This is a genomic window from Kitasatospora sp. NPDC006697 (assembly GCF_042869935.1).
In the GTDB taxonomy this organism is placed as follows: domain Bacteria; phylum Actinomycetota; class Actinomycetes; order Streptomycetales; family Streptomycetaceae; genus Kitasatospora.
Map to the genome: position 1 here is coordinate 336367 of NZ_JBIAGU010000002.1, position 113786 is coordinate 450152.

Annotated in this window: 94 protein-coding genes and 1 pseudogene (2 of these 95 only partly in view); 45 read left to right on the plus strand and 50 right to left on the minus strand. The window is 74.1% G+C overall.

The features are described from left to right. From ACFYNO_RS04655 to ACFYNO_RS04670, 4 genes are all read right to left on the minus strand, one after another. A protein-coding gene (locus ACFYNO_RS04655) for an aldehyde dehydrogenase family protein (protein ID WP_388005152.1) crosses the window boundary here: on the minus strand, positions 1-665 show its 5' end (the start). Its footprint begins 832 nt before the window's first position; the window shows 665 of its 1497 coding nt (coding positions 1-665); its start codon is at positions 663-665; its stop codon lies beyond the left edge, outside the window. Positions 666-670: 5 nt separating this feature from the next. Then, positions 671-1657, minus strand: a complete 987-nt coding sequence (gene deoC / locus ACFYNO_RS04660) for a deoxyribose-phosphate aldolase (protein WP_388005155.1) — start codon at positions 1655-1657, stop codon at positions 671-673. A gap of 214 nt (positions 1658-1871) precedes the next feature. Further along, positions 1872-2684, minus strand: coding sequence for a BTAD domain-containing putative transcriptional regulator (locus ACFYNO_RS04665; RefSeq protein WP_388005158.1), 813 nt, complete (start codon positions 2682-2684; stop codon positions 1872-1874). Positions 2685-3074: 390 nt separating this feature from the next. Beyond that, positions 3075-5330: an MMPL family transporter gene (locus tag ACFYNO_RS04670; RefSeq protein ID WP_388005161.1), complete on the minus strand. Its 2256-nt coding sequence runs from the start codon at positions 5328-5330 to the stop codon at positions 3075-3077. 362 nt (positions 5331-5692) lie between these two features. On the opposite strand from ACFYNO_RS04670, the gene ACFYNO_RS04675 reads away from it, so the two are divergent. The 8 genes from ACFYNO_RS04675 to ACFYNO_RS04710 all read left to right on the plus strand — a co-directional run bounded on the left by ACFYNO_RS04675 (position 5693) and on the right by ACFYNO_RS04710 (position 11216). Continuing rightward, positions 5693-6733, plus strand: a complete 1041-nt coding sequence (locus ACFYNO_RS04675; protein WP_388005164.1) for a ketoacyl-ACP synthase III family protein — start codon at positions 5693-5695, stop codon at positions 6731-6733. A gap of 113 nt (positions 6734-6846) precedes the next feature. Further along, on the plus strand, positions 6847-7194 hold the full coding sequence (locus ACFYNO_RS04680; RefSeq protein WP_388005167.1) for a YrdB family protein: 348 nt from the start codon (positions 6847-6849) through the stop codon (positions 7192-7194). Positions 7195-7248: 54 nt separating this feature from the next. After that, positions 7249-7911 (plus strand): hypothetical protein, encoded by a 663-nt coding sequence (locus ACFYNO_RS04685; RefSeq protein WP_388005170.1) that lies wholly within the window; start codon positions 7249-7251, stop codon positions 7909-7911. Beyond that, positions 7908-8372: a hypothetical protein gene (locus ACFYNO_RS04690; RefSeq protein ID WP_388005173.1), complete on the plus strand. Its 465-nt coding sequence runs from the start codon at positions 7908-7910 to the stop codon at positions 8370-8372. The genes ACFYNO_RS04685 and ACFYNO_RS04690 overlap by 4 nt, the downstream gene beginning before the upstream one ends. Before the next feature lie 307 nt (positions 8373-8679). Beyond that, positions 8680-9069: a hypothetical protein gene (locus ACFYNO_RS04695; RefSeq protein ID WP_388005176.1), complete on the plus strand. Its 390-nt coding sequence runs from the start codon at positions 8680-8682 to the stop codon at positions 9067-9069. A gap of 31 nt (positions 9070-9100) precedes the next feature. Further along, positions 9101-9346 carry a hypothetical protein gene (locus ACFYNO_RS04700; RefSeq protein ID WP_388005179.1) on the plus strand — a complete coding sequence of 82 codons (246 nt, stop codon included), beginning with the start codon at positions 9101-9103 and terminating at the stop codon, positions 9344-9346. After that, on the plus strand, positions 9324-10166 hold the full coding sequence (locus ACFYNO_RS04705) for a UDP-N-acetylmuramate dehydrogenase (protein ID WP_388005182.1): 843 nt from the start codon (positions 9324-9326) through the stop codon (positions 10164-10166). The genes ACFYNO_RS04700 and ACFYNO_RS04705 overlap by 23 nt, the downstream gene beginning before the upstream one ends. 57 nt (positions 10167-10223) lie before the next feature. Next, positions 10224-11216 carry a CehA/McbA family metallohydrolase gene (locus ACFYNO_RS04710; protein ID WP_388005185.1) on the plus strand — a complete coding sequence of 331 codons (993 nt, stop codon included), beginning with the start codon at positions 10224-10226 and terminating at the stop codon, positions 11214-11216. Positions 11217-11278: 62 nt separating this feature from the next. Here ACFYNO_RS04710 and ACFYNO_RS04715 read toward each other — a convergent pair whose 3' ends face one another. From ACFYNO_RS04715 to ACFYNO_RS04725, 3 genes are all read right to left on the minus strand, one after another. Beyond that, a complete protein-coding gene (locus ACFYNO_RS04715) occupies positions 11279-11578 on the minus strand; it encodes a hypothetical protein (protein ID WP_388005188.1) in 300 nt (99 codons plus the stop codon). Between the two features lie 147 nt (positions 11579-11725). Further along, the gene (locus ACFYNO_RS04720) at positions 11726-13276 is read right to left on the minus strand and encodes an AMP-binding protein (RefSeq protein ID WP_388005191.1); all 1551 of its coding nucleotides are present in this window, start codon (positions 13274-13276) and stop codon (positions 11726-11728) included. A 46-nt stretch (positions 13277-13322) separates the two neighbouring features. Next, on the minus strand, positions 13323-13556 hold the full coding sequence (locus tag ACFYNO_RS04725) for a phosphopantetheine-binding protein (RefSeq protein ID WP_388005194.1): 234 nt from the start codon (positions 13554-13556) through the stop codon (positions 13323-13325). A 245-nt stretch (positions 13557-13801) separates the two neighbouring features. Between ACFYNO_RS04725 and ACFYNO_RS04730 the strand changes: the two genes are divergently transcribed. Beyond that, positions 13802-14842: a hypothetical protein gene (locus ACFYNO_RS04730; protein WP_388005197.1), complete on the plus strand. Its 1041-nt coding sequence runs from the start codon at positions 13802-13804 to the stop codon at positions 14840-14842. 114 nt (positions 14843-14956) lie between these two features. Then, positions 14957-17620 (plus strand): BTAD domain-containing putative transcriptional regulator, encoded by a 2664-nt coding sequence (locus ACFYNO_RS04735; RefSeq protein ID WP_388005200.1) that lies wholly within the window; start codon positions 14957-14959, stop codon positions 17618-17620. Positions 17621-17851: 231 nt separating this feature from the next. On the opposite strand, the gene ACFYNO_RS04740 is transcribed toward ACFYNO_RS04735, so the two are convergent. The 10 genes from ACFYNO_RS04740 to ACFYNO_RS04785 form a co-directional block, all read right to left on the minus strand. Beyond that, on the minus strand, positions 17852-18619 hold the full coding sequence (locus ACFYNO_RS04740) for a thioesterase II family protein (protein ID WP_388005203.1): 768 nt from the start codon (positions 18617-18619) through the stop codon (positions 17852-17854). Continuing rightward, entirely contained in the window at positions 18616-20991 is a 2376-nt protein-coding gene (locus tag ACFYNO_RS04745; RefSeq protein WP_388005206.1) for a beta-ketoacyl synthase N-terminal-like domain-containing protein, read from the minus strand. The genes ACFYNO_RS04740 and ACFYNO_RS04745 overlap by 4 nt, the downstream gene beginning before the upstream one ends. Positions 20992-20999: 8 nt before the next feature. Next, on the minus strand, positions 21000-29879 hold the full coding sequence (locus tag ACFYNO_RS04750; RefSeq protein WP_388005209.1) for an SDR family NAD(P)-dependent oxidoreductase: 8880 nt from the start codon (positions 29877-29879) through the stop codon (positions 21000-21002). Positions 29880-29987: 108 nt separating this feature from the next. Then, positions 29988-36239, minus strand: coding sequence for an SDR family NAD(P)-dependent oxidoreductase (locus tag ACFYNO_RS04755; protein WP_388005212.1), 6252 nt, complete (start codon positions 36237-36239; stop codon positions 29988-29990). A gap of 34 nt (positions 36240-36273) precedes the next feature. Beyond that, positions 36274-37524 carry an FAD-dependent monooxygenase gene (locus tag ACFYNO_RS04760; RefSeq protein WP_388005215.1) on the minus strand — a complete coding sequence of 417 codons (1251 nt, stop codon included), beginning with the start codon at positions 37522-37524 and terminating at the stop codon, positions 36274-36276. Beyond that, the gene (locus tag ACFYNO_RS04765) at positions 37521-38279 is read right to left on the minus strand and encodes a 2-oxo acid dehydrogenase subunit E2 (RefSeq protein WP_388005218.1); all 759 of its coding nucleotides are present in this window, start codon (positions 38277-38279) and stop codon (positions 37521-37523) included. The genes ACFYNO_RS04760 and ACFYNO_RS04765 overlap by 4 nt, the downstream gene beginning before the upstream one ends. Beyond that, positions 38276-38515, minus strand: a complete 240-nt coding sequence (locus ACFYNO_RS04770) for an acyl carrier protein (protein WP_388005221.1) — start codon at positions 38513-38515, stop codon at positions 38276-38278. The genes ACFYNO_RS04765 and ACFYNO_RS04770 overlap by 4 nt, the downstream gene beginning before the upstream one ends. Then, positions 38505-40424: an HAD-IIIC family phosphatase gene (locus ACFYNO_RS04775; protein WP_388005224.1), complete on the minus strand. Its 1920-nt coding sequence runs from the start codon at positions 40422-40424 to the stop codon at positions 38505-38507. The genes ACFYNO_RS04770 and ACFYNO_RS04775 overlap by 11 nt, the downstream gene beginning before the upstream one ends. Then, entirely contained in the window at positions 40414-41466 is a 1053-nt protein-coding gene (locus tag ACFYNO_RS04780) for a 3-oxoacyl-ACP synthase III family protein (RefSeq protein ID WP_388005227.1), read from the minus strand. Before ACFYNO_RS04780 ends, ACFYNO_RS04775 begins: the two co-directional genes overlap by 11 nt. Before the next feature lie 337 nt (positions 41467-41803). Then, positions 41804-42280: a hypothetical protein gene (locus tag ACFYNO_RS04785; RefSeq protein ID WP_388005230.1), complete on the minus strand. Its 477-nt coding sequence runs from the start codon at positions 42278-42280 to the stop codon at positions 41804-41806. Between the two features lie 243 nt (positions 42281-42523). On the opposite strand from ACFYNO_RS04785, the gene ACFYNO_RS04790 reads away from it, so the two are divergent. After that, a complete protein-coding gene (locus ACFYNO_RS04790) occupies positions 42524-42880 on the plus strand; it encodes a beta/gamma crystallin domain-containing protein (RefSeq protein WP_388005233.1) in 357 nt (118 codons plus the stop codon). Positions 42881-42927: 47 nt separating this feature from the next. Here ACFYNO_RS04790 and ACFYNO_RS04795 read toward each other — a convergent pair whose 3' ends face one another. Further along, positions 42928-43281, minus strand: a complete 354-nt coding sequence (locus ACFYNO_RS04795; protein WP_388005236.1) for a hypothetical protein — start codon at positions 43279-43281, stop codon at positions 42928-42930. 182 nt (positions 43282-43463) lie between these two features. On the opposite strand from ACFYNO_RS04795, the gene ACFYNO_RS04800 reads away from it, so the two are divergent. Then, complete coding sequence (locus ACFYNO_RS04800; RefSeq protein WP_388005239.1) at positions 43464-43772, plus strand: hypothetical protein; 309 nt, start codon at positions 43464-43466, stop codon at positions 43770-43772. A gap of 89 nt (positions 43773-43861) precedes the next feature. Beyond that, positions 43862-44542: a PH domain-containing protein gene (locus ACFYNO_RS04805; protein ID WP_388005242.1), complete on the plus strand. Its 681-nt coding sequence runs from the start codon at positions 43862-43864 to the stop codon at positions 44540-44542. 67 nt (positions 44543-44609) lie between these two features. On the opposite strand, the gene ACFYNO_RS04810 is transcribed toward ACFYNO_RS04805, so the two are convergent. From ACFYNO_RS04810 to ACFYNO_RS04820, 3 genes are all read right to left on the minus strand, one after another. Beyond that, positions 44610-46280, minus strand: a complete 1671-nt coding sequence (locus ACFYNO_RS04810) for a phospho-sugar mutase (protein ID WP_388005244.1) — start codon at positions 46278-46280, stop codon at positions 44610-44612. 83 nt (positions 46281-46363) lie between these two features. Then, the gene (locus tag ACFYNO_RS04815) at positions 46364-47185 is read right to left on the minus strand and encodes a purine-nucleoside phosphorylase (RefSeq protein ID WP_388005247.1); all 822 of its coding nucleotides are present in this window, start codon (positions 47183-47185) and stop codon (positions 46364-46366) included. 163 nt (positions 47186-47348) lie between these two features. Continuing rightward, positions 47349-47786 carry a gamma-glutamylcyclotransferase gene (locus ACFYNO_RS04820; RefSeq protein ID WP_388005250.1) on the minus strand — a complete coding sequence of 146 codons (438 nt, stop codon included), beginning with the start codon at positions 47784-47786 and terminating at the stop codon, positions 47349-47351. 146 nt (positions 47787-47932) lie between these two features. Between ACFYNO_RS04820 and ACFYNO_RS04825 the strand changes: the two genes are divergently transcribed. Next, entirely contained in the window at positions 47933-49426 is a 1494-nt protein-coding gene (locus tag ACFYNO_RS04825) for an NAD(P)H-quinone dehydrogenase (protein ID WP_388005253.1), read from the plus strand. Between the two features lie 197 nt (positions 49427-49623). Continuing rightward, positions 49624-50544 carry a DeoR/GlpR family DNA-binding transcription regulator gene (locus ACFYNO_RS04830; protein ID WP_388005503.1) on the plus strand — a complete coding sequence of 307 codons (921 nt, stop codon included), beginning with the start codon at positions 49624-49626 and terminating at the stop codon, positions 50542-50544. A 151-nt stretch (positions 50545-50695) separates the two neighbouring features. Here the strand turns inward: ACFYNO_RS04830 and ACFYNO_RS04835 are convergent, their stop codons facing one another. The 6 genes from ACFYNO_RS04835 to ACFYNO_RS04860 all read right to left on the minus strand — a co-directional run bounded on the left by ACFYNO_RS04835 (position 50696) and on the right by ACFYNO_RS04860 (position 56153). Then, a complete protein-coding gene (locus ACFYNO_RS04835) occupies positions 50696-52471 on the minus strand; it encodes an acetyl/propionyl/methylcrotonyl-CoA carboxylase subunit alpha (protein WP_388005256.1) in 1776 nt (591 codons plus the stop codon). A 207-nt stretch (positions 52472-52678) separates the two neighbouring features. Further along, entirely contained in the window at positions 52679-53437 is a 759-nt protein-coding gene (locus ACFYNO_RS04840) for a hypothetical protein (RefSeq protein WP_388005259.1), read from the minus strand. A gap of 47 nt (positions 53438-53484) precedes the next feature. Further along, positions 53485-54087, minus strand: a complete 603-nt coding sequence (locus ACFYNO_RS04845) for a nucleoside triphosphate pyrophosphatase (RefSeq protein ID WP_388005262.1) — start codon at positions 54085-54087, stop codon at positions 53485-53487. A gap of 29 nt (positions 54088-54116) precedes the next feature. Continuing rightward, positions 54117-54245 carry a morphogenic membrane protein MmpB gene (gene mmpB, locus ACFYNO_RS04850; RefSeq protein ID WP_388005265.1) on the minus strand — a complete coding sequence of 43 codons (129 nt, stop codon included), beginning with the start codon at positions 54243-54245 and terminating at the stop codon, positions 54117-54119. 58 nt (positions 54246-54303) lie between these two features. Then, on the minus strand, positions 54304-54525 hold the full coding sequence (locus ACFYNO_RS04855) for an acyl-CoA carboxylase subunit epsilon (protein ID WP_388005268.1): 222 nt from the start codon (positions 54523-54525) through the stop codon (positions 54304-54306). Positions 54526-54554: 29 nt separating this feature from the next. After that, positions 54555-56153, minus strand: a complete 1599-nt coding sequence (locus ACFYNO_RS04860; RefSeq protein WP_388005271.1) for an acyl-CoA carboxylase subunit beta — start codon at positions 56151-56153, stop codon at positions 54555-54557. A gap of 204 nt (positions 56154-56357) precedes the next feature. Here ACFYNO_RS04860 and ACFYNO_RS04865 point away from each other — a divergent pair, with 204 nt between their 5' ends. From ACFYNO_RS04865 to ACFYNO_RS04875, 3 genes and pseudogenes are all read left to right on the plus strand, one after another. After that, positions 56358-57248 (plus strand): biotin--[acetyl-CoA-carboxylase] ligase, encoded by an 891-nt coding sequence (locus tag ACFYNO_RS04865; protein ID WP_388005274.1) that lies wholly within the window; start codon positions 56358-56360, stop codon positions 57246-57248. Positions 57249-57499: 251 nt separating this feature from the next. Next, a complete protein-coding gene (locus tag ACFYNO_RS04870; protein WP_388005506.1) occupies positions 57500-58612 on the plus strand; it encodes an adenylate/guanylate cyclase domain-containing protein in 1113 nt (370 codons plus the stop codon). A gap of 56 nt (positions 58613-58668) precedes the next feature. After that, positions 58669-59913: pseudogene (locus ACFYNO_RS04875) on the plus strand (diguanylate cyclase domain-containing protein); the annotation flags it as partial. 628 nt (positions 59914-60541) lie between these two features. Here ACFYNO_RS04875 and fdhD read toward each other — a convergent pair. Then, the gene (gene fdhD, locus ACFYNO_RS04880; protein WP_388005277.1) at positions 60542-61369 is read right to left on the minus strand and encodes a formate dehydrogenase accessory sulfurtransferase FdhD; all 828 of its coding nucleotides are present in this window, start codon (positions 61367-61369) and stop codon (positions 60542-60544) included. Positions 61370-61496: 127 nt separating this feature from the next. Here fdhD and hutH point away from each other — a divergent pair, with 127 nt between their 5' ends. Beyond that, entirely contained in the window at positions 61497-63071 is a 1575-nt protein-coding gene (gene hutH, locus ACFYNO_RS04885; RefSeq protein ID WP_388005280.1) for a histidine ammonia-lyase, read from the plus strand. 30 nt (positions 63072-63101) lie between these two features. Here hutH and ACFYNO_RS04890 read toward each other — a convergent pair whose 3' ends face one another. Beyond that, the gene (locus ACFYNO_RS04890) at positions 63102-63539 is read right to left on the minus strand and encodes a hypothetical protein (protein WP_388005283.1); all 438 of its coding nucleotides are present in this window, start codon (positions 63537-63539) and stop codon (positions 63102-63104) included. A gap of 190 nt (positions 63540-63729) precedes the next feature. Between ACFYNO_RS04890 and ACFYNO_RS04895 the strand changes: the two genes are divergently transcribed. The 6 genes from ACFYNO_RS04895 (at position 63730) to hutI (ending at position 70477) form a co-directional block, all read left to right on the plus strand. Further along, the gene (locus tag ACFYNO_RS04895) at positions 63730-64584 is read left to right on the plus strand and encodes a MurR/RpiR family transcriptional regulator (protein ID WP_388005286.1); all 855 of its coding nucleotides are present in this window, start codon (positions 63730-63732) and stop codon (positions 64582-64584) included. Positions 64585-64624: 40 nt separating this feature from the next. Further along, entirely contained in the window at positions 64625-64966 is a 342-nt protein-coding gene (locus ACFYNO_RS04900) for a hypothetical protein (RefSeq protein WP_388005289.1), read from the plus strand. 141 nt (positions 64967-65107) lie between these two features. Beyond that, complete coding sequence (gene hutU, locus ACFYNO_RS04905) at positions 65108-66763, plus strand: urocanate hydratase (RefSeq protein ID WP_388005509.1); 1656 nt, start codon at positions 65108-65110, stop codon at positions 66761-66763. Between the two features lie 17 nt (positions 66764-66780). Then, entirely contained in the window at positions 66781-67965 is a 1185-nt protein-coding gene (locus tag ACFYNO_RS04910) for an allantoate amidohydrolase (RefSeq protein ID WP_388005512.1), read from the plus strand. After that, positions 67956-69314: a formimidoylglutamate deiminase gene (locus tag ACFYNO_RS04915; RefSeq protein WP_388005292.1), complete on the plus strand. Its 1359-nt coding sequence runs from the start codon at positions 67956-67958 to the stop codon at positions 69312-69314. The genes ACFYNO_RS04910 and ACFYNO_RS04915 overlap by 10 nt, the downstream gene beginning before the upstream one ends. Beyond that, complete coding sequence (hutI, locus tag ACFYNO_RS04920) at positions 69311-70477, plus strand: imidazolonepropionase (protein ID WP_388005295.1); 1167 nt, start codon at positions 69311-69313, stop codon at positions 70475-70477. Before ACFYNO_RS04915 ends, hutI begins: the two co-directional genes overlap by 4 nt. 72 nt (positions 70478-70549) lie before the next feature. On the opposite strand, the gene ACFYNO_RS04925 is transcribed toward hutI, so the two are convergent. Further along, on the minus strand, positions 70550-70684 hold the full coding sequence (locus tag ACFYNO_RS04925; RefSeq protein ID WP_388005298.1) for a hypothetical protein: 135 nt from the start codon (positions 70682-70684) through the stop codon (positions 70550-70552). A gap of 15 nt (positions 70685-70699) precedes the next feature. Then, positions 70700-72208, minus strand: a complete 1509-nt coding sequence (locus ACFYNO_RS04930) for a peptide MFS transporter (protein ID WP_388005301.1) — start codon at positions 72206-72208, stop codon at positions 70700-70702. A 500-nt stretch (positions 72209-72708) separates the two neighbouring features. Between ACFYNO_RS04930 and ACFYNO_RS04935 the strand changes: the two genes are divergently transcribed. Both ACFYNO_RS04935 and ACFYNO_RS04940 read left to right on the plus strand, forming a co-directional pair. Further along, complete coding sequence (locus ACFYNO_RS04935; protein WP_145905900.1) at positions 72709-73383, plus strand: response regulator transcription factor; 675 nt, start codon at positions 72709-72711, stop codon at positions 73381-73383. Between the two features lie 46 nt (positions 73384-73429). Next, positions 73430-74686: an ATP-binding protein gene (locus ACFYNO_RS04940; protein ID WP_388005305.1), complete on the plus strand. Its 1257-nt coding sequence runs from the start codon at positions 73430-73432 to the stop codon at positions 74684-74686. Here the strand turns inward: ACFYNO_RS04940 and ACFYNO_RS04945 are convergent. Next, on the minus strand, positions 74683-75219 hold the full coding sequence (locus ACFYNO_RS04945; protein WP_388005308.1) for a GtrA family protein: 537 nt from the start codon (positions 75217-75219) through the stop codon (positions 74683-74685). The two genes, ACFYNO_RS04940 and ACFYNO_RS04945, sit on opposite strands and share 4 nt — an antisense overlap. A 148-nt stretch (positions 75220-75367) precedes the next feature. Here ACFYNO_RS04945 and ACFYNO_RS04950 point away from each other — a divergent pair, with 148 nt between their 5' ends. The 3 genes from ACFYNO_RS04950 to ACFYNO_RS04960 are packed head-to-tail and all read left to right on the plus strand — an operon-like array spanning position 75368 to position 78321. Beyond that, positions 75368-76525, plus strand: coding sequence for a 5-(carboxyamino)imidazole ribonucleotide synthase (locus ACFYNO_RS04950; RefSeq protein WP_388005311.1), 1158 nt, complete (start codon positions 75368-75370; stop codon positions 76523-76525). Between the two features lie 35 nt (positions 76526-76560). Beyond that, positions 76561-77058, plus strand: a complete 498-nt coding sequence (gene purE / locus ACFYNO_RS04955; protein WP_388005515.1) for a 5-(carboxyamino)imidazole ribonucleotide mutase — start codon at positions 76561-76563, stop codon at positions 77056-77058. A gap of 12 nt (positions 77059-77070) precedes the next feature. Further along, positions 77071-78321, plus strand: a complete 1251-nt coding sequence (locus ACFYNO_RS04960; protein WP_388005314.1) for a dipeptidase — start codon at positions 77071-77073, stop codon at positions 78319-78321. Here ACFYNO_RS04960 and ACFYNO_RS04965 read toward each other — a convergent pair. After that, complete coding sequence (locus tag ACFYNO_RS04965) at positions 78318-78734, minus strand: CoA-binding protein (RefSeq protein ID WP_388005317.1); 417 nt, start codon at positions 78732-78734, stop codon at positions 78318-78320. The genes ACFYNO_RS04960 and ACFYNO_RS04965 overlap by 4 nt on opposite strands. A gap of 205 nt (positions 78735-78939) precedes the next feature. On the opposite strand from ACFYNO_RS04965, the gene ACFYNO_RS04970 reads away from it, so the two are divergent. The 4 genes from ACFYNO_RS04970 (at position 78940) to ACFYNO_RS04985 (ending at position 82656) form a co-directional block, all read left to right on the plus strand. Beyond that, positions 78940-79848 (plus strand): ABC transporter ATP-binding protein, encoded by a 909-nt coding sequence (locus ACFYNO_RS04970; RefSeq protein ID WP_388005320.1) that lies wholly within the window; start codon positions 78940-78942, stop codon positions 79846-79848. Between the two features lie 66 nt (positions 79849-79914). Beyond that, complete coding sequence (locus tag ACFYNO_RS04975; protein ID WP_388005323.1) at positions 79915-80670, plus strand: ABC transporter permease; 756 nt, start codon at positions 79915-79917, stop codon at positions 80668-80670. Positions 80671-80707: 37 nt separating this feature from the next. Beyond that, positions 80708-82024 carry a sensor histidine kinase gene (locus tag ACFYNO_RS04980; protein WP_388005326.1) on the plus strand — a complete coding sequence of 439 codons (1317 nt, stop codon included), beginning with the start codon at positions 80708-80710 and terminating at the stop codon, positions 82022-82024. Next, complete coding sequence (locus tag ACFYNO_RS04985) at positions 82021-82656, plus strand: response regulator (protein ID WP_388005329.1); 636 nt, start codon at positions 82021-82023, stop codon at positions 82654-82656. Before ACFYNO_RS04980 ends, ACFYNO_RS04985 begins: the two co-directional genes overlap by 4 nt. 13 nt (positions 82657-82669) lie before the next feature. Here the strand turns inward: ACFYNO_RS04985 and ACFYNO_RS04990 are convergent, their stop codons facing one another. Then, positions 82670-84016: a UDP-glucose dehydrogenase family protein gene (locus ACFYNO_RS04990; protein ID WP_388005332.1), complete on the minus strand. Its 1347-nt coding sequence runs from the start codon at positions 84014-84016 to the stop codon at positions 82670-82672. Between the two features lie 211 nt (positions 84017-84227). Between ACFYNO_RS04990 and ACFYNO_RS04995 the strand changes: the two genes are divergently transcribed. Then, complete coding sequence (locus ACFYNO_RS04995; protein ID WP_388005335.1) at positions 84228-85391, plus strand: acyl-CoA dehydrogenase family protein; 1164 nt, start codon at positions 84228-84230, stop codon at positions 85389-85391. Between the two features lie 73 nt (positions 85392-85464). Here ACFYNO_RS04995 and ACFYNO_RS05000 read toward each other — a convergent pair whose 3' ends face one another. The 3 genes from ACFYNO_RS05000 to ACFYNO_RS05010 all read right to left on the minus strand — a co-directional run bounded on the left by ACFYNO_RS05000 (position 85465) and on the right by ACFYNO_RS05010 (position 88088). After that, positions 85465-86136 carry a TetR/AcrR family transcriptional regulator gene (locus tag ACFYNO_RS05000; protein WP_388005338.1) on the minus strand — a complete coding sequence of 224 codons (672 nt, stop codon included), beginning with the start codon at positions 86134-86136 and terminating at the stop codon, positions 85465-85467. Between the two features lie 75 nt (positions 86137-86211). Continuing rightward, positions 86212-86706, minus strand: a complete 495-nt coding sequence (locus tag ACFYNO_RS05005; RefSeq protein WP_388005341.1) for a serine O-acetyltransferase — start codon at positions 86704-86706, stop codon at positions 86212-86214. A gap of 110 nt (positions 86707-86816) precedes the next feature. Further along, positions 86817-88088 (minus strand): LCP family protein, encoded by a 1272-nt coding sequence (locus tag ACFYNO_RS05010; protein ID WP_388005344.1) that lies wholly within the window; start codon positions 88086-88088, stop codon positions 86817-86819. A 159-nt stretch (positions 88089-88247) separates the two neighbouring features. Between ACFYNO_RS05010 and ACFYNO_RS05015 the strand changes: the two genes are divergently transcribed. From ACFYNO_RS05015 to ACFYNO_RS05035, 5 genes are all read left to right on the plus strand, one after another. Then, positions 88248-88337 (plus strand): putative leader peptide, encoded by a 90-nt coding sequence (locus ACFYNO_RS05015; RefSeq protein WP_388005347.1) that lies wholly within the window; start codon positions 88248-88250, stop codon positions 88335-88337. A 75-nt stretch (positions 88338-88412) separates the two neighbouring features. After that, a complete protein-coding gene (ssuE, locus tag ACFYNO_RS05020) occupies positions 88413-88973 on the plus strand; it encodes an NADPH-dependent FMN reductase (protein WP_388005350.1) in 561 nt (186 codons plus the stop codon). Positions 88974-89175: 202 nt separating this feature from the next. Next, complete coding sequence (locus ACFYNO_RS05025) at positions 89176-89961, plus strand: ABC transporter ATP-binding protein (RefSeq protein ID WP_388005353.1); 786 nt, start codon at positions 89176-89178, stop codon at positions 89959-89961. Positions 89962-89977: 16 nt separating this feature from the next. Next, on the plus strand, positions 89978-92557 hold the full coding sequence (locus ACFYNO_RS05030) for an ABC transporter permease (RefSeq protein ID WP_388005356.1): 2580 nt from the start codon (positions 89978-89980) through the stop codon (positions 92555-92557). A 111-nt stretch (positions 92558-92668) separates the two neighbouring features. Beyond that, complete coding sequence (locus ACFYNO_RS05035; RefSeq protein WP_388005359.1) at positions 92669-93694, plus strand: glycosyltransferase family 2 protein; 1026 nt, start codon at positions 92669-92671, stop codon at positions 93692-93694. A gap of 30 nt (positions 93695-93724) precedes the next feature. On the opposite strand, the gene ACFYNO_RS05040 is transcribed toward ACFYNO_RS05035, so the two are convergent. Beyond that, entirely contained in the window at positions 93725-94501 is a 777-nt protein-coding gene (locus tag ACFYNO_RS05040; RefSeq protein WP_388005362.1) for a TIGR03089 family protein, read from the minus strand. A gap of 158 nt (positions 94502-94659) precedes the next feature. Between ACFYNO_RS05040 and ACFYNO_RS05045 the strand changes: the two genes are divergently transcribed. The 3 genes from ACFYNO_RS05045 (at position 94660) to ACFYNO_RS05055 (ending at position 98500) form a co-directional block, all read left to right on the plus strand. Continuing rightward, a complete protein-coding gene (locus tag ACFYNO_RS05045; protein ID WP_388005365.1) occupies positions 94660-95805 on the plus strand; it encodes an N-acetylmuramoyl-L-alanine amidase in 1146 nt (381 codons plus the stop codon). A 29-nt stretch (positions 95806-95834) separates the two neighbouring features. Next, entirely contained in the window at positions 95835-96752 is a 918-nt protein-coding gene (locus ACFYNO_RS05050; RefSeq protein WP_388005368.1) for a DNA-3-methyladenine glycosylase family protein, read from the plus strand. Positions 96753-97384: 632 nt separating this feature from the next. Beyond that, on the plus strand, positions 97385-98500 hold the full coding sequence (locus tag ACFYNO_RS05055) for an IS701 family transposase (protein WP_388005371.1): 1116 nt from the start codon (positions 97385-97387) through the stop codon (positions 98498-98500). 61 nt (positions 98501-98561) lie between these two features. Here the strand turns inward: ACFYNO_RS05055 and ACFYNO_RS05060 are convergent, their stop codons facing one another. Then, a complete protein-coding gene (locus ACFYNO_RS05060; RefSeq protein ID WP_388005374.1) occupies positions 98562-98897 on the minus strand; it encodes an ArsR/SmtB family transcription factor in 336 nt (111 codons plus the stop codon). 182 nt (positions 98898-99079) lie between these two features. Here ACFYNO_RS05060 and ACFYNO_RS05065 point away from each other — a divergent pair, with 182 nt between their 5' ends. Both ACFYNO_RS05065 and ACFYNO_RS05070 read left to right on the plus strand, forming a co-directional pair. Continuing rightward, positions 99080-100558, plus strand: a complete 1479-nt coding sequence (locus tag ACFYNO_RS05065; protein WP_388005377.1) for an MFS transporter — start codon at positions 99080-99082, stop codon at positions 100556-100558. Positions 100559-100655: 97 nt separating this feature from the next. Continuing rightward, positions 100656-102164, plus strand: coding sequence for an FAD-dependent monooxygenase (locus tag ACFYNO_RS05070; protein WP_388005380.1), 1509 nt, complete (start codon positions 100656-100658; stop codon positions 102162-102164). Positions 102165-102216: 52 nt separating this feature from the next. Here ACFYNO_RS05070 and ACFYNO_RS05075 read toward each other — a convergent pair whose 3' ends face one another. The 11 genes from ACFYNO_RS05075 to cofD all read right to left on the minus strand — a co-directional run. Continuing rightward, entirely contained in the window at positions 102217-103950 is a 1734-nt protein-coding gene (locus ACFYNO_RS05075; protein WP_388005383.1) for an FAD-binding oxidoreductase, read from the minus strand. Between the two features lie 40 nt (positions 103951-103990). Beyond that, the gene (locus ACFYNO_RS05080) at positions 103991-104953 is read right to left on the minus strand and encodes an amidohydrolase family protein (RefSeq protein WP_388005386.1); all 963 of its coding nucleotides are present in this window, start codon (positions 104951-104953) and stop codon (positions 103991-103993) included. A 32-nt stretch (positions 104954-104985) separates the two neighbouring features. Further along, a complete protein-coding gene (locus tag ACFYNO_RS05085; RefSeq protein WP_388005389.1) occupies positions 104986-105480 on the minus strand; it encodes a cupin domain-containing protein in 495 nt (164 codons plus the stop codon). Positions 105481-105495: 15 nt separating this feature from the next. Next, positions 105496-106704, minus strand: coding sequence for a 3-hydroxybenzoate 6-monooxygenase (locus tag ACFYNO_RS05090; RefSeq protein WP_388005392.1), 1209 nt, complete (start codon positions 106702-106704; stop codon positions 105496-105498). Positions 106705-106707: 3 nt separating this feature from the next. After that, positions 106708-107052 (minus strand): hypothetical protein, encoded by a 345-nt coding sequence (locus tag ACFYNO_RS05095; RefSeq protein ID WP_388005395.1) that lies wholly within the window; start codon positions 107050-107052, stop codon positions 106708-106710. Then, positions 107049-108959 carry an anthranilate synthase family protein gene (locus ACFYNO_RS05100; protein ID WP_388005398.1) on the minus strand — a complete coding sequence of 637 codons (1911 nt, stop codon included), beginning with the start codon at positions 108957-108959 and terminating at the stop codon, positions 107049-107051. Before ACFYNO_RS05100 ends, ACFYNO_RS05095 begins: the two co-directional genes overlap by 4 nt. Beyond that, positions 108956-109624 carry an isochorismatase family protein gene (locus ACFYNO_RS05105; protein ID WP_388005518.1) on the minus strand — a complete coding sequence of 223 codons (669 nt, stop codon included), beginning with the start codon at positions 109622-109624 and terminating at the stop codon, positions 108956-108958. Before ACFYNO_RS05105 ends, ACFYNO_RS05100 begins: the two co-directional genes overlap by 4 nt. 65 nt (positions 109625-109689) lie before the next feature. Then, complete coding sequence (locus ACFYNO_RS05110) at positions 109690-110466, minus strand: 2,3-dihydro-2,3-dihydroxybenzoate dehydrogenase (protein WP_388005401.1); 777 nt, start codon at positions 110464-110466, stop codon at positions 109690-109692. After that, on the minus strand, positions 110466-111662 hold the full coding sequence (locus tag ACFYNO_RS05115) for a 3-deoxy-7-phosphoheptulonate synthase (protein ID WP_388005403.1): 1197 nt from the start codon (positions 111660-111662) through the stop codon (positions 110466-110468). Before ACFYNO_RS05115 ends, ACFYNO_RS05110 begins: the two co-directional genes overlap by 1 nt. A 325-nt stretch (positions 111663-111987) precedes the next feature. Next, the gene (locus tag ACFYNO_RS05120) at positions 111988-113286 is read right to left on the minus strand and encodes a coenzyme F420-0:L-glutamate ligase (RefSeq protein ID WP_388005406.1); all 1299 of its coding nucleotides are present in this window, start codon (positions 113284-113286) and stop codon (positions 111988-111990) included. After that, positions 113283-113786 carry the 3' portion of a 2-phospho-L-lactate transferase gene (gene cofD, locus ACFYNO_RS05125; RefSeq protein WP_388005409.1) on the minus strand. It continues 456 nt past the right edge of the window, so the window shows 504 of its 960 coding nt (coding positions 457-960); its start codon lies beyond the right edge, outside the window; its stop codon occupies positions 113283-113285. Before cofD ends, ACFYNO_RS05120 begins: the two co-directional genes overlap by 4 nt.

A 113786-nucleotide genomic window follows, 5' to 3' on the forward strand; every position in this document is an offset into this window, starting at 1 on the left:
TGGCGGCAGATCTCGGCGAACCGCAGCGCGGTCAGCGGGGTGGTCTCGGCCGGCTTGAGCACCACGGTGTTGCCGGTGGCCAGCGCCGGGGCGATCTTCCAGGCCAGCATCAGCAGCGGGAAGTTCCACGGGATGACCTGGCCGGCCACGCCCAGCGGGCGCGGGTTGGCACCGAAGCCGGCGAAGTCCAGCTTGTCGGCCCAGCCCGCGTAGTAGAAGAAGTGCGCGGCGACCAGCGGCAGGTCGACGTCGCGGGTCTCCTTGATCGGCTTGCCGTTGTCGATCGACTCCAGCACGGCCAGCTCGCGGGAGCGCTCCTGGATGATCCGGGCGATCCGGAACAGGTACTTGGCCCGCTCGCTGCCGGGCAGCGCGGACCAGTCGGCGAACGCCTTGCGGGCGGCGGCGACGGCTCGGTCCACGTCCTGCTCGGTGCCCTGGGCGAACTCGGCCAGCACCTGCTCGGTGGCCGGGTTGACCGTCTTCAGCGCCTCGCTGCCGCTCGAGTCGGTGAACTCGCCGCCGATGAAGTGGCCGTAGGAGGTCGCGAGTTCACCGGCCGCGGCGGGTGACTCGGGAGCCGGGGCGTAGTCGAAGAGCCCGCTCGCCTTGGCGGCGGGCGCTTCCTTCGCGGGGGTGTCCTTGGTCGGGGTCTTCTTGGCCATGGGGATCAGTCCACCGTCACGTAGTCGGGACCGGAGTACCGGCCGGTGCTGAGCTTCTGGCGCTGCATCAGCAGATCGTTGAGCAGGCTGGAGGCGCCGAAGCGGAACCAGTGCGGGGAGAGCCAGTCGTCGCCCAGCGTCTCGTTGACCATCACCAGGTACTTCATCGCGTCCTTGGTGGTGCGGATGCCGCCGGCCGGCTTGACGCCGACCTGGGTGCCGGTGGCGGCGCGGAAGTCCCGCACGGCCTCCAGCATCAGCAGGGTGACCGGGGGAGTGGCGTTGACCGCCACCTTGCCGGTGGAGGTCTTGATGAAGTCGGCGCCGGCCAGCATGGCCAGCCAGGAGGCGCGGCGGACGTTGTCGTAGGTCTGCAGCTCGCCGGTCTCGAAGATCACCTTGAGGTGGGCGGCGGTGCCGTCGGGGCGCACGCAGGCCTGCTTGACGGCGGTGATCTCCTCGAAGACCGAGAGGTAGCGGCCGGAGAGGAAGGCGCCGCGGTCGATCACCATGTCGATCTCGTCGGCACCGGCGGCCACCGCGTCGGCGGTGTCGGCCAGCTTGACCGGCAGCGCGGCGCGGCCGGCCGGGAAGGCGGTGGCGACCGAGGCGACCTGGATGGCGGTGCCGGCCAGCGCCGCCTTGGCGGTGGCCACCATGTCCGGGTAGACGCAGATCGCGGCCACCTGGGGGGTGTCCGGGTCGGTGGGGTCCGGGTGCCGGCCCTTGGTGCACAGGGCTCGCACCTTGCCGACCGTGTCCGCGCCCTCCAGCGTGGTCAGGTCGATCATCGAGATGGCCAGGTCGATGGCGAAGGCCTTGGCCGTCGTCTTGATCGACCGGGTGCCGAGGCCGGCGGCCCGGGCTTCCAGGCCGACCGCGTCGACGCCGGGCAGGCCGTGCAGGAAGCGGCGGAGCGAGGCCTCGGAAGCGGCGACATCGCTCAGTCCGCCGCCGGTCCGGGGGCGGGCAGAGGCTGCAGCAGTGGACATAGTCACCAGATCAGCATATCTACGCGCGTAGGAGGACGGTAGGCGGGGGTGCTCTTTCGATGCCGGACCGAGATCTGGGCGCTGCTTCGGGTGGGACGGGGGTGCGGGTGGCACGGGTCGGACGGGGGGTACGGAGTGTGCGGAGGGCGTGCAGGCCCGCCGCTCATTCGAGAGGCCCACGGCCGGGCGGGGTCACGAGGCCGTGGGCGGACCGTCAGACCGCGACCGGCTCGGCGATCCCGTGGCGGCCGTCCGGCTCCAGGGCGGGGTCCGAGCGCAGCACTGCGCGCTGCAGCCGGCGCAGCCGGCCCGACGGCTCCAGGCCGAACTCCTCCACCAGGGCGGAGTGCAGCCGCCGGTAGACCTCCAGTGCCTGCCACTGCCGCCCGGAGCGGTAGAGCGCGATCATGTACTTGGCGTGCAGGTTCTCATGCCACGGGTACTGCGCGCACAGCCCCGCCAGCTCGCCCAGCAGGTCCTGGTGGCGACCCAGCAGCAGGTCGGCGTCGATGTGCTCCTCGATCAGCCGGGTCCGGCCCTCCTCCAGCCGGGTCACCTCGATGCTGAGCCGCGGCCCGGCCTTGACGTCGGCCAGCACCGGCCCGCGCCACAGCGCCAGTGCCGCGCGCAGCAGCTCGGAGGCGGCCATCTCCCGGCCGTCGGCCAGCGCCCGGCGCCCGGCGGCGGCCAGCCGCTCCGACTCCTGGATGTCACAGAGCTGGGGTTCGACGTTCAGCAGGTAGCTGTTGTGCCTGGTCTCCAGGATCTCCTTGGCCGTGCGCGGCGAGCCCTCCGGCACGCCGGCCTCCACCAGCCGCCGCAGCTGCAGGATGTAGGTCTGCAGGACCGAGGGCGCGCTGCGCGGCGGCTGCGGCCCCCACAGCTCCTCGATCAGCGCGGCCACCGGAACGGCCCGGCCGGCGTTGAGCGCCAGCAGCGCGAGGACCTGCCGTGGCTTGCCGGCCGTGGGGACGACGGACAGCCGGCCCTCCCGCACCTCCAGCGGGCCCAGAACCTTGATCTCCACCGGTGCTCCTCCTCCGTGCGTGGTTGTCCGACCACCCGGCCTGGACTGCGCAGGGGGACGCACCTGGCTCGCGGGCCGGCGCGGTGCCGCCGAGGGAGGCGGCCACGACGGCCACGGCCGGGCGCTGGAGCGACCGCGTCAACGGGGTCACTCCGCCCCTGCCTCAGTGTCAGCCGTTCGAACGGGAATCCCACCGGAACCAGATGGCGGCAGCGCGGTCCCGGATTGAACAACTGGTGTCAAAGAGCCCCGGTGCGCACGCTATCCGCGCGGCGCCCCGACGGGCAATGCTTCATCTGGTTTTCATGGCCGGCCATCTTGTTCCGAGACCTCGGAAGCGGCACCGCCGGGCCGGTAAGGACCGGCCCGGCGGCGATATGTGACGGAACGTCAACTTTGCGTCAATGGACTGGTGGAGGAGACCACCGGGGAATCCGCCGCCGGCGAGGAAGCAGCTGATGAACTGTCAGTGGAGGAGTCTTCACCGTGCGAGAGGTTGGGCAGCCAGTTGAGCCAACCGGGAAGGTACCAGGAGCTCTCGCCGAGCAGCGTGAGCACCGCCGGCAGCAGCAGCGCCCGGATCACGGTGGCGTCGATCAGCACCGCCACGGCCAGCCCGACGCCGACCTCCTTCATCGAAGTCACCGTCAGCGTACCGAAGATGGCGAAAACGCCGATCATGATGACGGCCGCACTGGTGACCACCCCGGCGGTGCTGCGCAGCCCGTGCGCCACCGCCTCCCGGGTGTCCAGGCCGCGGTCCCGGCCCTCCTTGATCCGGGAGACCACGAAGACGTGGTAGTCCATGCTCAGCCCGAACAGGATCACGAAGAGGAAGAGCGGCAGCCAGGAGGCGATCGCCCCCGAGGTGCGGGCACCCAGCAGCGAGGCGCCGAAGCCGTGCTGGAAGACCACCACCAGCGCGCCGTACGCCGCGCCCACTGAGAGCAGGTTGAGCACCGTGGTGACGACGGCGATCACCAGCGAGCGGAACGAGGCCAGCATCAGCACGAAGGCCAGCCCCAGCACGAAGGCGAAGACCGGCAGCGCGCTGTCGCTCAGCCGGGCGTTGAAGTCCACCGAGGCCGCCGTGGCGCCGCCCACCGACACCTGAGCCCCGGGCACCGCGCCCAGGGTGTCCGGCAGCACCGCGGTGCGCAGCTGGTGGAGCGCCGAGACGCTCGCCGCGTCCGTCCCCGTCCCGGCCAGCTGCACGCCGATCACCGCGAGCTGGTGCTCCGGGTGGAGCGCGATGCTGACCTGCCCGTGCACCGCGCCGGAGGCCGCGGCCTGCTGCTGGAAGTCGGCCAGCGCCCGCTGGGCGGTCGGGCTGTTGACGTCCGGAGCCTGGAAGACGATCTGGCTGGGCAGCGGGCTGCCGGGGAAGGCCTGTTCGATCTGCTGCCCCACCTTGACCACCGGGTTGCTCTTCGGCAGCTCGTCGGCCGGGCTGAGCTGTGCGGTGCGCAGGCCCAGCACCGGAACGGAGAGCGCCAGCAAGGCGGCACCGGCCAGCACCGTCCAGAGCAGCGGGCGCTGCTGCACCCGGCCGAGCACGGCGCCCCAGATCCGGCTGCCGCCGTCGGCCCGCCGCAGCCGGCCGATGAACGGGATGCGGCCCGCCTCCACCCGGTCGCCGAGCATCGACAGCATAGCCGGCAGCACGGTCACCGAGCCGAGCACCGCCACCACGACCACCATGATGGTCGCCAGGCCCATGGCCCGGAAGTCGGCGATCCCGGTGAGGAACATGCCGGCCATCGCCACCACCACGGTGCCGCCGGAGACCAGCACCGAGTGCCCGGAGGTGGCCGCCGCGATCCGCAGCGCGGTCGCGCCGTCCCGCCCGGCCGCCCGCTCCTCGCGCTCCCGGCGCAGGTAGAAGAGGCAGTAGTCGACCCCGACGGCGAGGCCGACCAGCAGCATCACCGAGGCGGCGTCGTCGCTGGTGTGCACCAGCGGGGTGGTCAGGGCGAGCAGGCCGAAGGCGCCGATGTAGGCGGTCAGCGCCAGCGCCACCGGCAGCAGCGCCGCCACCAGGGCGCCGAAGACCACCAGCAGGATGCCCAGGGCGAGCGGCACGGCGGTCCACTCGGCGGCGGCGAAGTCGTTGTTGAAGCTGTCCTGGAAGTGCTTGGCGGCGCTGGCGTCGCCGTACTCGGCGATGGTCAGCCCACCGTCGGCGCCCTGGGTCCGGTCGACCGCGTCGATCACCGGCTGCACCTGGTTGACCGCGTCCTTGGCGTCGCCCTTCATGGTGAAGGTGACCAGCGCGGAGTGCCGGTCGGCGGAGATCGTGCCGGTGTCGTACGGGCTGCGCACGTCCGCCGCCTTGCCGGTCGCCTGCACGGCCGAGACGGTGTCCGCGACGGCGGACTGGAAGCGCGGGTCGTCCGCGGTGAGCGAGTCGCTGCGCACCAGCACGGTCTCGGCGGCCGGCGCGGCCAGGCCGGCCGCGTCGAGCACCCGGACGGCGCGTCCGGACTCACCGACGCCGTTGTCCACGTCGGTGGTCTTGTGGCTGCCCGCCATGCTGCCGATCGTGGTCACCAGCACCACGAACAGCAGCCAGCCGAAGACGGCGGTCTTCCGGTGGCGGGCGCTCCAGTCGCCGATGGCGACGGCGAGCCCTGGCCTTGCGGTCACGGGGATCCTCCTGTGGCTGGCGGCCGGCCGGCCGCGGCGTGTTCATGTCGCCGGGGCCGGCCTCCGCCAGAGCCGGAGCGCACCTGGCAACGACGCCCCGACGCCCCGCGAGTGCGCCCACCGCCGCCGCGCAACCTCCTGCCAGGGACCTGCGGGCCGGGGCGAGCACACCGGCCCCACCCTTTCCACGGGCGCCTAAAGAACGCTAAAGCCGTGCTCCGGGGCCCCTTTCCGGCCTTGTGCGACGGCTGGTCAGCAGACCCAAGGAGGGCTTTAGCCCGGCCGACCAGGCTCGTCCCAATCGCAGCCGACACGCGTCCATCGCGATGTCTATCGCAGCCGTCACATGTCTGGAGTGCTCCATGCGCTGGGAGAACCTCTACGTCGCCGGACTCGGTGCCTACCTGCCCGAGCAGATCTACACCGCCGAACAGGCCGTCGCCGACGGGGTCTACGGGGCCGGTGAGTGCGAGGCCAACGGCTACCGCGCGGTGCGCGTGGCCGCCGACGACGAGCCCGGCCCGGTGATGGCCGCCGCGGCCGGCCGGCAGGCCGTGGCGCGCTCCGGCCTGGCCGCCGACGACTTCGACGTGGTGGTGCACGCCAGCGTCGGCCACCAGGGCCAGGACGTGTGGACCCCCGCGCACTACGTGCAGAACGAGGCCGTCGGCGGCAACGGCGCGGCCTTCGAGGTCCGCCAGGGCTCCAACAGCGGCCTGGCCGCCGCCGAGGTCGCCGCCTCCTGGATCTCCGCCCGCCCGGACGCCACCGCCGCCCTGGTCACCACCGGCGACTCCTTCAAGCTGCCCTACTGGGACCGCTGGAAGGCCGACGAGCAGGTCGTCTACGGCGACGGCGCCGGCGCCATGGTGCTCTCCACCCGCGGCGGCTTCGCCCGGGTGCGCTCCACCGCCAGCCGCGCGGACGCCTCGCTGGAGCCGCTGTACCGCGGTGAGGACTCCTGGACCGAGGCGCCGTTCTACAACGGCAAGCCGGTCGACCTGGCGGGCCGCAAGCGCTCCTGGCTGAGCCGGCACGAGGGCGGCTACGACGAGGCGATCGCCCGGATCAACAAGAACTTCGGCGCCGTGCTGCAGACCGCCCTCGCCGACGCCGACACCGACCTGGCCGGCACCCAGTGGTTCATCCACGCCAACATGTCCAAGACCATCGTCGAGTGGGGCTTCCACGGCGCGCTCGGCCTGGACCCCGACAGCACCGTGTACGACTGGGGCCTGGACTACGCCCACATGGGCGGCGGCGACCAGATCATCGGCCTCAACCGCCTGTTCGAGACCGGCCGTCCGAAGCCGGGCGACCTGATCGTGACGGCCGGCGCGGGCATCGGCTTCATGTGGACCGTGGCGGTGCTCGAGGTGCTCGACACCCCCGAGTGGAGCTGAGTCTTCATCAAACTGCCCTGTTTCGCTGCCCGGTGATGACGGTACGGTGCGCCCTGTCTGCTCTGCGGGGCGCACCGCTCCTCGCCGGGCTCGGTTGAATCGGAAGGCCGCACATGCTCACCGCTCTCAAGGGTGCCAACGCCGCGTTGGCGTTCCTGCTCGAACTCGCCGTGCTGGGCTCGGTGGGCCTCTGGGGCTTCACACTCAGCCCGCGGATGCCGGTCAAGCTGCTGGCGGGGATCGGCGGGCCGGTGCTGATGATCGTGCTCTGGTCGGTCTTCGGCGCCCCGGGTGCCGCGGTCTCGCTGCACGGGGTGGGCCGGCTGCTGTTCGAGATCGCCTGGTTCGGCGCGGGCGCACTGGCGCTCTTCGCGGCCGGCCGGGTGGCGCCGGCGGTGGTGCTGGCGGTGCTGTACGCGGTGAACGCGGTGCTCGCGCGGATCTGGCACCAGACCAACTGAGACCGGCGCCGCCGCGCTGCACGCCTGTCGGTGCGATCGAGTATCGTCCGCCGCGTGGGCATGAAGACGCTGCGAGTTGACGGCGAGTGGGTCGGACGCGTGATCGGGCTGGCCGACGGGCGTTGGGACCAGGGCGAGCTGGAGCGCGCCTTCCTCGCCCACGGTTGGGCGGAGGCGGACGAGTCCGGCGACGTGGTCGTGGGGTGGGGCGGCGGGGCGTGCGCGCCGCACTTCTTCGGTTCGGGCTCGGGTTTCGGTTGCGGTTCGGGTTCCGGGTCTGGCTCCGGCGAGGGCGAGGGCGAGGGCGACGGGGACGGCGAGGCGCTGGGCTGGCGGTTCGAGCTCGGCGACCGGCCGGTCGACGGCGGCCCGGAGGGGTCGTTCGTGCAGCTGCCGTGCGCGCTGTTCTGGCCGCCGTTCGGGGCGGAGCCGGAGGACGGCGACGAGGACGACCTGGACGAGGACTACAGCGCGGCCTGGGCGCGCCGGCCGGACGCGGGGCGCGACGAGTTCCGGGCGGAGTACGAGCGCTTGGGCGGGCTGGTGCGGGCGCTGCTGGGGGAGCCGGTCGAGGTGGTGGAGGAGGAGCTGGACTGCTGCCAGGAGGTCTGGGAGCGGAACGGGTTGCAGGTGGTGCTGCAGCGGAGCGATGACGTGAATTCGTACTCGTACTATGACGTGATCAATTTGCGGGTCGGGCCTGCGGTCGTGTGGTGATCAAGATCGAGTACCGCCGGACCGGCCCGTACACGGGCCGTGGCCGCGAGCACCGGGAGGGGGCTCGCCTCGCTGCGGTCAGTCGTGCCGAACTGCGCTGGTACTACTTCCTGTCCGACCTCTCGTTCACGGTTGATGAGACCGAGCTGGGCCCGCCGTGGTCGTGGACACCGGTGTTCGACTTCCTGTGGCAGCTGAAGGGCGTACTCGAGTACTTGGAGCGGGGCGAGCGCTCGACGATCGGCTTCACGGAGAACGCCGAGATGATCGAGTTCGCCCCGGAGGAGGACGGGAAGGTGCGGGTCTCGTGCACGTACGCGGCGTCCGAGGCGGTCTGCGAGCTCGGTGAGCTCAAGGAGGCCTGGCAGGGTTTCCGGCGGGCGGTGCTGGTGGAGCTCGGTCGCGAGTACCCGCCACTTGCGGCCAACCCGGTGCTGGCGGAGCTCCGGATCCGTTCGTAGCCGTTGGCTCGCCTGTGACCTGGGCCGTGGCGCCGTAGGCCAGCGCTACCTCCTGCTCGGGCTGCGCGCCGCGCACACGGCTCGTCATCGCGCTCTCGGGGCGAACATCGTCTCCTGTCTCAGCCATCAGGCAGTCTGGGGTAGCGCGCACGACGATGCGTTACGCCTGATCAAGATCGCCCGAGAGGGAATTGGAGGGGTGCCCGAGGGTGTGGTTCACGCTCTCCTCGCTACCAGGCAGGCTCGTGCTCACGCTCAGCTAGGCCAACTCGACGACTGCACCCGGGCCCTCGATGAGGCAGCCGGGTTGGTCGAGTTCGCCGTGGACGGCACTAGCCCTGCGTGGGCCTATTGGGTGACTCCTGCGGTTCTGGCTGCCGATGCCGGCCGAGCCTGGCTGGAGCTCGGACGTCCGGGACTCGCTGAGCGACATCTCCTGCGTGGGCTCTTCCTGTTCGGTGAGGAACAGCCCCGGAATCGGTTGCTGCACACGCTGTCGCTGGCTGAAGCCCGGCTGAGGCAGCGCGATCTCGACAGTGCGGCTGAGGCGACTCGCCAGGCCCTTGATCTCCGTTCGTATCTGGACTCCGGTAGGGCAAAGCAGCGGATGACCAGCCTGCGGGACGAGTTCGAGCGGTCCGATAGTCCGTTGGCACGTGATGTCGTAGCGCAGATCAACGCCACCCTGGTCGCCTAGCCAGGACTTCCATATGCACCTGAGGAACTCCATGCACGTCCGCGCACACGTCCCGCTGGCTCCGCTCACCACGCTGGGCATTGGCGGTGATGCCGCAGTACTCGCCGAACTGACCGACGTGGCCGAGTTCCCCGAGGTCGTCGTCATGGCCGAGCAGCACAGCGCGAGACCTTTGATCCTCGGCGGCGGCAGCAACATCCTCGTCAGCGACGCCGGGTGCACCACGCCCATCGTGCGGATGGCCACCGAGGGGTGTGGCGTTCGAGCGCGACGGTGAGACGGTCACGGTCCAGGCCGGCCACGCGCTTCAGGACTTCGTCTCGCATGCCATCGACAGCGGCTTGGCAGGAGTGGAAACCCTGATCGGCATCCCAGGCACGGTCGGTGCGACCCCGGTGCAGAACGTCGGCGCCTATGGGCAGGAGGTTGCTGACACCCTCGTCCGTGTCACCGCGTGGGATTGGGTGGCCGGTTCCGAGGTCACACTGTCAGCGGCGGATTGCCAACTCGGGCACCGCACCAGCATCTTCAAGCACTCCACCCGCTGGACCCTCCTGGCCGTGACGTTCCGGCTCCGATCGTCAAAGCTGAGCAGCCCGATCGCCTACGGAGTGGTTGCCAAGGCCCTGGATGTCCCCAAGGGGACCTGCGTCCCGCTGGCCGAGGTGGCGAGTGCGGTGCTGGCGGTGCGGCGGGGCAAGGGCATGGTCCTCGACCCCAGCGACATCGACAACCGCAACGTTGGCAGCGTGTTCCTCAGCCCGGTCGTCGACGATACGCAGGCCGCGAGGCTCCGCGCCGAGCAGGCGCCCGTGAACGACTTTACCGACGGGTCGACCAGGGTCAGCGCCAGCTGGCTGATCGGGGCAGCCGGCTTCACGTTGGGGCAGCCGATCGTCCCGGGCATCCGGATGTCGACCAAGCACTTCACCCTCGTCGCCGACGGCCACGCCACGGCTGCCGCATTCGTCGAAGCCACCCGGATCATCGCCGACACCGTGCGGCAGACCACGGGAGTCCAACTCACCCCGGAGCCCGACCTCTTCGGCGACGAAGCCGATCTGACCTCTCGGCTGAGGCAGCATTCACCGGCTTGACGGAACCGGTGGGCCTGCTCGCGCGTTGTGCCGCCTACAGAACACCGGGGGAGAACCATGTCGACCATGAACTTCCCGCCCACGCGGGCCGTCGGACGCGGGGCGGCCTGGTACCGCGGGGACTGCCACGTCCACTCCCTCCGCTCCACCGGCGGGGAACTCACGCCCGAACAACTGGTCATCCAGGCCCGCGCCGCCGGGCTCGACTTCATCGCGACCACCGAGCACAGATCCGCCGCAGCCCCCGGCACGTGGGGGCACTTGGCTGCTGACGACCTCTTGATCATGCTTGGTGAGGAAGTGACGACCAAGACCGGCCACTGGCTCGCGCTCGGCCTCGGCCCCGGCGAACTGGTCGACTGGGACTACGGGGTCCAGGACGGGCTCATAGATCAGTGCCTGGACCAAGTCCATCGCGCAGGCGGCCTCTGTGTGGCCGCGCACCCGCACGCGCCCTATCCCTCCGGTGAACTCCTCTTCCCCATGCACGGCTTCGACGTGGTCGAGGTGTGGAACGGACTCTGGTCCTCCGACCTCCCCTGGAACGCCGACAACGAGACCGCCCTGACCGACTGGGCGCGCAGCCTCACCGCAGACGTCCCCACGGGATCGTGGCGACCCGCGATGGGAAACAGCGACGTCCACTTGGACGGCCAGATCGGCACCCCCCACACCGTCGTCTTCGCCGAGGAGTTGAGCACCGAGGCGGTCCTGGCAGGCATCCGTGCCGGCCGCAGCTGGATCGCCGAATCCGCGGACGTGGACGTGTCGTTCACCGCCAGCGCCAACGACCGCATCGCCGGGGTCGGTGAACGACTCGCGAGCCGTGGCGGTCAGGTGACCGTGCGAGCAGCAGTACGAGGCATCCCCACGGCAACCGTCAGTTTCCACACCGACCGTGGCGAGGTCCACCGGTCTGCCCTCTCCAGCGACGGAGCCGGCGCGCTGCAGTGGAACACGAAGGCGGACGACTCCGCCTTCGTCCGCATCGAAGTCCGCCACCCCAACGGCCAGGTCGCCGCACTCACCAACCCGATCATCCTCACATGACCGCGGCACCGCCGGCGGCAGGGAACTGCCGGGCGGTGCCGCTGCTGCCAACCGTCATACCGTCAGGCAGTACAGGTGACCACCGCGTTGGACTGCCAGAGCGTCGGGGTGATCCGGTAGGCGATCGGGGGGTGGGTCAGCGTGCACTGGGTGGCGACGGTGTAACCCGCCGCCGCGGCGTGGGCGTAGGCGATGTTGATCGCGGAGGAGTTCGAGAGGTACGGGCTGGCGCTGAAGGCGGTGGCGGGGAAGACCTGGCTGGTGGTGGCGGCCTGGGCGCTGGCCGGCAGGGCGCCGACGGTCAGCAGGAGGGCGCCGGCGGCAAGGGTGGTGCCGAGCGCGCGCTTGAGGACGTTCATCATGTGGCCCTTCTGGGGGGAGGCTTCGAGCTTCTGTGGTGCTGTGGTGCGGCTCGGATTCTTGCCGTGGCGGATTGACACGGACAAGGGCTGCGCCTGCTTTCTGCGCGTTCTTCTCCCCCTGCGCGACTCGCAAAGAGCCTGCTCCCGTCAGGACGGGAGCAGGGCCAGGAGCGCCTGGTTGTCGACCTTGCCGTTGACGGTCATGGGGAACTCCGGCACGGCCAGCACCGCATCCGGGACCAGGTACGGCGGCAGCGTGCGGATCAGCTCCGCCGCCACGCCGGCCGGGTCGTCGCCCTCCGTTCCGGCGACCGACGGGACGTAGAAGAGCGCCAGGCGCTCCCACGCCGCCATCCGGCCCGGGACCGGAACGACCGTGCAGCGGGCGACGCCTTCGATGCGCGTGGCAGCGGTCTCGATCTCGCCCGGCTCGATGCGGAAGCCGCGGACCTTCACCTGGCGGTCGGCGCGGCCGCGGAAGTGCAGCACGCCGTTCTCGTCGTGGAAGCCGAGGTCGCCGGTGCGGTAGACGCGGACCTCGGTGTCCGTGGGCGTGACCAGGGGGAACTTCTCGGCCGTCAGCTCCGGCAGCCCCAGGTACTCCACCGCCAGCCCGTCGCCCGCGACGCAGACCTCGCCCTCCACGCCCGGCGCGCAGAGCTTGCCCTCGGCGTCCAGGACGAGCACCTCGGTGCCCGCCACCGCGACGCCGATCGGGATGCCGCCCGGCGTCTCCAGGTCCTCCACCGTGATCACGTGCTGGGTGGCGTACACGCAACTCTCCACCGGCCCGTACACGTTGAACAGCACCACCGCGGGGTGCCGCTCCAGGAACCGCCGCACGTGGTCGACCGAGATCCGCTCGCCGCCGGTGAACACCTGCCGCGTGCCGGCGAAGCAGTCCAGGTCCATGTCCACGAACAGGTTGAAGAGCCCGCAGGTGAGGAAGACCGTGTCCATCCCGGTCGACTTCACCAAGTCCCGCAGCGCGCCCGGCAGCAGGTAGTCCTCCTCGACGATCACCGTCGTCCCGCCGGTGCAGAGCATCCCCCAGACCTCAAGGCTGAAGGCGTCCCAGGCACACGGCGCCGCCTGCGGGGTGACCCCGCCCGGGCGGTAGCCCAGCAGGCCGCCGGGGCCGAACAGGCGGGTGGTCGCCCGGTGCGGGGAGACGACGCCCTTGGGGGTGCCGGTGGTGCCGGAGGTGAAGAAGACGGAGGCGGGGGAGGCGGGGTCGACCGCAGCGGCGGGGGAGGTGCCGCCCAGCCGGGCGACCGCCGACAGCGGCTCCACCGGCGGCTGCCAGACGGTGAGTTCGTCCGAGGACGGGTGCTCCGCCGTCACGAACACCGGCGGCCGCAGCTGCGCCAGCAGCCCGTCCACCCGCTCCGCCGGCCAGCGGTGGTCGAACGCCGCGTACGCCGCACCGCACTTGAGCACGCCCAGCAGCACCGCCAGCAGCTGCGGCGTGCGCGGCATCCGGACCGGCACCACGATGCCCGGGCCGGCGCCCAGCGCGGCCAGCTCGGCAGCGATGTGCTCGGCGGCGGCGTTCAGGGTGGCGTAGTCGATCCGCTCCTCGCGGAAGACGATCGCGGTGGCCTCCGGCCGCAGCTCGGCCTGGCGGGCGACCGCCTGGTGGATGAGCGGCGGCACGGGCTCGGCGGTGGTCGGCTCGGTGGCCGTCGTCATCGTCATCGCAGTCTCCTCGAACTCTCCTCGAACCCCGTCCGGTCCGAACCCGTCAGGCCTCGGTGATCCGCGCGAAGATGGCCTTCAGGCTGCGGTCCGCCATCAGCGGCCCGACCTGCAGCCGGGTGCCGGTCTCCCGCTCCACCGCCGCGACCAGGCGCATCATGTGCAGGGAGTCCCAGGCGACGGTGTGGTCGGAGTCCAGATCGGTCTCCAGGTCCGCGCCGTTCATCGGGAGGGCGAGCTCGTCGCGCGCGATCCGGACGAAGTCGTCCTTGCTGATCATGGTGAATCCTTCGGTCGGAGGGCTGGCAGGGGTCGAACGGTCAGCGCAGCCCAAGGTGGTCCGCCGTCCTAAAGGAATGCTTGCGGTCCCGCAGTGAACGGCATCGCGCGAGTTGGCAAGTGCCGCTGGAGCAGGGCTGGAGTGAGGCTTCAGCGCGGGGGGGCAAGATTGGACGCGCGACAACCTAAAAAGCCGGCGGGAACGGCGGAACCCGCCGCACCACCCCACGGACCAGAGGACGCACCATGGACACCGCGACCGCGCCGTCATCCGCCAGACCGGACTCGGCGACCCAGAAGTCCACCCCGACGTCCACCCAGCAGTCCCTGCACAACTCCGTACCCGACTACGCACCGACCACCGTGGCACCACTGATCCACCTGGTCCACCGCCCGGCCACCCGGGACGGCCTGCTGCTCGGCGCCCCTGCCGCCACCGAGCACACCTTCGTGCTCTCGGTCGAACTGCCCCAGCCGCCCCGCACCGGAGCCGGACTCTACGAACTGCAGCCGGCCATCGACGCGGTGCGCCGGGCCTGCGCCTTCGCCGCCCGGCAGTACTTCGGCGTCCCCGAGGGCCGGGTCGTGCTGCCCACCGCCACCGAGGCGGTCGTCACCGACCTGCGCCCCTGGCGGCGCGGCGGCCGGCCCGCCCACGCCACCATCGACCTGCGGCTGCGCGGCGCCGACCTGGTGGACGGCGTGCCGGGCACGCTGCGCTGCGAGAGCACCGTGAGCATCGGCGGCCGCCCCTGCGGCCGCGGGCGCAGCCGGCTGCTGCTCGGCCCACCCGCCCCCCACCCCACGGCCGCCCGCGGCTACCGGGGCGACCGCGGGGAGCGCCACCGGCAGCCGGGAAGCGCCGTCGGCGGCAAGGGCTTCCGGGCCGCCGCGCCCGCCGCCGTCGGCTGCGGCGAGCCGGGCGAGGTGGTGGTCAGCGAGCCGCTGTCGGTCTCGGCCGGCACGGTGCTGGTCGCCGTCCGCCCGACGGCCGAGCAGGTGGCGCCGGGCGTCGGCCCGTCCTCGCTGGACGCCGCGCTGCGGCAGACCGCCCTGCTCTCGGTCGGCCTGCTGCGCGGCTTCCATCCCGCCGGCTGCGCCATCACCCGCTGGTCGGCCGCCGTCACGCGGTTCGCCGAGCCGGACCGCCCGCTGGTCTGCGCCGCGGCCCCCGGCGCGGTCGGCCGGGACGCCGAGGGCCGCCCGGTGGCCCCGGTGGGCCTGCGGGTGCTCCAGGACGGCCGGACCGTCGCGACCGCCGACGTCACCGTGCTGCTCGACTGCTGAACCGACCCGATCCACCGTCAACTACGCCGTCCCGCACCACCGGCACCGGGACTCGGGGGCGTGCCCCGGTGCCGGGACCCGGTGCCCCCGCGCCGGGGCGCCGAAAGGGAAACCATGCGCTTCCGGATCCTGGGTCCGATAGAGCTCGGCTCGCACACCCCGTCCGCGGCCAAGGTCCGGACCGTGCTGGCCGCCCTGCTGGTCCGCGCCAACGAGGTGGTGGCGGCGGAGAGCCTGATCGACGAACTCTGGGGCGAGGCACCGCCGCGCACCGCCACCACCACGCTGCAGGTCTACGTCTCCCAGCTGCGCAAGGCCTGTGCGGCGGCCGACGACACCGCGGAGGAGGCCGGCCGGGAGACGCGGATCGCCACCCGCTCGCCCGGCTACCTGATGCGGGTCGAGCCGGGCGAGCTGGACCTCGTCCGGTTCGAGGAACTGCACGCCCAGGGCCGGGCGGCGGCCGTGCGGCAGGACCACCAGGAGGCCTCCCAGCTGCTGCACGAGGCGCTGCGGGTGTGGACCGGGCCCGCGCTCTCCGGCGTGCCGCGCGGGGCGATGCTGGACGCGGCCGTGGTGCGGCTGGAGGAGCAGCGGATGGAGGCGCTGGACCAGCGCGTCTCCGCCGACCTGGCGATCGGCCGCCACCGCGACCTGTGCGGCGAACTGCTGGCGCTCACCCACGAGCACCCGCTGCGCGAGTCGCTGCACGCGCAGCTGATGCTGGCGCTGCACCGCTCCGGGCGACAGGCGGACGCGCTGCGCGCCTACGACCGGCTGCGGCGGGCGCTCGGCAGCGAGCTGGGCGTGGACCCGGGGTCGGCGCTGCGGGAGCTGCACCAGGGGGTGCTGCGGTTCGATCCCCGGCTGGAGTGGTCGGCGCCCGGGGCGGGCGCGGTCGCTACGCCGCGGCCGGCCGCCGCACCGCCGGCCGCGCCGCGCGGCAACCTGCTGCTGCCGCCGGTCGCCGACTTCACCGGACGGCAGGAACTGCTCGTCTGGGCCGGCCAGTTGCTCCGGGCCGAGAAGCCGGACCGGTCGGCGCGCGGGCTCGCCGTGGTCGGCGCGGCGGGCGTCGGCAAGAGCGCCTTCGCCATGCAGCTGGCCCGGGAGGTGGCCGCCGACTTCCCCGACGGCTGCTTCTTCCTCGGACTGCGCGGGCCCGGCGGCTGCCAGTTGGAGCCGGCCCAGGCACTGCTGCGGCTGCTGCGCAAGGTGCGGCCGGACTGGCCCGAGCCGGCCGGGACGGCGGAGGGGCCGGCCGGGGAGGAGGAGCTGTCCGACGCCCTGCACCGGGCGGTGGCCGGCCGGCGGCTGCTGGTGCTGCTGGACGACGCGGCCTCGGAGCACCAGGTCCGGCCGCTGCTGGCCGCGCTCACGGACGCCGTGGTGGTGCTGACCGGCCGTCGGATGCTGACCTCGCTGGACGGGCTGCGGCACGTGGTGCTGGACGTGCTGACGCCGCGTGAGTCCCAGGACCTGCTCGGTGCGACCGGCGGGGTGCGGATCGCCGAGGACCCGGCCGCGGCCGCCCGGATCGCCCGGCTCTGCGGGCACCTGCCGCTGGCGCTGCGGGTCGCCGGGGCGAGCCTGGCGGCCCGGCCGCACTGGTCGGCCGCCTCGCTGGCCACCCGGCTGGAGGACGAGCGGGCCCGGCTCGGCCTGCTGGCCTGCGGCGACCTCGATGTGCGGGCCAGCCTGCTGATCGGCTACCGGGAGGCCGGGCCGGCCGAGCAGCAGGCCTTCCCGCTGCTCGGCCTGGCGGCGCCGGAGTTCCCGCTCTGGCGGGCCGCCGCGCTGCTCGGCGTGGCGCCGGAGGTGGCCGAGCGGGTGGTGGAACGGCTGGTGCAGGCGCACCTGCTGCAGGCGCGCTCGGTGCCCGGCGGGCAGGTGCGGTACCGGTTCCACGAGCTGCACCGGGCGATGGCGCTGGAGCTGCTGGACGAGGCCGACCCCGGGCTGGTGCGGGAGGCGACGGCCCGGCTGGCCGACGCGTACCTGGTGCTGGCGCGGTACGCGGACGCCCGGCTGGCGCCGGGGCGGGCGCTCGGGCCGGCGCCGCGGGCGCGGCGGCCGGACCTGGTGCCCGACCCCGGGCCGGTGGTCGGGGACGCCCCGCTGCGCTGGTTCCAGGAGGAGGCGCCGGCCGTGGCGGCCCTGGTGCAGCAGGCGCACGCGGCCGAACTGTGGCCGCAGACCTGGCAGCTGGCCGACAGCCTGGCCGGCTACTTCCAGGCCGGCGCCGCCTGGACGGACTGGGAGGCCACCGGCGACCTCGCCCTCGACGCCGCCCGCCGGGCCGGCGACCCGGGCGCGGAGGCCGCCGTACTCTGCTCGCTCGGCGACCTGGCCTGGCAGCGCCGGCGGGTCTACCGGGCGCTCGCCTGCTTCGAGCTGGCGGGGCGCCGGGCCCGCCAGGCGGGCGACCGCCGGGCCGAGGCGCGCAGCATGATCGGGCTCGCCGACGGCGTGCTGGACCGGGGCGACGCGGGCGCCGCCCGGCAGGCCTTCGGTGGGGCGCTGGCACTCTGCCGCAGCGCCAACGACACCCGGGGGACGACGGACGCCCTGCGCGGGATCGCCCTGGCGGAACTCCTGGCGGGGGAGTCGGAGGCGGCCCTGTCCAGCCTCGCCGAATGCCGCCAGGCGGCGGAGCGCCTGGGCGACCGCCGCTGGAGCGAGTTCGCCCGCCGGGCCGCGGAGCGGATCCGGGCGGCGGAGACGGTGGGGCACGTGGACGCGAGAGAAGTGCGGCCGGGGGTTTGGCAGTTGAGGTGAACGGGGTGGGGTGTGCCCGGAGGTTCGGCAGGTGTGCCGAGCGGGCCGGGTGTGCCCGGGGGATCGGCACGTGAGGTGCGGAGGGCGGCTTGTGCGTGGGGGCGGCCCGGGGTTTGGGGCCGCTCCTGGTGGGTGGTGCGCAGCGCCGTGCCCCGTGCGCCGCACGGGGCACGGCGGCGGCGCTGTCGCCCCGTCGCCGAGCCCCCGCGCGTCAGCGCGCCCGTGCACGCCTCACCCCGCGACCAGCACCGCCTCCCCCACGTCCGCCACCAACTGCCCCGCCAACCCCGCGAACCCGTCGTCCAGGAAGTAGAAGTGGCCGCCCGCCAGGGTGTGGTGGCGGAAGTCGACCGAGGTCTCCTTCGACCACGCCTCGAGCAGTTCCTCCGGCGCCCACGGGTCGTCCGCGCCCCCGAAGGCGCTGAGCGGTGCGCGCAGTGGCGTCCGGTGCGGGCGGGGGCGGTAGGACTCCACCGCGCGCAGGTCGGCGCGGGAGGTGGTGAGGAAGCGCTCCACGAAGCCCGGGACCTCGCGGATGCGTTGGGGCAGGCCGCCGAGGGCGAAGAGCTCGTCGAGCAGGGTCTCGTCGTCCAGTTCGGCCAGCCCGCGGCCGGCCGGGGGCTGCAGGCCGGGGGCCACCCGGGCCGAGACGCCGACCCAGGCGGGCTGGGCGCCCAGCCGTTCCAGCGAGCGGGCGGTCTCGACGGCGAGGACGGCGCCCAGGCTGTGCCCGAAGAGCGCGAACGGGGCGTCCAGCCAGGGGCGGGTGTCGGCCACCGCCAGGGAGACCAGGGTGTCCAGGTCGCTGAGCGGCGCCTCGGCGTGCCGCTTGCCGCGACCCGGCAGGTCGAGCAGCAGCAGGTCCCAGTCGGCCGGCAGGTGGTGGATCAGCGGGTAGTAGACGGCCGCCGAGCCGCCCGCGTGGTGGAAGCCGATCAGCCGGACGGCCGGGCGGTCCACCGGGCGCGGGCGCACGAAGGGCGTCGGGACGGCGGTCACGCGTCCTGCCCCTGCCGCTCGGAGGCGCCGGAGGAGCGGATGATGTGCTCGCCGAGCCGGCGGAACAGCGTGGCCAGCGGCACCTCCTCGGAGAACTCCTCCACCGGCAGCTCGACCTGGTACTCCCGCTCGACGGCGATGGTGAACTGCATCGCCGTGAAGGAGTCCCCGCCGACCTCCAGGTAGCTGCGGGTGCGGTCCAGCGGCTCGTCCGAGCGCAGCACGGTGGCGAGTTCGGCGGCGAGGAACTCCTCGACCAGCTCTCGGTCGGCGCCGCCGGCGGACTCCGCCGGGGCGCCCTCGGGGGCGGCCGACGCCGCCGTCACCTCCCGCTCGTCGATCCAGCAGCGCCGCTGCTGGAACGCGTACGTCGGCAGCCCGTCGAGCACCCGGGCGCCGGCCGTCCGCAGGCCGTCCAGTCGCAGGTCCGCGCCGCTGACGTGGAGCGCGGCGAGGGCGGCGAGCAGCAGCGCGGGGGTGCGGGCGGTGTCGGCGGCGACCAGCGGCACCACCCGGCCGTCCCACTCCAGCCGCGCGTACCCGTCGACGGTCGTGGCCGGCGCCTCGCCCTCGCGCACCCGCAGGCCGAGCCCGCGCAGCAGCTGGGGAAGGTCGCCGTCCAGCGCCGGGTAGGCGTCCGCCAGCGCGGCGAGGCCCGCCGCGACCTCGGCCGATCCCGGCACCACCCGCAGCACCACCGCGGGCCCGGCGCCGCCGGCCGCCACCGGTGCGCTGCGCCCGACCGCGGCGAGCAGCCGGTCGGCCAGCTCGGCGCCGGTCCGGCCGGTGACCGCCACCCGGTGCTCGAACGGGGTGCGCCCGGTCCGCAGGGTGTGGCAGGCGGAGGCCAGTTCGGCGGCGGGCAGCGCGCGCAGCCGCCCGGCGACCGCGCCGGCCAGCTCGGTCAGGCTCTCCCGGCTGCGCGCCGAGAGCACCACCAGCTCGGGAAGGTCCGAGACCCCGGCGGGTTCGGCGGCCGGCTGGTACGCCTCCAGCAGCGCGTGCGCGTTGGTGCCGCTCATGCCGAAGGCGCTGATCCCGGCGATCCGCCGCTGGTACGGCGCAGGCCAGTCGGCGGCCGTGCGCGGCACGTCCACCGCGATCCGCTCCCACGGGATCAGCGGGTTGAGCTCGCCGTCGGCGGCGCCCAGCGCGGCCGGGATGCGGCCGTGACGGAGCATCAGCACCAGCTTGATCAGGCCCGCGATGCCGGCCGCCGCCTCCAGGTGGCCGATCCGGGACTTCACGCTGCCGACCGCCAGCGGCACCGGCCGGCCGGGGGCGCCGCTGCCCAGCACCGAGTCCAGCGCGCCGACCTCGATCGGGTCGCCGAGCGCGGTGCCGGTGCCGTGCGCCTCCACGAAGCCGACCTCCTGCGGGGCGATCCGGGCATCGGCGAGCGCGGCCCGGATCACCTCCTGCTGGGCCGGGCCGTTGGGCACGGTGAGGCCGGAGGAGGCGCCGTCGTGGTTGACGGCGGTGCCGCGCAGCACGGCGTGGATCGGCCGGCCCTCGCGCTCGGCGTCGTCCAGGCGCATCAGCACCAGCATGCCGACGCCCTCGCCGCGCCCGTAGCCGTCGGCGGCCGCGGTGAAGGTCTTGGAGCGCCCGTCCGGGGCCAGCGCCCGGTTCTGGCAGAGCGAGACCATCAGGTCGGGGGAGAGCACCAGGTTGGCGCCGCCCACCAGGGCGTACCGGCACTCGCCGGCCCGCAGGCTGCGGGCGGCCAGGTGCAGCGCCACCAGCGAGGAGGAGCAGGCGGTGTCGCAGCTCAGCGAGGGCCCGGAGAAGCCCATGGTGTAGCTGATCCGCCCGGCGGCCATGCAGTGGCCGCCGCCGGTGCCGTAGTAGGGGTCGATGCCGGTCTTGTCGTCGTCGGCGGCCATCCGCTCCACGTACTCGGAGGACATGATGCCGACGAAGACGCCCGCGTTCAGCCGGTCGTGCCGGCGGACCGCGATGCCGGCCCGCTCCATCGCCTCCCATGCCGCCTCCAGCAGCAGCCGCTGCTGCGGGTCCAGCGCGTCGGCCTCGCGGCGCGAGATGCCGAAGAACGCGGGGTCGAAGCCGGCCACGTCGGCCAGGAAGCCGCCCCGGTCCACGTAGGAGCTGCCCGGCCGCTCCGGCCGCGGGTCGTAGACCCGGTGCAGCCCCGGCCGGTCCCCGGGGATCGGCCCGATCGCCTCGGCGTCGCCGAGCAGGAAGTCCCAGTACGCCTCCGGCGTGGTCAGCCCGCCGGGCAGCCGCAGGGCGGTGCCCACCACGGCCAGCGGTGCGTGCCGCTCCTCCTCCAGTTCGCGCACCCGCGCCTTGAGGGAGCGGGAGAGTTTCAGTTGGTCCTCGATCAGCTTGCGCACATCGGTCGGTTCCATGATCGCCCTCAGCTCTCCAGGTCGTTCTGCACGGCGCGGATGAGTTCTTCGAATGACAGGTCCTCAGGGGCCGCCCCGAGGGCGTCCCCGACGGCCGGGGTGGCGCTGGTCACGGGGACGGGCACCGCGGCGGGCGGCTCGACGGGCTCCGGGAAGAGCGCCCCGTCGAGGTGGTCCGCCATCGCGGCGACGGTCGGGTGGTCGATCGCCACGGTCGCGGGCAGGTCGGTGCCGGCGGCGTGGGCGAGCTGGGTGCGCAGGTCGATCACCATGATCGAGTCCAGGCCCAGATCGGCGAAGCCGACGGTGTCGCCCACCCTCGCCGGGTCGCCCAGCACCTCGCCGACCAGTTCGCGGATCGCGTCCCGCAGCTGCTCGGCGCGGACGGCCGCGCCCTGGCCGGCCAGCTGCTCCCGCAGCCAGCCCTTGGCCCGGGCGGCCGTGCCGCCGGCGGCGGGCCGGATGACGGCCGGCGCCGCGCCGGCCAGCAGGGCCGCCCGGGGGTGGTCGCCGACCCGCTCGGCCCAGCGCTCCGGGTCGAGCGCCACGGCCACCAGCTGGGCCCGCTCGCCGCCGGCCGCCAGGGCCAGCAGCCCGGCCGCTTCGGGGTCGCCCAGCGGGCGCACGCCCTGGCGCTCGGCGGCCCGGGAGACGGCGGCGGCCGCCGCCATGCCGCCCTTGTCGGCCGGCACCCACGGGCCCCAGCAGACGCTGGTGGCGGGCAGGCCCTCGGCGCGCAGCGCCTGCGCCAGGCCGGTCAGGCAGCCGTTGGCCGCCGCGTAGTTGGCCTGCCCGGCGGAGCCGAGCACGCTGGAGACCGAGGAGAAGAGCACGAGGGCGTCCAGCTCGGTGCCGCGCACGGCGGCGGCCAGCTGCTCGGCGCCGTTCGCCTTGGCGTCGAAGACCCGGTCGAAGGAGTCCGGGTCCAGGTTCTCGAAGGCGCCGTCCTCGGTGATCCCGGCCAGGTGCAGCACGCCGCGCAGCGGGGCCGCCTCGCCGGCGGTCCGCACCGCCCGGGCGCAGTCCTCGGGGTCGGTCACGTCGCCCGCGGCGACGGTGACGGTGACGCCCGCCGCGACCAGCTCCTCGATCACCGCGCGGGCGGTCCCGTCCGGCGCCGAACGGCCCATCAGGGTGAGCGCGGGCGCGCCCTGCTCGGCCAGGATGCGGGCCACGCTCAGGCCGAGTGCGCCCAGCCCGCCGGTGACCAGTACGCCGCCGGTCCAGCGCGGCGGCTCGGCCGCCTCGGCGACCGGCAGCAGCCGGGCCACCCGGACCCCGTCGGCGCCCAGCGCCAGCCGGGTCTCCGGCAGGCCGGCCGCCAGCTCCTCGGCGATCAGCTCGGCCAGCGCCGCCGGGTCGCCGGACCAGTCCGGGTCGGGCGTGATCCGCAGCAGCCGCCGCTCGGCCTGCTCGACCTCCAGCGCGGCCAGCAGGCCCCACAGCGCCTCGCGCACCGGCGCGGCGGCCGGGCGGCCGTCGCCGAGCACCGCGTACGGCAGCCCGGCCGGCGCCTGCTCGCGCAGCGTCCCGGTCAGCTCGCGCACGGCCCGCAGCGCCTCCGCGGCACCTGACGCGCCGTCGGCCGGGCCGAACCGCAGGTCCAGCAGCAGCGCGGTGTCCGGGGAGATGTCCAGCGCGTCCGGCACGAGGGCGGCCTTGCAGCCGAGGGCGGTCAGCGCCTCGGCGAGCGAGCGGGCCCAGGGCCCGTCCTCGCCCAGCAGCAGCACCGGCTGACCGGTGCCGGTGCCCGCGGGGCGGGCCGGGCGCTCGGTCCAGACCGGCTGGTAGGCGTGCGGGGTGCCGCCGCGCAGGCTCTGCTCCAGCACCGCCTTGGGGGCGTGCCGGACCCGGAAGCGGTCGGCCGCGAAGACCGTGGCGCCGGTGCCGGTGAACATGTGCAGGTCGGCGGTCTCCACCCGGAGGCGGCCGTTCGGCAGCGGGTCGGCGCCGGTCACCCGGACGTGGCCCCAGAGCTCGCCGCCCGCCTCCGGCCGGCCCGGGAAGGCGAGCCGGGCGGCGGCGAACGGGATGGCCAGCGAGGGCGCCTCGTCGGCGACCTCGTCCACCATGAAGCCGGCGATGCTCTGGAAGCAGGAGTCGATCAGGCCGGGGTAGAGCTCGTAGGCGGCCGGGTCGTCCGGCAGCTGGGGCTGCTGGTAGCGGACCAGCGCCTCGGTGCCGCTGATCCAGACGTCGGCGATCCACTTGAAGGACGGGCCGAGGGTGTAGCCCAGCTCGCGGAAGTACGAGTAGAAGGACTCGCCGCTGATGTGCCGGTCGGCGGCCGCGATGAAGGCGGCGCGGTCGGGCGCGGCGGGCAGCTCGCCCTCGGGGGCGCCGATCCGGGCCGACAAGTGGCGCTCCCAGCGGCCGCGCTCACGGTCGATCAGCGACTGCACCGTCAGCTCGCCGTCCGCGACGGTGATCTGCGCGTCGTAGGTCTCGCCGTCCTTGATCACCAGCGCCCGGGGGCAGATCAGGTCCTCGACCGCGAACGGCAGCCCGCCGCCGGCCAGCGCCGACAGCGCGGTGCCCAGGTGCGAGGCGGCCGGGGTGACCACCGTGCCGTAGAGCCGGTGGTCGGTCAGGTAGGGCGGGAAGGCGGAGGTGCGCTCGAAGGCGAAGGCCCGCCCGCTGAGCGCGGGGGAGAGCAGCTCGGCGCCCCAGTGCCGGCCGTCCGCCGCCGGGGCGGCGGCCGCCCGGGGCCGGACCGGGGTCCAGTACCGGGTGTCGGCGAAGGGGTAGCGCGGGGCCGGGCCGCGGCTGCGGCCGGTGGCGGCCTGCACCTCGGCCCAGTCCAGGTCCTGGCCCTGCTCGTAGAGCGCCTGCACGGCGGCCGCGATCACCTCGCGGTCCTTGCCGCCGCGGCGCAGCGAGGGCAGGGTGCCGCCGGCCGGGGCCAGCCCGGCGGAGGTGGCCAGGTGGCCCAGGGTGCGGTCGGGGCCGATCTCCAGGAAGACGTCGATCTCCAGCTCGGCCAGCTGCCGCACGCCCTCGTGGAAGAGCACCGGGCGGCGGACGTGCTCGGCCCAGTACTCGGTGCCGTAGGTGTCCGGTCCGGCGGGCCGGCCGGTGACGTTGGCGATCAGCGGCAGGCTCGGCGCGCCGAAGGAGAGCGGGGCGAGGGCGGCGCGCAGGTCGTCCAGCATCGGCTCCATCAGCCGGGAGTGGAAGGCGTGCGAGACCACCAGCGGCCGGGCCACCACCCGCTGCTGCTTGACGTGGGCCGCGAACCGGTCCAGCTCCTCCCGGGTGCCGGCCACCACCACGGCCTGCGGGCCGTTGACGGCGGCGATGTCCAGGGCGAAGCCGTCGAGCCAGTCGGTGACCTGCTCGGGCGTGGCGGAGACGGCGAGCATGCCGCCCGGGGCGGTCTCCTGCATCAGCCGGGCGCGGTGGGTGATCAGGGTGAGGCCGGTCTCCAGGTCCATCACCTCGGCGTGGATCGCGGCGGCGATCTCGCCCACGCTGTGGCCGAGCACCGCGGTGGCCGTCACGCCCCAGGACTCCCAGAGCGCGGCCAGGCCCAACTCCAGCGCGACCAGGGCCGGCTGGGTGTACCGGGTCTGGTTGATCAGCTCCTTCTCGGTGCCGTGGAACATCAACTGGTGCAGCGAGATCCCGAGTTGACGGGAGGTGACCCGGTCGCAGTCGTCGATCACCCGGCGGAAGACCGGCTCGGTCTCGTACAGCTCCCGGCCCATGCCGAAGTGCTGGCCGCCCTGGCCGGAGAAGAGGAAGGCGATCCGGGGCGCCCGCTCGGCCGGGCGCGGCGCGACGGGCGTGCGCAGCGCGGCCAGCAGCTCCTCGCGGTCCCGGCCGCGGACGGCCCGGCGCACCGGCAGGTGGGCCCGGCCGGCGCCCGCGGTGGCGGCGGCGGCAGCCAGCCCGTCGGCCGGCAGCTCGGTCAACTGCCGCTCCCAGGCGGCGGTCAGGCGCTCCAGGCCGGCCGCGTCCGGGGCGGAGAGCGGCAGTAGCAGCGGGCCGTCGGCGGTGGCCGGCGCGGCGGGCACGGGGGCGGGGGCCTCGCCGATCACCAGGTGGGCGTTGGTGCCGGAGAAGCCGAAGCCGGAGACGCCGGCCAGCCGGGGCCGCTCGCCGGCCCGCCACGGCACGGTGCTGTCGCAGACCCGCAGGTTCATCTCCCGCCAGGACAGGTGCGGGTTGAGGCTGTCGCAGTGCAGGTTGGCCGGCAGCTGCTGGTGGCGCAGCGCGAGCACGGTCTTGATCACGCTCGCCATGCCGGAGGCCGACTCGCAGTGGCCGATGTTGCTCTTCACCGAGCCCACCAGCAGCGGCTGGCCCGGGTGCCGGCCCGCGCCGAGCGCGGCCCAGGCGGCCCGCAGCTCGATCGGGTCGCCCAGCGAGGTGCCGGTGCCGTGCGCCTCCAGGTAGGAGATCTCGGCGCCGGCCACCCCGGCGTCGGCCAGCGCCGCGCCGATCACGGCCTGCTGGGCGCGGCCGCTGGGGGCGGTGAGGCCGGAGGAGGCGCCGTCCTGGTTGACCGCGCTGCCATGCAGCACGGCCAGCACCCGGTCGCCGTCGCGCTGGGCGTCGGAGAGCCGCTTGAGCACCAGCACGCCGCAGCCCTCGGCCCGGACGAAGCCGTCGGCCTCGGCGGAGAAGGTCTTGCAGCGGCCCTCGGGGGAGAGCATGTGGGCCCGGCTGACCGCGACCGAGGCGGCGGGCGCGGTGATCACGTTGACGCCGCCGCTGAGCGCGCAGTCGGTCTCGCCGGAGCGCAGCGAGCGGATCGCCAGGTGCAGGGCGACCAGCGAGGAGGAACAGGCGGTGTCCACGGCCAGCGCCGGGCCGTTCAGGCCGAGCAGGAAGGCCAGCCGGCCGGCCGCCGCGTTGAGCGCGGTGCCGGTGCTGAAGTAGGCGTCCAGCTGGTCCAGGCCGCCCTGTTCGAGCAGGCGGGCGTAGTCGGAGTTGGAGATGCCGACCCAGACGCCGGTGCGGCTGCCCTTGAGGCTGCGCGGGTCGATCCGGCCGTCCTCCAGGGCGTGCCAGGCGGACTCCAGCAGCAGGCGGTGCTGCGGGTCCAGGCTCTCGGCCTCGCGGGCCGGGATCTCGAAGAAGCCCGCGTCGAACTCGGCCGGGTCGCGCAGGAAGCCGCCCTGGTCGGTGGTGACGGTGCCGGGGCGCAGCGGGTCGGCGTCGGTGAGCGCGGCGCGGTCCCAGGCCCGGGGCGGCACCGGGCCGACGCCGTCGCGGCCCTCGACCAGCAGCTGCCACAGCTCCTCGACCGAGTCGGCGCCGGGGAAGCGGCCGGCCATGCCGACGATGGCGATCGGCTCGTTGGGCTGCACGGGAGCGGGCACGGTCGCGGCGGCGGCCGGGGCGAGGGCCGGGGCCGACTGGGCCGCCGGAACGGGCAGGGCGGCGGGCGCGGCCACCGGGGCCGCGGCCACCGCGGCGGTCGCGGGAGCTGTGGCGACGGCCGCTGCGCGCGGGCTGAGCAGGTCCACCAGGTGCGCGGAGAGGGCGGCCACCGTCGGGTGGTCGAAGATGTCCGAGACCCGGACCGGCACGCCGAACTCGGCGGTCAGGTCGCGCTCCAGGTCCACCGCCATGATCGAGTCCAGGCCGAGGTCGAAGAACCCGGTCTCCTCGCGCAGCTGGTGCCCCTCGGGGTGGCCGAGCACGGTGGCGACCATGCGGGCCACCCGCGCCCGGGCCGCGCCCGGCCGGGCCTTCTCGGGCAGCGCCAGCAGGCCGGCGGCCGCGGCGGGCCGGGCCTGCTCGACCGCGGCGGGAGCCTGCGGGGCGAGCGCGTCGAAGAGCGGGCGGCGCCGGCGCACGGCCGTCACGGCGGTGAACCGCGGCCAGTCCACCGGGCAGGCGACCAGCAGCCGGGCCGGGCCGGCCGCCGGGGTGACCAGGCTGGCGCAGCCGGTCCGGGCGTCCAGCGCGCCGACGCCCAGGCGGGCCAGCTGCTCGCGCTCGGCGGCGTCCGCCATGCCGTCCAGCGCCCACGGGCCGAAGGCGATGCTGCCGGCGGGCAGGCCGGCGGCGGCGCGGTGCTCGGCCAGCGCGTCCAGCCCGCCGTTGGCGGCCCCGTAGGCGCCGTAGCCCTCGGTGCCCCAGAGCGCGGAGACCGAGGAGGTGGGCAGGAAGAAGTCCAGCGGCCAGTCGCGGCTCAGCAGGTGCAGCCACCAGGCGCCGCTGAACTTGCCGCGCAGCGCGGCGGCGAAGGCGTCCGCACCGGCCTCGGCGAGCGGCAGCCGGGGCAGTGCTCCGGCGGCGTGCAGCACGCCGCGGATCGGCGGCAGGTCGGCCTCGGCCCGGAGGGCGGCGGCCAGTTCCTCGTAGGAGTCGCAGTCGGCGGCGCGGTAGCGGGCCCGCACGCCCTCGGCGCGCAGCCGGGCCAGCAGGGCGGTGCCCTCGGCGCTCAGCCGGTCCTCCGGCGTGCGGCCGATCACCAGCAGGTGGCGGGCGCCGCGGCGGGCGAAGTCGGCGATGATCTCGCGGCCGATCGCACCGAGGCCGCCGGTGACCAGGTAGGCACTGTCCTGGCGGATCGTCAGTTCACTTCGGCTGTCCGTCAGTTCGCGCAGCCGGGCGGTCAGGGCCGCACCGTCCCGCACGGCCGTCAGGTCCTCGCCGCTGCCGCTGAGCACCAGGCGGAGCAGTGTGGCCGCGTCCTCGGCGGACGGGGCGGCGGGCAGGTCGCTGACGCCGCCCCAGGTCTCGGGGAACTCCAGGCCGAGCGCGGGCGCGAGGCCGTGCAGCAGGCCGTGGCCGGTGGCGGCGACCCGGTCGGTGCCGGTGGCCTGGCGGGCGCCGCGGGTGACGGCGAAGACGGTGCCGCGCGGCAGGGCCCGGACGGCGGCCGTGACCTCGGCGCAGAGCCGCGCGCCGTCGGCGGCGGGGTCCGCCTCGCCGGGCTGCTCGGGGAGGAGGGCGGCCTTGGCGGCGAGCACCAGAACGGGGTTGGCGATCTCCCGGGCGGACCAGAACGCGGCCCAGTCGTCGGGGAGTTCGGCGTGCTCCCAGCCGGCCGGGCCGGTGGCGGGGCCGAGCAGCAGGCCGCGGTGGCCCTGGCGGTCGGCCGCACCGGCCAGCAGGCCGAGGAGTTCGGCGTCGTCGCCGGCCAGCACCAGCGAGCCGGTGGCCGCCGGCTGCGGGAACTCGGCCGGCTGCCAGGTGAGTTCGTGCAGGGGAGGAGTGACGGCGGCCTCCGGCGCGCCGGCCTCGGCGCCCTCCGGCGCGAACCGCTCGCGCTGCCACGGGTAGGCGGGCAGGTCCGCCACCCGGCGCGGCAGCGCCTCGAACCCGCCGGTGTCGCCCGCCTCGGGGAAGGCCACCGCCGCCGACTCCTCGCCCGCGGCCAGCGCGCCCAGCGCCGCCCCCGCGGCCGCCGGGTCGGCGGCCGTCACCCGGGCGCGCACGGCGAACCGCGCCCGCCCCTCGGTGGCGGTGTAGGCGAACGCCGGGTAGTCGCCGCCGCCCGCCAGGTGGGCCTGGTACCGGCCGGCCAGCTCCCGCAGCGCCTGCGGCGTCCGCGCGGAGAGCTCGAACCCGGCCACCGGCTGCTCCGGGGCGGCCGCCCCGGCGGGCTCCGGCGGCCCGAGGATCACATGCGCGTTGGTCCCGCTCATCCCGAAGGAGCTGACGCCCGCACAGGCCCCCGCCTTCCCCCACGGCGCGAGCTCGCCGCTGAGCGCGATGCCGGTGCCGTCCAGGTCGATCCGCGGGTTCAGGGTGCGGAAGTGCACCAGCGGCGGCACCTGCCGCTCGCGCAGGCAGAGCACCGCCTTCAGCAGCCCGGCGATCCCGGCGGCCGACTCCAGGTGGCCCAGGTTCGCCTTCACCGAGCCGACGTGCAGCGCGGCCCCGCCGTTGCGGCGGCCGAGCGCGGCCAGCAGCGCCTCCATCTCGATCGGGTCGCCGAGCGCCGTGCCGGTGCCGTGCGCCTCGATCAGGCCCAGGTCGGCGGGCGTGAGTTCGGCGTCGGCCAGGGCCGCCTCGATCAGCGCGATCTGGGCGAGCACATTGGGCGCGGTGAAGCCGGTGGAGCGCCCGTCCTGGTTGACGGCCGAGCCGCGGATCACCGCGTGCACCCGGTCGCCGTCGCGCACCGCGTCGGCCAGGCGCTTGAGCACCACCACGCCGGCGCCCTCGCCGCGGGTGAAGCCGTTGGCCCGGGCGTCGAAGCTCTTGCAGAGGCCGTCCGGTGCCAGCGAGCGGGTCTGCTCGACCAGCCGGGTGGAGCGCGGCGAGAGCACCAGGTTGACGCCGCCCGCGATCGCCAGGTCGCACTCGCCGCGGCGCAGCGCCTGCCGGGCCAGGTGGACGGCGACCAGCGAGGAGGAGCAGGCGGTGTCCACGGCGACCGCCGGGCCGGTCAGGCCCATGCTGTAGGCGATCCGGCCGGCCGCGAAGCAGTGGCCGTTGCCGGTGGCCCAGTAGGCGTCCGGCTCGCCGGCCATCCAGTCGCGGTAGTCCTGGCCGGTGATGCCGACGTAGAGGCCGGCCCGGGCGTCCGCCAGGGTGTCCCGGGGCAGCGCGGCGTCGTCCAGCGCCTCCGCGGTCACCTCCAGCAGCAGCCGGTGCTGCGGGTCCAGCCCGCGGGCCTCGCGGGGGCTGATGCCGAAGGCCTCGGCGTCGAACTCCAGCACCTCGTCCAGGAAGCCGCCGCGCTGCGGCAGGCCCTCCCACTGGGCGGTGAACGGGCCCTTGCGGTGCTCGGGCAGCTGGTGCACCAGATCGCGGCCGGCGGCCAGCGCCGTCCAGTAGCCGTCGAGGTCGTGGATCCCGCCGGGAAGGCGCAGGCCCACGCCGACGACCGCGAGCGGCTGCGAGCCGGCGGCCGCGTCGAGCTGGGCGCGCAGACGCTTGATCGTCTCCATGGCGCGGGTCAGGGGGGTCTGAGTGGTCACGGCAGTGCTGCTCGCTTCCATCGGTCGCAGGTGCGGGCGGTGGTGGAATCGGGGAGGGAGGCCGCGTCCGCCCCGATGGGTGGGGCGGACGCGGCCGGGTCAGGCGGTCTACTGGGCGGCGGCCTCGGTCAGCCGCTCGCAGAGCACGCCGGAGAGCGCCGCCGTGGTGCCGAAGCTCCACAGCAGGGTCGGCGAGAGCTTCAGCCCGAAGGCCGCCTCCAGCCGGTTGCGCAGCTCCAGGCCCATCAGCGAGTCGAGCCCGAGCGCCTTGAACGGGGTCTCCCGGTCGATCGCGCCGGCCTCCAGCCGGAGCACCCGGCCGGCCAGTTCGCGCACCTTGGCCTCGACCAGCGGCGGCCACCCGTCCTGCGCGGTGGCGGCCAGGCCGGCCAGGAACTCGCTGCCCGCGGTGGCGGCGCCGCCGTCCTGGGAGAGCTCGCGCAGCACCTGCCAGCTGCGCTGGGCGGCGGTGTCCGGGTAGGCGTCGAACCACTGGCGCAGGTTGAGCGGCACGTAGCCGAGCACCTGCTCCTCGCCGCCCAGGAAGCGGGTGAGCGCCGTCCAGGCCTCCTCGGCGGTGAAGCCGCCCATGCCGCGCTCGGCCAGCCGGGCGCCGCGGTTGGCGTCCAGCGCCGCGAGGCCGATCTGCTCGAACGGGCCCCACTGCACGCTCAGCCCGGGCAGGCCGCGGCGGCGGCGGTTCTCCGCCAGTGCGTCCAGGAAGGCGTTGCCGGCCGCGTAGGCGGCCTGGCCGGCGTTGCCGAGCAGCGCCGCGGCGGAGGAGAAGAGCACGAACAGGTCCAGCGGGTCGTCGGCGGTGGCCGCGTCCAGGTGCCGGGCGCCGTCGATCTTCGGCGCCAGCACCCGCTCCACCTGCTCGGCCGTCAGGTTGAGCACGGTGGCGTCGTCCAGCAGGCCGGCCGCGTGGAACACCCCGCGCAGCGGCGGCAGTTCGGAGCGCAGTTTGGCCAGCGTGCCGTCCAGCGCCTCGGCGTCGGTGACGTCCACCCGGGCAGTGGCCACCTGCACGCCGCGGGCCCGGAGTTCGGCGATCCGCGCCTGGGCCTCGGCGGTCGGCTCGGAGCGGCCGAGCAGCGCCACCGCGCCGGCCCCGCGGTCGGCCAGGAAGCCGGCCAGCGAGAGGCCGAGCGCGCCCAGGCCGCCGGTGATCAGGTAGCCGCCGTCGGCGCGGAACCGGCCGCCGGGCAGCGGGTCCGGGGCGATCTCGGTGACGGTGGCCGGGTCGCTCAGCACGAACTTGCCGATGTGGTCGCCGTGCGACATGGTGCGCAGCGCCTCGGCCGCCTCCGCGAAGGAGTACGGCAGCACCGGCAGCGGCGCGATCCGCCCGGCCGCCACCTCGGCCCAGACCTCGGCGAAGAGCCGGGCGAACCGCTCCGGCCGGCGGTCCATCAGGCCGGCCAGGTCCACCGCGCTGAGCGAGATGCCCTTGCGGAAGGCGGAGAGGCTGACCGGGCGGGCGCCGTAGATGTCCTTCTTGCCGACCTCGACGAACCGGCCGTCCTCGGCCAGCAGCTCCAGGCCGAGCGGGATCGCCGCGCCGGTCAGCGAGTTGAGCACCACGTCGACGCCGCGCCCGCCGGTGGCGGCGCGCGCCCCGTCGGCCCAGGACAGGTCCCGGGAGTCGAAGACGTGCTCGACGCCCAGCTCGCGCAGGTACTGCCGCTTGGCCTCGCTGCCCGCGGTGGCGATCACCTCGGCGCCGAGCGCCCGGGCGATCCGCACCGCCGCCAGGCCCAGGCCGCCGGTGGCGGAGTGCACCAGCACGGTCTCGCCGGCGGTCAGCCGGGCCAGCTCCACCAGCCCGTACCAGGCGGTGGTCAGCACCAGCGGCAGCGCGGCCGCGTCGGCGTCGGAGAGCTCGGCGGGCACCGGCCGGGCGTGGTCGGCGCGGACCGTCACGTGCGAGGCCATCGAGCCGAAGGCGCAGGCCACCACCCGGTCGCCGACCTGGAAGCCGGTGACCTCCGGGCCGATGGCGCTGACCGTGCCGGCGCACTCGCCGCCGAGCAGGTCGGCGCCGGCCGACTGGTCCGGGTAGGTGCCCATCGCCTTCATCACGTCGATGAAGTTGGCCGCCGCGGCGCTCACCGCGATCTCGATCTCACCGGCGGCCGGCACCCTGCGGGCCAGCGGCAGGTAGTGCAGGCCGTCCCAGAAGCCGGGCCGCACCGGGCTGAGCCGGAACGGCTGGGCGGGCGTGCGCCAGGGGGCCGGCGCCTGGTCGGTGTCGGTGTCGGACAGCTCGCCGCGCAGCAGCCGGCCGACCAGCCGCTGCCCGCCGCGCAGCACCACCTGGTCCTCGCCGTCGCCGGCCAGCAGCTCGGCGGCGGCGTCCGCGGCCCAGTCGTGGTCGAAGGGCTGACCCGGCAGCAGGTCCAGCACCAGCGGCTGCAGTTCGGGGTGCTCGCGGCGCAGCACCCGGGTGAAGCCCCAGAACAGCGCCGCGCCCGGGTCCGGCCGGTCGGCGGGGGTGACCGCCTGCGCGCCGGTGGTGGCCACCGCGAGCCGGACCGGCGCGCCGGGCGCCAACGCGGCCCGGACCACGGCGGTCAGCGCCAGCAGCGCCCCGCGCTGCTCGGCCAGGCCGGCCTCGGCGGCCGGGGCGACGAAGACGATGCCGTCCAGCTCGCCGGCCGAGCGCAGCCGTTCGGCCCAGGCGGCCTGGTCGGCGGCCGCCGCGCCGGTGACCCGGAGCAGCTCGGCGCCGAGCGCCGCGGCCAGCCGCTCGCCGGTCTCCCCGCCCTGGTGGCCCTCGCAGACCGCCCAGCGGCCGGCCGGCCCGGTCGGCTCGGGGCGCGGCACGGCGCGCAGCCGCAGCCGGTGCACCCGCTCGGCCTCCTCGCCGGACTCCTCGGTGAGGTCCAGCTCCTGCAGGGCCAGGCCGGCCAGGGTGAGCAGCGGGCGCCGCTCGGTGTCGAAGAAGTGCAGGTCCACCCGGCCGTCCTCGCGGCGCACCGCGTGCGACCAGAGCTCGGTGACCGGCTCGGCCAGGTCGCCGGCCAGCTCGATCCGCTCGACGGCCACCGGCACCACGGCCTTGTCACCGGCGCCGAGCGCCAGCGAGACCTGCAGCGCGGCGTCGAAGAGCGCCGGGTGCAGCCCGTGCGGGCGCAGGCCCGCGCGGCAGCGCTCGGGCAGCCGGATCAGGCCGAGCGCCGAGGTCTCGTCGATCCGCAGCTCCCGCACGCCCTGGAAGGAGGGGCCGTAGTTGAGGCCGCGGGCGGTGCAGGAGGCGTAGAACTCCTCGGCGCCGGTCGGCTCCACGGCGGCCAGGGCGGCGGGGAAGGCGGCCGGCTCGGCGGCCGGACGGCGCCCGTGCACCCGGGCGGTGGCGTGCGCGGTCCAGCCGGTGGCGCCGGCCGGCAGCGAGAGCAGGGTGAAGCTGCCGCCCTCGGCCACGTCGTCGCGCCAGAGCACGCCCAGCCTGGCCGGCTCCTCGGTCAGCGTCAGGTCGCTGGTGAAGGCGAAGCCGGTCAGGGCGGCGGGCAGCGAGCCGGTGCGGGTGCGGGCGGTGGAGAGCGCGAAGGCCATCATGGCCGCGCCGGGCAGCACCACCGCGTCGTGCACCTGGTGGTCGCGCAGCCACGGGTGGTCGGCCAGGTCCAGCTCCAGCGCGCCCTGCCAGGCGTCCTGCTCGGCGGCGGCCGGGGTCAGCGCGAACTCCAGGCCGCTCGGGCCGGCGGCCTTGCGGCGGCCCGGGTTCGGCCAGTAGGCGGTGCGCTGCCACGGATAGCCGGGCACCGCCACCGGCGCGCCGGCCGGGCCGGTGCCGAACGGCGCCAGGCCCTTCACGTAGCCGAGCGCGAAGGCCCGGGCCAGGTCGGCCGGGCTGCCCGCGTCGCGGCGCAGGGTGCCGAGCACCGCGGGCGGCTCCGGGCGCAGCGCGGCCAGCTGCTCGATCGCCGGGACCAGCACGGTGTGCGGGCTGATCTCCACCACGTGGGTGACGCCCTCGTCGAAGAGCGCGCTCATCGCGTCGGCGAAGAGCACCGGGCGGCGCAGGTTCTCCACCCAGTACGCGGTGTCCATCTCGGGGCCGTCCAGCCGGGCCAGCCGCACGGTGGACATCAGCGGCACCGCGCCGGTGCGCGGGCGGACCGGCGCCAGGGCGGCCAGCAGGTCCTCGCGCAGCGGGTCCATCTGCGGGCTGTGCGAGGCGTAGTCCACGTTGACCAGGCGGCAGAAGACGCCCTCGGCGTCCAGGATCTCCTTGAGGGTCAGCACCGCGTCCTCGTCGCCGGAGAGCACGCAGGAGCTGGGACCGTTGTTGACGGCCAGTGAGACCAGCTCCTCGAAGCCCTCCAGCGCCTTCTCGGCGCCGGCCACGTCGAGGTCCACGGCCAGCATCCGGCCCTTGCCGGAGGTGCGGCGGGCGATCGCGCTGCGCCGGGCCATCACCAGGGCGCCGTCCTCGTAGGAGAGGATGCCGGCCAGGGTGGCGGCGGTGACCTCGCCCTGGCTGTGGCCGATCACCACGTCGGGCTCGACCCCGGCCTCCCGCCACAGCTCGGCCAGGCCCAGCGACATCGCCCAGAGCACCGGCTGCAGCATGTCGATCCGGGTCAGCCACTCGTCGCCGGCCTCGCCGGAGACGATGGCCGGCAGGTCCCACTCGAAGTGCGGGGCCAGCGCGGCGGCGCAGCGGTGGATCACCGCGGCGAAGGTCGCGCTGTGGGCGAACAGCTCCCGGCCCATGCCGGCCCACTGGGAGCCCTGGCCGGGGAAGACGAAGGCCGTGCGGCCCCGGGGGCGCGACCGGCCGGTCACCAGGCCGGGCAGCTCGACCGCCGGGTCGGCGGCGAACTGGCGCAGGCCGTCGGAGAGTTCGGCGCCGCTGGCGGCGACGAAGGCGGCCCGGACCGGGAAGTGGTCGCGGCGGCGGCCCAGCGTGGCGGCCAGTGCGCGCGGCTCCGGCGCCGACTCCGAGGTCAGCAGGTCGGCGACCTCGGTGGCGCGGGTGCGCAGCACCTCCTCCTGCTGGGCGGAGAGCGGCAGCAGCACCGGACCGGTGGCCGCGGCCGGCTCGGCCGGCTCGACCGGCGGGGCGCTCATCAGCACCACGTGGGCGTTGGTGCCGCCCCAGCCGAAGGAGTTGACGCCCAGGTAGACCGGGCCGTCCTGGGGCAGCGGCAGCGGCTCGCGCACCACCCGGACGTTCAGCTCCTCGAACGGGATGTCGGGGTTCAGCCGCTCCGAGTGCAGGCTGGGCGGGACCACGCCGTGCTCCAGCGAGAGCAGCGCCTTGACCAGGCCGGCGATGCCCGCGGCGGCCTCCAGATGGCCGATGTTGGTCTTGGCCGAGCCGATGCCGAGCGGGCCGAGCGCCCGGTCCCGGCGCAGGCCGATCACCCGGCCGATGCCGCCGGCCTCGATCGGGTCGCCGCGCCGGGTGCCGGTGCCGTGCGCCTCCACGTAGGCCAGCCGGTCCAGCGGCACGGTGCCGTCGCCGTAGGCCTCGACCAGCAGCGCCTCCTGGCCGTCCGGATTCGGGGTGACCAGGGACTCGCCGCCGCCGTCGTTGTTCACCACGGTGCGCACGATCACGCCGTGCACCCGGTCGCCGTCGGCCAGCGCCTTGTCCAGGGTCTTCAGGTAGAGCGCGACCACGCCCTCGCCGCGCACGAAGCCGTCCGCGTCGGCGGAGAAGGCGTGGCAGCGGCCGGTCGGGGAGAGGCCGCCGAAGTGGGTCAGGCCGATCGACACGTCGGGGGCCATGATCAGGTTGACCCCGCCGACCACCGCGCCCTCCACCTCGCCGGCCCGCAGCGCCTGGGCGGCCAGGTGCAGCGCCACCAGGGCGGAGGAGCAGCCGGTCTCCACGGTCAGGCTCGGGCCGGTCAGGCCGAGGAAGTAGGAGACCCGGGCGGCGGCCACGTCCAGCGCGTTGCCCACCGCGCTGTGCTGGCTGGCACCCGCGCCGCGCTCCTTGCGGAGGATCTCGTAGTCGTGCCAGGAGGCGCCGACGTAGACACCGGTGCGGCTGCCGCGCAGGTCGGCGGCCGGCCGGCCGGCGTCCTCCAGCGCCCGCCAGCTCGCCTCCAGCATCAGCCGGTGCTGCGGGTCGATGTCCTCGGCCTCCCGCGGGGAGATGCCGAAGAAGGTCGGGTCGAACTGCTCGACCTCGGCCAGGAAGCCGCCGACGGCCTGCACCGGCTTCTCCGGGTCGAGCTGGGCGGCGGCGTCCCAGCGGTCGGCGGGGACCGGTCTGATCGCATCGCCGCGGTCCATCAGCAGTCGCCAGAAGCTCTCGATGTCCGGGGCCCCGGGGAAGCGGCCGGCCATGCCGACGACGGCGATGAGCTGACCGGGATCCTGGGTGACTTCGTCTGCGTGCATGGTGGTCGTCCTCGGGGTTCGCGGTGTCGGGCCGTCAGGCGGAGGCGGGAGCGGGCTCGGCCGCCCGCAGGTCCACCGGGTCGATCGGGTGCGGGGCGTTGATCACCTTGTCGAAGATCCGGTACTTGGCCGGCAGGCTGTTCAGGGTCCGGTAGCGCAGCCGGCGCAGCGCGGTGCGCAGCGGGGTGCGCTGGGCCAGCGCGGACTCCTGCAGCCGCTGGAAGCGGGTGACGAAGGCCTTGTGCTTGCGCCGGCTCGCGGTGAACTCCGCGAAGGCGGCGGCCGGGACCACGCCGTCCTGCCCGGGCGCGGCCAGTGCGGCGGCGATCACCGGCACCAGGCAGACCGCGTCCTGGATGGCCAGGTTGACGCCCTGTCCGAGGATCGGGGTGCAGGTGTGCGAGGCGTCGCCGATCAGCACCAGGCCGTCCCGCGACCACTGCGCCACCTCGGCGGTGAAGATCTCCAGGAAGCTGGTGTCGTCCCAGGAGAGCAGGTGCTCCTTCAGCAGCGGGGCGAGCCGCGGGTCGATCGCGGCGAGGCTGTCGCGGAACGCGCCGAAGCCCTCCTTGCGCAGGTCGCCGAGGCCGCGCTTGGGCAGGTTGGTGCCCACCCGCAGGAAGTCGGGGAAGGTCGGCAGCACCACCAGGTGCTTGTCCCGGGAGACCACCAGCTCGGCGCCGTTGCCCCAGTCCGCCGGGCGGGGCAGCTTGAAGGAGAGGAAGTCGCGCTGCATCGGCTGCACGTCGGCCGAGATCCCGGCCGACTTGCGGACCTTGGAGAACCGGCCGTCCGCGCCGACCAGCAGCCGGCAGCGCACCTCGGCGCGCGAGCCGTCGGCCAGCTTCAGCACCGCGCCGCGCACCTGGCCGCCCTCCTCGATCAGCGAGTTGAAGGCGGTGCCGGACAGGTAGGTGTAGCCGGGCAGTTCGGCGGCGGCGTCGTTGAAGATGCCGATCAGCGCGGGCTGCGGGATGTCGATCGGCAGCACGCCGACCGGGAACTTGTCGTAGTCGACCCGCAGGACCTGGCGGCCCTCCATCCGCATGGTGACGCTGGTGGTCTCCAGGTAGCCGTGCTCGGTCAGCGCCGGGCCGAAGCCGAGCCGGCGCAGCGTCACCGCCGAGGGCGCGGCCAGGGTCTCGCCGCGGAAGTCGCGCTCCAGGCCCTGCTGCTTCTCGACGACCAGCACCTCGATGCCGCGCCGGGCCAGCAGGCAGCCGAGCAGCGCGCCGGCGGGACCGCCGCCGACGATCAGGACGTCCGTGGTGACCGGGACGGTCATGACATCTCCCAGTTCTCGAGCAACTGCTTGGTACGGGCGAGGACCTCCGAGGCCAGGGCGCCGTCCAGCACCCGGTGGTCGAAGGCCAGGGACAGGGTGAAGACGGGGGCGACGCGGATCTCGCCGTCCACCACCACGGCGGCGTCGGCGATCCGGCCGACGCCGAAGCCGAGGGTGCCGGAGATCATCGGGAAGATCGCCCGGACCGGCTCCTGACCGACCGAGGTGACCGAGAAGACGCCCTGCAGCGCGGCCCGCCGCAGCGGGTTGCGCATCGCCAGCCGGTAGACCAGCCCGGCCACCGGCAGCGGCAGCCTCTGCATCCGGCGCAGCTGGGCGAACGGGCCCTCGGGGTCGTCCAGCGAGGCGTTCTTATAGGTGTCGATGGCGTCCTGCACCTCGAGCACCGAGCGGTCCTGGACCGACTCCACGGTGCCGGAGACCACGCAGCGGGTGCCGTCCGCGGTCTTGTCGAAGAGCACCTTGGCGTGGATCTCGTCCAGCACCGCGATCCTCGGCCGCAGGCCGTCGGTGAGGACGGAGCGGGCGGCCGGGACCTGGGCGACCACCTCGGCGGCGGCCTTGACCACGAAGCTGATGTAGCTGGCCTTGCCGTCGGTGGCGGCCCGGGCGGCCTTCAGCGCGGTGGCGTCCACATCGGCCATCAGGAAGACGTGGCAGGTGTTCCGGGCGTCCCGCAGGAAGGTGTAGGTGCCCTTGCGCGCGGTCGGCAGCGGGTGGACGGCGGGGCTCACGGGGCCGCCTCCGGCTCGCCGGCCAGCGCGGCCAGGTCGGCCAGCGACTCGGCGGCCATGAACCGCTCGTAGTCGATCGAGGTGCCCAGCTCGCGCTCCAGGAAGACCAGCACCCGCAGCGCGTTCACCGAGTCCCAGCCCTCCAGCTCGGCCAGTGGCCGGGCGGCGTCCAGGGTCTCCTCGTCCAGGTCGAGCAGCTGGGCGACCACGTCCTTGACGGCCTGTTCAGAAAGCACGGAAGGTCTCCTCGTCCTCGGTGACCCGGATCCAGCGCGGCAGCTCGGCCGGGCCCTCCAGGTCGTGGTGGTAGTCGGCGGAGCCGGCGGGCGCGCCGGCCTGCTCGGTGAAGCCGAGCGCGGGGAAGAAGCCGGCGAACTTGCCGTTCCTGGGGGTCTCGGTGAAGCGGGCCCGGACGGCCGGCGCCCCGGCGGCGCGGGCGGCGCGCAGCACCAGGCCGACCACGGCGTCCTCTACGTTGCGGGAGAAGACCCGGCAGCTGAGCACCATGTTCTCGATCCGCCAGGCGCCGTCCGCCTCCCGGCCGATCGAGACCGCGCAGATCAGCCCGTTGTCGCCGAAGCGGTCGGCCAACCGGGCACCGAACAGGGCCAGTGCGCCGCCGGCCGTGCGGTCGGCCACCTCGGCCTCGGTGTACCGCAGGCCGGTCAGGTTGAACTGGTTGGTCTTGCCGAAGAGCTGGACGATCCGGGCGGAGTTGAGCGGGCCCAGCGGCTCCACCACCAGCTCCGACTCCAGGCCGAGCAGGTAGTCCTCCAGGCTTCCCGCGCTGCGCTCCAGGTCGGCGCGCTGCACCTGGGCCCGGTAGAGCGCGGTGCGGCCGCGGTCCTCGGCGGTCAGGCCGAGCAGGTTGAAGTCGCCGCGGGCGGCCAGCAGGGCCGCGTACCCCGCCGGGTCGGCGGGCAGCTCCACGGTGGCCACCTGCGGCAGCAGCTCCCGCATCAGGCCGCGCTCCACCGGGTTGTCGTCGACGAAGACCATGGCGTCCACGCCGATGTTCAGCGCCTGCGCCTGCGCCTGGACGGCCTCCGGCTTGGGGTTCCAGCCGGCGCTGACGGCGACGAAGGAGTCCGGGCCGAGCACCATCTCGGGGTGGGTGGCGATGGCCTCGCGGGCCAGCTCCTCGTCGTTCTTCGAACAGACCGTCAGCAGCACCCCCTGGGTCATCAGGTCCTTTGCCAGCGACTGGAGTTCGCGGTGCGCGGAGCCGGGGTAGCTGTTGCCGAGCCTGAGGCCGGCGATGCCGTCGTCGCCGACCACGCCGCCCCACAGGGTGTTGTCCAGGTCGAGCACCAGGGCCTTGGCGGCCCGGCCCGCCTGGGCCCGCACCACCCGGGTCAACTCGGCCGCGTATGCGCGTAGATACTCGGCCGCGAAAAGGTGCCCGGCGGCGTGGCGCATCCGGTGGGCGGCGAAGACGGTGCCCGCGTGGGCGGCCACGCCGTCGGCGGAGAGCACCACGGTGGCCTGGCGGGAGGCGGCCAGCTCCAGGATCTCCGCGTTCATCCGGTGCCAGGCGGCGTCGAGGCGGGCCTTGCCGCGGTAGTCGATGATCCGGTCGCGGCGCAGCGGGGTCAGCGGCACGGTGCAGAGCACCACGGTGCCGCCCAGCGCCTCCCGGCAGGCGTCGGTCCAGCCGGCCAGCTCCTGCGGGAAGGCGGCGCAGCGGGCCTCGACCTCGGCCAGGTCCAGCGGGTCGGCGACGCCCTCGAAGACCGCGGCGTCGTCCAGCAGCAGGCCGGTCAGGTCGGGCTGGTGGTCCTTCAGCTCAGGGCCGCCGGCCAGGATCTCGAACCGCCACTGGTTGAAGCCCGCGCAGCGGATCTCCGGCAGGATGCCGCCGCGCACCAGCTCGGCGGTGAGCAGGGCCGGCAGCGAGTCCAGGGTGGAGCTGCCCAGCAGGGCCAGGCGCTGCGGGCGGTAGCCGCCGGCGGCCGCCAGCTGGGCCCGCTGCTCGGTGCCGAGCAGCAGCGCGCCGGCCGCCTCCAGGTCCAGCGCGTCGCCGTCCCGGTCGAGTTCGGCCAGCAGCTCGTGCACCCGGTCGCGGGAGCCGGTCAGGCCGGCGCGCTTGAGCGCCCGGAGCTCGCCCAGCGGGCTGCGGCGCTTGGCGGTGGGCTCAACGGACATCGGACACCGCCGAGTTGCGCAGCGCCAGGCCGGAGATGACCCACTTGGAGGACTCGATGGTGGCGACGAAGACCCGGTCGTCGGCGCCGGTGATCCGCTGCTGGGCGCGGAAGAGCTGGATGAACGGCAGGGCGTTGCCGTTGTTGCCGGTCTCGGCGACCACCGAGACGTTCTGCTCCTCGGAGACCCCGAGGGACTGCCGGATCTGCTCCGACATCGAGCCGTTGAGCTGCGGGGTGAGCACGTGCTCCACCTCGGCCAGCGGCCAGCCGGTGGCGGCGACCAGCTCGTCCAGCACGGTGGCGGCCAGGCCCGGCACGTGCTCGGCGATCGCCTTGTAGTCCTCCTCGCCCATCGGCTCGCGGATCTCCTTGCCGCCGGCCGTGGTGATCATCGGTGCGCCGTCGGCGCCGTACCAGCGGACCACCTGGGCGGGCTTGCGGCCCTTGCCGACGGTGCGCAGGAACAGGTGCTCGACCAGCAGGCCGGGGCCCTCCTCGCCGGCCTCGACCACGGCCGCGCCGGCACCGTCGCCGAAGAGCGCGAAGTTCGCCAGCTCGGCGGAGCTGATCTTCTGGATGTCGCGGTCGGCGGGCCAGAGCTTGACCACGCTGTCCGCGCCGATCACCAGGCCCCGGCGCAGGCCGCTGAGCAGCATCGCCCGGGCGGTGAAGAGGCCCTGCAGGGCGCCCGCGCAGCCGGAGGTGAGCTGGAAGGTCGGCAGGTCGTTCATGCCGAGCCGGTCCGCGACCAGGTTCGCCGTGGAGGGCATCAGGTGGTCGGGCGAGCCGGTGGTCAGGATCAGGAAGTCGATCGACGCCGGGTCCGCCCCGGCGGCCGCGAGCGCCCGCTCGCCGGCGGCGGTGGCCAGGTCCCCGGTGTTCTTCGGGGCGTCCCCGGCACCGTCCGGCTCGCAGAAGTACCGGCTGCGGTTGCCGGTCATCCGCTCGAGCCACTTCTCGTGCAGACCGAAGCGCTCCGCCATGTCCCGATTGGTGACGGGCTCGCCCGGCAGCACCTCGCTGAGGCCGATGATTCTCAAGGGTTCGGGTCCTTGTCTTCGAGTCCGGGGCGTGGAGGGGGGTGAACTCCATGGCGGGCGCGCGACGTTGACGGTCCGCCGGGGCGAGGGAGCGCCGGGAGCCCGCATGGCGAAACGTTTCCGCGCCCGGCGGTGCACGGTGCCGCCCGCACACCGCCGGCCGCGGTGGTTCGGCAGGTACCGGGGCACCGATGACAACCGCTCCACCGGCAGCGACGCTAGGAGCGCGACCTTTGGGGGGGCTAAAGGCGCACGGCCGGGGGGCCTGAAGGGCGGTGCGGAAAAGCCGCGGCGCGGGGCGCGGAGTGCGGTCGCCCGCACCCCGTGCCCCGCGCCGTCAGGACGCGCAGTGCGGGTTCTCCGCCCAGAAGTAGAGGACGCCGGTCCCGGGGTCCAGCAGGTAGTCCGGCGCCGAGGGGCCGGAGCCCGGCGGGGCGTCCTGCTGCACCCAGCCGCCGTCGTCCTGGCCGAGCAGGGCGGAGAGCTGCGCGGGCACCTGGACCACGGGGGCGTGCCAGGTGCCGCTGCCGTGCAGCCGGGCGGCCTCGCCGTCGGCCAGCCAGGCGATGCCCTCCAACCGGAAGTCGGTGGGGCCGACTTCCCGGGAGCCGGTCGCGCCGAGCGGGTGGGAGGTCCAGCTGACCTTCTGCGCCTTGGCCGGCAGCGCCACGCAGGTGGCCAGCGCGGCCGCGTCGGTCCTGAGCACCGGGGCCGAGGGTGGGGCCGAGGCCCGGTCCCGCGCAGCGCCGCCGGCTGTGCAGGCCGTCGCGGCCAGGGCGACCAGCAGCAGCATCCCGGCTCCGGCAGCGCGCATCCGACGTCCCCCCGACTTCCCGATCAAGGCCCGTCCCTGCCACATGACGCACCGTCGGACGGAGCGGTTCCACCCCGGGCCCGACACGAACGGGTGATGATCACGCGTCACGGTTCGCATCCGGAGTGTTGCGGCCGAACAGGCGACCCCGGTCGCTACGTTGGGGGTCATTCCAGCACGTGACCGGGTGTCTGCAGCCCCGGTGCCGCGTGCTGCCCCCGCGCACCTCCACGAGGAGAACCCGTGATCTCGCAGACCAAGAGGGCCTTCGGCTCGGCGATCGTGGCACTGGCCGCGGCCGCCACGCTCACCGTCAGCGTGCCCAGCACCGCCGCCTACGCCATCGACCACATCCCGTGCGTCGGCGGCCGGGACGACTACCTGAAGATCTGGTCGCACCTCAACGGCACCGACAGCGTCGACTGCTACGCCAACGCCGGCCGGACCGACTTCGGCGGCTGGTGGGTGGACCGGATCTCCACCGGCAACAACGATCTCATCTACAACGACGCCAACGGCGATTCGGTGCGGATCGACCGCTGGCACGACATCACCTTCCCGAACCGCCCGCCGAAGGTCGCCTCGATCCAGATCCTCTGACCGACCCGGCGTCAGCAAGCGCTCCTCCGCCGCACGGCGGAGGAGCCTCAGCGGCGCAGATCGGTGATCACCCTGCGGCGCTCGGCCAGGCCGTGGGGGTAGTGCACGGCCACCACCTCGCCCCTGCGCCAGAGTTCGATCCGGTAGGGCAGCACGCCGACCAGCCGCAGCACCGCGGCGAACGGGGCGAGCAGCAGCCGCAGCACGAACTCGACGGTCCAGGCGGCGCTCAGCACGGTGATCACGACCAGGCCGGGCAGGGCGATCAGGAAGGAGATCGGGTCGTCCCCCAGCCCGCTCGGGAAGAGGTCCAGGGCGATGCCCGGGTCGACCCGGCGGAACCAGGCCAGCCGGCGCTTCTTCAGCCGCCACTTGACGCCCTGTCCGTCCTGCCACTTCATGCTCGCTGCCTTCCCCCGGCCCCCGCAGTCCCGGCGAATATGCCAGAGCCGGGCAGGGCTGTCACCGTTTCGCTCGGCGAAAGCTCAAATCCCGCACAGATCCGCCTTCTGGCAGGTACGGGTCGGCCTCCCGCGGGTACCGTCCCCGTCAAGGGGAGAGAGCGGCTGGGGGAGGTTGCACCGTGCCGGAGTCGACACAGTGGCCCTTGGTGTGGGCCGGGTTCCTGCTGATCGCCGTGAGCGTGCGGCTGTCGGTGACGGTGCGGTCGCACCGGCACCGCCGGCTGGGCGTCGGGCAGCGGCCCAGCCACCTGGAGTGGCTGCCGGGGCTGGCCGGCCTGATCGCGGTGGCCGACGAGGGGCCGCGGATCCTGCGCGCCGACAGCGCGGTGCAGGCCGTCGCCGGCGGGCTGGCCCGGGTGGCGCTGGCCGGGGTGCTCGGGCTGCTGCTCTACGGCGGGATCGTGCTGGTCCGGCGGCTGCGCGGCTGACCGGACCGGCGGGAGCGGGACCGATCGGGTCCGAAAAGTGATGCCGCCGTCTCCGGGGCCACCAGGGGCGATGCGGCAGAATCGTCAGCATGACCGATTCCGACGGCGCGCCCGACCCCGGCAGAGCCGCCCCCAACGCCGAGCCGAACTATCCCGACCAGGTGTTCCGCTCGACGCCCGGCATGATCTCCGGCGTCCTGCTGCTGGTCGTGGCCGGCTGGCTGATCGTGGACGCCATCGCGTCCAGCACCGGCAAGACCCCGTGGGTCGCGCTGGCCGCCGCCCCGGTGTTCGCACTCCCGGTGATCGCCTACACGCTGCGCCCGGCCGTCTCGGTCGGCGTGGACCGGCTGCTGGTGCGCAACCCGCTGCGGACCGTCACCATCCCGTGGGCCCAGGTGGAGGCGCTGCGCGCCGGGTACTCGGCGGAGGTGGTGGCCGCCGGCCGCACCTACCAGATGTGGGCGGTGCCGGTCTCGCTGCGCCAGCGCAAGAAGGCCAGCCGCCGGGCCATGATGGAGACCGCGGCCGGCGACCCGCGGCTGGGCCGGATCTCCCAGGCCGGCAAGGGCCGCCGCGGCGCAGTGCCCGGCGCGCCGGACCCGAACCGCGCCTGGTCCGACCAGGTGGTCGACATCATCCGCGAGCAGGCCGAGCGCAACAGCATCCGCCCGACCGCCAAGGGCGAGGTCACGGCGAGCTGGTGCTGGTGGATCATCCTGCCGACCCTGGCCGGGCTGGCCGCCCTGATCACCCTGATCGCCGTCTGACCGCGGACACGAGGAGGGCCCGCACGGTGCACCGTGCGGGCCCTCCTCGTGTCCGCGGGGCGGCGGCTCAGATGCCCGCCGCCACCGCCAGGTCGCGCTTCAGCCCCGCCAGCAGCTCCGCCGCCCGCTCACGCGCCCCGGCCAGCTCCGCCGCCGAGCCGACCGGCAGCACCACCTCCAGGTAGCACTTCAGCTTGGGCTCGGTGCCGGACGGCCGGACCACGATCCGCGCCCCGCGCACCGCGTCGCCCGCCAGGTGGTAGCGCAGCCCGTCGGTCGGCGGCAGCTCCGCCGAACCGGCGGCCAGGTCGTCGGCCCGGGTGACCGCCAGCCCGGCCAGCCCGGTCGGCGGCCGCTCGCGCAGCCGGCGCATCGCGGCGCCGATCAGCGACAGGTCCTCGACCCGGACCGAGAGCTGGTCGGTGGCGTGCAGGCCGTGCGCCACCGCCAGCTCGTCCAGCAGGCCGGTCAGGGTGCGCCCGTCCCGCTTGAGCCCCGCGGCCAGCTCGGCGACCACCAGGGCGGCGGTGATGCCGTCCTTGTCGCGCACGCCCGCCGGGTCCACGCAGTAGCCCAGCGCCTCCTCGTAGCCGTAGCGCAGGCCCTCGGCGCGGGAGATCCACTTGAAGCCGGTCAGCGTCTCGGCGTAGTCCAGCCCCGCCGCCGCCGCGATCCGGCCGAGCAGCGAGCCCGAGACGATGGTGGTGGCGAAGGTGCCGGCCACGCCCTTGGCGGCCAGCGCGGCACCGAGCAGCGCGCCCACCTCGTCACCGCGCAGCATCCGCCAGCCGCCCGGCGCGGCCGGGTCCGGCACGGCCACCGCGCAGCGGTCGGCGTCCGGGTCGTTGGCGATCACCAGGTCGGGGGCGGCCTGCCGGGCGGCGGCGAAGGACAGGTCCATCGCCCCCGGCTCCTCCGGGTTGGGGAAGGCCACGGTCGGGAACTCCGGGTCCGGCTCGGCCTGCGCCGGGACCACGGTCGGGGCCGGGAAGCCGGCCTGCTTCCAGGCGGCCAGCAGGGTGTCCCGCCCGACGCCGTGCAGCGGGGTGTAGACGACCTCCAGGTCGCGCGGCCCGGCCGGGTCCAGCACCGTGGCGGCGCGGGCCAGGTAGGCCTCCAGCACCTCCTCGCCGAGCAGCTGCCAGCCGTCCGCGGCCAGCGGCACCTGCGCCAGCGAGGCGATGGCGTCGATCTCGGCGGCGATCAGGCCGTCGGCCGGCGGCACGATCTGCGAGCCGTCGCCCAGGTAGACCTTGTAGCCGTTGTCCTGCGGCGGGTTGTGGCTGGCGGTCACCATCACGCCGGCCGCCGCACCCAGGTGGCGGATCGCGAAGGCGAGCACCGGGGTGGGCAGCGGGCGCGGCAGCAGCGCGGCGCGCAGGCCGGCGCCGACCATCACGGCGGCGGTGTCCCGGGCGAACTCGGCGGACATGTGGCGGGCGTCGTAGCCGACCACCACCAGGTCGCCCGCGCCCTCGGCCCGCAGGTGGGCGGCCAGGCCGGCGGCGGCCCGGATCACCACGGCCCGGTTCATCCGCATCGGCCCGGCGCCCAGCTCGCCGCGCAGCCCGGCGGTGCCGAACTGCAGGCGGTCGGCGAACCGCTCGGCGAGCGCCGTCCAGTCGCCGTCCGCCTCGGCGGCGGCCAGCAGCTCGGCCAGCTCGGCGCGGGTGCGGGGGTCGGGGTCCTCGGCCAGCCACTGCTGGACGCGGGGCCTGAGGGTGGTGGGGTCGGCCATCGCTCACTCCGCTTCTAGGGGTCGTTCGGGGGCAGGGAACGGCCCGGGCACCCCGACCGCGGGGTGCCCGGGCCGACGGGGGATCAGATCCGCTCCAGCACCTTCGCCAGCAGCGCGCCCATCCGCTCGGCGGATGCCTTGCCGGCCTCCAGCACCTCGGCGTGGTTCAGCGGCTCGCCGGTGATGCCGGCGGCGAGGTTGGTGACCAGCGAGATGCCCAGCACCTCGGCGCCGGCCTCGCGGGCGGCGATCGCCTCCAGGGTGGTGGACATGCCGACCAGCTCGCCGCCGATCGCCCGGGCCATCCGCACCTCGGCCGGGGTCTCGTAGTGCGGGCCGCGGAACTGCACGTAGACGGCCTCGTCCAGGGTGGAGTCCACCTCGCGGCAGAGGTCGCGCAGCCGCTGCGAGTAGAGGTCGGTCAGGTCGACGAAGTTGGCGCCGACGATCGGGGAGTCCGCGGTCAGGTTGATGTGGTCGCTGATCAGCACCGGCTGACCGGGCACCCAGCCCTCGCGCAGGCCGCCGCAGCCGTTGGTGAGCACGATGGTCCCGCAGCCGGCCGCGGCGGCGGTGCGCACGCCGTGCACCACGGTGGCCACGCCGTGGCCCTCGTAGTAGTGGTTGCGGCCGAGGAAGATCAGCGCGCGCTTGCCGCCGATCTCCACCGAGCGGATCTTGCCCGCGTGGCCGGCCACGGCGGGGGCCGGGAAGCCCGGCAGGTCGGTGACGGAGATTTCCGCCACCGTCTCGCCCAGCGCGTCGGCGGCCGGCACCCAGCCGGAGCCCATCACCAGGGCGACGTCGTGGCGCTCGGCACCGGTCAGCTCGCGCAGGCGGGCAGCGGCGGCCTGGGCGGCGGCATAAGGGTCGGCGGACACGGCGGTCAGAGGAGAAGCGTTCACACGGCGAAGGATAGACGGCAAACCCCTACGCGCGTAGAACAACCTGCCGGACCACGCCGGATCGTTACCAGGTTGACCCGAAAACACCGGGTTCGGCCGGTGTCCGACGGGTGGACTTGGAGGAAACTCCAGTTGTCCGGCGGACGCCCTCCCGGATTCCGGCTCAGCAGGGGCGTCGGCGCAGGTCCAGCACGTAGTCGTCGGGGGCGCCGGCGCTCTCCGCGGCGTCCGCGATCAGGCCGAGGTAGCGGGCGGCGGGCAGGCCGCCCTCGTAGTCGTTCAGCACGTAGGTCCAGACCGGCACCTCGCCGTCCAGGGTGTGCGCGCGCAGCCGGATCTTGCGGTAGATCCCGAGCTGCAGGCCCTCCCAGCGGTCCAGGCCCTCCTGGTCCATCGGGGCCACGTCGTAGAGCGAGACGAAGACCTGCTCCTTCTCGTCCTCCACCACGGTCGCCAGCGAGCCCTCCCAGCCCAGGTGCTCGCCGCCGAAGGTGAGCCGCCAGCCGTCCAGCCAGCCGGTGCCGCGCAGCGGGGAGTGCGGGGCGCGCCGGCTCATCTGCCGGGCGTCGAGGTTGGTGGCATACGCGGCGTAGAGCGACATGGGCGCCAGCCTACGGGAGCCGCCGCTGCGATCGGCCGCCGCCCGGGCGCCGCCAGGTCGGCGGCCGGTGGTGTGACGCGTCACACCCGCGGCCGACCGGCCGAACCCGAGGGCCGCTGTTCGCGCCTGACGCGCTGTGCGGGACAATGGTGCTCGTGACTCGGATCGTGATCATCGGTGGCGGACCCGGCGGCTACGAGGCGGCCCTGGTGGCCGCCCAGCTCGGCGCGGAGGTGACCGTCGTCGATCGCGACGGCCTGGGCGGAGCGGCGGTGCTGACCGACTGCGTGCCGTCCAAGACACTGATCGCCACCGCCGAGGTGATGACCGGTTTCGACGCCTCCTACCAGGAGCTCGGCATCACCCTGGACGGCGAGAGCGACCGTCCGATCAGCGTCGACCTCGGCAAGGTCAACCGGCGCGTCAAGCGGCTGGCGATCGCCCAGTCGCACGACATCACCCAGTCGGTCACCCGGGCGGGCGTCACGGTGCTGCGCGGCACCGGCCGGCTCGGCGGCGGCGGGCAGGCGGCGGACGGCTCGCGCGAGGTGGTGGTCACCGCCGCCGACGGCTCCACCCAGTCGCTGCGCGCCGACGCGGTGCTGGTCGCCACCGGCGTGCACCCGCGGGAGGCGCCGGACGCCCGGCCGGACGGCGAGCGGATCCTCAACTGGACCCAGGTCTACGACCTGGAGGAGCTGCCGGCCGAGCTGATCGTGGTCGGCTCCGGCGTCACCGGCGCCGAGTTCGCCGGCGCCTACCAGGCGCTCGGCTCCAAGGTGACCCTGGTCTCCAGTCGCGACCGGGTGCTGCCGGGCGAGGACCCGGACGCGGCCGCCGTGCTGGAGGACGTGTTCCGCCGCCGCGGCATGAACGTGATGAGCCGGCTGCGCGCCGAGTCGGTGAAGGTCGTCTCCGCCAAGACCGAGGAGGGAGCCTCCTCGCCGAAGGCGGGCAAGGAGGGACGGGCCGGGGACCGGGTGGAGGTGACCCTCTCCAACGGCGAGGTGATCAGCGGCACCCACTGCCTGATCGCGATCGGCTCCATCCCCAACACGGCCGAGCTCGGCCTGGAGGAGGCCGGGGTCAAGCTGAACGACTGGGGCCAGATCAAGGTGGACCGGGTCTCCCGCACCTCCGCCCCGGGCGTCTACGCGGCCGGCGACTGCACCGGCGTCTTCATGCTCGCCTCGGTCGCCGCCATGCAGGGCCGGATCGCGATGTACCACGCGCTGGGCGACGCGGTGCAGCCGCTCAACCTGAAGACCATCGCCTCCAACATCTTCACCGACCCGGAGATCGCCACGGTGGGCTACACCGCCGCCGACGTCTCCTGCGGAAAGATGGACGCGGTCGAGGTCAAGCTCCCGCTGCGCGGCAACCCGCGGGCCAAGATGCAGGGCATCCGGGACGGCTTCGTGAAGCTCTTCTGCCGCCCGGGCACCGGCATCGTGGTCGGCGGCGTGGTGGTCGCGCCGCGCGCGAGCGAACTCATTCACTCGATCTCGCTCGCGGTCGACAACAGCTTGACGGTCGAGCAGGTGGCGAGCGCCTTCACGGTCTACCCCTCGCTGTCCGGTTCCACCGCCGAAGCGGCTCGCCAGCTGCACATTCGCAAGCGGGCCGAGAGCGAATCCTGATCGTTTCACCCCGCCGGACGGGTGGTTCGCCCGGACGGCGGGGGTGCGCCGGAGCATGCCGGCGCGCATTGTACGGGTGTGCGCCGCGTGTGGGCGAGCAGTTCCAGTTACTAGCGGCAAACGCCTGAAAGCCGACCGTCAGGAGAGTTACCGTCGGTTCTGTGTTTGCTGCAGAACGTCGCCAGTTGATCCTCGAAATGGTGCGGGCCAACGGAGCCGTGTCGCTCCGTGAGCTGGCCCGTGTCGTCCAGACCTCCGAAGTCACCGTCCGGCGGGACGTGCGGGCGCTGGAGGCCGAAGGGCTGCTCGACCGCCGGCACGGCGGCGCGGTGCTCCCCGGAGGCTTCAGTCGCGAGCCCGGCTACCCACAGAAGACCCACCTCGCCGCCGCCGAGAAGAGCGCCATCGCCGACCTCGCGGCCACCCTGGTCGAGGAGGGCGACGCGGTGGTGATCGGGGCCGGCACCACCACCCAGGAGCTCGCCCGCAGACTGGCCCGGGTGCCGGGCCTGACCGTGGTGACCAACTCCCTGCTGGTCGCCCAGGCCCTCGCGCACGCCAACCGGGTGGAGGTGGTGATGACCGGCGGTACCCTGCGCGGCTCCAACTACGCCTTGGTGGGCAGCGGGGCCGAGCAGTCCCTGCAGGGGCTGCGGGTCACCAAGGCCTTCATCTCGGGCAGCGGCCTGACCGCCGAGCGCGGCCTGTCCACCGCCAACATGCTGTCCGCGAGCGTGGACCGGGCACTGGTGCAGTCGGCTGCCGAGGTCATCGTCCTCGCCGACCACACCAAGCTCGGCACGGACAGCATGTTCCAGACGGTGCCCACCGACGCGGTGACCCGGCTGGTCACCGACGAGCAGGCGGCCGGGCACGACCCGACCGCCCGGGAGCTGGACGCGCTGGCCGACTGCGGGGTGCAGATCGCCCTGGCCCCGCTCGGCCTGGCCGCCGAGCCGCCGGGCCACCCGGGCCTGGACCGCCAGCCGCAGCAGGGCCAGCAGCCCGGCCTGCGGCGCGGCCCCGGCGGCGCCCCGCTGCCCGGGCAGCGCCGGCCCGGCACCCACGGCGGACCGCCGCCCGGCCACCTGCCGACCAGGCTGGCCGGGGCCCGCTGACAGCGGTGGCCCGCCGGTCGCAACCAGCGGGCCACCAGGGGGATGTCTTCCGGATCGCGCCGGGCGGGCGCCGCCGGGGCAGGCACCCCGACGACGCCCACTGTCCGGCGCGACCCGGAGGACACCCCTCGGGACTACGACGGACGGACCGTCAGTCCTTGATCTCGCACAGGGCGGCGCCGCTGCTGACGCTCGCGCCGACCTCGGCCTTCAGACCGACGACGGTGCCGGCCTTGTGGGCGTTGAGCGGCTGCTCCATCTTCATGGCCTCCAGGACCACGATCAGCTCGCCCTCGGCGACGGTCTGGCCCTCGGCCACGGCCACCTTGACGATGGTGCCCTGCATCGGCGAGGCCAGGGTGTCGCCGGAGACGGCCGAACCGGCCTTCTTCGGGCCGACCCGGCGCTTGGCCTTGCCCGCCGCCGGCGCGCCCGCGACCGGGCCGGAGGGCACGCCCAGCGAGGCGGGCAGCGAGACCTCGATCCGCTTGCCGCCGACCTCGACCACCACGGTCTCCCGGCCGTCCGGCTCCTCGCCGTCCACCGCACCGCCGGCGAACGGCGGGATGGTGTTGACGAACTCGGTCTCGATCCAGCGGGTGTAGATGCTGAACGGGGCGTCCGAGCCGTGCGTCTCCGGCGCGAACGCCGGGTCGGCCACCACGGCCTGGTGGAACGGGATGGCGGTGGCCATGCCCTCCACCTTGAACTCGGCCAGCGCCCGCTTGGCCCGCTCCAGGGCCTGCTTGCGGTCCCGGCCGGTGACGATCAGCTTGGCCAGCAGCGAGTCCCAGGCCGGGCCGATCACCGAGCCGGTCTCCACGCCGGAGTCCAGCCGCACGCCCGGGCCGGACGGCGGGGCGAAGAGCGTCACGGTGCCGGGGGCGGGCAGGAAGTTGCGGCCCGGGTCCTCGCCGTTGATCCGGAACTCGAAGGAGTGCGCGCGGATCTTCGGGTCGTCGTAGCCCAGCTCCTCGCCGTCGGCGATCCGGAACATCTCCCGGACCAGGTCGATGCCGGTGACCTCCTCGGTGACCGGGTGCTCGACCTGCAGACGGGTGTTCACCTCCAGGAACGAGATGGTGCCGTCCAGCGCGACCAGGAACTCGCAGGTGCCGGCGCCGACGTAGCCCGCCTCGCGCAGGATCGCCTTGGACGCCCGGTACAGCTCGGCGTTCTGCTCCTCGGTCAGGAACGGCGCGGGGGCCTCCTCGACCAGCTTCTGGTGCCGGCGCTGCAGCGAGCAGTCGCGGGTGGAGACGACCACCACGTTGCCGTGCTGGTCGGCCAGGCACTGGGTCTCGACGTGCCGCGGGTTGTCCAGGTACCGCTCGACGAAGCACTCGCCGCGCCCGAAGGCGGCGACCGCCTCGCGCACCGCGGACTCGAACAGCTCCGGGATCTCCTCCAGCGTGCGGGCGACCTTGAGGCCGCGGCCGCCGCCGCCGAAGGCGGCCTTGATGGCCACCGGCAGGCCGTGCTCGGAGGCGAACGCGACCACCTCGTCCGGCCCGGAGACCGGGTCGGGGGTGCCGGCCACCAGCGGCGCGCCGGCCCGCTGGGCCACGTGCCGGGCGGTGACCTTGTCACCGAGGTCGCGGATGGCCTGCGGCGGCGGGCCGATCCAGATCAGCCCGGCGTCCAGCACGGCCTGGGCGAACTCGGCGTTCTCGGAGAGGAAGCCGTAGCCCGGGTGGACCGCGTCCGCCCCGGAGTCGGCGGCCGCCTTCAGGACCTTGGCGATGTCCAGGTAGCTGGTCGCCGGGGTGTCGCCGCCGAGGGCGTAGGCCTCGTCGGCCACGCGGACGTGCAGCGCGTCCCGGTCCGGCTCGGCGTAGACCGCGACACTGGCGATACCGGCGTCCGAGCAGGCCCTGGCGACGCGGACGGCGATTTCGCCTCGGTTGGCGATGAGCACCTTGCGCACTGTGGCTCCCTTCTTGAACCTCGATGAGTTTAGGGACGACGGAGTGGTACCGGCGAGTAGACCCTGGTGGTGAGCTTGCCCACACGGAGCGTGACGCGGATCGTGACCGTCCGCGCACCCAGCGGGAACATCGCAGGTGGCAACCGTACGCCCCGTGCCGACCCGCCAACTCCCGGCGGGGCGGTCACGGTCGTGGCATTCGCCACATCAGCCCGTGCGGGCCGGCGGGACCGCACCGGCGGGTGCGGTCGCGGCCGCGGTCAGGTCGGCCGCGAACTCGACCACGTCGGGTCCGTACCGGTCCGGACCGATCACCCGAAGCACCACCGCGAAGGTACCGTGCGTGCCGTGCCGGCGGGCCAGTTCCCGCTGATGCCCGGTCAGGTACCGCACCGCGGCCTGGTTCGCCACCGCGGTCTGACCGGCTATCAGGAAGACCGGGCGGCCGCCGCCGTCCGGCTCCAGCCGGGCCAGCAGGGCGTAGCAGCAGCCGGGGGTGGCCGGGCCGGCCGCCTCCTCGCGGAACTCCCGGTCGCCCACGGAGATCGACAGCGCGTCCGGCCGGTCGGCCTCGCAGCCGAACCGGACGGCCGGCAGCCGCCAGGCCAGGTGGGTCACCGTGCGCTCGTTGCTGGCCGGCCCGCCCAGGCAGAACTCCGCCTCCCGGCCGAGGCCGCGGCGGACCTCGTCGTGGTTGACGATCTCCGGCCGGGCGGCGCAGGAGCTGACCAGCACGGCCAGCTCCATCAGCGCGCTGACGTCGCCGCGGTGCACGCTCTTGTGGTGCGGGCTGGCCGGGTGCCGGTTGACCACCAGCAGGCCCTGGGAGCCGCCGGGCAGCCCGAAGAACGCCTGCCGGCGGGCGGCCGCCCGGCGCCGCCGCAGCGACTGCAGCAGCCAGCCGGCCACCGCGCCGATGGCGCTGGTCAGCAGGCCGATCGAGATGTTCAGCAGCACGTCCGCCATCAGGCCCCCTCCCAGGACGGCGTCAGCCTAGCGGTGCGACCCGGTGCTCAGGCAGCCCACAAATCGGTGATCCGCAGCCCCAACTCGCCCAGCAGGGTGCGCAGCAGCGGCAGCGAGAGGCCGATGACATTGCCGTGGTCGCCCTCGATGCCGGTGACGAACGGCGCCGAGCGGCCGTCCAGGGTGAAGGCCCCGGCCACGTGCAGCGGCTCGCCGGTGGCCACGTAGGCCGCCAGCTCGGCGTCGTCCGGTTCGCCGAAGTGCACGGTGGTGGAGGCGGTGGCCGAGCTGCTGCGGCCGCTCGCGGTGTCGATCACGCAGTGCCCGGTGCGCAGCACCCCGCTGCGGCCGCGCATGGCCCGCCAGCGGGCCAGCGCGTCGGCGGCGTCGGCGGGCTTGCCGAGCGCCTGCCCGTCCAGCTCCAGCACCGAGTCGCAGCCGATCACCAGCTCGCCGCCGGTCAGGCCGCCGGCCACTGCGGCCGCCTTGGCCTCGGCCAGCACCAGGGCCAGCTCGCCGGGGGTGTCGGCGGTCAGCGCGGACTCGTCCACCCCGCTGACGATCACCTCCGGATCGAGGCCGGCCTGGCGGAGCAGGCCCAGCCGGGCGGGGGAGGCGGAGGCGAGGACCAGGGTCCGGCGATCAGTCATGCGTCCCACGATAGGGGGTCCGCCGGTCCTCAACGGATCATCAGGACGAGTGCGAGCAGCACCACCCCGAGGGCCAGCAGCCAGGCGGTGCGGCGCAGTTTCGCCGCGGTCCGGCGGGCCTGGGGGGAGGACTCGTCGGGCGGATCGGACCAGAGCATTGCGCCAGTCTGCCCCGATCCGCCCGGATCTGCCTGAGTACGGGTACTCAGACCGGGCTCAGCGCGCCCAGCCGGAGGTGCGCCAGGCCTGCGGGCCGGGCGCGGGCAGCCGGCGCATGGCGCGCGAGCGGTCGGTCCACGGGGAGGCCGGGCCGCCCGCCGTCCGGCGGGCCGCCTCGGCGGCGGCCTGCCCGGCGGCGGCCCGGGAATGGACCACCGCCAGGACGGTGGCCAGCTCCTCGGGGGTCGGCTGCCCGTGCAGCACCTGGATCCCGGACATCTGCTGTCCTTCCTCGAACGCTTACCGGCCTACAGGGGGATGTTGCCGTGCTTCTTCGGCGGCAGCACCTCGCGCTTGCCGCGCAGCGCCCGCAGGCCTCGGACGATGTGCCGGCGGGTCTCCGAGGGCGCGATCACCGCGTCCACGTAGCCGCGCTCGGCGGCCAGGTACGGGTTCAGCAGGGTGTCCTCGTACTCGGCGACCAGCTCCGCCCGGCGGGCCTCCACGTCCAGCCCGGCCGCGGCGGCCTCGGCCAGCTCCCGGCGGTAGACGATGTTGGCCGCGCCCTGCGCGCCCATCACGGCGATCTGCGCGGTCGGCCAGGCCAGGTTGAGGTCGGCGCCCAGGTGCTTGGAGCCCATCACGTCGTAGGCGCCGCCGAAGGCCTTGCGGGTGATCACGGTGATCAGCGGCACGGTGGCCTCGGCGTAGGCGTAGATCAGCTTGGCGCCGCGGCGGATGATGCCGTCCCACTCCTGGCCGGTGCCGGGCAGGAAGCCGGGCACGTCCACGAAGGTCAGCACCGGGATGTTGAAGCTGTCGCAGGTGCGGACGAACCGGGCGGCCTTCTCGCTGGCCGCGATGTCCAGGCAGCCGGCCAGGTCCATCGGCTGGTTGCCGACCACGCCGACCGGGTGGCCCTCGACCCGGCCGAAGCCGGTGACGATGTTGCCCGCGTAGAGCGGCTGGGTCTCCAGGAACTCGCCGTCGTCGAGCACGTGCTCGATCACCTTGCGGATGTCGTACGGCTGGTTGGCCGAGTCCGGCACGATGGTGTCGAGCTCGAGGTCCTGCTCGGTGACCGCGAGGTCGGCCTCCTCCGGGTAGGCCGGCGGGTCGCTGAGGTTGTTGGAGGGCAGGTACGAGAGCAGGCTCTTGACGTACTCGATCGCCTCCTTCTCGTCCGCGGCCAGGTAGTGGGCGTTGCCGGACTTGGTGTTGTGGGTCCGGGCGCCGCCCAGCTCCTCCATCCCGACGTCCTCGCCGGTGACCGTCTTGATCACGTCGGGGCCGGTGATGAACATGTGCGAGGTCTGGTCGGCCATCACCACGAAGTCGGTGATCGCGGGGGAGTAGACCGCGCCGCCCGCGCACGGGCCCATGATCAGCGAGATCTGCGGGATCACGCCGGAGGCGTGCACGTTGCGGCGGAAGATCTCGCCGTACAGGCCGAGCGAGACCACGCCCTCCTGGATCCGGGCGCCGCCCGAGTCGTTGATCCCGATCACCGGGCAGCCGGTCTTCAGCGCGAAGTCCATCACCTTGACGATCTTCTCGCCGAAGACCTCGCCGAGCGAGCCGCCGAAGACCGTGAAGTCCTGGGCGAAGACGGCGACCTGACGGCCGTCCACGGTGCCGTAGCCGGTCACCACGCCGTCGCCGTACGGGCGGTTCTTCTGCTGGCCGAAATTGGTGGAGCGGTGCCGGGCGAACTCGTCGAACTCGACGAAGGAGTCCTCGTCCAGGAGTTCGAGCACCCGCTCACGGGCCGTCAGCTTGCCCTTGGCGTGCTGCTTCTCGACCGCGGCGGCGGAGCCTGAGTGCACCGCGGCGTCGATCCGGTGCCGCAGGTCGGCGAGCTTGCCCGCGGTGGTGTGCGGGTCCGGCTGGGTGGAGGGGTCGGTCATCCCGGGGAGTTCCTCACGTGAGCGACGTGGTGGAGGGTGGCGGCGGCCTAGGGCAGGACGGTGCCCACGGTCTACCGCTGGGTAGCCTAACCAGCCGTCCGCCCCCCGCGTTATGGCCAGCGACACAGTGTGTCAACCAACCGTTCTGCGGGACGATGGAGCGGCCTACGGCCGTGCGCCGGACCAGCACCTAGGGTGGGAGGCATGACCGACGCCGACCGTCCCCGCCGCAGCGGGCTGCGTGGCTTCGGCCACGACGGCCCGTCCCCCTGGACCGACCTGGACCGCCCGCCGCTGGACGCCGCGGCGCTCCGTCGCGACCTGCTGGTCGACGGCGGCCTGTGGACCGCGCTGGATGTGGTCGAGCTGACCGGCTCCACCAACACCGACCTGACCGGCCGGGCGGTGGCCGGCGCGGCCGAGGGTGCGGTGCTGGTCGCCGAGCAGCAGGACGCCGCCCGCGGCCGGCTGGACCGCCGCTGGTCGGCTCCCGCCCGCTCCGGCCTCTTCCTCTCGCTGCTGCTGCGCCCCACCGTGCCCCGGGAGCGGCTCGGCTGGCTGCCGATCCTGGTCGGCGTGTCGGTGGCCGCCACCGTCCAGCGGGTGGCCGGGGTGCAGGCCGGCCTGAAGTGGCCCAACGACCTCCAGGTGGAGATCGACGGCGCCGAGCGCAAGATCGGCGGCATCCTCACCGAGCTGACCGGCGACGCCGTGGTGGTCGGCCTGGGCCTCAACGTGACGCTGCGCCAGGAGGAGCTGCCGGTGCCCGCCGCCGCCTCGCTGGCGCTGGCCGGCGCCGAGGTGACCGACCGGGCCACCCTGCTGCGGGCGCTGCTGCGCGAGTTCGCCGAGCTCTACGGCGAGTGGCAGCGCGCGCACGGCGACCCGCAGGCCAGTGGACTGCTGCCGGCCTACACCGCGCGCTGCACCACGCTCGGCCGCCAGGTGCTGGTGCAGCTGCCGGGCGAGCGCGAACTGCGCGGCGAGGCGGTGGCGCTGGACACCGACGGCCGCCTGGTGGTGCGCACCGCCGACGGCGCGCGGCAGGCGGTCGCGGCGGGCGACGTGGTGCACGTGCGGCCCGAGCCGCGCTGAGACGCGCCCGGTCCGGCACGCGCCGGACCGGCAGCAACCGCGGCTCCGACGGCCCGGATGCTCCGGATCGGCGGATTCCGTGCGACGATTCCCCCTGCACGGTGTGAGACGCGCCACTGTCCGCTCGGCGGCGGCCGGCTCACCGCAGATGGGACCTACGGCAAGTGCGGCGACCGCACGGGGACGGACCGGTGGCAGAGGACGACGGGCAGGCGCCCGAGGGCGGCACGCGCGGCAGCGGCTCCGGCGCGGTGGAGGACCCCACCGTCGCGCTGGACCTGGAGGAGCTGATCCTCGGGGCCCCGCGCCGCTACACCCCCTACCAGGCCGCCCGCACCGCCGAGGTGCCGATGGAGCTGGCCACCCGGTTCTGGCGGGCCATGGGCTTCCCCGACATCGGGCAGTCCCGGGCGCTGAACGACGGTGACGTGATCGCGCTGCGCCGGCTGGCCGGCCTGGTGGAGTCCGGGCTGATCAACGAGGCGATGGCGATCCAGGTGGCCCGGTCCACCGGCCAGACCACCGCGCGGCTGGCCGGCTGGCAGATGGACACCTTCCTGGAGAACCTGACCCAGGCGGCCGAGCCGGGCCTGACCCGGGCCGAGGTGGCCTACCCGCTGGTCGAGCTGCTGCTGCCGGAGCTGGAGCAGTTCCTGGTCTACGTCTGGCGCCGGCAGCTGGCCGCCGTCACCGGCCGGGTGGTGCAGGCCGCCGAGGACACCGAGATCACCAGCGGCCGGCTCGCGGTGGGCTTCGCCGACCTGGTCGGCTTCACCCGGCTCTCCCGGCGGCTGGAGGAGGAGGAGCTCGGCTCGCTGGTGGAGACCTTCGAGTCCACCTGCGCCGACCTGATCGCCGGTCAGGGCGGCCGGCTGATCAAGACCCTCGGCGACGAGATCCTCTTCGTCTCCGAGGACCCGGTGACGGCCGCCGAGATCGCGCTCAGCCTGGTGGAGACGCTGACCCAGGACGAGGCGATCCCGGCGCTGCGGGTCGGCATGGCCTTCGGCACCGTCACCTCCCGGATGGGCGACGTCTTCGGCACCACGGTCAACCTGGCCAGCCGGCTCACCTCGATCGCCCAGCGCGACGCGGTGCTGATCGACGGCGAGTTCGCCGCCGCGCTGGAGCAGGCCGGGGCCGCCGCGCAGGGCGCCCAGGACGGCACCGGCACCACCCAGTCCCAGCTGGCCGAGGCGCTGGCCGCGCACTCCGGCGCGCCGCTCGGCGTGGTCGGCCCGCCGCCGCCCGGCCCGGGAGCGCCCCGGTTCCACCTGCAGGCGATGTGGCGGCGGCCGGTGCGCGGGCTCGGCCTGGTCGAGCCCTGGCTGCTCACCCGGTGGATCAAGTCGCCGACGAGCTGACTTTTTCGCCGTATTTCGGGCGAATCACCTCCCGTCCGCCCTAGTCTGGAGCCGTGATGGCGGACCTGGAACACCCTCATAGCCCGGCCCCCGACCAGCTGACGGCCAGTGGGCTGGACCGGCGGCTGCAGGCCGTGGTGGAGCTGGCCCAGGACATGGCCGTGGCGCAGAGCGCGCTGGAGGCGGTCCGGGCGGCCGCCTCCCGGGCCAACGCGGCGCTGGACGCCACCATGGCCGCCGTCTCGGTCTGGGACCGCGAGTCGGGCCGGCTGCGGGTGCTGGTCAACCACGGCCTGCTGGCGGCCGGCGAGGAGGAGATCCCGGAGGACGAGTCCTACCCGGTGGCCGACTTCCCGGAGATCGTCACCTACCTGGACGAGCACTGGACCACCGGCAAGCTGCCCCGGGCCTGGGTGCAGACCGCCGAGGAGCCCGCGCCCGGCGAGCCGGTCGGCCCGGCCGGCTCCGGCGCCTTCGCCCAGCAGCGCGCCGCCGGGCTGCGCCGGCGCGGCCGGTCCAGCTGCCTGGTGGCGCCGATCGTGCTGCACGGGCAGGCCTGGGGCGAGCTCTACCTGGCCCGCGGCGCCGGGCTGCCCGTCTTCACCGAGACCGACGCGCAGTACGCCACCCTGCTGGCCGCGCAGATCTCGGCCGGCCTGGCGCAGACCGAGCGGCTGGCCGACCTGCGCCGGCTGGCCTTCACCGACCCGCTGACCGGCCTGGCCAACCGCCGCGCCGTGGACGCCCGGCTGGAGGCCGCGCTGGAGGCCCACAACCGGGACGGCACGGTGGTCTCGCTGGTGGTCTGCGACGTCAACGGGCTCAAGCGGATCAACGACCGGCACGGCCACGAGATGGGCGACCGGCTGCTGGAACGCTTCGCCAACCAGCTCTCGATGGCCGGCGCCAAGCTGCCCGGCTCGCTGGCCGCCCGGCTCGGCGGCGACGAGTTCTGCCTGCTGGCGCAGGGCCAGAAGGCCGACGAGGTGGTCGTGGTGGCCGAGGAGCTGTGCGCCCGGGCGCTGCTGCTGGCCGACGGCGAGGGGGTGGCCTGCGGGATCGCCTCCACCGGCGACGCGATCGGCCCGGTCTCCACCGCCGACCGGCTGTTCCGGCTGGCCGACGCCGCGCAGTACCGGGCCAAGGCCGCCCGGGCCGCCCACCCGGTGGTGGCCGGCCGCAGCCACGGCCCCGGCACCGCCCCCGACCCCACCGTGCTGCTGGCCGACTCCGCCGACCCGCAGCATCGGGCCGACGGCCGCGGCCGCCCGGCGGCCGGCGCCGCCCGCGGCCCGCACGGCGACCGGCGGCGGTTCCGGGGCGCCGCGCACAGCGCCGACCCGGGCCAGCTGCTGGCCGCGGTGCTGGCCGCGCTGGACCAGGAGGGCGGCGACCGCTCGCTGCACCCCGCCGACACCCTGGGCCGGCTCGCCGTGGTGGCCGGCACCGCGAGCCGGTTGCTGGACGCGGTGGCCTGGTGGATCTCCTACGTGCCGCCCGGCTCCCGGCTGATGCACACCGCCCAGCACGCCGTCTACCGGATGACCAGCGGTCCCTCGGTGCGCGGCGAGGGGGCGGTCACGGCGGCCGCGGCCCGGCGGGCGGAGAGCCAGCGGGCCCGGATCGAGGCGCCGGACGCGGTCTTCGACCTGGACCACTACCCGCTCACCCGGCGGGCGGTGCTGGGCGGCAGCTTCGCGCTGCGCACCGGGGCGGCGGGCAACGACCCGGCCGAGGAGGCGGTGCTGGTGGTCGGCGGCTACCGGGGCATGGTGGCCGCGGGCGGCGCCAACCCGGCCGGCGGCTGGCTGGTCGAGCTGTTCGCCGACGACGCCACGCTGCCGCTGGGCCAGGTGGCCCCCGCGCTGCGCGCGCTGGTCGCGGTGGCGCTCTCCGGGCCGGCCTCGCCGCCGCCGTCCTGACCGCGGGTCAGCCCTCGGCGCGGATCCGGTCCGGTCGGGTGTAGACGTTGGCCTGCTCGCCGCGGAGGAACCCGACCAGGGTCAGGCCCAGCTCCTCGGCCAGGTCGGCGGCGAGCGAGGAGGGTGCCGAGACGGCGGCCAGCAGCGGGAGGCCGGCCAGCGCGGCCTTCTGGGTCAGCTCGAACGAGGCCCGCCCGCTGACCAGCAGCAGGTGCCCGGCCAGCGGCAGCCGGCCCTCGCGCAGCGCCCAGCCGACCACCTTGTCCACCGCGTTGTGCCGGCCCACGTCCTCCCGGGCGCAGAGCAGCTCGCCGTCGGCGGTGAAGAGGCCGGCCGCGTGCAGCCCGCCGGTGGAGTCGAAGGCGCGCTGGGCGGCCCGCAGCCGCTCCGGCAGCGCGTAGAGCACCTCGGGGTCGACGGCCAGCGGGTCGGCGGCCACCGGCCAGCGCACGTGGGTGCGGACCGCGTCCACGGTGTCCCGGCCGCAGAGGCCGCAGGCGCTGGTGGTGAGCAGGGTGCGGTGGGCGGAGAGCGGCAGCGCGTCGGCGCCGCGCAGGGTCGCGTCCACCACGTTGTAGGTGTTGGCGCCCGACTCGTCGGTGCCCGCGCAGTAGCGCAGTGCGGCCAGCTGCTCGGTGCGGTGCAGCAGGCCCTCGCCGACCAGGAAGCCGGCCACCAGGTCGAAGTCCTGGCCCGGGGTGCGCATGGTGACGGTCAGCGGCTCGCCGCCGATCCGGATCTCCAGCGGCTCCTCGGCCGCCAGCGCATCCGGCCGCTCGCCGCGTCCGGCGCCGCGCAACCGCACCACCCGCCGCCGTGCCGTGGCCCGCGTCATCCCGTTCCGCCTCCCGTCGTGCCTGCGCACCCACTATGGCTGCCGGGACCAGAATGAGGCACGGGAGGAGCTTCTGGACACATAGTTGTCATATCTTCATTCAGCTGATCTGATAGTGCATATGGATATGCACAGTGCTCCGGCCGCCGACGCGCCGGTCGTTCAGGTCGGCAAGGCCGACGTCACCGCCGAGGACGTGCTCGCCATCGCGCGCGGCAACGCCCGGATCGAGCTCGGCCCGGACGCGCTGGCCGAGATGGCCGCCTCCCGGGCCCGGATCGACGCGCTGGCCGCCGAGCCGCGCCCGGTCTACGGCGTCTCCACCGGCTTCGGCGCGCTCGCCGTGCGCCACATCAGCCCCGAGCTGCGCGCCCAGCTGCAGCGCTCGCTGGTCCGCTCGCACGCGGCCGGCATGGGCCCGGCGGTGGAGCGCGAGGTCACCCGGGCGCTGATGTTCCTGCGCCTGAAGACCCTCGCCTCCGGCCGCACCGGCGTGCGCCCGCTGGTCGCCGAGACGATGGCCGCGATCCTCAACGCCGGGATCACCCCGGTGGTCCGCGAGTACGGCTCGCTGGGCTGCTCGGGCGACCTGGCCCCGCTCTCGCACTGCGCCCTGGTGCTGATGGGCGAGGGCCTGGCCTACGGCCCGGACGGCGCCGAGCACGAGGCCGGCGAGCTGCTGGCCGCCGCCGGCATCACCCCGGTCGAGCTGCTGGAGAAGGAGGGCCTGGCCCTCATCAACGGCACCGACGGCATGCTCGGCATGCTGGTGATGGCCATCGCCGACCTCTCCCGGCTCTTCACCACCGCCGACATCACCGCCGCGATGAGCCTGGAGGCGCTGCTCGGCACCGAGAAGGTGCTGGCCCCCGAGCTGCACGCGCCGATCCGCCCGCATCCCGGCCAGGCGCTCAGCGCCGCCAACATGCTGGCCGTGCTCAAGGGCTCCGGCCTGACCGGCCACCACCAGGACGACGCCCCCCGGGTGCAGGACGCCTACTCGATCCGCTGCGCCCCGCAGGTGGCCGGCGCCGGCCGGGACACCCTGGCGCACGCCCGCACCGTCGCCGAGCGCGAGCTGGCCGCCTCGGTCGACAACCCGGTGGTGCTGCCGGACGGCCGGGTCGAGTCCAACGGCAACTTCCACGGCGCCCCGGTCGCCTACGTGCTGGACTTCCTGGCGATCGCCGCCGCCGACCTCGGCTCGATCGCCGAGCGCCGCACCGACCGGCTGCTGGACAAGTCCCGCTCGCACGGCCTGCCGGCCTTCCTGGCCGACGACCCGGGCGTGGACTCCGGTCTGATGATCGCCCAGTACACCCAGGCCGCCCTGGTCAGCGAGAACAAGCGCCTCGCCGTGCCGGCCTCGGTGGACTCCATCCCCTCCTCGGCGATGCAGGAGGACCACGTCTCGATGGGCTGGTCCGCGGCCCGCAAGCTGCGCCAGGCGGTCGACAACCTGGGCCGGATCCTGGCCGTCGAGCTGACCGCCGCCGCCCGCGCGCTGGAGATCCGCGCCACCGACTCCGCGGCCGCCCTGGCCCCGGGCACCGCGGCCGCGCTGGCCGCCGCCCGGGCCGCCGGCGTCGGCGGGGCCGGCCGGGACCGCTTCCTGGCCCCCGACCTGGACGCGGCCGAGGCGCTGGTCGCCTCTGGCGCGCTGGTCACCGCCGTCGAGGCCGTCACCGGCCCGCTGGCCTGATCCCTGACGGCGGGTGGGCCCGACCCGGGGTCAGGCCCACTCGCCGCGGGTGTCGGTGCGGCGCCGCTCCTGCTCGCGCTCGCGGCGCTCGCCGAAGGCGGCGGCGAAGTTGACGCCGACGATGCCGGCCCAGGCGATCACCACGCCGAAGCCGTGCATCACGGTGGTGCCGATGCCGGTCAGCGGGATCGCCATCACCAGCGAGACGGCCGGGAGGTAGCCGAGCCGGCCGCGCTTGGACTCCCGCCGGGGCCGGAAGTCCGGCTCCACGCGGGACAGCCCCTCGGCCACCCGCTGCTCGACCCGGGCGTCCAGCCGGGCGTCGATCCGGGACAGGAAAGCGTCCACGAGTTCCGACTCGTACTCCGGACCGAGCTCCCGGCGGGTCTCGATGGCGGCGTCGAGGTCCTTGCGGAGCTCGGTGCGGGGCGCTCCGGCGGGCTCGGGCGCGGCGGGGTGAGGCTGCATGGCACCAGCCTGCTGCCCGTCGCCCGGACCGGTCCACCCCGCACCGCGCCAGTCAGGGGGAAATCAGGGTGCGACCCTGAGACACCCCGGCGGCGGGGTGAGTCCGGGGGACGAGACATCATTGCCGCCGTGCCGCCGCTGCTGCACAGTCGACCGCACGCACCACCACCGCCCGAAGGGACCACCGCAGATGACCGAGCCGTCCCTGGGTCCGTCCGCCCGGCTGCTGGAGCTCTTCGACGGCCACCGGCTGACCCCCACCCAGCGGCGGATCGCGCACGCCCTGGTCCGGCACGCCGCCGAGGCGCCCTTCCTCTCCAGCGTGGAGGTGGCCGAGCTCGCCGGGGTCAGCCAGCCCTCGGTCACCCGCTTCGCGGTCGCCCTCGGCTACGACGGCTACCCGGCGCTGCGCCGCCGGCTGCGCGAGCTCGGCGGCGAGCCGGCCCCGCCGGAGACCCCGGGCGAGGCGGTGCGCAACGAGCACCAGAAGGCGGTGCTGGCCGAGATCGCCCACCTGCGCCGGCTGGCCGAGCTGCTGGCCGACCCCGAGCCCATCGTCCGGGCTGCCCGGCTGCTGGCCGCCTCCCGCCCGCTCCCGGTGCTCGGCCTGCGCGCCGCCTCCGCCCAGGCGCACGGCTTCGCCTACTTCGCCGCCAAGGTGCACCCCGACATCCGGCTGCTCGACGAGGGCGGTTCGATGCTCGCCGACCGGATCGAGCAGTGCGCCGCGGCCGGCTCCGGCGCGCTGCTCTGCTTCGCGCTGCCGCGCTACCCCCGCGAGCTGATGGACGCCCTCACCGTGGCCCGGGACTGCGGCCTGACCGTGATCACCGTGGCCGACAGCGCCTTCGCGCCGGTGGCCAAGCTCTCCGACCTGATGCTGCCCGCCGAGGTGGGCACCGGCCTGGTCTTCGACACCGCCTGCGCGCCGATGGTGCTGGGGCGGGTGCTGCTGCAGACGATGTGCGACGAACTCCCGGACGCCGAGGCCCGGCTGGAGGCGATCGAGCAGTCGGCGGCGGCCCGAGGACTGTTCCTGGAGTAAACCGGGCATCCCCCTGGCAGGACCATCGGGGGGAGTCGCCGTGCGAGTGATCCACGAGATGAAGCAGGTCGGGCGCCTCGCCTCCGGCGCCCAGGAGTGGGCCTGCCCCGCCTGCGGCCGCCGGGTCGCCCTGGCCGGGCCGCCCGAGCCGGCCGTCACCGTGCTCGACCCCGGCGACGAGACCGCCGTCCACATCGGCCTGACCACCCCTGGCACCGCCGTCCGCAACCCCGGCGAGCCGTACGGCCTCGGCCCGGTCCAGCAGATCCCGCGCCCCCCGAACCTGCCCATGCTCCCGGCCGATCCGCCCGACACCGAGGCCGCCGACCGCGCCTGGCTGGCCGAGATCGGCATCGACTGGGACGGGGACGCGGCGGCCTGACGTATCGTCAGACGATTCGGAGCGGCCTCCCGCGGATCGTTCGCCCCCGCCTCTGGTCGGCCTCGGACTGATTGGATATATTCAGACTGCTCAATCCTGAATGAATCCATCCGCAAGGAGGCCGCCATGGCGGAGCAGCAGATCAGCGGGGCACGCGAGGTGCGCGCGGCGCGCGGGACCAACCTGACCACCCAGGGGTGGCAGCAGGAGGCCGCCCTGCGGATGCTGATGAACAACCTCGACCCCGAGGTGGCCGAGCACCCCTCCAAGCTGGTGGTGTACGGCGGCACCGGCAAGGCGGCGCGCGACTGGCGCTCCTTCGACGCCATGGTGAAGACCCTGCAGGGGCTCAAGCAGGACGAGACCATGCTGGTGCAGTCCGGCCGCCCGGTCGGCGTGATGCAGACCCACGAGTGGGCGCCGCGGGTGCTGATCGCCAACTCCAACCTGGTCGGCGACTGGGCGAACTGGGAGGAGTTCCGGCGCCTCGAGTCGCTCGGCCTCACCATGTACGGCCAGATGACCGCCGGCTCCTGGATCTACATCGGCACCCAGGGCATCCTCCAGGGCACCTACGAGACCTTCGCCGCCGTCGCCAACAAGCGCTACAACGGTTCGCTCGAGGGCACCATCACCCTCACCGCCGGCCTCGGCGGGATGGGCGGCGCCCAGCCGCTGGCCGTCACCATGAACGGCGGCGTGGCGATCTGCGTGGACTGCGACCCGTCCCGGATCGCCCGCCGGATCGAGCACCGCTACCTGGACGTCGAGGCCAAGGACCTCAGCCACGCGCTGGAGCTGGCCACCGCCGCCCGGGACAAGAAGCAGCCGCTCTCCATCGGCCTGCTGGGCAACGCCGCCGAGGTCTTCCCGCAGCTGCTGGCGATGGACGCGCCGATCGACATCGTCACCGACCAGACCAGCGCCCACGACCCGCTGAGCTACCTGCCGGTCGGCGTCGCCTTCGACGACATGGCCGCCTACGCCGCCGAGAAGCCCGCCGAGTTCACCCAGCGCAGCCGCGAGTCGATGGCGAAGCACGTGGAGGCGATGGTCGGCTTCCTGGACCGCGGCGCCGAGGTCTTCGACTACGGCAACTCGATCCGCGGCGAGGCCCAGCTGGCCGGCTACGACCGCGCCTTCGCCTTCCCCGGCTTCGTGCCGGCCTACATCCGCCCGCTGTTCTGCGAGGGCAAGGGCCCGTTCCGCTGGGCCGCGCTCTCCGGCGACCCCAAGGACATCCACAAGACCGACAAGGCCGTGCTCGACCTCTTCCCGGAGAACGAGTCGCTGCACCGCTGGATCAAGATGGCCCAGGAGAAGGTGCACTTCCAGGGCCTGCCGGCGCGGATCTGCTGGCTCGGCTACGGCGAGCGCGACAAGGCCGGCGAGCGGTTCAACGACATGGTGGCCGCCGGAGAGCTGTCCGCCCCGATCGTGATCGGCCGCGACCACCTGGACTGCGGCTCGGTCGCCTCCCCGTACCGGGAGACCGAGGCGATGCTGGACGGCTCGGACGCGATCGCCGACTGGCCGCTGCTGAACGCCATGGTCAACGTGGCCTCCGGCGCCTCCTGGGTCTCCATCCACCACGGCGGCGGCGTCGGCATCGGCCGCTCGATCCACGCCGGCCAGGTCACCGTCGCCGACGGCACCGCGCTGGCCGGCGAGAAGATCCGCCGGGTGCTCACCAACGACCCGGGCATGGGCGTGATCCGGCACGTGGACGCCGGCTACGACCGCGCCGCCGAGGTGGCGGCCGAGCGCGGCGTCCGCGTCCCCATGGGTGAGCTGTGACGGCGTCCTTCGAACAGATGTGGGCGGAGCTGCTCCCCGTGGGCCGCTCCGCCTCGTCCGGCGGCTACCGCCGGCACGCCTGGAACGGCGCCGACGCCGAGTGCCGGGCCTGGTTCGAGCAGCAGGCCCGGGACCGCGGCCTGCAGTACGAGCGGGACCGCAACGGCAACCAGTGGGCCTGGCTGGGCGACCCGGCGGGGGAGGGCGCGATCGTCACCGGCTCGCACCTGGACTCGGTGCCGGACGGCGGCGCCTTCGACGGCCCGCTCGGCGTGGTCTCCTCCTTCGCCGCCCTGGACGAACTGCGCGGGCGGGGAGCGCGGTTCGCCAGGCCACTGGCGATCGTCAACTTCGGCGACGAGGAGGGCGCCCGGTTCGGCGTGGCCTGCGTCGGCTCCCGGCTCAGCGCCGGGGTGCTGACGCCCGAGCAGGCGCGCGAGCTGCGCGACGCCGACGGGGTGCGGCTGCCGGACGCGATGGAGCGGGCCGGCCAGGATCCGACCGCGATCGGGGCCGACCCCGGGCGGCTGGCCCGGATCGGCGCCTTCGTCGAGCTGCACGTGGAGCAGGGCCGCTACCTGGCCGAGGACCAGCCGGTCGGGGTGGCCTCGGCGATCTGGCCGCACGGCCGCTGGCGGTTCGACTTCCACGGCGAGGCCAACCACGCCGGGACCACCCGGATCGAGGAGCGCCGCGACCCGATGCTCACCTACGCCACCACCGTGCTGGCGGCCCGCAAGAAGGCCCGGCTGGCCGGCGCGCTGGCCACCTTCGGCAAGGTCGCGGTGGAGCCCAACGGCACCAACGCGATCGCCTCCCTGGTGCGCGGCTGGCTGGACTCCCGGGCGGCCGACGAGGCGGTGCTCACCGAGCTGGTCGAGCAGATCCGCCAGGCCGCCGCCGAGCGCGGCGAGCGGGACGGCGTCAAGGTCGAGCTGGTCCGCGAGTCCTACACCCCGGTGGTGGACTTCGACGGCCCGCTGCGCGACCGGATCGCCGCCACCCTGGGCGGCGCCCCGGTGCTGCCCACCGGGGCGGGACACGACGCCGGGATCCTGGCATCGGCCGTGCCGACCGCCATGCTGTTCGTACGTAACCCGAGCGGTGTCTCACACTCCCCGGCCGAGCACGCCGAGCTGCCCGACTGCCTGGCGGGCGTCTCGGCCCTCGCGGACGTCCTGGAGGACCTGGCATGTCAGTAGCGCAGACGTACTGGGCCGAGCACGCCTGGCTGCCGCACGTCAACGGGCCGGTGGTGGAGCCGGACGTGCTGGTCGAGGTCGGCGCGGACGGGCGGTTCGCCCGGGTGGTGCCGGACAGCGGGCCCTGCCCGCCCGGCGCCGTCCGGCTGGCCGGCCTGATGCTGCCCGGCCAGGCCAACAGCCACTCGCACGCCTTCCACCGGGCGCTGCGCGGCTCGGTGCAGGTCGGCTCCGGCACCTTCTGGACCTGGCGCGACACCATGTACCGATTCGCCGGCGCGCTCGACCCGGAGAGCTACCTGGAGCTGGCCACCGCCGTCTACGCGGAGATGGCGCTGGCCGGGATCACCTGCGTGGGCGAGTTCCACTACCTGCACCACGCGCCCGGCGGCGCCCGCTACACCGACCCCAACGCGATGGGGGAGGCGCTGATCGAGGCCGCCGCGCGGGCCGGCGTCCGGATCACCCTGCTGGACACCTGCTACCTCTCCGCCGGCTTCGGCGCCGAGCTGACCAAGCCCCAGCTGCGGTTCGGCGACGGCGACGCGGAGGCCTGGGCGGTCCGGGCCGACGCCCTGACGGCCCGTCCGCACGCCCGGATCGGCGCGGCGATCCACTCGGTGCGGGCCGTGCCGGCCGAGCAGCTGGGCACCGTCGCGCACTGGGCCGCGATGCGCAAGGCCCCGCTGCACGTGCACCTGTCCGAGCAGACCGCCGAGAACGACGCCTGCCTGACCGCGCACGGGGTCACCCCGACCCGGCTGCTGCACGACCACGGCGTGCTCGGCCCGCGCACCAGCGCGGTGCACGCCACCCACCTGACGGGGGAGGACGTCAAGCTGCTCTCCGACTCCTCCACGGTGATCTGCATGTGCCCGACCACCGAGCGGGACCTGGCCGACGGCATCGGCCCGGCCCGGGAGCTGGCCAGCGCCGGCTGTCCGGTCACCCTGGGCAGCGACAGCCACGCGGTGATCGACCCGTTCGAGGAGGCCCGGGCGCTCGAGCTGAACGAGCGGCTGCGCACCCGCACCCGCGGCCACTGGACGGCCAACGCGCTGCTGCGGGCCGGCACCGAGGACGGGCACGCCTCGCTCGGCTGGCCCGAGGCCGGCCGGATCGAGGCCGGGGCGCTGGCCGACTTCACCGTGCTGGCGCTGGACACCGTGCGCACCGCCGGGCCCAGCCCGCGGCTCGGCGCCGAGACCGCCGTCTTCGCCGCCTCGGCCGCCGACGTGCGGCAGGTGGTGGTCGGCGGCCGGCGGATCGTCGCCGACGGGGAGCACACCCAGGTGCCGGACGTCGCCGCCGCGCTGCAGCGCGCCATCTCCTCCCAGAAGGTGTCATGACCAGCACGCTCATCACCAACATCGGCACCCTGGTCACCAACGACCCGTCCTGCCCCGGGCTGCTCGGCCTGGTCGAGGACGCGGCGGTGGTGCTGGACGGCTCGGTGGTCACCTGGACCGGGCGGGCCGCCGACGCGCCGGCGGCGGACCAGCGGGTCGACGCCGGCGGCCGGGCGCTGCTGCCCGGCTTCGTGGACTCGCACGCCCACCTGGTCTTCGCGGGCGACCGCACCGCCGAGTTCAACGCCCGGATGTCCGGCCAGTCCTACTCCGCGGGCGGCATCCGCACCACCGTGGCGGCGACCCGGGCCGCCACCGACGCCGAACTCGACGCCAACGTGGCGCGCTTCGTCGGCGAGGCGCTGCGCCAGGGCACCACCACCGTGGAGTGCAAGTCGGGCTACGGCCTGACGGTGGCCGACGAGGCCCGGGCGCTGCGGATCGCCGCCGCGCACACCGCGGAGACCACCTACCTGGGCGCCCACGTGGTCGCCCCGGAGTTCGCCGACGACCCGGCGGGCTACGTGGACCTGGTCACCGGCGAGATGCTGGACGCCTGCGCCCCGCACGCCCGCTGGGTGGACGTCTTCTGCGAGCAGGGCGCCTTCGACGGCGACCAGGCCCGGGCCGTGCTGACCGCCGGCATCGAGCGCGGCCTGACCCCCCGGGTGCACGCCAACCAGCTCTCGCACGGCCCCGGCGTGCAGCTCGCGGTCGAGCTGGGCGCGGCCTCGGCCGACCACTGCACCCACCTGACCGACGCGGACGTCGCCGCGCTGGCCGGCTCCGCCACGGTGGCCACCCTGCTCCCCGGCGCCGAGTTCTCCACCCGGGCCCCCTACCCGGACGCCCGCCGCCTGCTCGACGCCGGTGCCACGGTGGCGCTCTCCACCGACTGCAACCCCGGCTCCTCCTTCACCTCCTCGATGGCCTTCTGCATCGCCGTCGCGGTCCGCGAGATGGGCATGACCCCCGACGAGGCCGTGCACGCCGCCACCGCCGGCGGCGCCCGCGCCCTGCGCCGCACCGACGTCGGCCACATCTCCCCGGGCGCCCGCGCCGACCTGCTGCTGCTCGACGCGCCGTCCCCGGTCCACCTGGCGTACCGCCCGGGCGTCCCGCTGACCGCGGCGGTCTGGCGGGCGGGGGTGCGGGAGGTCTGACCCCGCGACGGCCTGGGGCCGGTACCCGTGTCACACGGGTACCGGCCCCAGGGGGTTCATCCTGACGGGTGATCAGCGCGGTGCGTAGCGCTTGAACTCACCGGAGCCGATGGTCCGGTCGCCGACCTCGACCTGGTCGCCGAACCGTTCCGGCAGGCCGGCCGCCGAAGCGCCGGTGGCCCGGCCCGCCGAAGCGAGCCGGGCCACCGCGAGCGCCGTGCGTCAGTGCACGTCGCCCATCAGCTTGATCACGTTCTTGCGGTACATCCACAGCGCCGCGCCCGCCAGCAGGGCGGCCACGCCCTGGATGGCGAAGTACCAGGTGGAGCCGGTGGCGTCGCCGAGGCCCAGCTGGATGACGGCCGCCACGCAGTCGCCGGCGGTGACGGCGAGGAACCAGATGCCCATCATCTGCGAGGCGTACTTGGCCGGGGCCAGCTTGGTGGTGACCGAGAGGCCGACCGGGGAGAGGGTCAGCTCGCCGACGGTCTGGACCAGGTAGACCACGGCCAGCCAGAGCGGGCTGGCCTTGTGGCCGCCGGTGGCCGCGGCCATCGCGAGCATCATCACGATGAACGAGAAGCCGATCATCAGCAGGCCGATGGAGAACTTCACCGTGGTGCTGGGGTTCTTGCCGCGGCGGGCGAGCCAGACCCAGAGCCAGGCGAAGACCGGGGCCAGCGCCATGATGTAGAGCGGGTTGAGCGACTGGAACCAGCTGGACGGGAAGTGCCAGCCGAAGACCGACAGGTTGGTGCTGTTGTCGGCGAAGACGCTCAGGGTGGAGCCGGACTGGTCGTAGATCATCCAGAACACGGCGGCGACCGCGAAGAACCAGATGTAGCCGCGGATCTTGGTGTGGTCGGTCGGCGAGAGGTCCTTGTCCCGCTTGATCCGGGTGAAGACCACGACCGGGATGGCGATGCCGGCGATCGACAGCGGCCAGACCGCCCAGTTCACGTTCAGCTGGCCGGTGGCCGCCAGGACGCCGTAGAAGACCGCGGCGGCGGCCAGCCACAGGCCGGCCTTGCGCAGGATCGAGCGCTTCTCCTCGGCCGAGATCGGCGAGGTGACCACGTCGCTCCTGGCGCTCAGGTGGCGGCTGCCGAGCAGGTACTGGCCGAGGCCCAGCGCCATGCCGAGGCCGGCCAGGGCGAAGCCCAGGTGCCAGTCGATCTTCTGGCCGACCGTGCCGATGACCAGCGGGGCGGCGAAGGCACCGAGGTTGATGCCCATGTAGAAGATGGTGAAGCCGCCGTCCCGGCGCGGGTCGTTCGGGCCCTTGTAGAGGTGGCCGACCATGGTCGAGATGTTGGCCTTCAGCAGGCCGGAGCCCAGCGCGATGAAGGCCAGGCCGACGAAGAACGAGGCCTTGAACGGCACGGCCAGCATGAAGTGGCCGACCATGATGATCCCGCCGCCGATCGCGACGGTCCTGCGGGCGCCCCAGAAGCGGTCGGCGATCCAGCCGCCGGGCAGGGCGAGCAGGTAGACCATGGCGTTGTAGACGCTGTAGATCGCGGTGGCGGCGGCGACCTTCATGCCGAGGCCGCCGGAGGTCGCGTTGGTCATGTAGACGACCAGCAGCGCTCGCATGCCGTAGAAGCTGAACCGCTCCCACATCTCGGTCATGAAGAGCGTGGCGAGTCCTCGGGGGTGCCCGAAGAAGGTCTTGCCGCCAGAAGGAGCGTCCGGCCGTACGCCGGCGTCCAGGGTGGTGGGTGACGCCATCAGTGGTGTTCCTTGCCTGACTCTGGGAGGCCCCGGGTCCGCCTGGGGGTGGTGTGGCGGGGGGCCTCCGAGCATCACGCGGTCCTGCTCGCTGCTCGGGCAGGAGGTGTCGCGCTCTGTGCCATGGGGACCGGACCACTGTACGTGGCGATATTCCCCGACTTGGTCGGACAAAAGGTGCCAATGGGATAACGGAAGAGTCAAAGGAATCCCAAGCCTGAACGGTATTCGATGGCAGGGCCGCGAAGAATCCTTCGAACCGAAGGCCAGGCCGGAGGATTCGCATCCAGAGCCGGTGTATCGCAGAAGAGTTGGGCGTGACCGCCGCGCCGTCCGCCCGCTACCCGCTGTGAAAGAGTTCACAGCGCGGGTCACCCGCGAGCCCGCTCCGTTGCGCCGGACGCCGGAACCGGCGCACCCGGCGCCCGACCGGCGCGCAGCACGGCCCCGGGGCCGTCGGGGACTGATCACCGGGCCCCGGGCGGACTACCATTCGCCCCATGACCTGTGTGCTGCTCGCCGAGGACGATCCGGCCATCTCGGAACCGCTGGCCCGCGCGCTGCGCCGAGAGGGCTACGAGGTGCTGGTCCGCGAGGACGGCCCGGCCGCGCTGGAGGCCGGTCTGGAGGAGGAGATCGACCTGATCGTCCTCGACCTGGGCCTGCCGGAGATGGACGGGCTGGAGGTCTGCCGCCGGCTGCGCGCGGACGGGCGCAGCTGCCCGGTCCTGGTGCTGACCGCCCGGGCCGACGAGGTGGACACCGTGGTCGGCCTGGACGCCGGCGCGGACGACTACGTCACCAAGCCCTTCCGGCTCGCCGAGTTGCTGGCCCGGGTCCGGGCCCTGCTGCGGCGCGGCAACGTCGACTCGCTCTCCACCGGCGCGCACGGCGTGCGGATCGACATCGAGTCGCACCGCGCCTGGGTCGGCGAGGAGGAGCTGACCCTCTCCGCCAAGGAGTTCGAGCTGCTGCGGGTCCTGGTCCGGGACGCCGGCCGGGTGGTGACCCGCGAGGACATCATGCGCCAGGTCTGGGACACCACCTGGTGGACCTCCACCAAGACCCTGGACATGCACATCTCCTGGCTCCGCAAGAAGCTCGGCGACGACGCCACCAACCCGCGCTACATCGCCACCGTCCGCGGCGTGGGCTTCCGCTTCGAGAAGAACTGACCCCGGCTCCCCAGCCGGCCTATCCCCGAGAGCAGGACCCGCCCGCGTGAAGCGCCGCATGATCAACTCGCTGCTCGGGGTGGTGCTGGTGGTGGTGACGGTGTTCTGCGTGCCGCTCGCGCTGGTGGAGAAGCAGAGCATCGTCAACAACGCCCAGAACCGGGTGGACGCGGCGGCGGTGCGGCTGCTCGGGCTGGTGGAGACCAGGCTGGCAGCCGACGAGCCGGTGACCGGGGAGCGGATCGGCAGCGGGGTGGTGGAGGGCGACTACGCCGAGATCGCCATCCCCGGGCAGGCCCTGGTGACGATCGGCGGGAAGCCGGCCGGGGACAGCCTGCTGACCGCCACCGAGACCGGCCCGCACGGCGAGACCGTCACCGTGCAGCAGTCCGGCAAGGACGTGGACCACGAGATCGCCAACATGCTGCTGCTGCTCGCCCTGGTCGCGCTGCTGGCGGTGCTGGCCGCGGTGGCGCTGGCGCTCTGGCAGGCCCGCCGGCTGACCCGCCCGCTGATCGACCTGGCGGAGACCGCCGAACGGCTCGGCTCCGGCGACCCGCGCCCGCGCGACCGCCGCTACGGGGTGCCCGAGCTGGACCGGGTGGCCGAGGTGCTGGACGCCAGCGCGGAGCGGATCGGCCGGATGCTCACCGCCGAGCGCCGGCTCGCCGCCGACGCCTCGCACCAGCTGCGCACCCCGCTGACCGCGCTCTCCATGCGGCTGGAGGAGATCACCGCGCTCTGCGACCAGCCGGAGACGGTGCGGGAGGAGGCCACCATCGCGCTACAGCAGGTGGAGCGGCTGACCGATGTGGTGCAGCGGCTGCTCACCAACCAGCGCGACACCCACGGCCCGGCCGCCGCCCGCGGCTTCGACCTGGACCAGGTGATCCGGCAGCAGGCCGCCGAGTGGTCGGCCTCGCTGCGCGGCACCGGCCGCCGGCTGGTCACCGCCGGGATGGGCCAGGTCACCGCGACCGGCACCCCCGGCACCGTCTCCCAGGTGCTGGCCACGCTGATCGAGAACTCGCTGATGCACGGCGGCGGCACGGTGACCCTGCGGGTGCGGCGCTCGGGCAGCTCGGTGGTGGTCGAGGTGCAGGACGAGGGCCCGGGGGTGCCGGCCGAGCTGGGCAACCGGGTCTTCGAACGGGCCGTCAGCGGGCGCAACTCCACCGGCATCGGCCTGGCGGTGGCCCGCGACCTGGCCGAGGCGGACGGCGGGCGGCTGGAGCTGCTCTCGCTCAGGCCGCCGGTCTTCGCGCTCTTCCTACCGCTGAGCGGGGCGCCGGAGGCGGACTAACGCCCGGTGTACTCCACCTGCGGCTGCGGCTCGCCGACCAGGAACCGCTCCGCCTGCTCCACCATGGCGGCCGGCTCCGGCAGCTCCGGCATCGCCTTGAAGACCCAGGTGCGGTAGGAGAAGAAGCGGAACAGCGTGGCCACCCCGGTGCCCGCGACCTTGGCGCCGTTGTAGGCGAGGGTGCTGGTCAGGCCCAGGGTGTAGGTGGTGAACCAGACGGTGCCGTTCTCGATCAGCAGGCCGATGCCGCTGAAGACCAGGAAGAGCGTGATCTCCCGGCGCCGCGAGGCCGCGTCGCTGTCCCGGTAGACCCAGTAGCGGTAGCCGAGGTAGTTGGCCACGATCGCGACCAGGGTGCCGATCACCGAGCAGCGCACCGGCGCCCAGTGGGTGGCGTGCAGCACGGCGTTGGAGACGCCGAAGTTCACCGCGATGCCGACCAGGCCGACCACGGCGAACTGGACCACCTCGCCGGAGACGCCGCGCAGCCGCTGGGCGAGGGAGGGGCGTCGGTGCGCAGCGCTCTTGGCCATCCGGGGAGTTCTCCTGATTCCGGTCACTGGGCCATCCAGGCTACCGGCTCGGCGCGGCGCCGCCGTCCGGCGAGGGCCGGGCGGCAGGCCGCCGCGGCTCCCGGCTCGCCGGTGCACCCGCCTTGACCGGCCCGGATATCCTGGCAGCGTGACTCTCCCGGGCAGCGCGAAATTTCCAGTAGTGGGCATGGTGGGCGGCGGACAGCTCTCCCGCATGGCACACCAGTCCGGCATCCCGCTCGGGGTGCGGTTCAGGATCCTGGCCGACACCCCGCAGGACTCGGCCGCCCAGGTGGTGGCCGACACGGTACTCGGCGACTACCGCGACCTGGAGACGCTGCGCCGGTTCGCGGCCGGCTGCGACGTGGTCACCTTCGACCACGAGCACGTGCCCACCGAGCACCTGCGGGCGCTGCAGGCCGAGGGCGTGGTGGTCCGCCCCGGGCCGGACGCCCTGGTGAACGCCCAGGACAAGGGCGTGATGCGGGCCAAGCTCGACTCGATCGGCGTGCCCTGCCCCCGGCACCGGCTGGTCGCCGACCCGGCCGACGTGACCGCCTTCGCGGCCGAGGGCGCCGGCTACCCGGTGGTGCTCAAGACGGTCCGCGGCGGCTACGACGGCAAGGGCGTCTGGGTCGTCGACGACGAGCGGGAGGCCGAGGCCCCGTTCCTGGCCGGCGTGCCGGTGCTGGCCGAGGAGAAGGTCGACTTCGTCCGGGAGCTGGCCGCCAACGTGGTCCGCTCGCCCAGCGGCCAGGCCGTCGCCTACCCGGTGGTGGAGAGCGTCCAGGAGAACGGCGTCTGCGCCGAGGTGACCGCCCCCGCCCCCGAGCTCGACCCGGCGCTGGCCGCCGAGGCCCAGGCGCTGGCCCTGCGGATCGCCGGCGAGCTGGACATCACCGGCCACCTGGCGGTGGAGCTGTTCCAGACCCGGGACGGCCGGATCCTGGTGAACGAGCTGGCGATGCGCCCGCACAACTCCGGCCACTGGTCGATCGACGGCGCCGTCACCTCGCAGTTCGAGAACCACCTGCGCGCGGTGCTGGACCTGCCGCTCGGCGACCCGCGCCCGCGCGCCAGGTGGACCGTGATGGTCAACGTGCTCGGCGGCGACTACCCCGACATGTACCACGCCTTCCTGCACTGCATGGCCCGCGACCCGGGTCTGCGGATCCACATGTACGGCAAGGACGTGAAGCCCGGCCGCAAGGTGGGCCACGTCACCGTCTTCGGGGACGACCTCGAGGACGTGCGCGAGCGGGCGCGCCACGCGGCCGCGTACCTGAGAGGCACGATCACCGAGTGATTGGCAACAGCGACACCCCCCTCGTCGGCATCGCCATGGGCTCCGACTCCGACTGGTCGGTGATGGAGGCGGCGGCCCAGGCGCTCGACGAGTTCGAGGTGCCCTACGAGGTGAACGTGCTCTCCGCGCACCGGATGCCGCGCGAGATGATCGCCTACGGCGAGCAGGCGCACACCCGCGGCCTGAAGGCGGTCATCGCCGGGGCCGGCGGCGCCGCGCACCTGCCGGGCATGCTGGCCTCGGTCACCCCGCTGCCGGTGATCGGCGTGCCGGTGCCGCTGCGCTACCTGGACGGCATGGACAGCCTGCTCTCCATCGTGCAGATGCCGGCCGGCGTGCCGGTGGCCACCGTCTCGGTGGCCGGCGCGCGCAACGCGGGCCTGCTGGCCGTGCGGATGGTCGCCGCCTTCGACCCGGAGCTGACCGAGAAGATGGTCGACTTCCAGCACGACCTCAACGCCCAGGCCACCGAGAAGGGCAAGAAGCTGCGCGCCAAGGTGGCGGGTTCCTCCTCCTTCGGCTTCAGCAAGTAGTTCCATGGGGGGATGACTCCTCCCTCCACGGACCACCTCGCCCGGGCCCGGGCCCTGCTCGCCACCGCACCGGTGGTGGACGGGCACAACGACCTGCCCTGGGCGATGCGCGAGCTGGCCGGCTACGACCTGGACGCCGTCGACCTGGCGGACGACCAGCGGCACCACCTGCACACCGACCTCGACCGGCTGGCCGCCGGCGGGGTCGGTGCGCAGTTCTGGTCGGTCTACGTCCCCGCCCGGCTGGCCGGGGACGCGGCGGTGAGCGCCACCCTGGAGCAGATCGACTTCGTCCGGGCGCTGGTGGACCGCTACCCGGAGCGGCTGGCGCTGGCGCTCACCGCCGACCAGGCCGAGGCGGCCCGGGCCGAGGGGCGGATCGCCTCGCTGATGGGCGCCGAGGGCGGACACAGCATCAACTCCTCGCTGGCCACCCTGCGGGCGCTGCACCGGCTGGGTGTGCGCTACCTGACGCTCACCCACAACGACAACGTGCCGTGGGCCGACTCCGCCACCGACGAGCCGTCAGCCGGCGGGCTGACCCGGTTCGGCGAGGAGGTGGTGCGGGAGATGAACCGGCTGGGCATGCTGGTGGACCTCTCGCACACCTCGCCGGACACCATGCGGCACGCGCTGCGGGTGAGCGAGGCGCCGGTGGTCTTCTCGCACTCCTCCGCGCGCGCGCTCAACGACCACCCGCGCAACATCCCGGACGACGTGCTGGCGCTGCTGCCGGCCAACGGCGGGGTGGCGATGGCCACCTTCGTGCCGCAGTTCGTCGACGCCCGGGTGGCCGCCTGGGTGGCGGGGGCGACCGAGGAGCTGGCGGCGCACGGCTTCCACCCGCTGGCGCACACCCCGGCGGCGATGAAGGTGCTGCACGCCTACCAGGAGCGGGTGGCGCGGCCGGTCGCCACCGCGGCCACGGTGGCCGACCACCTGGACCACATGCGGGAGGTGGCCGGCATCGACCACCTCGGGGTGGGCGGCGACTTCGACGGGACCGCCTTCACCCCGGCCGGGCTGGACGACGTCTCCGGCTACCCGAACCTGCTCGCCGAACTGCTGGGCCGCGGCTGGACGGAGGCGGAGCTGGCCAAGCTCACCTGGCAGAACCCGCTGCGGGTGCTGCGGGCGGCCGAGGAGGTGGCCCGCCAGCTGCGGGCCACCCGGGCGCCCTCGCTGGCCACCCTGGAGGGGCTGGACGGCGTGGACGGCGAGGAGGGCGTGCAGGGCCTGGAGGACGTGGAGGGCGCCGCCTAGTCGGCCAGCTGGGGGATCTCGATGGCCGGGCAGCGGTCCATCACCATCGACAGCCCGGCCGCCGTGGTGCGCTCGAAGGCGGCCTCGTCGACCACGCCGAGCTGGAACCAGACCGCCTTGGCGCCCGCCGCCACGGCCTGGTCGGCCACCTCGCCGGCCAGCGAGCTGTTGACGAAGACGTCCACCACGTCGACCGGGAAGGGGATGTCGGCCAGGCTGGCGTAGCCCTGCTCGCCCAGCACCGCCTCCGCCTTGGGGTGCACCGGGACGATCCGCTTGCCGAACCGCTGCAGCACCTTGGCCACGCCGAAGGCGGCGCGCCGCTCGTTGGTGGACAGGCCCACGACGGCCCAGGTGTCACCCGAGCTGGTGAGGATCCGGTGGGCGGTCGCCTGGTCGCTGAAATCAGTCATGACGGTTCCAACGGGCCCGCGGCGGCGGGCATTCCGGCCCCGGCATCAACCGATCGGTTGATGCCGGGACCCGTTTCGGTTGATGCCGGAACTCATCCGATCGGCCCGCCGGGAGGAGCCGGGTGGTCGATCCGCGGCAGGGGTCCCGCGCGGGAGGGTGGAGGCACGGCGACAGCAGCGCCAACCACCGAAGGGGGAGCAGGCCATGGCGGTCATCGAGGTCGAGCACCTGGAGAAGCGGTACGGGCGGTTCACCGCCGTGCACGACGTCTCCTTCCAGGTCGAGCGCGGCGAGGTGTTCGGCATCCTCGGGCCGAACGGCGCCGGCAAGACCACCACGGTGGAGTGCCTGGCCGGGCTCCGCGCGGCGGACGGCGGGCGGATCTCGGTGCTCGGCCTCGACCCGGTCCGGCAGCGGGACGAGCTGCGCCAGGTGCTCGGCGTCCAGCTGCAGGAGAGCGGGCTGCCGGACAAGCTGACGGTCCGTGAGGCGCTGCGGCTCTTCGCCTCCTTCTACCGGCACCCGGCCGATCCGGAGGAGCTGATGGCCCGACTGGGCCTGGCCGAGAAGGCCGGCGCCCGCTACAAGAAGCTCTCCGGCGGCCAGAAGCAGCGCCTGGCGATCGCCCTGGCGGTGATCGGCAACCCCGAGGTGGTGGTGCTGGACGAGCTGACCACCGGCCTCGATCCGCACGCCCGCCGCACCACCTGGGAGCTGGTCGAGCAGCTGCGCGACACCGGGGTCACGGTGCTGCTGGTCACCCACTTCATGGCGGAGGCCGAGCGGCTCTGCGACCGGGTGGCGCTGATCGACGGCGGCCGGGTGGTCGCCGTGGACACCCCGGCCGGCCTGGCCGCCCGGGCCGGGCAGCAGCGGATGCGGTTCCGACCCTCCGCCCCGCTGGACGAGGAGCTGCTGCGGGCGCTGCCCGAGGTGACCGCGCTCTCCTGGCACGGCCCGGTGGTCGAGCTCAGCGGCACCGGGAACCTGGTGCAGGCGGTCACCGCGCTGCTGGCCCGCCGTCAGATCATCGCGGCCGACCTGCGGGTGGAGCAGGCCAGCCTGGACGACGCCTTCATCAGCCTGACCAGCCACGAGCCCCAGTCCGACTGACTCCCCCTCATTTCGGTACTTCCTCCCTGACCTCACCGACCTCCGCGCCACGAAGGGCTCGCCGCCATGACCAGCTTCCTCCTCCCCGCCATGCCCCGCCGGGGCTTCCGCACCCTCACCGCCACCCAGGCCAGGCTGCTGCTGCGCGAGCCCGCCTCGCTGGTCTGGCTCGGCCTGCCTGTCCTGCTGGTGGTGGTCTTCGGCAACATCCCGGCCTTCCAGACCCCCGCCGCCACCCTGGGCGGCAAGCGGGTGATCGACGTCTACGTGCCGACCCTGGCCGCGATGGTGCCGCTCTTCCTCGCCTGCACCGCGCTGCCGGCCACCATGGCCGGCTGGCGGGAGAAGGACGTGCTGCGCCGGCTCTCGGTCAGCCCGGTGCCGGCCTCGGGCATGCTGGCCGGGCTGGTCACCGTGATCGCCGGGCTGGCGCTGGCCGGGTCGGCGGCGATCGTGGCGATCGGCGCGATCGCCTTCCACGTCTCCACCCCGGCCAGCCCCGGAGCGGTGCTCTCCTCCTTCCTGCTCGGCGGGGCGGCGGTGCTGGCGCTCGGCCTGCTGATCGCGGCCCGGGCCCGCACCCAGGGGGCGGCCAGCGCGATGGGGGTGCCGCTGATGATCCTCAACTTCTTCGCCACCGGCCTCTACTTCCCGGTCGCGCAGATGCCCCACCTGATGCAGCAGGTCTGCCAGTTCATCCCGTTCGGCGCGGTGACCGCCGCCTGGTCGGGCCAGGGCCCGCTCTGGCAGCACCTGCTGGTGCTGGCCGGGTACACCGTGGGCGCCGGCGCGCTGGCCGCCCGGACCTTCCGCTGGGAATGAGGCCGGACCTTCCGCCGGGGCCGAGGGAGCCACCATCATGATCACCATGCACCAGGAGACCGCCGGCGCCCAGCGGCCGGACACGCGAGAGACCAGGCTGGCCCGGATCCAGTCCTACGTGCCCTACCTTGGCCTGGTCCTCTCGGCGATCCTCTCGCTGGCCCTCGGCCCGGGCAGCGGCCCCGGCTTCCGGACCGCCGTGCTGGGGCTCTCCGCACTGGCCGCGCTCTGGCAGTGGCTGATGGCGGTGGAGGCCGGGGAGTCCGAGCGGCAGCGGGCCAAGGCGGTGGCCTTCTACACCGGGCTGCTGGTGCTGATCGCGCTGCTGGTGGTGGTCAGCCCGTTCTTCGGCTTCTTCGCCTTCACCGGCTACCTCCAGGTGGCGGTGCTGCCCCGGCAGCTCTGGCCGGTGGCGATCGTGCTGACCGCGGCGATGATGTCCACCACCCAGGTCGGCGGGGTCGGCAACCTGCACGGCGGCATGTGGCTGCTCTACGGCGGCCTGGTGCTGGTCAACATGGTGACGGCGGGCGCGATCACCTACCAGTCCATCGAGGAGGACCGGCGCAGCCGCCAGCGGGCCGTCCACATCGACGAGCTGGCCGAGGCCAACCGCCGGCTGCGGGAGACCATGGCGGAGAACGCCGGGCTGCACGCCCAGCTGGTCGCCCAGGCCCGGGAGGCCGGTGTGCTGGACGAGCGGCAGCGGATGGCCGGCGAGATCCACGACACCATCGCCCAGGGGCTGACCGGCATCGTCACCCAGCTCGAGGCCGCCGAGCGCTTCGACCGGGACGCCGAGCGGCGGCTGCACCACCTGGCCAACGCCCGCCGGCTGGCCCGGGAGAGCCTGGCCGAGGCCCGCCGCTCGGTGCAGGCGCTGCGGCCCGGTCCGCTGGCCGAGGCCCACCTGCCGGAGGCCGTGCAGGACCTGGCCGAGCGCTGGAGCAGCACCGCCGGGGTGACGGCCCAGGTGACCGTTACCGGCGCCGCGTTCCCGCTGCTGCCGGAGCTGGAGGTGGTGCTCTTCCGCGCCGCCCAGGAGGGGCTGGCCAACATCGCCAAGCACGCCCGGGCCGGCCGGGTCGGGCTGACCCTCAGCTACACCCACGAGGTGGTGCTGCTGGACGTGCTGGACGACGGGGTGGGCTTCGACCCGGCCGCCGCCGGTTCGCCGGGCGGCGAGAGCTACGGGCTCACCGCGATGCGGCACCGGCTGAGGCAGGTCGGCGGGAGCCTGGCGGTGGAGAGCGGGCCGGGGGAGGGCACGGCCCTGAGCATCAGCGTGCCGGCGCTGCGGGTGCCCGGGGCTGGTGTCCCGGTGCCGACCGGGCCGGTGGAGAATGCACCGTGACCATTCGTCTGCTGATCGTCGATGACCACCCGATCGTCCGGGACGGCCTGCGCGGAGTCTTCGAGGGCGACCCCGACTTCGAGGTTGCCGGCGAGGCGGGCGACGGCGCGGAGGCGGTGGAGCGGGCCCTCGCGCTGACCCCCGACGTGGTGCTGATGGACCTGCGGATGCCGGGCACCGGCGGCGTCGAGGCGATCCGCCGGCTGCGCGAGCTGGCGCCCGCCGTGCGGGTGTTGGTGCTCACCACCTACGACAGCGACGCCGACGTGCTGCCCGCCGTGGAGGCCGGCGCCACCGGCTACCTGCTGAAGGACGCGCCGCGCGAGGAGCTGGTCCGCGCGGTCCGGGCCGCGGGGGACGGGCAGTCGGTGCTGGCCCCCTCGGTGGCGCAGAAGCTGCTCGGCCGGATGCGCGAGCCGGTGCCGGCCGCCCCGGTGGAGGGGCTGACCGAGCGGGAGCTGGAGGTGCTGCGGCTGGTCGCGGCCGGCAGCACCAACAAGGAGTCGGCCCGCCGGCTCTTCATCAGCGAGGCGACGGTGAAGACCCACCTGCTGCACCTGTACGCCAAGCTCGGCGTGCGGGACCGCGCGGCGGCCGTGGCCGAGGGCTACAAGCGCGGCCTGCTCGTCTGAGGCTCCTGCCCGACTACTCCGCGAACGGGCGGCCCATCGCCCGGTAGCTCCAGCCGGCCGCCCGCCAGCGGGCCCCGTCCAGCACGTTGCGCCCGTCCAGCACCCGCCGCTCGGCCACTACCGCGCCCAGCGCGACCGGGTCCAGCTCGCGGAACTCCTGCCACTCCGTCAGGTGCAGCACCACGTGCGCGCCGACCGCGGCCTCGGTGGCCGAGGCGGCGTAGGAGAGCGAGGGGAACATCTTGCGGGCGTTGTCCATCGCCCGCGGATCGTAGACGGTGACCTGGGCGCCCTGCAGCTGGATCTGCGCGGCCACGTTCAGCGCGGGGGAGTCCCGGATGTCGTCCGAGTCCGGCTTGAAGGCCGCGCCCAGCACCGCCACCCGGCGGTCCAGGAAGCCGCCGCCGCACTGCTCGCGGGCCAGCTCCACCATCCGGGAGCGGCGGCGCATGTTGATCGAGTCCACCTCGCGCAGGAAGGTCAGCGCCTGGTCGGCGCCCAGCTCCCCGGCCCGGGCCATGAAGGCCCGGATGTCCTTGGGCAGGCAGCCGCCGCCGAAGCCCAGCCCGGCGTTGAGGAACCGCCCGCCGATCCGCTCGTCGTAGGAGAGCGCCTTGCTCAGCAGCGTGACGTCCGCGCCCGAGGCCTCGCAGACCTCGGACATCGCGTTGATGAAGGAGATCTTGGTGGCCAGGAAGGAGTTGGCGGCCGCCTTGACCAGCTCGGCGGTCGGGTAGTCGGTGACCACCATCGGCACGCCCTCGGCCAGCGGGGTGGCGTACACCTCGCGCAGCAGCTCCTCGGCCCGGCCGCCCTCGCGGACCCCGATCACGATCCGGTCCGGGTGCAGGGTGTCGCCCACCGCGAAGCCCTCGCGCAGGAACTCCGGGTTCCAGGCCAGCTCCACCGCCGCGCCGGCCGGGGCCAGCCCGGCCAGCCGCTCGGCCAGCCGGTTGGCGCTGCCCACCGGCACGGTGGACTTGCCGACCACCAGGGCCGGGCGCACCAGGTGCGGGGCCAGCGCGTCCATCGCGGCGTCCACGTGCGACATGTCGGCGGCGAACTCGCCGCGCCGCTGCGGGGTGTTCACACAGACGAAGTGCACGTCGGCGAAGGCCGCGACCTGCTCGAAGGAGTCGGTGAAGCTCAGCCGTCCGGTCGAGCCGGGGTGCCCGGCGACGTGCTTGACCAGCAGCTGCTCCAGCCCGGGCTCGTACATCGGCACCCGGCCGGCGGAGAGCGCGGCCAGCTTGTCCTGGTCCACGTCCAGCCCCAGTACCTCGAACCCGAGCTCGGCCAGGCAGGCCGCGTGGGTAGCACCGAGGTAGCCGGTGCCGATCACCGAGATGCGCAGGGCCACAGGGGTTTCCCCTTCACGGGTCGCCGGGGTAGGACCGGCAGTGGGCGAGGTGCAGGCACCGATGGTATCCGGCCAATGGTGTGTCACCCACGTCACGTCCTCGCTCTTGGCCTGCTAGGCCTAGAATGTTGACTTACTTAACGGTAACTAACCTCGGAAAGCCCCCATGGCGGGCGAAATCCGACACATCCACCGCAGAGGGGCGCACACCATGGCCAGCAGTGCCGAATTCGACCTCTTCCGGCTCTCCGAGGAGCACGACATGCTCCGCGAGACCGTTCGGGCCCTCGCCGAGGCCAAGATCGCCCCGTTCGCGGCCGACGTCGATGAGCACAGCCGGTTCCCGCAGGAGGCCCGCGACGCGCTGGAGGCCAACGACCTGCACGCCGTGCACATCCCCGAGCAGTACGGCGGCGCCGGCGCCGACGCCCTCGCCACCGTACTGGTGATCGAGGAGGTCGCCCGGGTCTGCGCCTCCTCCTCGCTGATCCCGGCCGTCAACAAGCTCGGCTCGCTCCCGGTCCAGCTCTCCGGCTCCGAGGAGCTGAAGGCCAAGTACCTGGGCGCGCTGGCCCGCGGCGAGGGCATGTTCTCCTACTGCCTCTCCGAGCCGGACGCCGGCTCGGACGCGGCCGGCATGAAGACCCGCGCGGTCCGCGACGGCGACTTCTGGGTGCTGAACGGCGTCAAGCGGTGGATCACCAACGCCGGCGTCTCCGAGTTCTACACGGTGATGGCCGTGACCGACCCGGAGAAGCGCTCCAAGGGCATCTCCGCCTTCGTGGTGGAGAAGGGCGACGAGGGCGTCTCCTTCGGCGCCCCGGAGAAGAAGCTCGGCATCAAGGGCTCGCCGACCCGCGAGGTCTACCTCGACAACGTCCGGATCCCGGCCGACCGCATGATCGGCGAGGAGGGCACCGGCTTCGCCACCGCGATGAAGACCCTGGACCACACCCGGATCACCATCGCCGCCCAGGCCCTCGGCATCGCCCAGGGCGCCCTCGACTACGCCGCCGGCTACGTCAAGGAGCGCAAGCAGTTCGGCAAGCCGATCGCCGACTTCCAGGGCATCCAGTTCATGCTCGCCGACATGGCCATGAAGCTCGAGGCCGCCCGCCAGCTCACCTACGCCGCCGCCGCCAAGTCCGAGCGCGTCGACGCCGACCTCACCTTCTTCGGCGCCGCCGCCAAGTGCTTCGCCTCCGACGTGGCCATGGAGATCACCACCGACGCCGTCCAGCTCCTCGGCGGCTACGGCTACACCCGCGACTACCCGGTCGAGCGGATGATGCGCGACGCGAAGATCACCCAGATCTACGAGGGCACCAACCAGGTCCAGCGGATCGTGATGTCCCGCAACCTGCCGTCCGCCTGACGCTCCGTCGATCCGCATCCGGGCCCGGCCGCCGACCACGGTGGTCGGGCCCCGGTGCGTTCGGGTCGGGCGGTCAGCGGGGTGCGTAGCCCGCCAGGAAGAGGTCGATGCCGGAGGTCATCCGACGGGTGAGCTCGGCGTCGTCGAACTCGACGGCGGTGTCGAAGGTGCGCATCAGCAGGGGGACGCCGACGGTGGCGGCGACCAGTTGCTGGACGGCGAGGGCCGGGTCGGGGACCCGGACGGCGCCGCGGCGGTCGAGTTCGACGAAGGTGTCGACCAGCGGGCCGGTGTTGAGGTCGTAGGTGAGGCGGTACCAGAGGCGGCCGAGCTGCGGGAAGCGGTCGATCTCGCCGATCACCAGGCGGCGCAGCGAGAGCATCTCGGGGTGCAGCAGGACGCGGCACCAGTCGACCGCGAGTTCGATCAGTGCCGTGCGCAGGTCGGGGGCCTCGGCCAGGGCGTTCAGGCTCGGTTCGAGCTGGGCGTAGCTGTTCGGCAGGAAGCTGCCGACCGCGGCCAGGAAGAGGCGCTCCTTGTTGCCGAAGTGCTTGTAGACGGTGGCCTTGGAGACGCCGGACCGGGCGGTGATCGCGTCCATCGAGGCGGCCGAGTAGCCCTCGCGCAGGAACTCGGCCAGGGCCGCGTCGATGATCGTTCTGCGCTTGCGCTGGGAGGAGTCCACCGGGGCCGGGATGAGCGGGAAGCCGTACTCGTCGGTCGGACCGACGCTGCGGGCGGTCATGGCGGGTCCTCGGGATGGGCGCTGGGACGGACCGCCATTATATGAACACGAGTATCTACGGCTCGGACGATCTGTTCAGACGGCGGGCGAACTCGGGTTCGTGGCAAGGGCGGTCGACTCGGTCCCGTCCGCCGGGGCGCCGCGGAAGCCCACCCGGCGGGCCGGCACCCCGGCCCAGATCTCGTTGCGCCCGGTGGACCGCGTGAGCACCGCGTTGGCGCCGACCACGGTGCCCGCGCCGACCGTGAGCACCCCGTGCTTGCAGACGATCTTCGCCCCGGCGCAGACCACCACGCCGTCCTCCAGCACCACCCGCTCCATCGCGCTGCGCTGCTGCGGCACCCAGGGGTCGGCCCGGCCGATGGTCACGCCGTTGTAGAGCGTGACGTCGGCGCCGAGCGTGGTGAACGGGTGCAGCACGGTGCCGAACCCGCGGTGGAACACCTGCAGCCCGGGCCCGATCTCGGCGGCGGGCGGGACCTCCATGCCGTACAGCGCGAGGAGTTCGCGCATCAGGCGGCCGAGTACCGGGTGGCGGCGGCGGTAGATCAGCGAGGTCACCAGAGACATGGGGTCATTCTGGCCAGCGGGGCACGGGCGGGCGGGCAGACGCGCGGATCGGGGGCGTGCGATCCACCCGCCCGGCGCGCCCGCCCGCGCCCCGCCCGGACGCGTGCGCCTCAGAACGTCGGCACCGGGCTGTCGTTCTTCAGCGCGTCGAAGACCTGCTTGGACTTCGCCGGGTCCCACTTGACCGCCGACTGCCCGTCGGGCGTGTGGTAGTCGGAGTTGGCGATCGGAATGGTGATGCTCTTGCCGTTGCCGCCGCTCACCGACCGCATCGCCTCGAAGAGGCCGGCCAGGTCGGTCAGCCCGGTGCCCTTGTCCACGATCAGCGTGCCGAGCCCCGCGTCGATCAGCGGGTAGAGCTCGAACGGGTCGAGCAGGGTGCCCGGGTTGGCCGCCTGGTGGGCCAGGGCGGAGAGGAACTTCTGCTGGTTGCGCATCCGCCCCAGGTCCTGGTCGGCCATCTGGTGCCGCTGCCGGACGAAGGCGAGCGACTGCTGGCCGTTGAGGGTCTGGCAGCCGGCCTTCAGGTTCAGCCCGGAGTCCTTGTCCTGGATGTCCTTGTCGATGCACATGTGCACGCCGCCCACCGCGTCCACGATGCCGACGAAGCCGGCGAAGCCGACCTCCGCGTAGTGGTCGATGTGCAGGCCGGTGTTCTTCTCCACGGTCTCCACCAGCAGCGGTCCGCCACCGTTGTTGAAGGCCGAGTTGATCTTGCTGGTGGTGGCCGGAACGGTCTTGCCGGTGCCCGCGGTGTCCAGGTGCGCCGGGATCGGCACCCAGGAGTCGCGCGGGATGCTCATCAGGGTGTTCCCGCTGGAGCCGATGTGCAGGATCATCATCGAGTCGCTGCGCTTGCCCTCGTCGGAGCCGGTGGTCAGCTGCTGCTTCTGGGCGTCGGTCAGGCCGTCGCGGCTGTCCGAGCCGACGATCAGCCAGTTGGTGCCCTTGCCGGCGGCCGGCCGCCCGTCGTAGCCGGCCAGCACGTTCTGCTGGTTGAGCTTGGAGTCGGCCCAGGCGTAGGTGCCGACGGCGGTGGCCAGCAGCGCGCCGACCAGGCCGAGCGCCACGTAGGCGGCGATCCGCTTGCGCGAGCGGCGCCGGCGCGGCGGCTGCCCGCCGCCCGGCGGCACGGGGCGCGGGTCACCGCCGGGCCCGCCCGGCACGCCGTTCGAAGCAGGGCGCGGCGCCCCGCCGGGTATCGGCCGCCGCGGCCCGGGCGCCCCCGCGCCGGGTGCCCCCGCACCGCGCGGCCCGGCTGCTCCCGCCCCGCGCGGGTTGAGCGAGGGCGGCAGCGGCGGCTCGGCGCCGCCGCCGGCCGCGCCGTCCGGTCCAGGTCCACGACGACCGCCCGCGGGGCGGCCCTGCTGCCAGTTGTCCATGCGTCGAGGATGCCCGACCCGGCGCCGGATCCACCGTGGCACACCGCCCACCAGGGCTTCTGTAGCAGAGTTGATGCGCTGGTGCGACGGTCCGGCCGAATGGTCACCGGTCGAGACGATTCTTGACCGCCTGTTCGACCACGTGTTGTCATGAAGGACATGGACCAGCAGCGGAGTCTCACGCGTCGGCGGCACGTCGATCTGCAGCGCGTCTCCGGTTCGCTCTGTCGTTCCCTCCCCCGCGGCTGATTTCCGGGCCGCACGCAGCCCGTGCACGACGGCGCCCGGCGCCGATCCTCCGCCCTGCCCCGAGGTGAACCCCCCATGGCCCGTGTCCTGACCGTCTCCGGATCCCCGTCCCCGACCTCCCGCACCACCCGCCTGGTCGACCACGTCGGCGCCCAACTCGCCGGCCTCGGCCACCGGGTGGACCGGCTGGACGTCCGGGAGCTGCCCGCCGAGGCCCTGCTCGCCGCCGACACCCGGCACCCCGAGATAGCCCGGGCGGTGGAGCGGGTGGCCGCGGCCGACGCCCTGGTGATCGGCACGCCCGTCTACAAGGCCGCCTACTCCGGCCTGCTGAAGACCCTGCTGGACCTGCTGCCGCAGTACGCGCTGACCGGCAAGACCGTGCTCCCGCTGGCCACCGGCGGGAGCACGGCCCACGTGCTGGCCGTGGACTACGCACTGCGCCCGGTGCTCGCCTCGATGGGCGCCGCGCACATCACCCAGGGCTGGTTCGTGCTGGACCGGCACATCTCGGTCCGCGAGGACGGCGCCACGGTGATCGAGCGGGAGACGGACGTGCTGCTCGCGCCGGTGGTGTCGGCCTTCGCCGAGGCGCTCTCGCGGTACCCCGTACCCGCCCTCGTGGCCCGTCCCTGAGCAGCCCGCGCCGCGACCCCTGAGAGGCCCGGCCTCATCCCCTAGGGGGGCCCGGCCGCGACCCGTATGCCCCCCGGGTGAGGCCCCTCCTCCCGGCGGATGACGAGGAGGGCCCCAGCAAGCCCTAGGTTGGTGCCATCGGCTCGGCCCCGTGTGTCCACGGGGGCCGGGCACCGGGGGAACACCGACCAAGGAGTGCACCGTGACGACGGCATCCGCAGCCGTGCAGACTGACAACCCGGGCGGCCCGTCCGCCAACGCCGCGGCAGCGCGGCAGCTCACGAAGGCGTACGGGGCGGGGGAGACCCGGGTCACGGCGCTCAACGCGGTCGACGTGGACATCCAGCGCGGCCGGTTCACCGCGATCATGGGCCCCTCGGGCTCCGGCAAGTCGACTCTGATGCACTGCCTGGCCGGCCTGGACACCGTCACCGAGGGCCGGATCTGGATCGGCGACACCGAGATCACCGGCCTGAACGACAAGCAGCTGACCCGGCTGCGCCGGGACAAGATCGGCTTCATCTTCCAGGCGTTCAACCTGCTGCCGACGCTGAACGCGCTGGAGAACATCACGCTGCCGATGGACATAGCCGGCCGCAAGCCCGAGCAGGCCTGGCTGGACCAGGTGGTGGCCACCGTCGGCCTGGCCGACCGGCTGAAGCACCGTCCGACCCAGCTCTCCGGCGGCCAGCAGCAGCGCGTCGCGGTGGCCCGCGCCCTGGCCTCCCGCCCGGAGATCATCTTCGGCGACGAGCCGACCGGCAACCTCGACTCCCGCTCCGGCGCCGAGGTGCTGGACTTCCTGCGCCGCTCGGTGGACGACCTGGGCCAGACCATCGTGATGGTCACCCACGACCCGGTCGCCGCCTCCTACGCGGACCGGGTGCTCTTCCTCGCCGACGGCGTGATCGTGGACGAGATGCACTCCCCGACCGCCGATGCCGTGCTCGACCGGATGCGCCGTTTCGACGGCAAGCGCACCAGCTGAGGCGGGGTCAGTAACCATGCTGCTCAAGACCTCCCTGCGCAACCTGATGGCCCACAAGGGCCGGATGATGCTCTCGCTGCTCGCGGTGGTGCTGTCGGTCGCCTTCGTCTCCGGCACCCTGGTCTTCTCCGCGACCGCCACCAGCACCTTCGACAAGCTCTTCGCCTCCACCGCCTCCGACCTGGCCGTCAAGCCGGCCCCGCCGACCGGTGACGACGACACCGGCGGCGGCGGCAACAGCGGCCGCACCCTGACCATCCCGGCGAGCACGCTGCAGCAGGTCTCCGGCCTGCCCGGCGTCAAGTCCGCCCGGCCCGACGTCAGCTCGCAGACCGCCACCCTGGTCAACCCGAAGACCAACAAGGCGGCCGGCCCGACCACCGGCGCCCCGACCCTGGTCGGCAGCTGGACCCCGGGCCCGCGCACCCCGATGACGATCACCTCGGGCAGCGCCCCGAGCGGCCCGCACCAGCTGATGCTGGACGACGAGACCGCCAAGAAGGCCAAGCTCGGCCTCGGCGACCCGATCCGGATCATCGGCGAGCAGGGCACCTTCGACTTCACCATCTCCGGCATCGCCACCTTCACCGGCACCAACCCCGGTGCGGCGCTGGCCTTCCTGGACCTGCCCACGGCCCAGCAGGACCTGCTCGGCTCCACCGACCAGCTCACCTCGGTGGACCTCTACGGCGACGGCAGCAAGACCAACGACCAGCTCAAGGCCGAGGCCGCGAGCACCCTGGGCAGCGGCTTCCAGCTGAAGACCAACGCCGAGCAGAAGGCCGACGGCGCCAAGGGCGTCGGCAGCTTCCTCGGCTTCATGAAGGACGTGATGCTCGGCTTCGCCGGCATCTCGCTGCTGGTCGGCATCTTCCTGATCGTCAACACCTTCTCCATGCTGGTCGCCCAGCGCACCCGTGAGCTCGGCCTGCTGCGGGCGCTCGGCGGCAGCCGGGCCCAGGTGAACAACTCGGTGCTGATGGAGGCGCTGCTGCTCGGCATCATCGGCTCGACCCTCGGCATGGTGGCCGGCCTGGGCATCGCCGAGCTGCTGATCGCGCTGATGAAGGCGGCCGGCATGACGCTCAGCGGCTCGCTGGAGATCACCTCCTCGGTGCCGATCGCCTCCTACACGGTCGGCATCCTGGTCACCCTGGCCGCCGCCTGGTTCCCGGCCTGGCGGGCCGGCAAGGTCTCGCCGATGGCCGCGCTGAGCGACCACGGCACCCCGGCCGAGGGCCGCGCCAACAAGTGGCGGATCGGCATCGGCCTGGTGCTCACGCTGATCGGCGCCGGGATGCTGGCCGCCGCCGCGACCAGCAAGAAGCTGGCCCAGGCCGGCTCCGAGCTCGGGTTCGGCGTGCTGCTCACGCTGGTCGGCCTGGTGGTGGTCGGCCCGCTGGTCGCCTCCGTGGTGGTCCGGGTGCTGGGCGCGCTGCTGCCCAGGCTGTTCGGCCCGGCCGGCACGCTGGCCCAGCGCAACGCGATGCGCAACCCGCGCCGCACCGGCGCCACCGCGGCCGCGCTGATGATCGGCCTGTCGCTGGTCACCGGCGCCTCGGTGGTCTCCAGCTCGCTGGTCAGCTCGACCGACGCGGAGATCGACAAGCAGGTCGGTGCCGACTACATCCTCACCACCAACCACGGTGGCCTGACCGCGCAGATGGTGGACGCGCTGCGCAACACCGCCGGGATCGCCCACGCCACCGAGCAGCGCGAGGTGGCCGCCACCTTCACCCTGCCGGACGGCACGGTGCTGAAGAAGCAGTTCGTGACGGCCGTCTCGCCGACCTACACCCAGGACTTCGCGTTCCCGGTCGCCTCCGGCAGCACCGACGCCCTGGCCGCCGGCGGCATCTCGGTGGACCAGAACTTCGCCAAGGACCACAAGGTCGCCGCCGGTGACACCATCACCGTGGACTACGGCAGCGGCCGCACCGAGCAGCTGCCGATCACCCTGGTCACCAGCACCGGCAACACGCTCTTCGACCGGCACTTCTTCGCCACCCTGGACACCGTCGGCAAGGCGGTGCCGCTGAGCCAGCAGCCGCTGGACGTGGTGGCCTTCGGCCGGGCGGCGGCCGGCGCGGACAAGGCGAAGACCCTGACCGCGCTGCAGGACGCGCTGAGCGCCTACCCGCAGGTCTCGGTGCAGGACCAGGCCGGCTACAAGAAGATCGTCCAGCAGCAGGTGGACGGCCTGCTGACGCTGATCACCGGCCTGCTCATGCTGGCGATCGTGGTGGCGATCCTGGGCGTGGTCAACACGCTGGCGCTCTCGGTGGTCGAACGGACCCGGGAGATCGGCCTGCTGCGGGCGATCGGCATGTCCCGCCGCCAGATGCGCCGGATGATCCGCCTGGAGTCGGTGGTGATCGCGCTCTTCGGCGCCCTGCTGGGCATCGGCCTCGGCCTGGCCTGGGGCATCACCTCGCAGCAGGTGCTGAAGGGCTCCGGCCTGAACGTGCTGACCGTCCCGACGATGACCATCGTCTACGTGCTGATCGGCTCCGGGGCGGTCGGCCTGCTGGCCGCGCTGCTGCCGGCCTTCCGGGCCGGCCGGATGAACGTGCTGGCGGCCATCGCCAGCGGCTGATCCGCCGTCAGGGCCGCACGGGCCGGGCGCCCCCGCTGGGGAGGGGCGCCCGGCCCGCCGTGTTCAGCGGGGGTTCAGCCGGGTCCGGTACCGTTGGCCGGGATGAACACCATGGCTGCTGAGGAGCTGCCGGCGGTCTCCGTGATCATGCCGGTGCTCGACGAGGAACGACACCTGCGCACGGCGGTGCGGCGGATCCTGGAGCAGGAGTACGCCGGCCCGATCGAGGTGGTGATCGCGCTCGGCCCGTCCACCGACCGGACGGACCTGATCGCCGCCGAACTGGTGGCGGAGGACTCCCGGGTGCGCACCGTGCCCAACCCCACCGGCCGCACCCCCGCCGGGCTGAACGCGGCGATCCGGGCCTCCCGGTACCCGATCGTGGTCCGGGTGGACGGCCACGGCCTGCTCACCCCGGGCTACATCGCCACCGCGGTGCGGCTGCTCGGCGAGATGGACGCGGCCAACGTCGGCGGCATCATGCACGCCGAGGGCGAGACCGAGTGGGAGAAGGCGGTCGCCGCCGCGATGACGGCGAAGATCGGCGTCGGCAACGCGGCCTTCCACACCGGCGGCCTGGCCGGCCCGGCCGAGACGGTCTACCTCGGGGTGTTCCGGCGCGAGGTGCTGGAGCGCCTGGGCGGCTACAACGAGGAGTTCGTCCGGGCCCAGGACTGGGAGCTGAACTACCGGATCCGCCAGGAGGGCGGCCTGATCTGGTTCACCCCGCAGCTCAAGGTGACCTACCGGCCGCGCCCGAGCGTGCGGGCGCTGGCCAAGCAGTACAAGGACTACGGCCGCTGGCGCCGGGTGGTCACCCGCTACCACCGCGGCTCGGTCAACCTGCGCTACCTGGCCCCGCCGGCCGCGCTGAGCGCGGTGCTGCTCGGCCTGGTGCTCGGCGCGCTGGTGCACCCGGCCTTCTTCGCGGTGCCGGTCGGCTACGCCGCGGGCATCGCGCTCGGCTCGGTGCCGGCCGGGCGCGGGCTCTCCGCCCGGGCCCGGCTGCAGCTGCCGGTGGCGCTGGCCACCATGCACTTCAGCTGGGGCTTCGGCTTCCTCACCTCGCCGCGCAAGCTGGCCGCCAAGGTGATCGCCAGCACCGCGCCCGCCGCGGTGCGCGAGCCGGTGCACTGACCGGCTGCACCGGCCGGCCGCTGGGGCGGGTCACCCCACGCGCAGGGTGACCCGCTCGGAGTCGATCCGGGACTTCCACTGATCCTCCGTCAGCCCCCCGGAGTTGCGGCAGAGCACCACCGAGCCGCCGGCCACCAGCGGCGCCAGCAGGCCCGCCTCCAGCCCGGCCCAGTCGTCGTAGGAGAGGGTGCTGAGCACCCGGGAGCCGCGCTCCAGGCCGAGCCGGGCCGCGCCCTCCCGCGCCAGCTGCACGGTCTGCTCGCCGGTCAGCTTGAGCGCCAGCCCGTCCACCACCGTCTCCAGCGCCAGCGAGTCGGACACCACCGGCGAGTACGGGGCGAACCGGTCGCCCTGGCCCGGCACCTCCGCCGCGTAGTCGAGGAACCCCTCCGGCCGCTGCGGGAACCGGCCGCCGAGCGGCCGCAGCGCCAGCGCCACCCGCTCGCCCTCGCAGGCCTGGGCCGCCGCCAGCCCGTCCGGGCCGCTGACCACCAGCTGGGCATCGGCCGGGTCGCCGCCGGGCACCGCGGTGACCCCGACCGACCAGCAGGCCAGCAGCCAGACCGCGCTCTGCCAGTGGGCCGGCAGCAGCAGCGCGGCCCGGTCCTCGGGGCCCGCGTTCAGCTCGTCCTGCAGCAGGTTGGCGGTCTTGGCGACCCAGTTGTCGAAGGTCTTGACCGAGAGTTCGACCCGCTCGCCGGTCTGGTCGTCGTAGAAGGTGACCAGCGGGCGGGCGGGGTCCTCACCGAGGGCGGCTCGCAGCAGCTCGGCGGGGGTACGGGCGTCGGCAGCGAAAGGCGCAGTCATGGTGCCACCCAGACTACGGCCTGGCCCCGGGCCCGGGGGAGGGGGGACGGGGCGCGGCGCGGGAGCCGTCGCGGTTGTCGAGTGTCCGTCAGAAACCGGGTGGCGGCCCGGTGGCGACCCGGTGGCGGGCAGCCCGAATTCGGCCGATCATCCGTTTTATGCTGATTCGTTCCTCCATGCTGCTGGGCGCCGGCTGCGCCCTGACCCTGATGCTCCAGACCCCGGCCGCCCCGGCCCCGGTCACCGACCCCGCCGGCCGCGCCGCGCACACCACCGCGCTGGCCCTCGGCCCGCTGCCGAGCGACCGGTCCGGCGGCACCCCGCTGCGCGGACTGACCGCCCGCTCCACCGCCGCCTACTCGCTGCTCGGCGTCAGCTGGGACGACCCGGCGGCCGAGCTGCCCGGTACCGTCCAGGTCCGCACCCGCACCGGCGGGCGGTGGAGCGGCTGGCAGGAGCTGACCGCCGACTCCGAGGACCGCCCCGACAGCGCCGAGGGCGGTGCCCCCGGCGCCCGCGGCGCCACCGCCCCGCGCTGGGTCGGCCCCAGCGACGGCGTGGAGGTCCGGGTCGCGGGCGGCGGCGAGCTGCCGGCCGGGCTGCGGGTCGACCTGGTGGCCCCCGGTGACGGCACGTCAGGCCGGACCAGGGCCGTCGAACCCGAGCAGGACCGGATGCTCCCGGCTGCCGCCCACCAGGCACCGCGGCCCGGCATCGTCACCCGCTCGGGCTGGGGCGCCGACGAGTCGCTGCGCCAGCCGGGGTACGCCTACACCGGTGATGTCCGGGAGGTCTTCGTGCACCACACCGACACCGGAAACGACTACGCCTGCTCGGACAGCCCCAAGCTGATCCGGGCGATCTACCAGTACCACGTGAAGACCAACGGCTGGCGCGACATCGGCTACAACTTCCTGGTCGACAAGTGCGGCACGATCTTCGAGGGTCGGGCCGGCGGGGTCTCCCGGCCGGTGCTCGGCGCGCACACCCTGGGGTTCAACACCGACTCCGCCGGGGTGGCGGCGCTCGGCACCTTCAGCGGCAGCGACGCGCCGCAGGCCCAGCTGGACGGCATCGCCAAGATCGCCGCCTGGAAGCTCGGCCTCACCGGGCGGGACGCGCGCGGCAGCGCCGTGCTCACCTCCGCCAACAGCGGCAGCCGCTACCCGGAGGGAACCAGCCACACCTTCGCCGCGATCTCCGGCCACCGGGACGCCTTCAACACCGACTGCCCCGGCGGCCGGCTCTTCGACCGGCTGCCGGCGATCCGCGACTGGGCCGCCCACCTGCAGGGGCGCCGGTAGCTGTCAGTGCCCCCGGCCAGACTGGACCGGTGACCGAACCGACCCGGGAGCGCGACTGGCGCCCGGACCACCCGCTCGACCTGCGCCGCACCCTCTTCCCGCTGCGCCGGGGCCCCGGCGACCCCGCCTGCCGGCTGGAGCGCGACGGCACGGTCTGGCGCGCCTCCCGCACCCCGGCGGGGCCGGGCACGCTGCGGATCGCGGCGGCGGCCGGCGGGCCGGTGCGGGCGGCCGCCTGGGGTCCGGGCGCCGACTGGCTGCTGGACCGCCTGCCGGACCTGCTCGGCGCCTCCGACGACCCGGCCGGCCTGCGCCTGCCGCCCGGCCCGCTGCGCGAGGCCCAGCGGGCCAACCCCGGGCTGCGGCTCTGCCGGACGGGGCTGGTGCTGGAGTCCCTGGTGCCGGCCATCCTGGAGCAGAAGGTCACCACCGACGAGGCCTACCGGGCCTGGCGGCAGCTGTTGTACGCCTTCGGGACCCCCGCCCCGGGCCCGGACCCGCGGCTGCGGGTGCCGCCGGCGGCCCGGGAGTGGGCGCTGATCCCGTCCTGGGAGTGGCACCGGGCGGGGGTGGACTCCAAGCGCGCGGACACCGTGCAGCGCGCCGTGCGGCTGGCGGCGCGCCTGGAGCAGGCCTCGGGGATGCCGCACGCGGAGGCGGTGGCCCGGCTCACGGCGGTACCGGGGGTGGGGGAGTGGACGGCGGCGGAGACGCTGCAGCGGTCCAACGGGGATGCGGACGCGGTCTCGGTGGGCGACTTCCACCTGAAGAACTGGGTCGGCTGGGCGATGGTGGGCCGCCCGAGGTCGACGGACGCGGAGATGCTGACGCTGCTCGCCCCGTTCACGCCGCACCGGCACCGGGTGTGCCGGCTGATCGGGCTGACGGGGTTGCGGCCGCCGAAGTACGGGCCGCGGCTGGCGCCGAACGACCACCGGGGGAGGTGAGGCCGGCCCGCGCTCACGCCACCGGGTGCAGACCCCCGCGCGGACCATCTCGACCTCCGGAAGCCGGCGGTCCTCAGCCGGTGCACGCTGAACTCCACGCGCTGCCGCCACACTCGCGCCACCGGCTCCAATAGCTCTACCAGCACCGAGAACTGATGGACCATCATGGCCAGGAAACGCCGCCGCGGCAGTGCGACGACCTTGCGGGGCTACCGTCGTGCCCCGGCCGGTGAGACGGTGGAACCGCACCGTACCGCACCGCGTCGCCGCCGCATCGCCGCGCCGGGTGCGCGCCTCGTGCTGCCCGGCGGCCCACCTGCCGCCGCGGCCGCTGCCGGGCTGGGTCGGCCGGGCGCGGATTCCGCACCGTGAACCGCCGGCCGGGTGGGGCTTCACGGCATCAATTCGCCGGTTCCGACCGTTCGTTGGAACTGGAAGTATCCGCACCCGTTCCTTGTTGACACCGCTCTCGGGGGGCTTGTTACGCTCTGCCGAGGTGGAGCTGTGAGATACCTGTGATCTGGTCGTGAGAGGCCTGGGGGGACTCTATGGAGACACTGTGCGGCCCTGGTGAGCATGATCCCCGAGTGGAGTCGATCATCGCGGATCTCGTTCCGCGGCTCCTGGCTCCCATGGCGAGACGGGACCAGCGGTTGCGGGGGGAGCAGTACGTCCGCGGTCTGTTGTCGGTCGAGGGGCGCAAGTCGATGAGCAACATCGCCGAGAAGTTCGGCGGTGGTGCGGTGCAGCAGAGCCTTCAACACTTCATCAGCTCCTCGTCCTGGGACTGGCTGCCGATCCGCCGCGCCCTCGCCCGCTACCTCGAGTACGCGATGGTCCACCGCGCCTGGGTGGTCAAGCAGATGGTGGTGACCAAGTCCGGCACCTCCTCCGTCGGCGTCGAGCGCCACTTCGTGCCGGAGCTCGGGCAGACCGTCAACAGCCAGCAGGCGTTCGGGGTCTGGCTCGCCTCCGAGTCCGCCAGCGTGCCGGTCAACTGGGGGCTCTTCCTGCCGCCCGCCTGGCTGTCCGACGGCGCCCGGCGGCGCAAGGCGGGCATCCCCAGCGGCGGCGCCGAGAGCACCCTCGGCGGCTGCGCCTGCCGGGCGGTGCTCGCCGTCACCGAGGACTGGCAGACCCGGCACTTCCCGGTCGTGCTGGACGTGGACTCCCTCGAAGTCGCCGACTGCATAAGGCGGTTCGCCGCCGCCCAGGTGCCGGTGGTGCTCCGGGTCTGCGACAACGCCTGGCTCAGCATGGACGGCCAGGGTGGCCCGCAGCTGCCCGGCCACAACGAGCTGACCTCGTTGCAGATCGCCGGCTCGCTGCTGGCGATGCGCCGCCCGGTCAGCTGGGTGGACCCGGACAGCGGGGCCGTGCGCCGCAGCCTGGTCGCCACCGCGCCGGTCCGGCTGGCCCGGGTGCTGGAGCCGCAGCCGCCGCTGCTGCTATTCGCCGAGTGGGCCAAGGCGGGCCCGCGCCCGACCCGGCTCTGGCTGACCAACATCACCCAGGCCTCGCCGCCCGCGCTGCTCGGCATGACCAAGCTCTCGCTCCGGGTGGAGCACGACTTCGCCAAGGTCTCCGAACAGGTCGGCATCCGGGACTTCGAGGGCCGCTCGTTCCAGGGCTGGCACCGGCACATGACACTCGCCTCGGTGGCCCACGCGGCGCTGATCCTCAGCGAGTTCGACTCCGCCGCCGCCGAACACGCGCCGCAGTCCGAGGAGTTGTACCGCGCGGCCTAGGGCCTGGCCCGGGAGGGGCCGTCCACCGCGACCGGTGGGCGGCCGCCGCCGTTCGGCCCCTTCAGGCCACCGGCTCCATGCCGTCCGGCACCTCCGCCACGTCGATCGCGGCCAGCACCGCGTCCAGCAGTCCGGGGAACCTCGCGTCCAGGTCCTCGCGGCGCAGTGAGAGCAGCAGCTCGCGCCCGACCGGCCGCTGCCAGATCAGGCCGCCCTCGCGCAGCACCCGCCAGTGGTGGGTCAGGGTGGATTTGGAGACGCCGACCAGCAGCGCCCCGCAGGGGTGCTCGCCGCCGGCCGCCAGGGTGCGGACCACCCGCAGGCGCAGCGGGTTGGACAGGGCCGTGAACACGGCTTCCAGTTGGATCTGCTCTCGCGTCGGGTGATGGACTGCCATTCGGTCACGGTAACTCGACCGTCCGTAGAAAGTCGAACAGTCCTCCCGCCTGGTGCGGTTGACAGTCACGGGCGAACCGTACGACTATCCACGTAGGGTTCAACTGATGCGCCGCTGCCCGCGCATCCCTCGGTACGTCCAGTACGTCCAGACTTTCCGCGGTCGAGAAGGGTCGTCCCCCCGTGTCCACAACCAGTGCCGTCCCCCGTTCCGGGGCCGGGTCGCGCGCCAATGGCTGGGTGCTCGCCCTGCTGGCCTTCGCACAGCTGATCATCTCGCTGGACTTCAACATCGTGTACGTGGCGCTGCCCGACATCGGCAGCAAGCTCGGCTTCTCCGCGCAGTCCCTGCAGTGGGTGGTCAGCGCCTACGCGGTCGCCTTCGGCGGCTTCCTGCTGCTCGGCGGCCGGGCCTCCGACCTGCTCGGCCGGCGCCGGATGTTCGTGCTGGCGCTCGGGCTGTACGCGGCGTCCTCGCTGGTCGGCGGCCTGGCCGGCAACCCCGGCACGATGGTCGCGGTCCGCGCCGTGCAGGGTCTCGGCGGTGCGCTGCTCTTCCCGGCCACCCTCTCGCTGATCAACACGCTCTTCGAGGAGGGGGCGCCGCGGAACCGGGCGCTGGCGGTCTGGGGCGGGGCCGGGGCCAGCGGCCTGACCCTGGGCGCGCTGCTCGGCGGCTTCCTGACCGGCGCCTTCGGCTGGGCCTCGGTCTTCTTCGTCAACGTGCCGCTGGCCGGCATCGTCGCGCTGGCCGCCCTCGCGGTGATCCCGCGCGACCCCGCCGCCGCCGAGCGCCGCAGCTTCGACCTCCCCGGCGCGCTCACCGCCACCGCGGGCGTCACCCTGCTCGTCTACGTGCTGGTCGAGGCGCCCTCGGCCGGCTGGGGCTCCGCGCAGATGGTGGTCTGCCTGGTGCTCGCGGTGCTGCTGCTCGCCGCCTTCGCGCTGATCGAGTCCCGGGCCGCCGACCCGCTGATGCCGCTGCGGCTCTTCGGCAACCGCAGCCTGGCGGCCGGCATGGCGATCACCTTCATCTTCATGGGCACGCTCAGCGCGCTGCCCTACTTCCTCACCGTGCTCTTCCAGTCGGTGCACGGCTACAGCGCGATCCAGACCGGCCTCGCCTTCCTGGTCCCGTCCCTCTCGATCGCCACCGGCACCCAGGTCGGCGAGCGGATGGCCACCCGGATCGCCACCCGCACCACGCTCTTCACCGGCCTGGTGGTGGCCGCGGTCGGCACCGCCGTGCTGGCCGTCGGGATCAGCGCGCACGGCGGCTACCTCGCGCTGGTGCCCGGCCTGGTGGTGGCCGGCATCGGCCAGGGCATCACCTGGACCGGCATGTGGATCGCCGCCGCCTCCGGCGTCGCCCCCGGCGAGCAGGGCATCGCCTCCGGCATGGCCTCCACCACCCAGCAGATCGGCGGCGCGGTCGGCCTGGCGATCCTGATCGCGGTGGCCAACTCCGGCACCAAGGGCAAGGTCGGCGACGCGCTGCACAGCGCGATGGCCGACGGCACCAGGACGGCGGTCTTCATCGCGGCGGCCGGTGTGCTGCTCGGCGCGCTGGTCGCGCTCACCCTGCCGCGCAGGGCCGCCGCCGCCGACCTGCCCGCGCCCGCCGACGCGCCGGAACCGGCCCCGGCCTCCAGCGCGCACTGACCCGCGCGCGGCACCACCCCAGGGGCGGAAGCGGCAGCCGCTTCCGCCCCTCCGCATGGCCACCCACCCACGAACCGCCCGCTCAGAAAGGTCCGCCATGTCCGTCGACCCCGAGCCCGGCCCCGACGTCGTCGTTGTAGGAGGCGGTCCGGTCGGGATGCTGCTGGCGGGCGAACTCGCCCTGCACGGCGTCCGCACCCTGGTGCTGGAACAACTCCCCACCCCCACCGGCGAGTCCAAGGCCGGCACGCTGCACGCGAGGACCGCCCAGGTGCTGCACCGGCGCGGGCTGCTGGAGGCCGTGCAGCCCGGCAGCGTGGTCGGCCGGCAGTGGCGCGGCCCGGTGCCGTTCCACTTCGCCGGCATGTTCGAGCTGGACCTCTCCGCCGTGGTGGACGAGGGCCCGGCGATCGTCGGCAGCCCGCAGGCCTACGCCGAGCAGGTCTTCGCCCGCCGGGCGGAGGGCTACGGCGCCACCATCGAGCGGGACTCCGAGGTGGTCGGCGTGGAGGACCTGGGCGACCGGGTCCGGCTCACCGTGCGCAACGGCGCCGGCGCCACCCGCGAGGTGACGGCCGGCTGGGCGGTGGGCTGCGACGGCGCCCGCAGCGCCGTGCGCAGGCAGCGCGGCATCCGGTTCCTCGGCACGCCCGCCGGGGTGGCCGCGCTGATGGGCGAGGTCCGGCTGCTCGACCCGCGCAGCGCCCCGGCCGGCTGGCAGCGCAACGAGCGCGGCTGGACCATGGTCTGGCTCAACCCGCACGGCCAGAGCCGGATCTCCACCTACGACTTCCGGGCCCCGCACCCCGACCGCTCCGCCCCCGTCACCCTCGCCGAGCTGCGCACCGAGGTCGAGCGGATCGCCGGCCGCAGCGTGCCGATGGACTCCCCGCGCTGGCTCACCCGGTTCAGCGACGCCGCGCTGCAGGCCGAGCACTACCGGCGCGGCCGGGTGCTGCTGGCCGGCGACGCGGCGCACGTGCACTTCCCGGCCGGCGGCCAGGGCCTCAACCTCGGCCTCCAGGACGCCGTCAACCTGGGCTGGAAGCTGGCCGCCACGGTCAACGGCTGGGCCCCGGAAGGCCTGCTGGACAGCTACCACAGCGAGCGCCACCCGGTCGCCGCCGAGGTGCTGTTCAACGTCCGGGCGCAGGTGGCGCTGATGAACCCCGACCCGCGCACCGACTCGCTGCGCGAGCTGTTCGCCGGGCTGATGCACCTGCCGCAGGTCAACCAGGTGCTCAGCGGGATGATCTCCGGCACCGCGGTCTGCCATGACGTGGGCCGGCCGGAGGACCCGCAGGCCGGCCGGCTCGCCCCCGACCTGCCGCTCAAGCTCCACAACCGGGCCGTCGGCCTGGCCGAACTGCTGCACGACGCCAAGCCGTTGCTGCTCGACCTGGGCGACCGCGGCGAGCTGCGGCAGGCCGCCCGGCCCTGGCAGGACCGGGTGGAGGTGCTGACCGCCGTGACCGACGAGCCGATCGGCACCGACGCGCTGCTGGTCCGCCCCGACGGCTACACGGCCTGGAGCGCCCAGGGCCGCGGCAGCGACCGGGAGACCCTCGTCACCGCGCTGCGCCGGTGGTTCGGCGAGCCGGCCTGAGGCACAGCACTGCGGGGCCCGCCCAACGGGCGGGCCCCGCAGTGGAGTCCGGTCAGGACGAGGGCAGCTCGACGGACTGGCGGTGGTTGAAGAAGTTCGTCGGGTCCCAGGCCGCCTTCACCTGCTGCAGCCGGGGGTAGTTCTCGCCGTAGTAGAGGGTGGACCAGGGCGTGCTCGAGAGGTTGTACGCCGGGTCGCTGATGTCGATGTCGGCGTAGTTGACGTAGCAGCCGTCGGTGGTGCCGTCGAGCACCGGAACCCCGCCGGTCGCCTGGTAGACCTCCGAGTAGAAGGCGCGTATCCAGCCGAGGTTGGCGTCGTCGTCGGCCGCGTCGGACCAGTAGGTCTGGTAGAGCACCTTGAAGGCCGAGTCCCGGTGCACCTGGGCGGTGGCGGTGCGCGCCACCTTGTTGACCGCCCCGCCGTAGGAGCTGAGCAGCGCCATCGCCGCCGGGTTCTGCAGGTCGGTGGTGAGGTGCCGGTAGAAGGCGGCGATCTGCTCCTCGGAGAGCGCCTTGCGGTTGTAGGCCGACTTGAAGTCGCCGCGCAGCGTCGGGTCCACCAGGGTGGTGTTGGTGACGCCCAGGTAGCGGGTGGCCTGCAGCCAGGGCAGCTTCGTCGGGACGTAGAACTCCGGCATCGGGCCGTGCTCGCCCATCGCGGTGGTGATCGGGCCGTGCGGCAGGTTCACCCCGGCGCAGACCGCGTTGACGAAGTCCTGCAGCTTCTGCAGCGCGTCCGGCGCGGAGGCGTCCATCTGGGTCAGCAGGCCGATCTGGCCGTTGGAGCGGTGGTTGAGCTTGAGGAAGCTCACCAGGCCGGCGTAGGGGTTGCCGGGGTCGGCGTGGGCCACGTGCCAGTTGGCGAAGTTGCGGGTCAGGGTGGCGAAGATCTCCGGGGTGATCAGGCTCCAGTCCCAGGAGAGCGCGCTGATGTACACCTCGGCCGGCGGGGTGGGCAGGGCCTGCGCCGGGTTGCCGCCGTCGCTGGTGCCGGAGCGGAACCAGTAGCGGGCGATCACGCCGAAGTTGCCGCCGCCGCCACCGGTGTGGGCCCACCACAGGTCGCGGTTGGGGTCGTCGGGCTCGCGGGTGGCGACCACCGCGCGGGCGTTGCCGCGGGCGTCCACCGTGACCACCTCGACCGCGTACAGGTAGTCCACCACCAGGCCGAGCTCGCGGCAGAGCATGCCCCAGCCGCCGCCGCTGACGTGGCCGCCGGCGCCCACGTCGAAGCACATGCCGGCCGGGACGGTGACGCCGTAGGTCTTGTACAGCCGCTCGTAGACGTCCAGTAGCAGCGCCCCGGCCTCCACCGCGAAGGCCTTGCGGTCGGCGTCGTAGTAGACCTGCGACATCTCCGACATGTCGATGACGATCTGGGTCCGCGCGTTGTCGACGAAGTCCTCGTAGCAGTGGCCGCCGCTGCGCACGGTCAGCTTCTTGCCCGCCCGGGCCGCCTCCTGCACCGTGTCGATGATCTGCTGGGTGGTGCTGACCACCCGGATCGCGGCCGGGCTGCCGACCCAGCGGTTGTTCAGGCCGTGGTTGAGGTCCGGGTAGCGGGCGTCGGCCGGCGTCACGGTGGCGGCCTGGAACGGGGTGCCGCAGGGCCCGTCCAGCGGCTTCCGGCCCGCGGCGGCGGGGTCGCCGGCCGCCGGGGCGGGGGTGTCGGCGAGCGAGACCCCGCCGGCCAGGGCGGCCGAGGCGGCCGCCGTGGTGCCCAGGGTCACCGCGGCGTTGGCCAGCAGGCGGCGCCGGGTCCATCCGTTCTCGGTGGTGCTCATGTGCGGTGTTGCCTTTCTGTGGGTGGGAGTCGACCGGTCGTCAGGCGAGGCGGGCGGCCAGTCGGGGCAGCAGCCGCAGGGCGTTCTCCCGTCCGATCGCCCGGCGCTGCTCATCGGTCCAGCCGGGGAACCGCTCGAAGCCCTCGACGGTCTCGGCGGTGTGCCAGTCGGGCATGAAGGGGAAGTCGCTGCCGAACAGGATCCGGCCGGGATCGGCCAGTGCGGTCAGCGGCGGCAGCGCGAACTCGTTTGCCGACATCGCGATGTCGTAGTGCAGCCGGCGCAGCGAGGCCAGCACGTCCGCCGGCGGGCGGTCGCGCAGGTAGGAGCCGATGGTCGGGCCGTAGGTGAGCCGTTTGGCGAGCATCGGCAGGGTGCCGCCGGCGTGCGAGAAGACCAACTTCAGCCCGGGGATCCGGTCCAGCACCCCGGCGAACAGCAGGCTGACCACCGTCCTGGTGGTCTCGAAGGTGAACTCGTAGAGGGAGGGCGGCAGTCCGAAGGTCGCGAGGTCCTTGGCGGGCGGGGTCGTCGGGTGCACGTGGATCGGGGTGCCGCGCTCGGCCAGCTCGGCCAGCACCGGCTCGAACTCCGGGTCGCCCAGGTAGCGCCCCTGGTAGCTGGTCAGCAGGCCGACCCCGTCCAGCCCCAGCTCGTCCAGCGCGTAGCCGATCTCGTCCTTGGCGGCGGCCACGTCCGGCAGCGGCAGCACCGCGAAGCCGCCGAACCGGCGCGGGTGGGTGCGCACCAGGTCGGCGAAGTACTCGTTGACCCCGCGGGCCAGCTGCCGGGCCGGGGCAGCCGGCAGGAAGCCCACGCCCGGCGCGGTGATGGAGAGCACGGCGGCCGCGATCCCGTTGCGGTCCATCAGCTCCAGGCTGTCCTGCGGCGTCCAGGTCGGGTAGTCCACACCGGGGATGGCGACGCTGTCGCCGAGCGCCGCCGCATAGCCCGGGGGGATCGCGTGGTGGTGCACGTCGATCAGGCCGGTCGACTCGGGCATGGGTCAACTCCTCATCAGGAAAGGGGTGGTGGTCACGCGTACGAGTCGCCGAACTCGGTGGCCACGCGCAGCGCCCGCTCGACGTCCAGCTCGTACTGCGCGGCGGGCGGCTGCGGGGCCCCGTTGTCGGCCGGCACGCCGGCCTCCAGGAAGAACCGGTCCTTGCCGCCCGGCACGAAGAGGATCAGCAGCTTGGCCGGCTCGTCGCTGACGTTCTTGAAGCCGTGCACCAGGCCCTTGGGCACATGGACGAAGGAGCCGGTCCGCAGCTTGAGGACCTCCTCGCCGCTGCGCAGGTCCACCAGCCCGTCCAGCACGTAGAAGGCCTCCTCCTCCAGGTGGTGGATGTGCGGCGGCGGGCCGCCGCCCGGCGGCACCAGGGCCTCCATCAGGAAGAAGGACTTCGCGGTCAGCTCCTCGCCGCCCTTGACCGTGTACTTGTCCCCGAACGCCCACCGGCTCGGGCCGCCGCCGGGCGGCACGTGCACCACCCGGTGCAGGCGTTCGCCGCCGAGGTGGAAACTCATCCTTGCTCCTCTCGTTCAGCGCCCCGCGCCGGTCGGCGCGACCGGCGCGGACAGGGGGTGGCCGTGCAGCCAGGCGACCTTGTCGTGCAGCTCGTCCTCGGAGAGCGAGCCGAGCATCCGGTTGCGCTCCGCGGCCGCGGCGCCCGCCGGGTGGTAGAGCCGGCGGCCCATCTCCCGGGCCACCAGCTGGGTACGGGCGGTGCGCCCGGCCCGCTCGGCGGTGAACCACTCGAAGCGCTGCGGCAGTTCGTCCCGGCCGGCGCCGCCCACCAGGTCGCCGAGCAGCACCGCGTCCTCCAGCGCCATGCAGGCGCCCTGCGCCGCGTACTGCAGCATCGGGTGCGCGGCGTCACCGAGCAGCACCACCCGGCCCGCGCTCCAGCGGTCGATCGGGTCGCGGTCGCAGAGCACCCACTCCCGCCAGTCCTCGCCGAGCTCCAGCAGCGCCCGGGCGACCACCCCGAGCTGCGGGAACTCGCTGAGCACGTGGGCCCGTTCGGCCGGGCGGCCGACCACCGCGGTGGTCGCGCCGTCGTCCCGGGTGGCGGCCAGGTTGAGGTATCTGCCGCTGCCGATCGGATAGTGGACGAAGTGCCAGCCGGGGCCGGCCCAGAGCGTCACGCAGTTCCACCGGAACTCCGCGGGCACCCGCTCCATCGGGATCACCGAGCGGTAGATGGTGTGCCCGGAGACCCGCGGCTCGCCGTCGCCGACCAGCTGCTCGCGCACCGCCGAGCGGATGCCGTCGGCGCCCACCAGGGCGGCGCCGCGGACCGGATCGCCGCCCTCCAGCACGGCGGTCACACCGGTGTCGTCCTGCCGGTAGCCGGCCACCGCGCTGGACGGGCGCAGCTCCACCAGCCGGTGCGCCCGGCAGGCGGCCAGCAGCGGGGCGTAGAGGTCGGCCCGGTGCACCACGGCGTAGGGGTTGCCGAACCGGGCCAGGTAACGGCCGGTCAGCGGCATCCGGGCCACCCGCCGGTCGGTGGTGCCGTCCATGAAGCGCAACTCGTCGATGTGCACGGCCAGGGCGCGCACCTCGGCGCCCACGCCGAGCCGGTCCAGGGCCGCGAAGCCGTTCGGGCCGATCTGGATGCCCGCGCCCAGCTCGGCGAACTCGGAGCGGCGTTCCAGTACCACCGCTCGGTAGCCGCGGGCGGCCAGCGAGAGCGCGGTGGCCAGGCCGCCGATCCCCCCGCCGGCGATCAGTACGGTCGTCGTCATCCCTCAGCCCTCCAGGGCCAGGCCGTGCCCGGCGAGCAGCGGCAGGTGGTGGCGGCCCTCGACGGTGGCCTCCACGTCGAAGCCGAACTTGTGGGTCGGCGGGTAGCCGATCAGCCCGGCGGCCAGCCCGGGCAGCGGGGCCTCGGCGGCGGCCCGGGACTCCCAGAGCAGCACTGCCCCCCAGCGCCCGGCGGCCGGGTCGGAGATCCAGAACTTCAGGCGCAGGCCCGGGACCCGGGCGAAGACACCGACGGCCTGCTCGCGCAGGAAGCCACGCAGCGACTCGATGGTCTGCTCGGATTCGGCGAGGTCCCACCAGACCACGCTCGCGTACAGCCCGGCGCTCACCGGGAGCCCACCCGGTCGCCGCCGAGCAGCGCGCCCAGCGCCTCCCGGACGATCCGCACGCCGTCCGCCGTCAGCACCGACTCCGCGTGGAACTGCATCGAGCCGAAGGCCGCCCCGCGCAGCGCGTGCACCTCGCCGGTGGCCGGGTCGCGGCTCACCTCGACCCGGCCGAGGCCGTCGGGCGCGGTGAAGGCGTCCTGCTCGCAGTGGGCCGCGAAGCTGTTGTAGAAGCCGACCAGGGCCGGGGTGCCGAACAGGTCGATCCGGCGCTGGGCGCCCTGGTTGGGCACCTCCCGGCGGACCAGCTCGAGGCCGAGCAGGGTGCTCAGCACCTGGTGGCTCAGGCAGACCGCGAGGAACGGGCGCCGCTCGGCCAGCAGCCGGGCGACGGCGGCCCGCAGGTGGGCGATCTTCGGCTGCCCGGCCACCCGCGGGTCGCCGGGGCCCGGCCCCATCACCACCAGGTCGAACTCCTCGACCCGGTACGGCTGGTCGAACCGGCGCACCGTCACGTCCAGCCCCAGCGAGCGCAGTTGCAGGTCGATCATCGAGGTGAAGGTGTCCTCGGCGTCGACCACCAGCACCCGCCGCCCGGCCAGCTCGGGCGCGGCTTCGCCGTCCGCCCCGTCCTCGCCGCGCAGCCAGAACGGCGCCAGCCGGCCGTTGCGCCCGGCCAGCGCCCGCCGCACCTCGGGGTGGCCGGCGAAGCCGCGCGGGCCCTGGCCGCCGCTGAGCGCGGCGAGCAGCCCGGCCGCCTTGGCCCGGGTCTCGGCCACCTCGGAGTCCGGGTCGGAGTGGCGCACCAGGGTCGCGCCGACCCCGATCCGGACCCGGCCCGCGGTGTCGATGTCGGCGGTGCGGATCAGGATCGCCGAGTCCAGCGCGCGCTCGCCGGCCGCGTCCCGGCCGATCAGCGCGGCCAGGCCGCTGTAGTAGCCCCGGCCCTGTGGCTCGTACCGGTTGATCACCCGGCAGGCGCTCTCCAGCGGACTGCCGGTGACGGTGGGCGCGAAGAGCGTCTCGCGCAGGATCTCCCGCACGTCCCGGGTGCTGCGGCCCTCGATGAAGTACTCGGTGTGGGCGAGCCGGGCCATCTCCTTGAGCTGCGGGCCGACCACCCGGGCGCCGGAGTCGCAGATCCGGGCCATCATCTTCAGCTCCTCGTCGACCACCATGAAGAGCTCGTCGGTCTCCTTGCGGTCGGCCAGGAAGTCCATCACCCCGGTGAGGGTGGGGCCGGAGGCCGGGTAGCGGTAGGTGCCGCTGATCGGGTTCATCACCGCCGTGCCGCCGTGCAGGCTGATGTGCCGCTCGGGGCTGGCGCCGACGAAGGTGCGCTCGCCGGTGTGGATGATGAAGGTCCAGTGCGCGCCCTGCTCCCGCTCGACCAGGCGGCGGAAGAAGGCCAGCGCGTGCGCGGGGGAGTAGTCGGTGATCTCGGCGGTGAAGGACCGCTTGATCACGAAGTTGGCGCCCTCGCCCCGGCCGATCTCCTGCTCGATCACCTGGCGCACGGTGGCCGCGTAGGCCTCGTCGTCCACGTCGAAGCCGGCGCCGGCCAGCTCGGCCGGCCGGTCCGGGATCCGGGCCAGCACCTCCTCCACCGGCAGGGTGCCCTGCTCCCGGACGGCCATCGCGAGCAGCGGGGCGCCGTCGTCCGGGGCGTCGAAGCCGCGCTCGGCGATCTGCCGGTAGGGCAGCAGCACCAGCACCTCGTGGCCCGGCCCGGCCTGCGCCGCCAGCGGCAGTGCGGTCAGCGAGCCGACGGCGCTCACGGTGCCCAGCAGCAGGTCCAACTCGCCCGGGGCATCGGTGGATTCGGGGCGGTGCAGGAGGGCGAACGGGGTCGGCGGGCCGGCCAGCACCCGGTCCAGGATGCGCCGCCCGGCGGCGGTGGCGGGGCTCATCGGGCCGCGCTCCGGTCCAGCCGGCCGGCCGGTAGCCGGTCCAGCAGCTCGGCGGTGCCGAGCACCACGGCGCAGCGCTCGGCGGCGTAGGCCAGCGCGAGCCGGTGGTACTCCAGCGAGAAGTCGGCGACCGCGTCGGCCACCAGGAAGGCCTGGATGTCCTGGGTGAACGCCTCGACGGCCGTCATCAGCACGCCCACGTGGGCGTAGACCCCGCAGAGGATCAGCTGGTCCCGCCCGGCCGCGCGCATCCGCTCCAGCAGGTCGGTGCGGTGGAAGGCGCTGTAGCGCCACTTGGTGAGCAGCCAGTCCGGTCCGGCGGGCGCCAGCGGGTCGACCACCCGGCGGTCCTCCTGAGCCACCGTCATCCCCGGTCCCCAGAAGTCCTTGAGCAGTCCGCGCTGCTCGGCGGTCATCCCGCCCGGCTGCGCGGTGTAGGCCACCGGGATGCCGAGCCGGGCGCACCGCTCGCGCAGCAGCGCGGAGTTGGCCACGAGTTCGCGGCCCGGCGAGAGGTCCCGCGGCAGCGGCCGCAGGAAGTACCGCTGCATGTCGTGCACCAGCAGCACGGCGCGGTCCGGGTCGGCCGTCCAGCCGGCCGTGTTGCCGGGCAGCTGGGCCGTGCCGGGCATGGGATAGCTGATGGTCTCCGGTATTCCCGCCATCATGTCCTCATTCGGGGGTCGGAACAGGGCGGCCGGCGGCCGTGCTGGGCCGGGGGCCGGTGGGGTCAGGCGCCGAGCGTGGCTCCGCCGTCGACCGTCAGGGTCTGCAGGGTGATGTGGCCGGCCCGGTCGGAGAGCAGGAAGGCGACGGCCTCGGCGATGTCCTGCGGCTCGGCGAGCTTCCGCAGCGGGATGCCGACCCGGTAGGCGCCGGGGGTGCCGTCGATCGAGCTCTGCGGCCCCTGGCCCTCCTGCCAGAGCGCGGTGAGCATCGGGGTGGCGGTGGAGCCGGGCGCCACCACGTTGCAGCGGATGCCGTACTCCGCCGCCTCCAGGCCGAGCACCTTGGTGAACATCGCCACCGCCGCCTTGGAGGCGCCGTAGCCGGCCATCTCGGTGCGGGCGGTGTCGCCGGCGTTGGAGCCGATGGTGACGACCGCTCCGCAGCGCCGCCCGACCATCCGCCGGACCACCTCGCGGGTGACCCGGAAGGTGCCGGTCACGTTGATCGCGATGACGGTCTCCCAGTCCTCGTCGGACAGCTCCCAGGCCCGGCCGAGCCGCAGCACGCCGGCCGCGTTGACCAGCCGGCCGATCGGGCCCAGCCGCTCCTCGACGGCGGCCACCACCGCCGCCACTTCGGCGCCGGAGCGGATGTCGACCGGGAACGGGTGGACGTCCGTCCCGGCGGTCCCGGCGGCCAGCGCCTTCAGCGCCGCCTCGTCGCGGTCCAGCGCGGCCACGGTCAGCCCCTGGCCGGCCAGGGTGCGGACCACGGCGGCGCCGATGCCGCCGGCCGCGCCGGTCACCAGCGCGACCTGCCCCTCCTGCCCGGCGGCCATCAGGAGCGCCACGCGGAGGCGACGGCGATGGCCTGCTCCGGGTTGAGCCGCGGATCGCAGAAGCTGGTGTACTTCCCCGGCACCTCGTCCACCCGGCCGGCGTGCGCCGCGCACTCGGTGACGTCGTCCGGGGTGGTCTCCAGATGCAGCCCGCCGGCCACCCCGCCGGCCCGGTCCACCGCGTCCTGGAACCGCTCCACCTCGCGGATCACGGTGTCCACCAGCCGGGTCTTCAGGCCGCTGGGGGCGGTGACGGTGTTGCCGTGCATCGGGTCGCAGAGCCAGCTGACCGGGTGCCCGGCCTCGCGCACGGCGGCGACCAGCGGCGGCAGCGCCCCGGCCACCCGGTCGGCGCCCATCCGGGAGATCAGGGTGAGCCGGCCGGGCTCGCGGTGCGGGTCGAGCCGGGCGCAGAGCGCCAGCAGCTCCTCCACCGCCATGCCGGGGCCGACCTTGCTGGCCACCGGGTTGGCGACGGAGGCCAGCAGCGCCACGTGCGCGCCGTCCAGCTGGCGGGTCCGGTCGCCGATCCAGGGCCAGTGGGTGGAGGAGAGCAGCACGCCGGCGCCGTCCGGCAGCCGGCGCAGCAGCGGCAGCTCGTAGTCGAGCAGCAGGGCCTCGTGGCTGGTCCAGATCGGCGCCTCGGCGATCGGCGCGCCGACCACCGTCCGGTGGCGCAGGATGTCCACGGCCGTGCGGGCCGCCCGGTAGCCGACCAGCAGCCGCTCCGGCAGCGGGATCCGCAGCTCCGGGTCGGGCTCGGGGCTGTTCACCATGTGGCCGCGGAAGACCGGCAGTTCCCGGCCGTCCACCAGCTCGGTCGGTTTGGACCTGGGTTTGCCGAACTGCCCGGCGATCCGGCCGACCCGGATCACCGGGCGCAGTGAGTTGATCTTCATCACGCCCGCCAGCACGTCCAGCAGAGCGGCCTTGCGGGCGACGTAGCCGAGGCAGCACTCGGCCGGGTCCTCGGCGCAGTCGCCGGACTGGATCACCTGGACCTTGCCGGCCGCGACCTCGGCCAGCAGGCTGCGCAGGGTGCGCACCTCGTCCCAGGTCACCAGGGCCGGCATGTGCGAGAGCTCGTCGGTGACGTGGGCGAGCTGGCCGGCCTCGGACCAGTCGGGCTGTTGGACGGCGGGCAGCGACCGCACGAAGTCGCCGATGACACCGGACGGATCGGATGGCGAGTCCACGCGCGACGGCCAGGTCGTTGCTGTGTTCACCGAATGCCTCCCGTGGCGGATGAGAGGCGGTCCGGTCCCGGACCAGCGGGAACCGGACTCACCCCTTCGGTGCCACGAGTCTCACGTGCGGGTTCAGGGGCGGTGAAGCACGGCCGTCCGACTTGGTCACGTGTCCGGCGACTTAGTCAGACCAGCTGACACTTAGTCAGTACGACTGCTACTTAGTCAGTTTGACGGGACAGCGGGCGGCCGCCGGGGGGCGGCCGCCCGTCTCGTGGTCGGCAGGTCGGCAGGTCGGCAGGTCGGCAGGTCGGCAGGTCGGCGGATCAGCGGGTCAGCGGGTCAGTACGAAGGGTTCGGGGTCCCGCTCGGGCCGGTCGGCCGGCGGCTCGACCGGACGGCCCACCGCCACGGCGCCCATCGGATCCCAGTCGGCGGGCAGCTCCAGCGCCTCCCGGACCACCTCGCGGCAGAACATGGTGGAGGAGACCCAGGCGGTGCCGTAGCCCTCGCCGGTCAGCGCCACCATCAGGTTCTGCACGGCCGCGCCGACCGAGACGGTGAACATCTCCCGCTCGGCGGCGGCCCGGCGGGCGTCGGGGTAGGCGTGCGCGCCCTCCGTCACCAGGCAGGGCACCACCAGGTAGGGCGCCCGGCGCAGCACGTCGCCGCGGGCGGTGCGGCGGGCGATCCGGGCCTCGTCCCAGCCGTCCAGGTCGCGCAGGTCGCGCCGCCAGGCCCCGAGCATCGCGTCCAGCAGCCGGGTCCTGGCCTCCGCCGTCTCCAGCAGCACGAACCGCCAGGGCGTGGTGTGGTGCGGGGCGGGCGCGGTGACCGCGGCGGCCACCGCGCGGCGCACCGCCGGGCCGTGCACCGGCTGGTCGCTGAACTCCCGCACGGTGCGGCGCAGCGTGACGGCGGCCCGCAGCGCCTCCGAGGTGCCGAGCCGGAACATGTCGTCCTCGACCGGGCGGATCAGCCGCCGGATGCCGTCGCCGTCCTCCTCGGTGACCGCGCCGGGGAGCCCGCGCACCACGGCGACCGGGATGCCGCTGGCCTTGCCCTTCACCAGGTCGGCGGCGGCGGCGAGTTCGTCGGCGGTGGCGGTGACGGTCAGCGCCAGCTCGTTGCCGTGGCTGTCCACCCGCCCGCGGTGGTCCTCCAGCACGGCCACCCCGGCCGCGCCGATCGCCACGTCGGTCAGGCCGTTGCGCCAGGGCCGGCCGAAGGTGTCGGTGATCAGCACCCCGACCTGGCGCCCGGTCAGCTCCCGCACCCGGGCCCGGATCGCCCGGGCCGAGGCGTCCGGGTCCAGCGGCAGCAGCAGCAGGGTGCCGGGCGCGGTGTTGGAGGCGTCCACCCCGGCGGCGGCCATCACCAGGCCCTGCCGGTTCTGCACGATCCGGGTCTTCCCGCGCCGGGCCACCACCCGGACCGTCTCGGCGGCGACCACCGCGTCCTTGTCCTCGGTGCGCAGCAGCCGGCCCTCGGCCTTGCTGACGATCTTCGAGGTGACCACCAGCACGTCGCCGGGGAGCAGGTCGACGGCCTTGGCGATCAGCGCGCCCAGGTCGGCGCCGGCCTCGATCTCCGGCAGGCCGGGGACCGGCAGCACCTCCAGCGCGGCGGTCACCGGCGCACCTGCTGGGCGAGCTCCAGCGCGGCCCGGGCCATCGCGGCGGTGGCGGCCGGGTCGGACATCAGCAGCGGCACCGCGCGGCAGGCGATCCCGGCGGCGGCCACCGGCTCGACCGCGTCCGCGTCCGCCTCGTCCACCAGCCAGCCGTCGATCAGGTCGGCGCCGTAGTGCAGCGCCACCGCGGCGGCCGAGGCCTCCACCCCGACCGCGGCCAGCACCTTGTCGGCCATCCCGCGCACCGGAGCGCCGCCGACGATCGGGGAGAGCCCGACCACCGGCGCCGGCGCGGCGGCCACCGCGGCCCGGATGCCCGGCACGGCCAGGATGGTGCCGATCGAGACCACCGGGTTGGACGGCGGGAAGAGGATCACGTCGGCGGCGGCGATGGCCTCCAGCACGCCGGGCGCCGGCTTCGCGGTGTCCGCGCCGACCGGGATGATCGCCTCGGCGTCCACCGCGGCGTGCAGCTTGACCCAGTACTCCTGGAAGTGCAC

Excerpts from the sequence above, each read along its gene's own strand:
- ACFYNO_RS05030 (WP_388005356.1), top strand. The coding sequence starts at position 89,978 with ATGCTGCTCAAGACCTCCCTGCGCAACCTGATGGCCCACAAGGGCCGG.
- ACFYNO_RS05045 (WP_388005365.1), top strand. The coding sequence starts at position 94,660 with ATGCTGATTCGTTCCTCCATGCTGCTGGGCGCCGGCTGCGCCCTGACC.
- ACFYNO_RS04975 (WP_388005323.1), top strand. The coding sequence starts at position 79,915 with ATGACCAGCTTCCTCCTCCCCGCCATGCCCCGCCGGGGCTTCCGCACC.
- ACFYNO_RS04890 (WP_388005283.1), bottom strand. The coding sequence starts at position 63,539 with ATGCAGCCTCACCCCGCCGCGCCCGAGCCCGCCGGAGCGCCCCGCACC.
- ACFYNO_RS04855 (WP_388005268.1), bottom strand. The coding sequence starts at position 54,525 with ATGTCCGGGATCCAGGTGCTGCACGGGCAGCCGACCCCCGAGGAGCTG.
- ACFYNO_RS04910 (WP_388005512.1), top strand. The coding sequence starts at position 66,781 with ATGTGGGCGGAGCTGCTCCCCGTGGGCCGCTCCGCCTCGTCCGGCGGC.
- ACFYNO_RS04960 (WP_388005314.1), top strand. The coding sequence starts at position 77,071 with ATGACTCCTCCCTCCACGGACCACCTCGCCCGGGCCCGGGCCCTGCTC.
- purE (WP_388005515.1), top strand. The coding sequence starts at position 76,561 with ATGGGCTCCGACTCCGACTGGTCGGTGATGGAGGCGGCGGCCCAGGCG.
- ACFYNO_RS04970 (WP_388005320.1), top strand. The coding sequence starts at position 78,940 with ATGGCGGTCATCGAGGTCGAGCACCTGGAGAAGCGGTACGGGCGGTTC.
- ACFYNO_RS04820 (WP_388005250.1), bottom strand. The coding sequence starts at position 47,786 with ATGTCGCTCTACGCCGCGTATGCCACCAACCTCGACGCCCGGCAGATG.
- ACFYNO_RS05075 (WP_388005383.1), bottom strand. The coding sequence starts at position 103,950 with ATGAGCACCACCGAGAACGGATGGACCCGGCGCCGCCTGCTGGCCAAC.
- ACFYNO_RS04810 (WP_388005244.1), bottom strand. The coding sequence starts at position 46,280 with ATGGCCGACCCCACCACCCTCAGGCCCCGCGTCCAGCAGTGGCTGGCC.
- ACFYNO_RS05040 (WP_388005362.1), bottom strand. The coding sequence starts at position 94,501 with ATGACTGCGCCTTTCGCTGCCGACGCCCGTACCCCCGCCGAGCTGCTG.
- ACFYNO_RS04830 (WP_388005503.1), top strand. The coding sequence starts at position 49,624 with ATGGTGCGGGCCAACGGAGCCGTGTCGCTCCGTGAGCTGGCCCGTGTC.
- ACFYNO_RS05110 (WP_388005401.1), bottom strand. The coding sequence starts at position 110,466 with ATGGCCGCCGGGCAGGAGGGGCAGGTCGCGCTGGTGACCGGCGCGGCC.
- ACFYNO_RS05080 (WP_388005386.1), bottom strand. The coding sequence starts at position 104,953 with ATGCCCGAGTCGACCGGCCTGATCGACGTGCACCACCACGCGATCCCC.
- ACFYNO_RS05090 (WP_388005392.1), bottom strand. The coding sequence starts at position 106,704 with ATGACGACGACCGTACTGATCGCCGGCGGGGGGATCGGCGGCCTGGCC.
- ACFYNO_RS04795 (WP_388005236.1), bottom strand. The coding sequence starts at position 43,281 with ATGAAGTGGCAGGACGGACAGGGCGTCAAGTGGCGGCTGAAGAAGCGC.
- fdhD (WP_388005277.1), bottom strand. The coding sequence starts at position 61,369 with ATGACGCGGGCCACGGCACGGCGGCGGGTGGTGCGGTTGCGCGGCGCC.
- ACFYNO_RS04935 (WP_145905900.1), top strand. The coding sequence starts at position 72,709 with ATGACCTGTGTGCTGCTCGCCGAGGACGATCCGGCCATCTCGGAACCG.
- ACFYNO_RS05085 (WP_388005389.1), bottom strand. The coding sequence starts at position 105,480 with ATGAGTTTCCACCTCGGCGGCGAACGCCTGCACCGGGTGGTGCACGTG.
- ACFYNO_RS04840 (WP_388005259.1), bottom strand. The coding sequence starts at position 53,437 with ATGGCGGACGTGCTGCTGAACATCTCGATCGGCCTGCTGACCAGCGCC.
- ACFYNO_RS04785 (WP_388005230.1), bottom strand. The coding sequence starts at position 42,280 with ATGCGCGCTGCCGGAGCCGGGATGCTGCTGCTGGTCGCCCTGGCCGCG.
- ACFYNO_RS04675 (WP_388005164.1), top strand. The coding sequence starts at position 5,693 with ATGCGCTGGGAGAACCTCTACGTCGCCGGACTCGGTGCCTACCTGCCC.
- ACFYNO_RS04755 (WP_388005212.1), bottom strand. The coding sequence starts at position 36,239 with ATGCACGCAGACGAAGTCACCCAGGATCCCGGTCAGCTCATCGCCGTC.
- ACFYNO_RS04700 (WP_388005179.1), top strand. The coding sequence starts at position 9,101 with ATGCACGTCCGCGCACACGTCCCGCTGGCTCCGCTCACCACGCTGGGC.
- ACFYNO_RS04715 (WP_388005188.1), bottom strand. The coding sequence starts at position 11,578 with ATGATGAACGTCCTCAAGCGCGCGCTCGGCACCACCCTTGCCGCCGGC.
- ACFYNO_RS05010 (WP_388005344.1), bottom strand. The coding sequence starts at position 88,088 with ATGGACAACTGGCAGCAGGGCCGCCCCGCGGGCGGTCGTCGTGGACCT.
- ACFYNO_RS04730 (WP_388005197.1), top strand. The coding sequence starts at position 13,802 with ATGGACACCGCGACCGCGCCGTCATCCGCCAGACCGGACTCGGCGACC.
- ACFYNO_RS05005 (WP_388005341.1), bottom strand. The coding sequence starts at position 86,706 with ATGTCTCTGGTGACCTCGCTGATCTACCGCCGCCGCCACCCGGTACTC.
- ACFYNO_RS04865 (WP_388005274.1), top strand. The coding sequence starts at position 56,358 with ATGACCGACGCCGACCGTCCCCGCCGCAGCGGGCTGCGTGGCTTCGGC.
- ACFYNO_RS04965 (WP_388005317.1), bottom strand. The coding sequence starts at position 78,734 with ATGACTGATTTCAGCGACCAGGCGACCGCCCACCGGATCCTCACCAGC.
- ACFYNO_RS04995 (WP_388005335.1), top strand. The coding sequence starts at position 84,228 with ATGGCCAGCAGTGCCGAATTCGACCTCTTCCGGCTCTCCGAGGAGCAC.
- ACFYNO_RS04845 (WP_388005262.1), bottom strand. The coding sequence starts at position 54,087 with ATGACTGATCGCCGGACCCTGGTCCTCGCCTCCGCCTCCCCCGCCCGG.
- ACFYNO_RS04805 (WP_388005242.1), top strand. The coding sequence starts at position 43,862 with ATGACCGATTCCGACGGCGCGCCCGACCCCGGCAGAGCCGCCCCCAAC.
- ACFYNO_RS04860 (WP_388005271.1), bottom strand. The coding sequence starts at position 56,153 with ATGACCGACCCCTCCACCCAGCCGGACCCGCACACCACCGCGGGCAAG.
- ACFYNO_RS04945 (WP_388005308.1), bottom strand. The coding sequence starts at position 75,219 with ATGGCCAAGAGCGCTGCGCACCGACGCCCCTCCCTCGCCCAGCGGCTG.
- ACFYNO_RS04980 (WP_388005326.1), top strand. The coding sequence starts at position 80,708 with ATGATCACCATGCACCAGGAGACCGCCGGCGCCCAGCGGCCGGACACG.
- ACFYNO_RS05015 (WP_388005347.1), top strand. The coding sequence starts at position 88,248 with ATGGACCAGCAGCGGAGTCTCACGCGTCGGCGGCACGTCGATCTGCAG.
- ACFYNO_RS04895 (WP_388005286.1), top strand. The coding sequence starts at position 63,730 with ATGACCGAGCCGTCCCTGGGTCCGTCCGCCCGGCTGCTGGAGCTCTTC.
- ACFYNO_RS05000 (WP_388005338.1), bottom strand. The coding sequence starts at position 86,136 with ATGACCGCCCGCAGCGTCGGTCCGACCGACGAGTACGGCTTCCCGCTC.
- ACFYNO_RS04680 (WP_388005167.1), top strand. The coding sequence starts at position 6,847 with ATGCTCACCGCTCTCAAGGGTGCCAACGCCGCGTTGGCGTTCCTGCTC.
- ACFYNO_RS04725 (WP_388005194.1), bottom strand. The coding sequence starts at position 13,556 with ATGATCAGCAAGGACGACTTCGTCCGGATCGCGCGCGACGAGCTCGCC.
- ACFYNO_RS05060 (WP_388005374.1), bottom strand. The coding sequence starts at position 98,897 with ATGGCAGTCCATCACCCGACGCGAGAGCAGATCCAACTGGAAGCCGTG.
- ACFYNO_RS04930 (WP_388005301.1), bottom strand. The coding sequence starts at position 72,208 with ATGGCGTCACCCACCACCCTGGACGCCGGCGTACGGCCGGACGCTCCT.
- ACFYNO_RS05035 (WP_388005359.1), top strand. The coding sequence starts at position 92,669 with ATGGCTGCTGAGGAGCTGCCGGCGGTCTCCGTGATCATGCCGGTGCTC.
- ACFYNO_RS04775 (WP_388005224.1), bottom strand. The coding sequence starts at position 40,424 with ATGTCCGTTGAGCCCACCGCCAAGCGCCGCAGCCCGCTGGGCGAGCTC.
- ssuE (WP_388005350.1), top strand. The coding sequence starts at position 88,413 with ATGGCCCGTGTCCTGACCGTCTCCGGATCCCCGTCCCCGACCTCCCGC.
- ACFYNO_RS05070 (WP_388005380.1), top strand. The coding sequence starts at position 100,656 with ATGTCCGTCGACCCCGAGCCCGGCCCCGACGTCGTCGTTGTAGGAGGC.
- ACFYNO_RS04745 (WP_388005206.1), bottom strand. The coding sequence starts at position 20,991 with ATGGAACCGACCGATGTGCGCAAGCTGATCGAGGACCAACTGAAACTC.
- hutH (WP_388005280.1), top strand. The coding sequence starts at position 61,497 with ATGCACAGTGCTCCGGCCGCCGACGCGCCGGTCGTTCAGGTCGGCAAG.
- ACFYNO_RS04825 (WP_388005253.1), top strand. The coding sequence starts at position 47,933 with ATGGTGCTCGTGACTCGGATCGTGATCATCGGTGGCGGACCCGGCGGC.
- ACFYNO_RS04735 (WP_388005200.1), top strand. The coding sequence starts at position 14,957 with ATGCGCTTCCGGATCCTGGGTCCGATAGAGCTCGGCTCGCACACCCCG.
- hutI (WP_388005295.1), top strand. The coding sequence starts at position 69,311 with ATGACCAGCACGCTCATCACCAACATCGGCACCCTGGTCACCAACGAC.
- deoC (WP_388005155.1), bottom strand. The coding sequence starts at position 1,657 with ATGTCCACTGCTGCAGCCTCTGCCCGCCCCCGGACCGGCGGCGGACTG.
- ACFYNO_RS05105 (WP_388005518.1), bottom strand. The coding sequence starts at position 109,624 with ATGGCGGGAATACCGGAGACCATCAGCTATCCCATGCCCGGCACGGCC.
- ACFYNO_RS04915 (WP_388005292.1), top strand. The coding sequence starts at position 67,956 with ATGTCAGTAGCGCAGACGTACTGGGCCGAGCACGCCTGGCTGCCGCAC.
- mmpB (WP_388005265.1), bottom strand. The coding sequence starts at position 54,245 with ATGCTCTGGTCCGATCCGCCCGACGAGTCCTCCCCCCAGGCCCGCCGG.
- ACFYNO_RS04720 (WP_388005191.1), bottom strand. The coding sequence starts at position 13,276 with ATGACGATGACGACGGCCACCGAGCCGACCACCGCCGAGCCCGTGCCG.
- ACFYNO_RS04710 (WP_388005185.1), top strand. The coding sequence starts at position 10,224 with ATGTCGACCATGAACTTCCCGCCCACGCGGGCCGTCGGACGCGGGGCG.
- ACFYNO_RS04760 (WP_388005215.1), bottom strand. The coding sequence starts at position 37,524 with ATGACCGTCCCGGTCACCACGGACGTCCTGATCGTCGGCGGCGGTCCC.
- ACFYNO_RS05100 (WP_388005398.1), bottom strand. The coding sequence starts at position 108,959 with ATGAGCCCCGCCACCGCCGCCGGGCGGCGCATCCTGGACCGGGTGCTG.
- ACFYNO_RS05055 (WP_388005371.1), top strand. The coding sequence starts at position 97,385 with ATGGCGAGACGGGACCAGCGGTTGCGGGGGGAGCAGTACGTCCGCGGT.